The 112,620-nt window shown below is 66.8% G+C and carries 103 protein-coding genes and 2 tRNA genes (1 of these 105 only partly in view); 53 read left to right on the plus strand and 52 right to left on the minus strand.

Annotation, left to right across the window (positions count from 1 at the left end; translation table 11 throughout):
• Window positions 1-695 precede the first annotated feature (695 nt).
• From AB839_RS01045 to lpdA, 5 genes are all read left to right on the plus strand, one after another.
• Window positions 696-2,111 carry a cupin domain-containing protein gene (locus tag AB839_RS01045; RefSeq protein ID WP_061477973.1) on the plus strand — a complete coding sequence of 472 codons (1,416 nt, stop codon included), beginning with the start codon at window positions 696-698 and terminating at the stop codon, window positions 2,109-2,111.
• A 9-nt stretch (window positions 2,112-2,120) separates the two neighbouring features.
• On the plus strand, window positions 2,121-3,017 hold the full coding sequence (locus AB839_RS01050) for a GNAT family N-acetyltransferase (RefSeq protein ID WP_061477974.1): 897 nt from the start codon (window positions 2,121-2,123) through the stop codon (window positions 3,015-3,017).
• Between the two features lie 186 nt (window positions 3,018-3,203).
• Complete coding sequence (locus tag AB839_RS01055; RefSeq protein WP_061477975.1) at window positions 3,204-6,035, plus strand: 2-oxoglutarate dehydrogenase E1 component; 2,832 nt, start codon at window positions 3,204-3,206, stop codon at window positions 6,033-6,035.
• A gap of 40 nt (window positions 6,036-6,075) precedes the next feature.
• Window positions 6,076-7,275 carry a dihydrolipoyllysine-residue succinyltransferase gene (sucB, locus tag AB839_RS01060; protein WP_053499860.1) on the plus strand — a complete coding sequence of 400 codons (1,200 nt, stop codon included), beginning with the start codon at window positions 6,076-6,078 and terminating at the stop codon, window positions 7,273-7,275.
• A 63-nt stretch (window positions 7,276-7,338) separates the two neighbouring features.
• Window positions 7,339-8,775, plus strand: coding sequence for a dihydrolipoyl dehydrogenase (gene lpdA / locus AB839_RS01065; protein WP_061477976.1), 1,437 nt, complete (start codon window positions 7,339-7,341; stop codon window positions 8,773-8,775).
• A 161-nt stretch (window positions 8,776-8,936) separates the two neighbouring features.
• Here lpdA and AB839_RS01070 read toward each other — a convergent pair whose 3' ends face one another.
• The 9 genes from AB839_RS01070 to AB839_RS01110 all read right to left on the minus strand — a co-directional run bounded on the left by AB839_RS01070 (window position 8,937) and on the right by AB839_RS01110 (window position 18,571).
• A complete protein-coding gene (locus tag AB839_RS01070; protein ID WP_061477977.1) occupies window positions 8,937-9,194 on the minus strand; it encodes a hypothetical protein in 258 nt (85 codons plus the stop codon).
• The gene (locus AB839_RS01075; RefSeq protein WP_061477978.1) at window positions 9,191-9,403 is read right to left on the minus strand and encodes a hypothetical protein; all 213 of its coding nucleotides are present in this window, start codon (window positions 9,401-9,403) and stop codon (window positions 9,191-9,193) included. Before AB839_RS01075 ends, AB839_RS01070 begins: the two co-directional genes overlap by 4 nt.
• Window positions 9,404-9,649: 246 nt before the next feature.
• The gene (locus tag AB839_RS01080; protein ID WP_005417526.1) at window positions 9,650-11,080 is read right to left on the minus strand and encodes a replicative DNA helicase; all 1,431 of its coding nucleotides are present in this window, start codon (window positions 11,078-11,080) and stop codon (window positions 9,650-9,652) included.
• Between the two features lie 246 nt (window positions 11,081-11,326).
• Window positions 11,327-11,887, minus strand: a complete 561-nt coding sequence (locus AB839_RS01085) for an NAD(P)H-dependent oxidoreductase (protein ID WP_061477979.1) — start codon at window positions 11,885-11,887, stop codon at window positions 11,327-11,329.
• A gap of 66 nt (window positions 11,888-11,953) precedes the next feature.
• Entirely contained in the window at window positions 11,954-13,897 is a 1,944-nt protein-coding gene (gene asnB, locus AB839_RS01090; protein ID WP_061477980.1) for an asparagine synthase (glutamine-hydrolyzing), read from the minus strand.
• Between the two features lie 3 nt (window positions 13,898-13,900).
• The gene (locus tag AB839_RS01095; protein ID WP_061477981.1) at window positions 13,901-16,180 is read right to left on the minus strand and encodes a transketolase C-terminal domain-containing protein; all 2,280 of its coding nucleotides are present in this window, start codon (window positions 16,178-16,180) and stop codon (window positions 13,901-13,903) included.
• A gap of 61 nt (window positions 16,181-16,241) precedes the next feature.
• Complete coding sequence (locus AB839_RS01100; protein WP_061477982.1) at window positions 16,242-16,898, minus strand: glutathione S-transferase family protein; 657 nt, start codon at window positions 16,896-16,898, stop codon at window positions 16,242-16,244.
• Between the two features lie 155 nt (window positions 16,899-17,053).
• Window positions 17,054-17,602 carry a GNAT family N-acetyltransferase gene (locus AB839_RS01105; RefSeq protein ID WP_061477983.1) on the minus strand — a complete coding sequence of 183 codons (549 nt, stop codon included), beginning with the start codon at window positions 17,600-17,602 and terminating at the stop codon, window positions 17,054-17,056.
• Between the two features lie 126 nt (window positions 17,603-17,728).
• Window positions 17,729-18,571 carry a glycine zipper 2TM domain-containing protein gene (locus AB839_RS01110; protein WP_061478099.1) on the minus strand — a complete coding sequence of 281 codons (843 nt, stop codon included), beginning with the start codon at window positions 18,569-18,571 and terminating at the stop codon, window positions 17,729-17,731.
• A 163-nt stretch (window positions 18,572-18,734) separates the two neighbouring features.
• On the opposite strand from AB839_RS01110, the gene AB839_RS01115 reads away from it, so the two are divergent.
• Both AB839_RS01115 and AB839_RS01120 read left to right on the plus strand, forming a co-directional pair.
• Window positions 18,735-18,950, plus strand: a complete 216-nt coding sequence (locus AB839_RS01115; RefSeq protein ID WP_005417541.1) for a DUF6116 family protein — start codon at window positions 18,735-18,737, stop codon at window positions 18,948-18,950.
• Entirely contained in the window at window positions 18,947-19,720 is a 774-nt protein-coding gene (locus AB839_RS01120) for a TatD family hydrolase (protein WP_061477984.1), read from the plus strand. The genes AB839_RS01115 and AB839_RS01120 overlap by 4 nt, the downstream gene beginning before the upstream one ends.
• Before the next feature lie 76 nt (window positions 19,721-19,796).
• Here the strand turns inward: AB839_RS01120 and AB839_RS01125 are convergent, their stop codons facing one another.
• Window positions 19,797-20,624 carry a tRNA threonylcarbamoyladenosine dehydratase gene (locus AB839_RS01125; protein WP_005417543.1) on the minus strand — a complete coding sequence of 276 codons (828 nt, stop codon included), beginning with the start codon at window positions 20,622-20,624 and terminating at the stop codon, window positions 19,797-19,799.
• A gap of 79 nt (window positions 20,625-20,703) precedes the next feature.
• Here AB839_RS01125 and AB839_RS01130 point away from each other — a divergent pair, with 79 nt between their 5' ends.
• On the plus strand, window positions 20,704-21,138 hold the full coding sequence (locus tag AB839_RS01130) for a cytochrome c (RefSeq protein ID WP_061477985.1): 435 nt from the start codon (window positions 20,704-20,706) through the stop codon (window positions 21,136-21,138).
• A 136-nt stretch (window positions 21,139-21,274) separates the two neighbouring features.
• Complete coding sequence (locus tag AB839_RS01135; protein ID WP_005417545.1) at window positions 21,275-21,769, plus strand: glycine zipper 2TM domain-containing protein; 495 nt, start codon at window positions 21,275-21,277, stop codon at window positions 21,767-21,769.
• Window positions 21,770-21,841: 72 nt separating this feature from the next.
• Here AB839_RS01135 and AB839_RS01140 read toward each other — a convergent pair whose 3' ends face one another.
• Entirely contained in the window at window positions 21,842-22,051 is a 210-nt protein-coding gene (locus AB839_RS01140) for a cold-shock protein (protein ID WP_005417546.1), read from the minus strand.
• A 235-nt stretch (window positions 22,052-22,286) separates the two neighbouring features.
• Between AB839_RS01140 and AB839_RS01145 the strand changes: the two genes are divergently transcribed.
• From AB839_RS01145 to arsC, 3 genes are all read left to right on the plus strand, one after another.
• A complete protein-coding gene (locus tag AB839_RS01145) occupies window positions 22,287-22,772 on the plus strand; it encodes a DUF456 domain-containing protein (protein ID WP_061477986.1) in 486 nt (161 codons plus the stop codon).
• A 118-nt stretch (window positions 22,773-22,890) separates the two neighbouring features.
• Entirely contained in the window at window positions 22,891-24,045 is a 1,155-nt protein-coding gene (locus tag AB839_RS01150) for a phospholipase A (RefSeq protein ID WP_061477987.1), read from the plus strand.
• Window positions 24,045-24,386 (plus strand): arsenate reductase (glutaredoxin), encoded by a 342-nt coding sequence (gene arsC, locus AB839_RS01155; RefSeq protein WP_061477988.1) that lies wholly within the window; start codon window positions 24,045-24,047, stop codon window positions 24,384-24,386. Before AB839_RS01150 ends, arsC begins: the two co-directional genes overlap by 1 nt.
• 73 nt (window positions 24,387-24,459) lie before the next feature.
• Here arsC and AB839_RS01160 read toward each other — a convergent pair whose 3' ends face one another.
• The 3 genes from AB839_RS01160 to AB839_RS01170 all read right to left on the minus strand — a co-directional run bounded on the left by AB839_RS01160 (window position 24,460) and on the right by AB839_RS01170 (window position 27,132).
• Window positions 24,460-25,095 (minus strand): glutathione S-transferase family protein, encoded by a 636-nt coding sequence (locus tag AB839_RS01160; protein WP_061477989.1) that lies wholly within the window; start codon window positions 25,093-25,095, stop codon window positions 24,460-24,462.
• Between the two features lie 58 nt (window positions 25,096-25,153).
• Window positions 25,154-25,492 (minus strand): hypothetical protein, encoded by a 339-nt coding sequence (locus AB839_RS01165; RefSeq protein WP_061477990.1) that lies wholly within the window; start codon window positions 25,490-25,492, stop codon window positions 25,154-25,156.
• Between the two features lie 122 nt (window positions 25,493-25,614).
• A complete protein-coding gene (locus tag AB839_RS01170; protein WP_005417564.1) occupies window positions 25,615-27,132 on the minus strand; it encodes a fumarate hydratase in 1,518 nt (505 codons plus the stop codon).
• Between the two features lie 146 nt (window positions 27,133-27,278).
• Between AB839_RS01170 and AB839_RS01175 the strand changes: the two genes are divergently transcribed.
• From AB839_RS01175 to AB839_RS01190, 4 genes are all read left to right on the plus strand, one after another.
• The gene (locus AB839_RS01175) at window positions 27,279-28,175 is read left to right on the plus strand and encodes an RNA polymerase sigma-70 factor (RefSeq protein ID WP_061477991.1); all 897 of its coding nucleotides are present in this window, start codon (window positions 27,279-27,281) and stop codon (window positions 28,173-28,175) included.
• 35 nt (window positions 28,176-28,210) lie between these two features.
• On the plus strand, window positions 28,211-28,660 hold the full coding sequence (locus tag AB839_RS01180; RefSeq protein ID WP_061478100.1) for a carboxymuconolactone decarboxylase family protein: 450 nt from the start codon (window positions 28,211-28,213) through the stop codon (window positions 28,658-28,660).
• A gap of 369 nt (window positions 28,661-29,029) precedes the next feature.
• A complete protein-coding gene (locus tag AB839_RS01185; RefSeq protein WP_061477992.1) occupies window positions 29,030-30,901 on the plus strand; it encodes an ABC transporter ATP-binding protein in 1,872 nt (623 codons plus the stop codon).
• Window positions 30,902-30,981: 80 nt separating this feature from the next.
• Window positions 30,982-31,761 (plus strand): ferredoxin--NADP reductase, encoded by a 780-nt coding sequence (locus AB839_RS01190; RefSeq protein ID WP_049439380.1) that lies wholly within the window; start codon window positions 30,982-30,984, stop codon window positions 31,759-31,761.
• A gap of 94 nt (window positions 31,762-31,855) precedes the next feature.
• Here AB839_RS01190 and AB839_RS01195 read toward each other — a convergent pair whose 3' ends face one another.
• Window positions 31,856-32,335, minus strand: coding sequence for a glutathione peroxidase (locus AB839_RS01195; protein WP_061477993.1), 480 nt, complete (start codon window positions 32,333-32,335; stop codon window positions 31,856-31,858).
• Window positions 32,336-32,465: 130 nt separating this feature from the next.
• On the opposite strand from AB839_RS01195, the gene AB839_RS01200 reads away from it, so the two are divergent.
• Window positions 32,466-34,634: a M3 family metallopeptidase gene (locus AB839_RS01200; RefSeq protein WP_061477994.1), complete on the plus strand. Its 2,169-nt coding sequence runs from the start codon at window positions 32,466-32,468 to the stop codon at window positions 34,632-34,634.
• Between the two features lie 125 nt (window positions 34,635-34,759).
• Here the strand turns inward: AB839_RS01200 and AB839_RS01205 are convergent, their stop codons facing one another.
• The 4 genes from AB839_RS01205 to AB839_RS01220 form a co-directional block, all read right to left on the minus strand.
• The gene (locus tag AB839_RS01205; RefSeq protein WP_061477995.1) at window positions 34,760-35,500 is read right to left on the minus strand and encodes a hypothetical protein; all 741 of its coding nucleotides are present in this window, start codon (window positions 35,498-35,500) and stop codon (window positions 34,760-34,762) included.
• 144 nt (window positions 35,501-35,644) lie between these two features.
• Window positions 35,645-36,760 carry a cyclopropane fatty acyl phospholipid synthase gene (gene cfa / locus AB839_RS01210; protein ID WP_061477996.1) on the minus strand — a complete coding sequence of 372 codons (1,116 nt, stop codon included), beginning with the start codon at window positions 36,758-36,760 and terminating at the stop codon, window positions 35,645-35,647.
• 19 nt (window positions 36,761-36,779) lie between these two features.
• A complete protein-coding gene (locus AB839_RS01215) occupies window positions 36,780-37,661 on the minus strand; it encodes a DUF3298 and DUF4163 domain-containing protein (protein WP_061477997.1) in 882 nt (293 codons plus the stop codon).
• A 37-nt stretch (window positions 37,662-37,698) separates the two neighbouring features.
• On the minus strand, window positions 37,699-38,001 hold the full coding sequence (locus tag AB839_RS01220; RefSeq protein WP_005417588.1) for a GNAT family N-acetyltransferase: 303 nt from the start codon (window positions 37,999-38,001) through the stop codon (window positions 37,699-37,701).
• 208 nt (window positions 38,002-38,209) lie between these two features.
• On the opposite strand from AB839_RS01220, the gene AB839_RS21640 reads away from it, so the two are divergent.
• On the plus strand, window positions 38,210-38,371 hold the full coding sequence (locus AB839_RS21640) for a hypothetical protein (protein ID WP_162911592.1): 162 nt from the start codon (window positions 38,210-38,212) through the stop codon (window positions 38,369-38,371).
• A 48-nt stretch (window positions 38,372-38,419) separates the two neighbouring features.
• Here the strand turns inward: AB839_RS21640 and AB839_RS01225 are convergent, their stop codons facing one another.
• Together AB839_RS01225 and AB839_RS01230 are read right to left on the minus strand one after the other, a co-directional pair.
• Complete coding sequence (locus AB839_RS01225; protein ID WP_005417591.1) at window positions 38,420-39,043, minus strand: rhomboid family intramembrane serine protease; 624 nt, start codon at window positions 39,041-39,043, stop codon at window positions 38,420-38,422.
• Between the two features lie 7 nt (window positions 39,044-39,050).
• Entirely contained in the window at window positions 39,051-40,616 is a 1,566-nt protein-coding gene (locus AB839_RS01230) for an oligopeptide:H+ symporter (RefSeq protein WP_061477998.1), read from the minus strand.
• Window positions 40,617-40,778: 162 nt separating this feature from the next.
• Between AB839_RS01230 and AB839_RS01235 the strand changes: the two genes are divergently transcribed.
• On the plus strand, window positions 40,779-41,627 hold the full coding sequence (locus AB839_RS01235) for an endonuclease/exonuclease/phosphatase family protein (protein WP_061477999.1): 849 nt from the start codon (window positions 40,779-40,781) through the stop codon (window positions 41,625-41,627).
• Between the two features lie 71 nt (window positions 41,628-41,698).
• Here the strand turns inward: AB839_RS01235 and AB839_RS01240 are convergent, their stop codons facing one another.
• On the minus strand, window positions 41,699-42,310 hold the full coding sequence (locus AB839_RS01240) for a superoxide dismutase (RefSeq protein ID WP_005410310.1): 612 nt from the start codon (window positions 42,308-42,310) through the stop codon (window positions 41,699-41,701).
• Between the two features lie 219 nt (window positions 42,311-42,529).
• On the opposite strand from AB839_RS01240, the gene AB839_RS01245 reads away from it, so the two are divergent.
• Window positions 42,530-42,982 (plus strand): ribonuclease domain-containing protein, encoded by a 453-nt coding sequence (locus AB839_RS01245; protein ID WP_061478000.1) that lies wholly within the window; start codon window positions 42,530-42,532, stop codon window positions 42,980-42,982.
• Window positions 42,982-43,395, plus strand: a complete 414-nt coding sequence (locus AB839_RS01250) for a barstar family protein (protein WP_061478001.1) — start codon at window positions 42,982-42,984, stop codon at window positions 43,393-43,395. Before AB839_RS01245 ends, AB839_RS01250 begins: the two co-directional genes overlap by 1 nt.
• A gap of 132 nt (window positions 43,396-43,527) precedes the next feature.
• On the opposite strand, the gene AB839_RS01255 is transcribed toward AB839_RS01250, so the two are convergent.
• A complete protein-coding gene (locus AB839_RS01255) occupies window positions 43,528-45,288 on the minus strand; it encodes a hypothetical protein (protein ID WP_061478002.1) in 1,761 nt (586 codons plus the stop codon).
• Between the two features lie 10 nt (window positions 45,289-45,298).
• Window positions 45,299-45,898 (minus strand): NfuA family Fe-S biogenesis protein, encoded by a 600-nt coding sequence (locus AB839_RS01260; protein WP_061478003.1) that lies wholly within the window; start codon window positions 45,896-45,898, stop codon window positions 45,299-45,301.
• A gap of 90 nt (window positions 45,899-45,988) precedes the next feature.
• Here AB839_RS01260 and AB839_RS01265 point away from each other — a divergent pair, with 90 nt between their 5' ends.
• The 3 genes from AB839_RS01265 (at window position 45,989) to zupT (ending at window position 47,659) form a co-directional block, all read left to right on the plus strand.
• Window positions 45,989-46,339: a 4a-hydroxytetrahydrobiopterin dehydratase gene (locus tag AB839_RS01265; RefSeq protein ID WP_021203009.1), complete on the plus strand. Its 351-nt coding sequence runs from the start codon at window positions 45,989-45,991 to the stop codon at window positions 46,337-46,339.
• Window positions 46,336-46,752 carry an energy transducer TonB gene (locus AB839_RS01270; protein WP_005417613.1) on the plus strand — a complete coding sequence of 139 codons (417 nt, stop codon included), beginning with the start codon at window positions 46,336-46,338 and terminating at the stop codon, window positions 46,750-46,752. Before AB839_RS01265 ends, AB839_RS01270 begins: the two co-directional genes overlap by 4 nt.
• Window positions 46,753-46,849: 97 nt before the next feature.
• Entirely contained in the window at window positions 46,850-47,659 is an 810-nt protein-coding gene (gene zupT, locus AB839_RS01275; protein ID WP_061478004.1) for a zinc transporter ZupT, read from the plus strand.
• Between the two features lie 347 nt (window positions 47,660-48,006).
• Here zupT and AB839_RS01280 read toward each other — a convergent pair whose 3' ends face one another.
• Window positions 48,007-48,981: an RluA family pseudouridine synthase gene (locus AB839_RS01280; protein ID WP_061478005.1), complete on the minus strand. Its 975-nt coding sequence runs from the start codon at window positions 48,979-48,981 to the stop codon at window positions 48,007-48,009.
• 407 nt (window positions 48,982-49,388) lie between these two features.
• Between AB839_RS01280 and AB839_RS01285 the strand changes: the two genes are divergently transcribed.
• Entirely contained in the window at window positions 49,389-52,631 is a 3,243-nt protein-coding gene (locus AB839_RS01285) for an Rne/Rng family ribonuclease (protein ID WP_061478006.1), read from the plus strand.
• 167 nt (window positions 52,632-52,798) lie between these two features.
• Here the strand turns inward: AB839_RS01285 and AB839_RS01290 are convergent, their stop codons facing one another.
• From AB839_RS01290 to AB839_RS01335, 10 genes are all read right to left on the minus strand, one after another.
• A complete protein-coding gene (locus AB839_RS01290; RefSeq protein WP_061478007.1) occupies window positions 52,799-53,683 on the minus strand; it encodes an endonuclease/exonuclease/phosphatase family protein in 885 nt (294 codons plus the stop codon).
• 2 nt (window positions 53,684-53,685) lie between these two features.
• On the minus strand, window positions 53,686-56,853 hold the full coding sequence (locus AB839_RS01295; protein WP_061478008.1) for a discoidin domain-containing protein: 3,168 nt from the start codon (window positions 56,851-56,853) through the stop codon (window positions 53,686-53,688).
• On the minus strand, window positions 56,850-57,686 hold the full coding sequence (locus AB839_RS01300) for a carbohydrate ABC transporter permease (protein ID WP_005417620.1): 837 nt from the start codon (window positions 57,684-57,686) through the stop codon (window positions 56,850-56,852). Before AB839_RS01300 ends, AB839_RS01295 begins: the two co-directional genes overlap by 4 nt.
• Window positions 57,683-58,564, minus strand: a complete 882-nt coding sequence (locus tag AB839_RS01305; RefSeq protein WP_005410323.1) for a sugar ABC transporter permease — start codon at window positions 58,562-58,564, stop codon at window positions 57,683-57,685. The genes AB839_RS01300 and AB839_RS01305 overlap by 4 nt, the downstream gene beginning before the upstream one ends.
• Window positions 58,561-59,901: a sugar ABC transporter substrate-binding protein gene (locus AB839_RS01310; RefSeq protein ID WP_061478009.1), complete on the minus strand. Its 1,341-nt coding sequence runs from the start codon at window positions 59,899-59,901 to the stop codon at window positions 58,561-58,563. The genes AB839_RS01305 and AB839_RS01310 overlap by 4 nt, the downstream gene beginning before the upstream one ends.
• 4 nt (window positions 59,902-59,905) lie before the next feature.
• Complete coding sequence (locus tag AB839_RS01315) at window positions 59,906-61,510, minus strand: glucoamylase family protein (RefSeq protein WP_061478010.1); 1,605 nt, start codon at window positions 61,508-61,510, stop codon at window positions 59,906-59,908.
• Window positions 61,511-61,761: 251 nt separating this feature from the next.
• A complete protein-coding gene (locus AB839_RS01320) occupies window positions 61,762-64,818 on the minus strand; it encodes a TonB-dependent receptor (protein ID WP_061478011.1) in 3,057 nt (1,018 codons plus the stop codon).
• Between the two features lie 78 nt (window positions 64,819-64,896).
• Window positions 64,897-65,934, minus strand: a complete 1,038-nt coding sequence (locus tag AB839_RS01325) for a LacI family DNA-binding transcriptional regulator (protein ID WP_005417630.1) — start codon at window positions 65,932-65,934, stop codon at window positions 64,897-64,899.
• 148 nt (window positions 65,935-66,082) lie between these two features.
• Window positions 66,083-66,358, minus strand: coding sequence for a BolA family protein (locus AB839_RS01330; RefSeq protein ID WP_005417632.1), 276 nt, complete (start codon window positions 66,356-66,358; stop codon window positions 66,083-66,085).
• Window positions 66,355-66,654 carry a YciI family protein gene (locus AB839_RS01335; protein WP_005417634.1) on the minus strand — a complete coding sequence of 100 codons (300 nt, stop codon included), beginning with the start codon at window positions 66,652-66,654 and terminating at the stop codon, window positions 66,355-66,357. The genes AB839_RS01330 and AB839_RS01335 overlap by 4 nt, the downstream gene beginning before the upstream one ends.
• 374 nt (window positions 66,655-67,028) lie before the next feature.
• Here AB839_RS01335 and AB839_RS01340 point away from each other — a divergent pair, with 374 nt between their 5' ends.
• The 4 genes from AB839_RS01340 to AB839_RS21825 all read left to right on the plus strand — a co-directional run bounded on the left by AB839_RS01340 (window position 67,029) and on the right by AB839_RS21825 (window position 70,887).
• Complete coding sequence (locus tag AB839_RS01340; RefSeq protein ID WP_005417635.1) at window positions 67,029-67,934, plus strand: ScpA family protein; 906 nt, start codon at window positions 67,029-67,031, stop codon at window positions 67,932-67,934.
• 13 nt (window positions 67,935-67,947) lie between these two features.
• The gene (scpB, locus tag AB839_RS01345) at window positions 67,948-68,823 is read left to right on the plus strand and encodes an SMC-Scp complex subunit ScpB (protein ID WP_061478012.1); all 876 of its coding nucleotides are present in this window, start codon (window positions 67,948-67,950) and stop codon (window positions 68,821-68,823) included.
• On the plus strand, window positions 68,816-70,435 hold the full coding sequence (locus AB839_RS01350; protein WP_061478013.1) for a pseudouridine synthase: 1,620 nt from the start codon (window positions 68,816-68,818) through the stop codon (window positions 70,433-70,435). Before scpB ends, AB839_RS01350 begins: the two co-directional genes overlap by 8 nt.
• Window positions 70,436-70,644: 209 nt before the next feature.
• Window positions 70,645-70,887, plus strand: a complete 243-nt coding sequence (locus AB839_RS21825) for a hypothetical protein (RefSeq protein WP_005417638.1) — start codon at window positions 70,645-70,647, stop codon at window positions 70,885-70,887.
• Window positions 70,888-70,973: 86 nt separating this feature from the next.
• On the opposite strand, the gene AB839_RS01360 is transcribed toward AB839_RS21825, so the two are convergent.
• From AB839_RS01360 to AB839_RS01370, 3 genes are all read right to left on the minus strand, one after another.
• Window positions 70,974-71,408, minus strand: coding sequence for a hypothetical protein (locus AB839_RS01360; RefSeq protein WP_061478014.1), 435 nt, complete (start codon window positions 71,406-71,408; stop codon window positions 70,974-70,976).
• A gap of 103 nt (window positions 71,409-71,511) precedes the next feature.
• Window positions 71,512-72,318, minus strand: coding sequence for an amidohydrolase (locus tag AB839_RS01365; protein ID WP_061478015.1), 807 nt, complete (start codon window positions 72,316-72,318; stop codon window positions 71,512-71,514).
• Between the two features lie 14 nt (window positions 72,319-72,332).
• Window positions 72,333-73,481, minus strand: coding sequence for a pyridoxal phosphate-dependent aminotransferase (locus tag AB839_RS01370; protein ID WP_061478016.1), 1,149 nt, complete (start codon window positions 73,479-73,481; stop codon window positions 72,333-72,335).
• A 195-nt stretch (window positions 73,482-73,676) separates the two neighbouring features.
• Between AB839_RS01370 and ccmA the strand changes: the two genes are divergently transcribed.
• From ccmA to AB839_RS01425, 11 genes are all read left to right on the plus strand, one after another.
• A complete protein-coding gene (gene ccmA, locus AB839_RS01375) occupies window positions 73,677-74,306 on the plus strand; it encodes a heme ABC exporter ATP-binding protein CcmA (protein WP_014037834.1) in 630 nt (209 codons plus the stop codon).
• Window positions 74,303-74,998, plus strand: a complete 696-nt coding sequence (gene ccmB / locus AB839_RS01380) for a heme exporter protein CcmB (protein WP_006456616.1) — start codon at window positions 74,303-74,305, stop codon at window positions 74,996-74,998. Before ccmA ends, ccmB begins: the two co-directional genes overlap by 4 nt.
• 43 nt (window positions 74,999-75,041) lie before the next feature.
• A complete protein-coding gene (ccmC, locus tag AB839_RS01385; protein WP_061478017.1) occupies window positions 75,042-75,812 on the plus strand; it encodes a heme ABC transporter permease CcmC in 771 nt (256 codons plus the stop codon).
• Window positions 75,809-75,997 carry a heme exporter protein CcmD gene (locus AB839_RS01390; protein WP_061478018.1) on the plus strand — a complete coding sequence of 63 codons (189 nt, stop codon included), beginning with the start codon at window positions 75,809-75,811 and terminating at the stop codon, window positions 75,995-75,997. Before ccmC ends, AB839_RS01390 begins: the two co-directional genes overlap by 4 nt.
• Window positions 75,994-76,455, plus strand: a complete 462-nt coding sequence (ccmE, locus tag AB839_RS01395; protein ID WP_061478019.1) for a cytochrome c maturation protein CcmE — start codon at window positions 75,994-75,996, stop codon at window positions 76,453-76,455. The genes AB839_RS01390 and ccmE overlap by 4 nt, the downstream gene beginning before the upstream one ends.
• A complete protein-coding gene (locus AB839_RS01400; protein ID WP_061478020.1) occupies window positions 76,456-78,375 on the plus strand; it encodes a heme lyase CcmF/NrfE family subunit in 1,920 nt (639 codons plus the stop codon).
• 8 nt (window positions 78,376-78,383) lie between these two features.
• Window positions 78,384-79,001 carry a DsbE family thiol:disulfide interchange protein gene (locus tag AB839_RS01405; RefSeq protein ID WP_061478021.1) on the plus strand — a complete coding sequence of 206 codons (618 nt, stop codon included), beginning with the start codon at window positions 78,384-78,386 and terminating at the stop codon, window positions 78,999-79,001.
• 4 nt (window positions 79,002-79,005) lie between these two features.
• Window positions 79,006-79,461, plus strand: a complete 456-nt coding sequence (locus AB839_RS01410) for a cytochrome c-type biogenesis protein (protein ID WP_061478022.1) — start codon at window positions 79,006-79,008, stop codon at window positions 79,459-79,461.
• Window positions 79,455-80,444 (plus strand): cytochrome C biogenesis protein, encoded by a 990-nt coding sequence (locus tag AB839_RS01415; protein WP_061478023.1) that lies wholly within the window; start codon window positions 79,455-79,457, stop codon window positions 80,442-80,444. The genes AB839_RS01410 and AB839_RS01415 overlap by 7 nt, the downstream gene beginning before the upstream one ends.
• 180 nt (window positions 80,445-80,624) lie before the next feature.
• On the plus strand, window positions 80,625-81,737 hold the full coding sequence (locus tag AB839_RS01420) for a homoserine O-acetyltransferase (RefSeq protein WP_061478024.1): 1,113 nt from the start codon (window positions 80,625-80,627) through the stop codon (window positions 81,735-81,737).
• Window positions 81,738-82,082: a DUF1294 domain-containing protein gene (locus tag AB839_RS01425; protein ID WP_061478025.1), complete on the plus strand. Its 345-nt coding sequence runs from the start codon at window positions 81,738-81,740 to the stop codon at window positions 82,080-82,082.
• A gap of 77 nt (window positions 82,083-82,159) precedes the next feature.
• On the opposite strand, the gene cydC is transcribed toward AB839_RS01425, so the two are convergent.
• Together cydC and cydD are read right to left on the minus strand one after the other, a co-directional pair.
• Entirely contained in the window at window positions 82,160-83,833 is a 1,674-nt protein-coding gene (gene cydC / locus AB839_RS01430) for a thiol reductant ABC exporter subunit CydC (protein ID WP_061478026.1), read from the minus strand.
• A complete protein-coding gene (gene cydD / locus AB839_RS01435) occupies window positions 83,830-85,575 on the minus strand; it encodes a thiol reductant ABC exporter subunit CydD (RefSeq protein WP_061478027.1) in 1,746 nt (581 codons plus the stop codon). Before cydD ends, cydC begins: the two co-directional genes overlap by 4 nt.
• 228 nt (window positions 85,576-85,803) lie before the next feature.
• On the opposite strand from cydD, the gene AB839_RS01440 reads away from it, so the two are divergent.
• The 10 genes from AB839_RS01440 (at window position 85,804) to pgaD (ending at window position 96,490) form a co-directional block, all read left to right on the plus strand.
• Window positions 85,804-87,393, plus strand: coding sequence for a cytochrome ubiquinol oxidase subunit I (locus AB839_RS01440; RefSeq protein ID WP_061478028.1), 1,590 nt, complete (start codon window positions 85,804-85,806; stop codon window positions 87,391-87,393).
• 15 nt (window positions 87,394-87,408) lie between these two features.
• Complete coding sequence (gene cydB, locus AB839_RS01445) at window positions 87,409-88,560, plus strand: cytochrome d ubiquinol oxidase subunit II (RefSeq protein ID WP_053501030.1); 1,152 nt, start codon at window positions 87,409-87,411, stop codon at window positions 88,558-88,560.
• Window positions 88,561-88,613: 53 nt separating this feature from the next.
• Complete coding sequence (gene cydX, locus AB839_RS01450) at window positions 88,614-88,730, plus strand: cytochrome bd-I oxidase subunit CydX (protein ID WP_021204639.1); 117 nt, start codon at window positions 88,614-88,616, stop codon at window positions 88,728-88,730.
• Window positions 88,731-88,785: 55 nt separating this feature from the next.
• Window positions 88,786-88,862, plus strand: a tRNA-Pro gene (locus tag AB839_RS01455).
• A 140-nt stretch (window positions 88,863-89,002) separates the two neighbouring features.
• Window positions 89,003-89,079 (plus strand) — tRNA-Pro (locus tag AB839_RS01460).
• A 222-nt stretch (window positions 89,080-89,301) separates the two neighbouring features.
• Window positions 89,302-90,507 carry an MFS transporter gene (locus AB839_RS01465; RefSeq protein WP_061478029.1) on the plus strand — a complete coding sequence of 402 codons (1,206 nt, stop codon included), beginning with the start codon at window positions 89,302-89,304 and terminating at the stop codon, window positions 90,505-90,507.
• A gap of 342 nt (window positions 90,508-90,849) precedes the next feature.
• Entirely contained in the window at window positions 90,850-92,877 is a 2,028-nt protein-coding gene (gene pgaA / locus AB839_RS01470) for a poly-beta-1,6 N-acetyl-D-glucosamine export porin PgaA (protein ID WP_061478030.1), read from the plus strand.
• Window position 92,878: 1 nt separating this feature from the next.
• On the plus strand, window positions 92,879-94,765 hold the full coding sequence (gene pgaB / locus AB839_RS01475) for a poly-beta-1,6-N-acetyl-D-glucosamine N-deacetylase PgaB (RefSeq protein WP_061478031.1): 1,887 nt from the start codon (window positions 92,879-92,881) through the stop codon (window positions 94,763-94,765).
• A 1-nt stretch (window position 94,766) separates the two neighbouring features.
• On the plus strand, window positions 94,767-96,023 hold the full coding sequence (gene pgaC / locus AB839_RS01480; protein ID WP_061478032.1) for a poly-beta-1,6-N-acetyl-D-glucosamine synthase: 1,257 nt from the start codon (window positions 94,767-94,769) through the stop codon (window positions 96,021-96,023).
• Entirely contained in the window at window positions 96,020-96,490 is a 471-nt protein-coding gene (pgaD, locus tag AB839_RS01485; RefSeq protein ID WP_005417686.1) for a poly-beta-1,6-N-acetyl-D-glucosamine biosynthesis protein PgaD, read from the plus strand. Before pgaC ends, pgaD begins: the two co-directional genes overlap by 4 nt.
• 79 nt (window positions 96,491-96,569) lie before the next feature.
• On the opposite strand, the gene AB839_RS01490 is transcribed toward pgaD, so the two are convergent.
• The 11 genes from AB839_RS01490 to AB839_RS01540 all read right to left on the minus strand — a co-directional run bounded on the left by AB839_RS01490 (window position 96,570) and on the right by AB839_RS01540 (window position 107,932).
• Window positions 96,570-97,841, minus strand: coding sequence for a glutamate-5-semialdehyde dehydrogenase (locus AB839_RS01490; protein ID WP_061478033.1), 1,272 nt, complete (start codon window positions 97,839-97,841; stop codon window positions 96,570-96,572).
• Window positions 97,838-98,995, minus strand: coding sequence for a glutamate 5-kinase (gene proB / locus AB839_RS01495; protein WP_061478034.1), 1,158 nt, complete (start codon window positions 98,993-98,995; stop codon window positions 97,838-97,840). The genes AB839_RS01490 and proB overlap by 4 nt, the downstream gene beginning before the upstream one ends.
• An 11-nt stretch (window positions 98,996-99,006) precedes the next feature.
• On the minus strand, window positions 99,007-99,270 hold the full coding sequence (locus tag AB839_RS01500; protein WP_061478035.1) for a YciI family protein: 264 nt from the start codon (window positions 99,268-99,270) through the stop codon (window positions 99,007-99,009).
• Complete coding sequence (argH, locus tag AB839_RS01505; RefSeq protein ID WP_061478036.1) at window positions 99,270-100,565, minus strand: argininosuccinate lyase; 1,296 nt, start codon at window positions 100,563-100,565, stop codon at window positions 99,270-99,272. The genes AB839_RS01500 and argH overlap by 1 nt, the downstream gene beginning before the upstream one ends.
• 20 nt (window positions 100,566-100,585) lie before the next feature.
• Window positions 100,586-101,539 carry an N-acetyl-gamma-glutamyl-phosphate reductase gene (gene argC, locus AB839_RS01510; RefSeq protein WP_061478037.1) on the minus strand — a complete coding sequence of 318 codons (954 nt, stop codon included), beginning with the start codon at window positions 101,537-101,539 and terminating at the stop codon, window positions 100,586-100,588.
• Window positions 101,536-102,138: a GNAT family protein gene (locus tag AB839_RS01515; RefSeq protein ID WP_061478038.1), complete on the minus strand. Its 603-nt coding sequence runs from the start codon at window positions 102,136-102,138 to the stop codon at window positions 101,536-101,538. Before AB839_RS01515 ends, argC begins: the two co-directional genes overlap by 4 nt.
• Before the next feature lie 3 nt (window positions 102,139-102,141).
• On the minus strand, window positions 102,142-103,470 hold the full coding sequence (locus AB839_RS01520) for an acetylglutamate kinase (protein ID WP_061478039.1): 1,329 nt from the start codon (window positions 103,468-103,470) through the stop codon (window positions 102,142-102,144).
• Between the two features lie 76 nt (window positions 103,471-103,546).
• Entirely contained in the window at window positions 103,547-104,635 is a 1,089-nt protein-coding gene (locus tag AB839_RS01525) for an acetylornithine deacetylase (RefSeq protein ID WP_061478040.1), read from the minus strand.
• A gap of 148 nt (window positions 104,636-104,783) precedes the next feature.
• Complete coding sequence (locus tag AB839_RS01530; RefSeq protein ID WP_061478041.1) at window positions 104,784-105,977, minus strand: argininosuccinate synthase; 1,194 nt, start codon at window positions 105,975-105,977, stop codon at window positions 104,784-104,786.
• A gap of 62 nt (window positions 105,978-106,039) precedes the next feature.
• Window positions 106,040-107,050, minus strand: coding sequence for an N-acetylornithine carbamoyltransferase (locus AB839_RS01535; RefSeq protein WP_061478042.1), 1,011 nt, complete (start codon window positions 107,048-107,050; stop codon window positions 106,040-106,042).
• Between the two features lie 318 nt (window positions 107,051-107,368).
• Window positions 107,369-107,932 carry a hypothetical protein gene (locus tag AB839_RS01540; protein ID WP_061478043.1) on the minus strand — a complete coding sequence of 188 codons (564 nt, stop codon included), beginning with the start codon at window positions 107,930-107,932 and terminating at the stop codon, window positions 107,369-107,371.
• A 188-nt stretch (window positions 107,933-108,120) separates the two neighbouring features.
• On the opposite strand from AB839_RS01540, the gene cysS reads away from it, so the two are divergent.
• From cysS to AB839_RS01555, 3 genes are read left to right on the plus strand one after another with little or no spacing between them, the layout of a single operon-like run.
• Window positions 108,121-109,497 (plus strand): cysteine--tRNA ligase, encoded by a 1,377-nt coding sequence (cysS, locus tag AB839_RS01545; RefSeq protein ID WP_061478044.1) that lies wholly within the window; start codon window positions 108,121-108,123, stop codon window positions 109,495-109,497.
• A 53-nt stretch (window positions 109,498-109,550) separates the two neighbouring features.
• Entirely contained in the window at window positions 109,551-110,003 is a 453-nt protein-coding gene (locus AB839_RS01550) for a SufE family protein (protein ID WP_061478045.1), read from the plus strand.
• Entirely contained in the window at window positions 110,000-111,247 is a 1,248-nt protein-coding gene (locus tag AB839_RS01555; RefSeq protein ID WP_061478046.1) for an MFS transporter, read from the plus strand. The genes AB839_RS01550 and AB839_RS01555 overlap by 4 nt, the downstream gene beginning before the upstream one ends.
• 591 nt (window positions 111,248-111,838) lie before the next feature.
• Here AB839_RS01555 and dksA read toward each other — a convergent pair.
• On the minus strand, window positions 111,839-112,620 hold the 3' portion of the coding sequence (dksA, locus tag AB839_RS01560) for an RNA polymerase-binding protein DksA (protein ID WP_061478047.1). 445 nt of this gene lie beyond the right edge of the window; 782 of the gene's 1,227 nt are visible here — the last part of the coding sequence; its start codon lies off the right edge, out of view; it ends in the stop codon at window positions 111,839-111,841.

Here is a 112,620-nt window from a genome sequence, read left to right on the forward strand (position 1 = left end):
TTCTACAATCCAGCCCGGCTACACTCGGCGCTGGGCTACCACTCGCCTAACAACTACGCCCGGCAGCTCCGGGCTGCCGCCTGAAACGGCTTCATGGCGTCCGTTTTCAGGGGGCCAGATCAGACACCCCCGCGAACCCAACCCGCCCCACCTCTGACAGATTCCCGGTGACGGATCGAAGAGCATTGGGTTGTCGGGACGGAATTTGAAAGAGGGACGCGGCTTCGCCGCGTCCCTCTTTGTTTGAGGGTCTTTTGTAGAGCCGAGCCCGTGCTCGGCTGCTTTGGGACGTGGGCAACGGCAAGCCGAGCGCGGGCTCGGCTCTACACGAGCAAGCGCAGCGCGCGATCCGCTTTTGCCTTGCTTTTCTTCTTCCATTCCGTGGCGGGCCGCGCAGGAAATTGTCAGGGGCCGGGCGGGTGGGCTGTGCGGGGGCGTGAGCCGCATGGATGCGGCGATCGAGCTTACATGGACGTACTTGCAGCGTCCCCCGCGCAGCCCACCCGCCCGGCCAAGCCCATGAAGCCGGTCGACTAACAGTCGACCCTACCAAGATGTCGCCACAAGGGGCTCCGCCGTTGGCCGGAACCCCGCGACAAACCACCGCACGTGCGCAATCCCCACGAACGGCGGACAATGGACTCCTTGGCGGCCCGCCGCGCCGCCCCTCCCGCTTTCCGCTGCAAGGATTCCCCATGGCCGCCCGCAAGTCCTCCGCCCCCCTCATCGAAGTCACCGCCCGCCCCGGCCAGCCGCTGGGCATGGCGCCGGCCACCTTCCTGCGCGACTTCTGGCAGAAACGCCCGCTGCTGATCCGCAACGCCTTCCCCAACTTCCAGACCCCGGTGCAGCCGGAAGACCTGGCCGGGCTGGCCTGCGAGGAAGGCGTGCTGGCGCGCCTGATCGAGCACGACAAGACCCGGGACGGCTGGCGCGTGCGCACCGGCCCGTTCCAGGAAGACGTGTTCCCCGCCCTGCCCGACCACGACTGGACCCTGCTGGTGCAGGACGTGGACAAGTGGGATCCGGACGTGCGCGCCCTGATCGAGCACTTCAGCTTCCTGCCGCGTTGGCGCATGGATGACGTGATGATCAGCTTCGCCGCCACCGGCGGCTCGGTCGGCGCCCATGTCGACCAGTACGACGTGTTCCTGCTGCAGGCCCACGGCCACCGCCGCTGGCAGATCGACGCCAGCGAATCGATCAAGGGCAGGCAGCCACCGCTGGGCTTCCGCCCGGACGTGGAACTGAAGCTGCTGAAGGTGTTCAAGCCGACCCACGACTGGGTGCTGGCGCCGGGCGACATGCTGTACCTGCCGCCGAACGTGCCGCACCACGGCGTCGCCGAGGATCCCTGCCTGACGTTCTCCTTCGGCATGCGCGCGCCGTCCTCGGCCGAACTGATCAGCGACTACCTGGACACCCTGATCGCCGATGCCGACGAGAACATCCGTTACCAGGATGCCGACCTCAAGGTGCCGGCCGACCCGAACGAAATCGACACGGTGGCGATGGCGCGGGTGATCACCGCGCTCAACGCCATCCGCATGAACGATCCGGACAAGCTGGGTGACTGGTTCGGTCGCTTCATCACCACCTACCGCGCCGCCGGCGAGGTGATGGCCCACCAGGCTGCACCGGCACCGGAGGAAGTGGTCCAGGCGCTGGCCTCCGGCCTGCTGCTGCAGCGCCACCCCTGGGCACGCCTGGCCTGGCGCCGGGCCAAACGCGGTGCCAGCCTGTACGTCAGCGGTCAGGACTTCGCGCTGCCGGTGAAGGACGCCCAGCGCCTGGCCGATGCCGAGCAGCTCGACGCCGCCGCCTATCGCGGCCTGTCCGACAAGGGCCGTGCTGTGCTCCAGCAACTGCTGGTCAGTGGCGTGTTCCAGTTGATCGATCCGAACGAGGTGTATGACGCTGAAGACGAGGACGACGGCGAAGACGCCGTGGTGCTCGGCGAAGTGGTCGAAGGCCGTGACCGCGTCGACGCGATCGACGCCGATGCGGTGTCCGACGATGTCCACTCCGTGACCGTGCACGACGATGGCATCGAGGTCATCGTCAACTTCGAGGACGACGAGGAAGACGACAGCGACGCCGGCCGCGTCTGAGCCGCCGCCATGATCCGGGTCCAGCAGGTCAGCCACGCCGACGCCCACGTTGCCATCCACGACGTGCGCCAACGCGTGTTCGTGCAGGAACAGGGCATCGCCGCGGAACTGGAACGCGATGCGCTGGACCCGGTCAGCGTCCATGTGTTGGCACTGGACAGTGACAACCAGCCGGTCGGCACCGGTCGGCTGGCCCCGGACGGCCGCATCGGCCGCATGGCCGTGCTGGCCAGCCATCGCAGCCACGGGGTCGGTGAGGCCCTGCTGGAGGCACTGGTCGAGGCCGGGCGCAGGCTCGGCCTGGCCGAGCTGCACCTGCACGCCCAGCTGCCCGCCCGCGAATTCTATGCCCGCCAGGGCTTCCTGCCTGAAGGCGAGGTGTTCGAGGAGGCCGGCATCGGCCACCAGCAGATGCGCCGCCGGCTGGGCGCGGCCAGCGCGATCGACCGCCGCGCCGAGGCGGTGGCCATCACCACAGCCATCATCCACCGCGCCCGTCGCCAGCTGTGGCTGCACAGCCGCCAGCTGGACCCGGGGCTGCTCGACGCGCCCCCGGTACAGGCCGCCCTGCGCCGCTTCGTCACCGCCCGCCATGACAAGCAGCTGCGGGTGATCGTGCACGATGCCGCTGCGATCGCCTCTGCCGGGGCACCGCTGCTGGCGCTGGCCCAGCGCCTGCCAAGCGTGATCCAGTTCCGCAAGGTCAGCGATCCGGTCGACCGCGCGCTGGCCTCGGCCTGCCTGCTCAACGATGCGGGCGACTTCTACTTTCGTCTGATCGGCCATCGCCTCGACGGCGAGGCCGGCATCGCGCTGCCGGCACGTTCGCAGCCGTTCGAGCAGCAATTGCAGCGCGTCTGGGACCGTTCGCGCGATTGCAGCGAACTGCGCGCGCTCGGCATCTGAGCCGGCACCGCTGACCCAACCTGTCTGGAACCGGCACCAGCGGACGCGGGATACCTGTGGTGGTGCCCCTTCGTGTCCGGTTGGGGGTACAATTTGGCTGTTTGAACGCGCCCGCGCAGGGCTATTCATCTTCCTGCCGGGTCCTTCTGAAGCCATACCCCACAAAGCGAATCAACACCCTCCATCGTGGACAATCAACTGAAGCAGTTTGCGCAATCTTCGCAACTCGCCGGCGGCAACGCCTCCTATGTCGAGGACCTGTACGAGCAGTACCTGGTCTCCCCGGATAGTGTCGATCCCAAATGGAAAACCTACTTCGACGGTTTCAAGGGCCGCGAAGCAGGTGACATTCCGCACTCGGCCGTCATCTCCCACATCGCGGACGCGGCCAAGGATGCGCTGAAAGCTGGCACCGGCACCGGTGCGGGCGACGAGCGCGAGCGCAATGTCGGTCGTCTGATCACCGCCTACCGCTCGCGCGGCCACCTGGACGCCCGCCTCGATCCGCTGGGCCTGGCCGCGCCGGTCAACACCCCGGACCTGGGCCTGCCGTTCCACAGCCTGTCCGATGCCGATCTCAACAGCGAGTTCAGCACCGGCGGCGTCGGCGGCCAGCCGCGCATGAAGCTGCGCGACCTGCTCGCACGCCTGAAGGCGACCTACACCGGCTCGATCGGCGCGGAGTTCATGCACATCTCCGAGGTCGAGCAGCGCCAGTGGATCTACAAGAAGCTGGAAGCGGCCGGTGGCAACTACCAGCTGGACGCTGACACCCAGCGCCGCACCCTGGAGCGCCTGACTGCGGCCGAAGGCCTGGAGCGCTACCTGCACACCAAGTACGTCGGCCAGAAGCGCTTCTCGCTGGAAGGCGGCGACTCGCTGATCCCGATGATGGACACCATCATCCGCAGCGCCGGCAAGGATGGCGTCAAGGACGTGGTGATCGGCATGGCCCACCGCGGCCGCCTGAACGTGCTGGTCAACACCCTGGGCAAGAACCCCCGCAAGCTGTTCGACGAATTCGAAGGCAAGTTCGAACACGACGAGCACGCTTCGGCCGGCGACGTGAAGTACCACATGGGCTTCTCCGCCGACGTGGCCACCGACGGTGGCCCGGTGCACCTGGCACTGGCGTTCAACCCGTCGCACCTGGAAATCGCCGACCCGGTCGTGGCCGGTTCCGTGCGTTCGCGCCAGGAGCGCCGCAAGGACACCGCACGCAAGCAGGTCATGCCGATCCTGATCCACGGCGACGCGGCCTTCTCCGGCCAGGGCGTGGTCATGGAGCTGTTCCAGATGTCGCAGGCCCGCGGCTTCGCCGTCGGCGGCACCGTGCACATCGTGGTCAACAACCAGGTCGGCTTCACCACTTCCAACCCGCTGGATACGCGCTCCACGCGCTATGCCACCGACGTGGCGAAGATGATCGCCGCCCCGGTGCTGCACGTGAACGGCGATGATCCGGAAGCCGTCGTGTTCGCCGCGCAGCTGGCCTTCGAGTTCCGCCAGAAGTTCGCCAAGGACGTGGTCATCGACCTGATGTGCTACCGCCGTTGGGGCCACAACGAGGCCGACGAGCCGGCGATCACCCAGCCGCTGATGTACCAGGTGATCCGCAAGCACCCGACCACCCGCGAGATGTATGCCGAGCAGCTGGAAAAGGCGGGCGTGATCGCCGCCGGTGCCGGCAAGGCCATGGTCGATGCCTACCGTGAGAAGCTGGACGCGGGTGAAGTGACCACCGAGCTGGCCAAGGTCGAGAAGACCCCGCCGAGCAGCCCGCTGTTCGTCGATTGGCCGAAGCTGCTGGAAGGCAAGCTGTCCGATCCGGTCTCGACCAAGGTCGAGAAGAACAAGCTGGTCGAGCTGGCCAAGCTGATCAACACCATCCCGGACGAAGTGCAGCTGCACTCGCGCGTGGCCAAGGTCTACGACGACCGCCGCAAGATGGCCGCCGGCGAGATTCCGGGCGACTGGGGCTTTGCCGAGAACCTGGCCTACGCCACCCTGCTCGACGAAGGCCATGCGCTGCGCCTGGTCGGCCAGGACGTCGGCCGCGGTACGTTCACGCACCGCCACGCGATCCTGCACGACCAGAAGACCGACAACTACTACATGCCGCTGCGGCAGCTGGTGGATTCGCCGGAGAAGGCCACCGTCATCGACTCGCTGCTGAGCGAAGAAGCGGTGATGGCCTACGAGTACGGTTTCTCCACCACCGATCCGAACACGCTGTGCATCTGGGAAGGCCAGTTCGGCGACTTCGCCAACGGTGCCCAGGTGGTGATCGACCAGTTCATCGCCGCCGGTGAAGCCAAGTGGGGCCGCATTTCCGGCCTGACCCTGCTGCTGCCGCATGGCTATGAAGGACAAGGCCCGGAACACAGCTCGGCGCGCCTGGAGCGCTTCCTGCAGCTGTGCGCCCTGGAGAACATGCTGGTTGTCGTGCCGTCGACCCCGGCGCAGGCCTTCCACATGCTGCGTCGCCAGCTGCACATGACCACCCGCAAGCCGCTGGTGGTGATGTCGCCGAAGTCGCTGCTGCGCCACAAGCTGGCCGTGTCGACCCTGGACGAACTGGCCAATGGCGAGTTCCAGCACCTGATCGGCGACGCCAATGCCGATGCCAGGAAGGTCAAGCGCGTGGTGCTGTGCTCGGGCAAGGTCTACTACGACCTGCTGGAAGACCAGACCAAGCGTGGCCAGGACGACGTGGCGATCATCCGCGTGGAGCAGCTGTATCCGTTCCCGCGTGCGCTGCTGGCTGCCGAGCTGAAGAAGTACGGCAAGGCCACCGACGTGGTGTGGACGCAGGAAGAACCGCAGAACCAGGGCGCGTGGTACCAGATCCGCCACCACCTGCAGTTCTGCCTGGCCGATGGCCAGAACCTGCACTACGCCGGTCGCGCACGTTCGGCGTCGCCGGCTGCCGGTCACATGGCTGACCACGTCCGCGAGCAGCAGCAGCTGATTGCCGACGCACTGGTCAACCCGTTCAACGACACGTTCGCTGAATAATCCTCCCCCTATTTAGAAGACAAACCAGGAAGCTCCCGCAATGGCCACCGAAGTCAAAGCCCCGGTACTGCCCGAATCCGTCGCCGACGGCACCATCGCCACCTGGCACAAGAAGGTGGGCGACGCCGTCAAGCGCGACGAAAACCTGCTTGACCTGGAAACCGACAAGGTCGTGCTGGAAGTGCCGTCGCCGGTTGACGGCGTGCTGAAGGAAATCAAGTTCAAGGAAGGCGATACCGTGACCTCCAGCCAGGTCGTGGCGATCATCGAAGAAGGCGCCGTGGCTGCGGCTCCGGCTCCGGCCGCTGAAGAGAAGAAGGCTGAAGCCGCACCGGCCGCCGCTGCTCCGGCCGCGGCCGCCGCTCCGGCTCCGGCTGCCAAGTCGGCCGCCGACACCCTGCCGCCGGGCGCCCGCTTCACCGCCATCACCGAAGGCGTGAACCCGGCCGACGTCGACGGCACCGGCCGTCGTGGTGCAGTGACCAAGGAAGACATCGTCAACTTCGCCCGCAACGGCGGCGCCGGCAAGGCCGGTGGCGCACGTCCGGAAGAACGCGTGCCGATGACCCGCATCCGCAAGCGCATCGCCGAGCGCCTGATGGAGTCGAAGAACTCCACCGCCATGCTGACCACCTTCAACGAAGTCGACCTGTCCAAGGTGTCGGCGGCGCGCAAGGAGCTGCAGGACGAGTTCGTCAAGGCCCACGGCATCAAGCTGGGCTTCATGAGCTTCTTCGTGAAGGCCGCTGCCAACGCGCTGCAGCGCTTCCCGCTGGTCAACGCCTCGATCGACGGCGACGACATCATCTACCACGGCTACTCGGACATCTCGATCGCCGTGTCGACCGAGAAGGGCCTGGTCACGCCGGTCCTGCGCAACGTCGAGCGCATGTCGTTCGCCGACATCGAGAAGACCATCGCCGACTACGCCAAGAAGGCACGTGACGGCAAGCTGGGCCTGGAAGAACTGCAGGGCGGCACCTTCACCGTGACCAACGGCGGCACCTTCGGCTCGCTGCTGTCGACCCCGATCATCAACCCGCCGCAGAGCGCCATCCTGGGCATGCACGCCATCAAGGAGCGTCCGATCGCCCAGAACGGCCAGGTCGTGATCGCGCCGATGATGTACCTGGCGCTGTCCTACGACCACCGCATCATCGACGGCAAGGACTCGGTGCAGTTCCTGGTGGACATCAAGAACCAGCTGGAAAACCCGGGCCGCATGCTGTTCGGCCTGTAAGAAACCTCCCGCCCCTCCGCGCCTGCGCGGAGGGGTTCTGGTAATGCATCAAGGAATAATTCAATGGCTGAACAATTCGACGTCGTCGTCATCGGTGCCGGCCCGGCCGGTTACCACGCTGCCATCCGCGCGGCCCAGCTGGGCCTGAAGACCGCCTGCATCGACGCAGCGCTGGGCAAGGACGGCAAGCCGGCCCTCGGCGGCACCTGCCTGCGCGTGGGCTGCATCCCGTCCAAGGCGCTGCTGGATTCCTCGCGCCAGTTCTGGAACATGGGCCACATCTTTGGCGACCACGGCATCAGCTTCAAGGATGCCAAGATCGACGTCGAGGCGATGATTGGCCGCAAGGACAAGATCGTCAAGCAGTTCACCGGCGGCATCGGCATGCTGTTCAAGGCCAACAAGGTCGCCGCCTACTACGGCTTCGGCCAGCTGCAGCCGGGCAACGTGGTCAAGGTGAAGCAGCACGACGGTTCGGAAGTCGAGCTGAAGGGCACCAACGTCATCATCGCGGCCGGTTCGGATTCGATCGAACTGCCGTTCGCCAAGTTCGACGGCGAGACCATCGTCGACAACGTCGGCGGCCTGGACTTCACCGAAGTGCCGAACCGCCTGGCGGTGATCGGTGCCGGCGTGATCGGCCTGGAACTGGGCAGCGTGTGGAAGCGCCTGGGCGCTGAAGTGACCATCCTGGAAGCCATGCCGGAGTTCCTGGCGGCTGCCGACGCCGAGGTGGCCAAGGCCGCTGCCAAGGAATTCAAGAAGCAGGGCCTGGACATCAAGCTCAATGCCAAGGTCTCCAAGACCGAGATCACCGGCAAGGGCAAGAAGAAGGAAGTCATCGTCACCTACACCGACGCGGAAGGCGAAAAGACCCTGACCGTGGACAAGCTGCTGGTGGCCGTCGGCCGTCGCGCCGCCACCAAGGGCCTGCTGGCCGAAGGCACCGGCGTGAAGATCAACGAGCGTGGTCAGATCGAAGTCGATGCGCACTGCCACACCGGCGTCAACGGCGTGTGGGCGGTCGGCGACTGCGTGCGCGGCCCGATGCTGGCGCACAAGGGCTTCGAGGAAGGCATCGCGGTGGCTGAGCTGATCGCCGGCCTGCCGGGCCACGTCAACTTCGACACCATCCCGTGGGTCATCTACACCGAGCCGGAACTGGCCTGGGTCGGCAAGACCGAAGCCCAGCTGAAGGCCGAAGGCATTCCGTACAAGGCCGGCAGCTTCCCGTTCGCCGCCAACGGCCGTGCAGTGGCGATGATCGAGCCGGCCGGCTTCGTGAAGATCCTGGCCCATGCCGAAACCGATCGCATCCTCGGCATGCACCTGGTTGGCGCCAACGTCTCCGAACTGGTGCACGAAGGCGTGCTGACCATGGAGTTCAGCGGCTCAGCCGATGACCTGGCCCGCATCTGCCACGCCCACCCGTCGCTGTCGGAAGTGATCCACGACGCCGCGATGGCGGTCAGCAAGCGCGCCATCCACAAAGCGAACTGATCTGCATCATGGTAGGTGCCGACCGTTGGTCGGCACTCACCTGCAGAAGAAAAACCCCGCCTCGGCGGGGTTTTTTGTTGGCTGCCCTGGTGTAGAGCCGAGCCCACGCTCGGCTGCGCATTTGGTGGTCCGTGATGGCCTAGCCGAGCATGGGCTCGGCGCTACGCCTTTCCAGCCGGCTTCTTCGGTGGATCCTCACAGACCCGATGCTGCACCACCGTCTCGCCGACCTTCCATTCCTTGGTGACCCGGCAGCGCTCCCTGGCCTCGGGTACCGCCAGAGGCTTCGCCCCCGCAGCATTCGCTTCGTCGGCACCGGCTGCCTGCTGGCGCTCCAGCCACACCGAAGGCAGTGCTGGAGGTGCGGCCAGTACCGGGCCGGCCAACAGGGCCAGACCGACCAGCACCACCGCCCTCATGCGGGCACCGCCCGGCCACCAAGCAGGCACGCGGGCAGCATGAACAGCGCGCGCAGGAACGCGAACAGCGCCGAGAAGGTGATGCCGACCAGTCGGAACGGCAGGCTCAGCAGCCACACGAACGGCCAGGCGATCAGGGCGAGGATCGCCAGCGGCCAGCACAGTACGAACAGCAGGCACCACACGCCGAGCGCGAACAGGGTCTTCATCACGGTCTCCTTGGGGCGGCACCCTGCCGCCTGCGAACACCTTGGCGCCCTGCCCTGGCGCCGGCAAACGGTTTGCGACGAAACCGGGCTGGGGGCGATGAAACCGATCCAGCGCAGTGCAACGCCACGCCCACGCCCGGCTGCGCTTCGTGGCGACCGCATGGAACCCGCGCTGACAGTGGCTCCTGCCGGTGCCTTGGCTCTCAGCGCCCGGTGGCGGTTGCCGGCCAGCGGCCGGCGTGACCGTTATTCGAACGAACCGACCGAATCGTGGGCCAGGTTGTCGAAGCGGGTGTACTCACCGAAGAACTTCAGCTTGCACGAGCCAGTCGGGCCACCACGGTGCTTGCCGATGATGATTTCGGCCAGGCCCTTGTCCGGCGAGTTTTCCTTGTTGTAGTAGTCGTCGCGGTAGATGAACACGATCATGTCCGCGTCCTGCTCGATTGCGCCCGATTCGCGAAGGTCGGCCATCACCGGGCGCTTGTCGGTACGCGTTTCCAGCGAGCGGTTGAGCTGGGAAAGCGCGATCACCGGCACGTTCAGTTCCTTGGCCAGTCCCTTCAGCGAACGCGAGATTTCCGAGATTTCGGTCGCGCGGTTCTCGCTGTTGCCCGGCACGCTCATCAGCTGCAGGTAGTCGATCACCACCAGGCCCAGGTCATGCTCGCGCTTGAGGCGGCGGCACTTGGAACGCAGCACTTCAGGCGACACGCCCGGCGTGTCGTCGATGAAGATCTTGGTCTCCTTCAGCATCTTGATCGCGCTGGTGACGCGGCTCCAGTCCTCATCTTCCAGCTGGCCGGTACGCAGGCGCTGCGCGTTGATGCGGCCGTTGGAGGAAATCAGGCGCATCGCCAGCTGCGATGCCGACATTTCCATCGAGAACACCGCCACGCCCTTCTTCGACTTGATGGCCGCGTACTCGGCGATGTTCAGCGCGAAGGTGGTCTTGCCCATTGCCGGGCGCGCCGCGAGGATGATCAGGTCGGTCGGCTGCAGGCCAGCGGTCATCGCATCGAAATCGTTGTAACCGGTCGGCAGGCCGGTGATGTTGCCGCCGTTCTCGAAGCGGTTGCGCAGCTCCTCGAAGGCATCCTTCAGTGCACCGGGCATGGCCACGAAATCGGTACGGCCACGCGCACCCTGTTCGGCGATTGCAAACACGCTCTTTTCCGCCGAGGCCAGCAGCTCGCTGCTGTCACGCCCCTCCGGCTGGAAACCGTCGTTGACGATGTCGGTGCCGACCTGGATCAGCTGCCGCAGCACCGCCTTGTCGCGCACGATCTCGGCGTAGGCCACGATGTTGGCAGCTGACGGCGTGGTACTGGCCAGTTCGATCAGGTAGGCGCCGTCCCCCACCAGTTCCATCTTGCCCTGCGATTCAAACCACTCGCCCAGCGTTACCGCATCGAACGGCCGTTCGCGCTCGGACAGCTCGCGGATCGCACGATAGATCATCTGGTGATCGCGACGATAGAAGTCGCTTTCGGTCAGCTGGTCGTTGACACGGTCATACGCCTCGGGCGCCAGCATCAGGCCACCCAGCACCGCCTGCTCGGCTTCCACCGAATGGGGCGGTACCCGCAACTGGTCGATGCGCGACTCGTCGCGATCGCGATCGAAGCCATCACCGCGCTCTCTGCGGTTGGAACGGAAGCCGGGACGAGCGGACATGCTGCGGTGTTTCCTGCAAAAGTGGACCAGATGAGTGTAGGCATGTGCCGACCCCGGCAGCCATGGACAAACCTGTGGATAAGCCGTGGGAAAACGGGGGATATCCGCCGGTACCTGGCCAGACTGGCGTGAGAGCGTCGCACTGCCTGCGACGGACGCCGTTGCGGCGCCCGAGCGGGACATTATCGCAGATCAACGCTCGGGGTCGGATCCCCTTCGACGCAGGGGACTCTGACCCCGCAGGCGTCAATCGCCCTTGACGTGCACTGCGATCAACGCCAGGAACCGGTCCACGTAACCCTGCAGGAACTTCTGTGTGCCTTCGTTGTGGATCGTGCCGTCGGCATCGATCAGGCCGTCCTTGAAGTGGATGAATGCCTCGGGCTGGCCCAGCACATGCATGTCCAGGAAGGCCAGGCAGTTGCGCAGGTGCTGCTGGGCCACGGCGGTACCGATCTGGCCGATGGAGGCGCCGATCACCGCCGCCGGCTTGCCGGCAAACGCACTGTCACCGTACGGGCGCGATCCGATATCGATGGCGTTCTTGAGCACGCCAGGCACCGACCGGTTGTACTCGGGTGTCACGAACAGCACCGCGTCGGCGGCGCGCACCTGGCCCTTCAGCCGGGTGCCCTGCGGCGGATAATCGGCGTCGAAATCCTGGTCGTACAACGGCAGATCGCCGATCTGCACGTACTGGAAGCGCGCGCGATCACCGGCGAGCTTCTCCAGCGCATGGGCCAGCTTGCGGTTGCAGGAATCCCTGCGCAGGCTGCCAACGAACACGGCGATGGTGGGGACGGACATCGGGACATACTCCTCACGGTGCGGGAGGCCCAGCCTAGTCGCCGGGCCCGTGCCATCCGGTGAAGATCAGCCGCCGGTCACGCCGGTCCGCGCCTGCCGCCAATGCGCCTGCCAGGCCTGGAACATCAGCACGTTCCACAGGTGGGTATGCCACTTGCGCTGCCCCCCCAGGAACTGCTGCCACAGCGGCTGCACCGCCGCCGCCGACAGCACGCCCTCACGCTCCAGCCGCGCCGGCTGCAGCAGGTCCTCGGCCCAGGGCCGCAGGTCGCCCTTCAACCAGTCACTGACCGGTGCGCCGAAGCCGCGCTTGGGACGGTGCACCATTGAATGCGGCACGTAACGGCCCAGCACGCGCTTGAGCAGCACCTTGCTGGTCGTCTCACTGCGCTTGAAGCCCAGCGGCAGCGACCAGGCGAACTCGGCCACGCGCCAGTCCAGCAATGGCGCGCGCGCCTCCAGGCTGACCGCCATCGAGGTCCGGTCGACCTTGCACAACAGGTCATCGGGCAGGTAGGTCACGAAATCGGCCAGCATCATCGCGTCGGCCGGTGTCCCCGCGCCGTGCAGCGGATCGGCCAGGTCGTAGAAGCTGCCGGCGGCCTGCGCGCCGGGCACCGCCGCGGCCGGGTCGCGCCAGCGCGAGATGCGGTTGCGGTAGACGTCGCCGATGCCACGTGCGCCGGTCTCGGCCAGCAGCGCCGCCAGGCCACCGGTCCGCGAGGCCTCGCCCTGCTGCTGCGAGCGTGCGCCCATCCAGCGCCGCAGCGGCCCCGGCACGCGTCCGAGCATCTGCCAGTTGCGCAGCGCGCGTACATACCGGGTGTAGCCGAAGAACAGCTCGTCGCCACCGTCGCCGGACAGCGCGACGGTCACGCCCTGCCGCGCCAGCCGTGCGACCAGCGCGGTCGGCACCTGCGACGCATCGGCAAAAGGCTCATCGAACATCGCCGGCAACTGCGGCACCACGGCCAGCGCGTCGGCGCCACTGACGTACAACTCGGTGTGATCACAGCCGAGGTGAGCCGCCAGCTCCCTGGCCAGCGGTGCTTCGTCATGTCCCGAGTCGGTGAAGCCGATACTGAAACTATGCACCGGCTGTCCGCTCTGCGCCTGCATCAGCGCCGCCACCAGCGATGAGTCCGTGCCGCCGGACAGGAACACGCCGACCGGCACGTCGGCCACCATGCGCAGCGCCACCGCATCACGCAGCAGCGTGTCCAGCTGTTCCTCGGCCTCTTCGATGCGGCCCTGGAACGGGGCGGCCAACGCCGCCTGCATGCGTGCGCGCGCATCCCAGTACGGGCGCTGTGCCTGCTCCGGGCGGTGTGCCGCGGCGCCTGCGGCCACAGCCGCTGCATCCAGCCGCAGCACCCGGCCCGGCATCAGCTTGTAGCAGCGCTGGTGGATGCTGTGCGGCGCCGGGATGTAATCCAGCCGCAGCAGCAAGGTGAGCGCATCGCGGTCGATGTCGTTGTCGAACGCCGGGTGTTGCCAGAGCGCCTTCAGTTCCGAACCGAACACCAGCGTGTCGCCGGCCCAGCCGTAGTACAGCGGCTTCTTGCCGACGCGGTCGCGGGCCAGCCACAGGCAACGATCCTGGCGGTCCCACAGCGCGATGGCGAACATGCCGTTGCAGCGCTGCAGGGTATCTTCCACGCCCCACTGCAGGATCGCCGCCAGCAGTACTTCGGTGTCGGAATGGCCGCGGAAGGTGTGCCCCAGCGGCTCCAGCTGTTCACGCAGAGCCGCGAAATTGTAGACCTCGCCGTTGTAGGCCATCACGTAGCGGCCGTCCGCCGAGGCCATCGGCTGGTGGCCCAGCGGGGACAGATCAAGGATGCTCAGGCGCCGATGCGCCAGCGCGATGCCCGCCTCGGCATCGACCCAGCTGCCGCCATCATCCGGCCCGCGATGGTGCAGCGCCTGGCCCATGGCCAGCGCCTGCGCCTGCAGCGCCTCGGCCGACGCCAGCGGCGCCGGCAACAACATTCCCGCCAATCCACACATGCATCAGGGTTCCTGCGCCAGGTCGAGGGCGGCGCCAATCACCGCATTGTCGCTTGGAAGCCCGAACATTGCTGCCCCTGCCAGTGGCGTGTAGGTGTCGGCGCCACAGACGCGGCGCAGCGGCAGGTGACCAAAGCCGGCCTCGACCAGCGCCGTGACCACGCCCTCACCCACTCCGCCGCTGTGGCGGCCTTCGTCCAGCACCAGCACCCGCCGCGCGCTCGCGGCCTGGGCCGCGATGAAGCCGGCATCCAACGGTACCAGCCAGCGCAGGTCGACCACCCGCACCTGCCAGCCCAGCTGCTGCTCGATCGCCCGCGCCGCGCGCAACGCCATCGGCACGCCATTGCCATAGGTGTAGATCACCAGGTCTCCGGCCTCCGGTGCATAGACCCGGCCCTCGCCCAGCACCAGCGCCCGGCCCTGTGCCGGGTAGTCGAACAGCCACTGGCCATCCCCCGCTTCGTGCAGGTCCTTGCTCATGTACAGCGCGATCGGCTCCAGGAACACCGCCACGCGCCCATCCACCCGCGCCAGTGCAGCCAGCGTGCGCAGCATCATCACCGCATCGTCGCCGCGCGAGGGGCAGCCGACCACCAGCCCGGGGATGTCGCGCAACGCGGTGATCGAGTTGTCGTTGTGGAAGTGCCCGCCGAAACCCTTCTGGTAGCCCAGCCCGGCCACCCGCACCAGCATCGGGTTGCGGTACTGGTCGTTGGAGAAGAACTGCAGCGAACAGGCTTCACCACGCAGCTGGTCGATGGCGTTGTGCAGGTAGGCCAGGTACTGGATCTCCGGAACCGGCAGCATGCCCAGGTTGGCCAGGCCCTGCGCCATGCCCAGGATCATGGTTTCATCCAGCAGCGTGTTGAACACCCGGCGTGGGCCGAAGCGGCGCAGCAGATCCTTGGTGACGGTGTACACACCGCCCTTCTGAGCCACGTCCTCGCCGAACAGCAGGCTCTGCGGATACTTCGCAAGCAGTTCCTGCAGGCCGTGGTTGATCTGGATCGCGAGATGCCGTGGCGCCTGTCGTTCCGGCAAGGCCTCGGCACCGCCATAGAGTGCCTCGCGCGCTTCGTCGGCGACCTCGCGCCGGGCTTCGGCCTGCACCGCCGCGGGCGTATAGGGTGCCAATGGCGCCATGACCTCCTGCAGCGACTGCAGCTTCGCACTGCCTTCGGCATCGGCAGCGGCGGCCATGCAGCGCGCGCGCATCGTCTCGTAGGCCACTTCGATGGCGGCTGCATCCATCCAGCCCGATTCCAGCGCGATCTGCGCCGAGCGCAACAGCGGATCCTGCGCCTCGGCCGCGCACAATTCCGGCAATGCACGCCATTCCACCTCGAAGTCGGTGCCGGCGTGGCCCATCAGGCGCGTGGTGCGCAGATGCAGGAAGGTCGGTCGCCGCGTCCGCCGGCAGTGGTCCACTGCGGCCTGCACCTGGGCGTGCCCGGTGGCCAGGTCGAGGCCATCGGCAAGGAAATAGTCCAGCCCCGGCTGGTGGCTGAAACGCTCGGCAATCCAGCCGTCCGGCGTCTTCACCGAGATGCCCAGCCCGTTGTCCTCGCAGACGAACAGGATTGGCGCCGGCAGTTTCTGGTAGGCCGCCCACATCGCGGTGTTGAATGCGGTCTGCGCAGTGGCATGGTTGGCCGAGGCGTCGCCGAACGAGCACAGCACGATGCTGTCGGCCGGAATGGGAAGCGCATGGCCCAGCCGCTTGCCGCTCTCGATGGCCAGCGCGGTGCCCAGCGCTTTCGGCAGGTGCGAGGCGATGGTCGAGGTCTGCGGCAATACCCACAATGGCTTGCTGCCCCACACCTTGTGCCGGCCGCCACTGGCCGGATCATCGGCGCTGGCCGCGAATGAAAGCGCCGCATCGCGCAACGGGTCGATGCCCGGCACCTGGCGCGAGCGCTCGAGCATGAAGGCGCCGGAGCGATAGTGCAGGAATGCGGGGTCGGTATGCCGGCAGGCCCGCGCCAGCAGCGCGTTGCCTTCATGGCCGGACGACCCGATGGTATAGAAGACCTTGTTCTGCACGCGCAATACGCGCGCCATCAGGTCCAGCTGGCGGCTGGCCAGCTGCGAATCGAACAGCTCACCGAAGGCCGCAGCGCTGAGCGTGCTGCCCGGCAGGATCGGCGCGTCCGGCGCAGGACGTGCGCGCGGTGTGCCTCGCCAGCCACGCACCGCGTCGAGGAAATTGGCGTCGCACACTTCGGCGCGGTTGAGCACGCGCATGCGCGCAGGAATCGGATCTGGAACCACAGCAAACATCGAACACCCTCCGTGTCGTTGTTGCGTTCCACCCGGCAGCGCCGGGCGCTATCCTGTGGGATCAGGCGGCCTCGAAGCGCGCGCGCACCTCGGCGGTCACCGCTGGCATCGCCACGAAGCGCGGCTGCGCACGCACGCGCTGCAGCCAGGCGCGCACTTCCGGGAAGGGCGCCAGGCTGATGCCGCCCTCGCCTGCCACGTCGGTATAGGCGAACAGCGCAATGTCGGCGATGCCGTATGCGCTGCCGGTGAACCACTGCGCTTCGCGCAGGTGCTGCTCCATCACGGCCAGCGCGGTGGCGGCACGCTCGTGCAGGCGTGGCAGTTCAGAACGGCGCGGTGAATCGGGCGGTGTCCAGCCGCGGATGAAGCGCGCTACCGCCACGCATGGCTCGTGCGTGTACTGCTCGAAGAACATCCAGCTCAATGCCTGCGCGCGTTCCCAACCGTCGGTAGGCAGGTAGGGCGTCCCTTCGGCCAACCAGAACATGATCGCATTGGATTCAGTCAACACGCGGCCATCGTCGCGGACGATCAACGGCACCTTGGCGTTGGGATTGAGCGCAAGGAACTCGGCGGTGTGGGTCTGGCCATGGGCACTGTCCACTTCCACCCAGCGGTAGCGGCTGCCGAGCTGCTCCAGCAGCAGGCGGACCTTGTGGCAATTGCCGGACACCGACATGCCATGCACCGTCAACGGGACGCGCTCTTCCACCATTGCCTGATTCCTCGGATCCGGCCGGCGGCCAGCTGCACGCAGTCTGGCAAGCCCGCCGGTGAATGCCAAGCGCGGATGCAGCATGCGGACAATCTGTAGAGCCGAGCCCATGCTCGGCTGCTGTGCGCCAGATGCAGCCGAGCATGGGCTCGGCTCTACAACGGCGAACGGCGCTGGCGCCACTGTTCGCGCGACTGGCCCCAGATCTGCATCGGCTTGTCGTTGTACGGCGGTGGCAATTCACCCATGCGCAGCAGCGTGCTGCCGAGCTTGCGCGCGACCGCCCTCGAGTTGTCGTTGTTCTCGGCGATGGTGTGGATCACCTCGTCCCAGCCCAGCGTGTCGAACGCCCAGTCGATGGCGGCAACCGCCGCTTCCGGTGCATAGCCCCGGCCCCAGCTGGCATGCCGAATACCCCAACCGACCTCGGTTCCAGGCCAGTCCTGCGGCTGCCACGGTCCCATCCGGCCGATCCAGTCACCGCTGGATTTCTCGATCACGCTGAACATCGAGAAGCCGAACAGCTGCCAGGCGCCGGCCAGGCTGCAGAAGCCGCGCCATGCCACCGAGGGCGGTTGAACACCCCCCAGGGTGCGCATCGTTTCCTCGTCGGCACAGAATGCCAGGTACGGTTCGTAGTCCTCGCGCAGCAGCGGGCGCAGGATCAGCCGCTCGGTTTCCAGGCGCAGGTCGAAGATGCTCATGCCGACTCCTTGTCGAAGGGGGGCATCCATCATGGTCGATTCCCTTTCCCCACGGATGAATGCCCGTGCGCACAACGAAACGGGCCGGCATGAGCCGGCCCGTCGGGTGCAGCAGGGTGTTCTGGATTACTGGCGCGTGGCCGCAGTGGCGCCGGCAGCAGCGGTCTGCGTGACCAGCTGGCCATCGACCACCGGCAGGCGATCGCTGGCCGGCTTGTTGTCCATGCGCACGGTCTTCTCGGCGCCATCATAGCGATAGGTCACGTTGTAGCCCTTCACCACATCATTGGTACCCATGGCGATGCGGCTGCCCGGCTTGCTGGCCATGCGCATGGTGCCGGTGGTGCCGTCTTCGTTGCGATAGGTCACGTTGTAACCGGTGACGCGGCTCGACTCGGACGTTGCGGTTTCGGTGTGGCACTGGCGCTCGGTACGATTGACCACGCGACCACCCACATGGCGCTTGTCGATCTGGTTGCCGATGAAGCCACCGGCCACCGCACCGGCTGCGGTCGCGGCCTTCTTGCCGTTGCCGCCACCGACCTGGTTGCCGAGCAGGCCACCCACCACCGCGCCGACCACGGTACCGCCGACGTTGCCATCACGCTCCGGCAGGCGCTCCTGCACCGTCACGTCCTGGCAGACCTCGTGCGGGGTCTGGGTCGTGGAGGTCTCGCGCACCGGATCGGTGCCGATCACGGTGGCATAGGCCTTCTGCTTCTCGGTGATCGGGTCGACCTTCAGCACATCGGCATATTCCAGCCCGCGCGGCGCCGACGGGTCGAGCTTGTCACCACGTACGCCATCGTCGGTGGCGTTGCCATCAACCAGGCGCGACTCGCCATTGGGGGTTGCGGCGCTGATGGAGTCGGGCGATTTGTCGCCACTCTTCATGAAGGCGGCGGTGGCGATGCCACCCACCAGCAGCGCGCCCGCTGCGACCAGGACAGTTGTAGTTGTGCTTTTCATGACCTGCTCCTTGCGGACCATCCGCAACGTTCTCGGGACAGATTGCAGCATGCGCTGCCTGAACGGAATCTCCACATTTCCTGCTCATTCCTGTAACCCATTCAGCATCGGGAAATGCAGGGCCCGTGGTAGCGTTTGCATATTCCCCACGAGGATCCCCGCCATGGCCAACCCGATGCTGCTGCCAGTACTGCAGTGGGCGCGCCGGCTGCGCTACCCCACCCTGTTCAAGCTCACCGCCGGCCTGTTCGTGCTGACGCTGTTCATCCCGGACCCGATCCCGTTCATCGATGAGCTGGTGCTGGGCTTCGGCACGCTGCTGCTGGCCAACTGGAAGAGCCGCAACGCCACCACGCCACCGCCGCTGGAACAGCGTTGAGCGTGCTGGTCGACAGCCACTGTCATCTCGACGCGAGCGCGTTCGACCCTGACCGTGCCGCGGTGATCGAGCGGGCGCAGGCCGTGGGTGTGCGCCAACAGGTGGTGCCAGCGGTCACCGCTGCCAGCTGGCCGAAACTGCGCGAGGTCTGCCAGCAGGCGCCCGGGCTGTACCCGGCCTTCGGCCTGCACCCGATGTTCCTGGCCGATCACCAGCCTGGGCACCTGCCACTGCTGCGCCAGTGGATCGAGCGCGAACGCCCCTGCGCGATCGGCGAATGCGGCCTCGACTTCTTCGTCGAAGGACTGGATGCCGAGGCTCAACAGGCGTATTTCATCGGCCAGCTGGAACTGGCCCGAGAATTCGATCTGCCGGTGATCGTGCACGCGCGACGCGCGGTGGATGCGGTGATCGCCGCGATCCGTCGCGTCGGCGGCCTGCGCGGCGTGGTGCACAGTTTTTCCGGCAGCCCCGAACAGGCCGCGCAACTGCACAGGCACGGCTTCCTGCTGGGTCTTGGTGGTCCGCTGACCTACGAGCGGGCGCAGCGCCTGCAACGGCTGGTACGCGGGATGCCGCTGGAGCAGCTGCTGCTGGAAACCGACGCGCCCGACCAGCCCGACGCAGGGGTCCGCGGCCAGCGCAACGAACCGGCACGGTTGGCAACCATTGCCCGGCACGTGGCCGCGCTGCGCGGAATGGAGCTGGAGGCCCTGGCACAGGCCACGACAGAGAATGCACGGCGGCTGTTCGCGCTGCCGGCAACGTAAAGGCGGGGGCCAACCTTGGCCGGCACGCTGTAACGACCGCGACGAACCCGATGCCGGCCAGCGGCCGACACTACCGTCACGCGTCGGCGTAGGCCTCGGTCACCTCGGTTTTCGCCTTCTTCGGCTCCAGCAGCATCTCCAGCGCCTTGCCCACCGCCGCAAAGGCGAACGCGCCGGTGATGTGGGTCGCCGCGCCCAGACCGGCGCCGCAGTCCAGCTTCAACGCCGCATCGGCACCCAGGTTCGGACGAATGCCGCAGACGCTGCCATCGGCCTGCGGGTACTTCACATTCTCCAGCGAATACACCGCCGGCACGCCGAAATAGCGCTTGGCGTTCTTCGGGAAGTTGAACTCGCTGCGCAGCTTCTTGCGGATCAGCGCCAGCATGGCGTCGTGCTCGGTGCGCGAGACATCGCGGATACGTACCAGGGTCGGGTCGGTGCGGCCACCGGCAGCGCCGACGGTCAGCAGCGGCAGCTTGCGGCGACGGCACCAGGCGATCGTCTCGACCTTGACCCGGAAGCTGTCGCAGGCGTCGATCACCAGATCGAACCCGCGGTCCAGCAGCTCAGCCATGTTGGACATCGTCAGGAATGCCTGCACGGCGTCGACGTCGATCCCCGGGTTGATCGCACGGCAGCGCTCGGCCATCGCCTCGGCCTTGTTGCGCCCGTAATTGCCTTCCATCGCCGGCAGCTGCCGGTTGGTGTTGGACACGCAGATGTCGTCGGCATCGATCAGGGTCAGATGACCGACCGCCGAACGGGCCAGCGCCTCCACCACCCACGAGCCGACGCCGCCCATGCCGACCACCGCCACGCGACTGCCCTGCAGGCGCTCGAGCGCACCCACGCCATACAGCCGTTCGATGCCGGCGAAGCGTTGTTTGACCTGTTCGTTCATCGGGCTATTTTAACGTGCAGGTGCCAGCGCCCAAAGCACGTCGGCGTCGAACCCACCGTTGCACGCCTGGAGAGCCCGCATGAACGCCAGCCCGCCCCGCCGCCTGTCCCCTGCCCATCGCTACCTGTTCGTACTGTGCCTGGGCCTGCTGATCGGCTTGGTCGCCACGGTAATGGTGGGCCGCGCCCTGCAGGCGCGTCGCGACCCGTTCCCGGACAGCCTGATGCAGGTGATGCAGCGGCAGTCGCAGCTGCTGCAGCAGGCTCAGCAGCAGAACCGCTGCAGCCTGGCCGACAGCGTGCCGCGGCTGCAGGCACTACGCCTGTTGTCCAATGACCTGGACCTGGCGTTCCCCGGGCTGAAGGACAGCACGCAGTTCCAGCAGCACGCCAGCCGACTTCGCGGCAACCTCAACACGGCGCTGGCCGCACCGCCAGGCGACTGCAGGGCCTTGGCCCAGCTCGTGGAAACGCTGCAGGCCGATTGCCGGGCCTGCCACCAGGATTTCCGCTGAGGCGCGTTCATCCTGCAGCCGGGCATCAGGTGCGTGGTTGGCGCGTTGTTCACGTTCGAAGGGAGAGGATTCGTCCACCCTGCTGCATGACGCAGTACCACCCAACATACCCGCCTTCACGGCCAGGAGACGCCCCATGAAGATCCAGCTCATCGCCGCCAGCGCCATCGCTACCCTCGCGCTGGCCGGTTGTGCCACCTCGCCCGGTTACAGTGGCGGTGGTTACAACAACGGCTATAACAACGGCGGCTACGGCAACAACGGCGGCTACAACCAGGGCCGCTGCGCCGACTGTGGCATCGTCACCCGCATCAACACCGTGCCCTCGGGCCGCACCGCGCCCAGTGCGACCGGCGCGATCCTCGGCGGCATCGTCGGCGCCGTGGCCGGCCATGAAATCTCCGACCACACCGGTGGCAGCCGTGGCAACAAGAACATTGCCGCCGCTGCAGGCGCGGTCGGTGGCGCCCTGGCCGGCAATCAGATCCAGAAGAATGTGACCAGCGATACCTACGACATCAGCGTGCGCATGGATGATGGCCGCACCATCGTGGTCAACCAGCGCGACCTGGGTGGCATCCGTGAGAACACCTATGTGCGCGTGGTCAACGGCAAGGTCATCCTGCGCTGACCTGCAGCGGGCCAAAGGCCAAGAAAAAGGCCCGCTTGCGCGGGCCTTTTTCGTGCCGGAGGACGGCAGGTGTTACATCGGCTGGACCTTGTCAGCCTGCAGGCCCTTCTGGCCCTGCACGACTTCAAAGCTCACACTCTGGCCTTCCTTGAGGCTCTTGAAGCCCTGGGTCTCGATGGCGCGGAAGTGCACGAACACGTCCTCGCCATTCTGGCGGCTGATGAAGCCGAAGCCCTTCGCATCATTGAACCACTTTACGGTACCGGTCTCGCGATCAGCCATCTCACTAACTCCCTTTGACTCTCTCTTGTTGTTGGAAACGCCTGGTGGGCGGCTGACAAGCAAGGGGGAAGCGAGGTGCATCGATGCAGCGGATCGGGAAGATCTTGCTTCATCAGGCCACGATCCACGGTGACCTTGCCAAGCTCAGCGACTGCAACTTAACCCGGCCAAAACGAAAAAGCAACTGGCAAAATCTTTCACTGTCAACCCCAAAACGGACTCCATACGGGACAGCATGGGACTCTCATTCATCTTGTATCTGCTAGCGGTCATTTTTGTCCTGATAGGCATCGCCGGCATCATCCTGCCGGCCCTCCCGGGCATCCCGCTGGTGTTCATCGGACTGCTGCTGGCCGCCTGGGCCGACGGCTTCGCCCACGTCGGCTGGCCCACCCTGGTCGCGCTCGGGGTACTGACCCTGCTTTCGCTGCTGCTGGACGTGCTGGCCACGGTTGTCGGCGCGCAGCGTGTCGGCGCCAGCCGCAAGGCGCTGTGGGGAACCTTCGTCGGCAGCATCGTCGGCCTGTTCTTCATGCCCATCGGCCTGTTCGCGGGACCGCTGGTCGGTGCCCTGCTCGGCGAGTACTGGCACACCCGTGAACTCGGCCGCTCAACCAAGGTCGGCCTGGCCACCTGGCTCGGCATCCTGCTTGGCCTGGCACTGAAACTGGCGGTTGTGATCGCGATGCTGGGCCTGTTCGCGTTCGCCTGGTTCTTCTGAGCCACCTGGCCTTCACGCCACGCGCACGCTGTGACCGTGCATAAACCGTGGGGCTGGCCGCGATCCGGCACAGCCGCCACACTGTGTGATTCCCGAATTCATCGAAGGGCCTGCTGCAATGACCCTCCCCACGCTGTTTCCCCGTCTGGCGCCGCTGGCGCTTGCCCTGGCCAGTGCACCGCTGGCTGCGCAGGAGTTCGCGCCTACCGCCGATGCCTCACCGGCCGCCTGCGCGGCAATTACCACCGACGCGGCCCGGCTGGCCTGCTATGACCGCCTGTTCGGGCATACCCCGGAGGCTACCGCCGCCGCTGATGCTGCCGCCGAAGCGGCTGCGCAGGCCCGCCGCGAAGAACGGCAGACCGCGCGCGTGAGCCAGGGCGAGGAAAAGCTGCGCGAGCGGGTGAGCGACCTGTTCCGCCCGGCAACGCCGGACAGCGCGCTGGCCAACGCCGGCCGCGGTTCGCTGCTGGACAGCCGCTGGGAACTGGCCGAGGACTCCAAGCTGGGGCCGTTCCAACTGCGCGCCTACAAGCCGGTGTACCTGCTGCCCGCCTTCTGGACCAGCGATCGCAACACCATGCCGCACTCGCCGAACCCGGCCAACAGCGTGACCACCCCGCAGGTACTCGACAGTGCCGAGCTGAAGTTCCAGATCAGCTTCAAGACCAAGATCGTCGAGAACCTGTTCGGCGACAACGGCGACATCTGGGCCGGCTACACCCAGAGTTCGCGCTGGCAGGCCTACAACAGCGAGGATTCGCGCCCGTTCCGCGAAACCAATTATGAGCCGGAAGTGATGATGGTGTTCCGCAACGGCTACTCGATCGGTGGCTGGCGCGGGCGCATGACCGGTATCGCGCTGAACCACCAGTCCAATGGCCGCGCCGACCCGCTGTCACGCAGCTGGAACCGGGTCATGCTCAACATCGGCCTGGACCGCGAGAACTGGGCGCTGGTGCTGCGTCCCTGGTACCGCATTCCCGAAAGCCGCAGCGAAGACAACAATCCGGACATCGAGGATTACATGGGTCGCGGCGACGCCACCCTGACCTGGAACCGCAATGGGCATGAGGTCTCGCTGATGGCGCGCCATTCACTGCGCACCGGAAGCCGTTCGCACGGTGCGCTGCAGCTGGACTACGGCTTCCCCATCAGCAACCTGCTGCGTGGCCATGTGCAGGTCTTCGACGGCTACGGCGAAAGCCTGATCGACTACAACCACAAGGCCACCTATGTGGGTGTGGGCGTGTCTCTGCTGGAGTGGTTCTGATGGACGTGACGATCTGGCACAACCCGGCCTGCAGCAACTCGCGCGGCGCACTGAAGCTGATCCGCGATGCGGGCTTCGAGCCGGTGGTGATCGACTACCTGGGCAACCCGCCGGACGCAGCCACGCTGCGCCAGGTACTGGCCGAATCCCGGCTGCACGCACAGGAACTGGTACGCAGCAAGGAGGCGCTGTTCGCCGAACTGGGCCTGGACGGCGCCGACGACGCCACGCTGCTGGCGGCGATGAGCGAACACCCCCGTTTGATCAATCGCCCCGTGGTGCGCACGGCCAAGGGCACGCGGCTGTGCCGCCCACCGGAAACAGTGCTGGAGATCCTGTAACCCGAAAAAGGGGACGGAGGGAATTAAGTCGTATGTGCACAAACGACTTAATTCCCTCCGTCCCCTTTTTTGGTTACCGCCAGTCGGTGATGCCTTCGCGGCGGTAGACCTCGGCGAACGCCGGGCGCGCCTTCATCGAGGTGGCATGCGCCTTCAGCACTGGCCAGGTGTCGCTGGGCCTGGGCATGTTGCGCGACCAGCGCATCAGCATCACCAGCATGTAGTCGACCACGCAGGGCGTGGCGCCCAGCAGGTACGGGCCGTGCGCCTGCAGGTGAGCGGCAACGTGCTGCCAGGCCGCTTCGAGCCGCTGACGCGCCCTCTCGCGGCTGGCCTCGACGTTCGCCTCGCCGGCCATTTCATGCGGATAGAACCAGGCCCGATAGGCCGGCTGCAGCGTATTGGCACACCAGAACATCCAGCGGTAGGCATCGCCACGCTGCGGCGTGCCCGGCACCGGGAGCAGGCCAGCCTCCGGGTGGCGATCGGCCAGGTACAGGGCGATGGCCGCCGCTTCGGTCAGTACCAGGCCATCGATCAACAGTGTCGGCACCACACCGGCCGGATTGAGCGCCAGGTACTGCGCCGACTTGTGCTCGCGCGCGTCGAAATCCAGCAGCACCAGTTCATGCTCGATGCCGAGCTCGATCAGCAGCCAGTGCACGACCAGCGCGGCGGTACTGGTCGAACCATACAGCGTGGTGCTCATGCGGAAGATCCTGTGCGGGTGGATCAGCCGATTATGCGCCCACGCGCGCGATCATTGCTCAGCCGCAGCTGCTCATGCAGGAATCCCGGCGCTCGCCACAGGACATCATCGGCGCGCGCATCGCGCAGTCGTGCGTCTTCAGTTCGCAGGCACGGCGCAGGTCCGGATTGTCCACGTCCTTGCAGCGCTTGTCCGGCGCCGGCACCACCTGCTGCTCGCAATTGCTCTGGCGGCTGCCGAGAGAGTCATTCTGCGCCATGCAGCTGCGATAGCCGGCCTGGCACTGCACGCGGCATTGCGCCGATGCGGGGAAATCCGCGCCTTCGTACGACGCCGGGGTGCTGCAGCCGGCCAGGGCCAGCAGCGTGCCTACCACGATGAATCGATGCAGGGCCATGGACACGTCCTGTGCGAGGGTGTTCCGACCGTAGCAGAACAACCGCTACCGGAACATCAATATTTTTGCCCACACAACAACGGCGCCACAGGGGCGCCGTTGTCTGGTCCGGGATGGAGGGCTTACTCCACAACCACCGGAATCTTGCCGATGCGGGCCTGCCATTCGCGCGGGCCGGTCTTGTGCACCGATTCGCCGGTGGAATCCACCGCCACGGTCACGGGCATGTCCTGCACGGTGAACTCGTAGATCGCCTCCATGCCCAGGTCGGCGAAACCAACCACCTTGGCGGCCTTGATGGCCTTCGACACGAGGTAGGCCGAACCACCAACGGCCATCAGGTAGGCCGACTTGTGCTTCCTGATCGCCTCGATGGCGGCCGGGCCGCGCTCAGCCTTGCCGACCATGCCCAGCAGGCCGGTCTGTGCCAGTACCTGCTCGGTGAACTTGTCCATGCGGGTCGCCGTGGTCGGGCCGGCCGGGCCCACCACTTCGTCGCGCACCGGATCGACCGGGCCGACGTAATAGATGAAGCGGCCCTTCAGGTCGACCGGCAGTTCCTCGCCCTTGTTGAGCATGTCGACCATGCGCTTGTGCGCGGCATCGCGGCCGGTCAGCAGCTTGCCGTTGAGCAGCAGGGTCTGGCCCGGCTTCCAGCTGGCCACGTCCTCCGGGGTGATCGTGTCCAGGTCCACCCGGGTGCCCTTGGACGCGTCATAGGTCAGCTTCGGCCAGTCTTCCAGCGACGGCGGGTCCAGCATTACCGGGCCACTACCATCCAGGGTGAAGTGCGCATGGCGGGTGGCGGCGCAGTTCGGGATCATCGCCACCGGCAGGTTGGCCGCATGGGTCGGATAGTCGTTGATCTTGATGTCCAGCACAGTGGTCAGGCCGCCCAGGCCCTGCGCGCCGATGCCCAGCGCATTGACCTTCTCATACAGCTCCAGGCGCAGCTCCTCGATGCGGTTGGAGGCACCACGGGCCTGCAGCTCGGTGATGTCGATCGGTTCCATCAGCGCCTCCTTGGCCAGCAGCATCGCCTTCTCGGCGGTGCCACCGATGCCGATGCCGAGCATGCCCGGCGGGCACCAGCCGGCGCCCATGGTCGGCACGGTCTTCAGCACCCAGTCGACGATGGAGTCGGACGGGTTGAGCATGGCGAACTTGGTCTTCGCTTCCGAACCACCGCCCTTGGCGGCAACGATGACGTCGACCTTGTTGCCCGGCACCACCTTGACGTTGACCACGCCCGGGGTGTTGTCCTTGGTATTGATCCGCTTGCCGGCCGGATCAGCCAGCACCGAGGCGCGCAGCTTGTTGTCCGGATGCATGTAGGCGCGGCGAACGCCCTCATTGGCCATGTCTTCCACGCCCATGGTGGCGTCATCCCAACGCACGTCCATGCCGATTTCCAGGAACACGGTGACGATGCCGGTGTCCTGGCAGATCGGGCGGTGGCCTTCGGCGCACATCCGCGAATTGATCAGGATCTGGGCCATCGCTTCCTTCGCGGCCGGCGACTCCTCGCGCTCGTACGCGGCGGCGAGGTTCTTGATGTAGTCGACCGGGTGGTAGTACGAGATGTACTGCAGCGCGTCGGCGATGGACTGGATGAGGTCTTCCTGCTTGATCGATGTCACGGCTTGCTCGCTTGCTCGAGGCTGGCGGGGGTAATCCGCCCATTTTACCCCCTCCCCCGGCCCCGGGGTGGTCGTGCTGGCCGCTGGCCGGCAAGATTCCCCCGACGCTCTGTCACGCCACGCGCCACTGCGGCGTCCTTGCCCACATGAACGCCGAAACCGTTTTCCAGACCCACCGCCCGCGCCTGATGGCGCTGGCCTATCGCCTGCTCGGCAGCCGCGCCGACGCCGAAGACGTGGTCCAGGACGCCTGGCTGCGCTGGTCCGGCGCCGATCCTGCCAGCGTCCGCGATGCAGAGGCCTGGCTGGTCACCACCACCACCCGGCTCGGCCTGGACCGCCTGCGAGCGGCCAAGCGCGAGCGCGCGCACTACGTCGGCCCATGGCTGGCCGAACCGCTGGCGGTCACCCTGGAGCCGGACCCGGCGCCCGGTCCGGCCCAGCTGCACGCGCTGGCCGACGAGGTCTCGGTCGCCTTCCTGACCCTGCTCGAACAGCTCGGCCCCGAAGAACGCGCTGCCTTCCTGCTGAAGGAGGCCTTCGACCACGACTACCGTGAGATCGCCGACCTGATCGGCCACAGCGAAGCCAACTGCCGGCAGCTGGTGCACCGTGCCCGGCAGCGCCTGCAGGCCGGACGGCCGCGCTTCAACGCCGATGCCATCCAGCACCGGCAGTTGCTGACGCGCTTCATGGATGCCTCGCAGCGCGGCGACAGCGAGGCGATCCAGGCCCTGCTGCACGCCAACGCGCAACTGGTCTCCGACGGTGGCGGCGTGGTTACCGCCGCGATCCGCCCGCTGCTGGGCGCCGAGCGCATCGGCCGCCTGTTCTGGGCCATCGCCCGCCGCGGCGCGGTGCATCCGGCGCAGCTGGGCTACGTCAACGGCGAGCCTGCGATCCTGCGCTTCCAGGGCGATCGCCTGCACTCGATCACCACCATCGAAGTGGTCGATGGCCGCATCGCCAACGTGTACAGCGTGCTGAATCCAGAAAAATTGCCGAAGGTTGTCACGCACCGCAACGCTGCGGCGTCCTTGTGATGAAGGCGGCCATCGTGGCCGCTGTGGAGCCCACGATGTCCGATCACACCTCCCCCCGCGTCCCCTACACCCGTCTGGCCGCCGAGGCCTTCAAGGGCCTGCTGGCCACCAGCCAGGCGGTGCATGACAGCTCGATCGATCCGACCCTGATGGAACTGGTGTTCCTGCGCGTGTCGCAGCTCAACGGCTGCGGCTACTGCATGGACATGCACGGCACGGCGCTGCGTAAGGGCGGCATCGAGCCGCGCAAGCTGGACACCCTGCCCGCCTGGCACGAAAGCCGCTTCTTCGATGCCCGCGAACGTGCGGCACTGGGCTGGGCCGAGGCGCTGACCCGGCTGACCGAGGGTGCGCCGTCGCAGGCGGCGTTCGATGCATTGGCGCCGCACTTCGATGCGAAGGGCATCAGTGACCTGAGCATGGGCATCGCGGTGATCAACGCCTGGAACCGGCTGGGTGCGGGCCTGCTGCCGCCGCTGCCGTAAAAGGGTCCTGTTGGCCGGGCTGCCGCCCGGCACCCGCAGAGGCCAGAGCAACAGCTGGAGCAACGGCAAAAGCTGGCTCTTCTGCGGGTTGGCAGGGTGGGTCAGGTCACAGGGGACGCTGCAAGTACGTCCATGTAAGCTCGGTCGCCGCATCCATGCGGCTCACGCCCCTGCGACCTGACCCACCCCGCCTTCGATAGTTCACTGGAGCTGCTGGTAGGTGTCGACCTCGGTCGACACGGTAGATCCACGCCATGCGTGGATGCGGGAGGGTCAGATCCCTTTGTGTGGCAAAGGGATCTGACCCCGGTGCCGGCCACACGGCTGCACTGACCCCCTCTGCACGTAGCAGGCGCGCACAATACGCGCATGCCTGCTTCCGCCACCGCTGGCGCTGCCGCCGCGAAGAAACCCAGCCTGCGCCAGCGCTTCAGGGCGATGCGCAATCTGCCCCCTTTCCTGCGCATGGTCTGGAAGACCAGTCCGGCGCTCACCCTGGCCAGCCTGGGGCTGCGCCTGATCCGTGCCCTGCTGCCGGTGGCGATGCTGTACGTCGGCAAGCTGATCATCGACAGCGCCCTGCACCTGAGCCAGCACGATGCCGGCTTCCCGCCGCTGGGCGAGGCGCTGTCCAGCGGCCTGCTCAATCCACTGCTGGGCCTGCTGGCACTGGAATTCGGCCTGGCCATCGCCTCGGACCTGCTCGGCCGGCTGGTCAGCTACGCCGACGCTCTGCTTTCCGAACTGTTCGCCAACGCCACCAGCATCCGCCTGATGGAACACGCCGCGACGCTGGACCTGGAGGATTTCGAAGACCCGGACCTGCAGGACAAGCTGGACCGTGCGCGGCGCCAGACCATGGGCCGGATGAACCTGATGAGCCAGCTGTTCGGCCAGGTGCAGGACGCGATCACCGTGGCCAGCCTCGCCGTCGGCCTGCTGGTCTACGCGCCGTGGCTGATCCTGCTGCTGGCGCTGGCACTGGTGCCGGCCTTCATCGGCGAATCGCACTTCAACGCGGCCGGCTACAGCCTCAACTTCCAGTGGACGCCCGAGCGCCGCCAGCTCGACTACCTGCGCCAGCTGGGCGCCAGCGTGGAAACGGCCAAGGAAGTGAAGATCTACAACCTGCACCGCTTCCTGGTGGAGCGCTACCGGCGCCTGTCGGTGGCATTGTTCCAGGCCAACCGCGCCCTGGCACGGCGCCGCGCGTTCTGGGGCACGCTGCTGGCTGCGCTGGGCACGCTGGGGTATTACACCGCCTACGCCTACATCGCATGGCGCACGGTGCGCGGGGACTTCTCGATCGGCGACCTGACCTTCCTCGCCGGCAGCTTCCTGCGCCTGCGCCAGCTGCTGGAAGGCCTGCTGATCGGCTTCTCGCAGGTGGCCAGCCAGGCGCTGTACCTGGATGACCTGTTCTCGTTCTTCCAGATCCAGCCGGAAATCCACTCGCGCGATGGGGCCGTGCGCGTGCCGCAACCGATCCGCCAGGGCTTCGTATTCGAGAACGTCGGCTTCCGCTACCCCGATGCCGAACAGTGGGCGGTGCGCCATCTGGATTTCCAGCTGCACGCCGGCGAAGTGCTGGCCCTGGTCGGCGAGAACGGCGCCGGCAAGACCACCCTGGTAAAACTGCTGGCACGGCTGTACGAGCCGGACGAAGGCCGCATCCTGCTCGACGGCCGCGACCTGCGCGATTACGACCTGGATGACCTGCGCGCCAACCTCGGGGTGATCTTCCAGGACTTCGTGCGCTACAACCTCAGCGCCGGCGAGAACATCGGCGTCGGCCAGGTCGAGGCGATGGACGACCAGGCACGCATCGCTGACGCGGCGCGACGCGGCATGGCCGAGGAAGTCATCGACGACCTGCCCGGCGGCTACGACCAGCAGATCGGCCGCCGCTTCAAGCAGGGCGTGGACCTGTCCGGTGGCCAATGGCAGAAGATCGCCATCGCCCGCGCATGGATGCGCAATGCGCAGGTGATGATCCTGGATGAGCCAACGGCAGCGCTGGATGCCCGCAGTGAGTTCGAGGTGTTCCAGCGGTTCAGGGAACTGGCGGATAATCGCACCGCAGTACTGATTTCCCACCGCTTTTCCTCGGTACGCATGGCCGATCGCATCCTGGTGCTGGCCGATGGCCGGATCGAGGCCAGCGGCACCCATGCGCAGCTGATGGCGCAGGGCGGCCGCTATGCCGAGCTGTTCGAGCTGCAGGCGGCGGGTTACCGCTGAGAACGCCTCTCGTTCCGCCCAATGAGAACTTGTCTCATTTGAGATAGAATCACCCCCGACGACTTTCGATAGATACGCCCATGTCCTCCGCTTTCGGCGCCGAAACGGTGCTTGAGGTCCGTCACTGGACCGATGCCTACTTCAGCTTCACCACCACCCGCGACAGCGGTTTCCGCTTCGAGAACGGCCAGTTCGTGATGATCGGCCTGGAAACCGAGGCGCGACCGCTGCTGCGCGCCTATTCCATTGCCAGTGCCAACTGGGAAGAACAGCTGGAGTTCTTCAGCATCAAGGTGCAGGACGGCCCGCTGACCTCGCGCCTGCAGCACATCAAGCCGGGCGACAAGGTACTGGTCGGCAAGAAGCCCACCGGCACCCTGCTGATCAGCGACCTGCATCCCGGCAGGAACCTGTACCTGCTGGGCACCGGCACCGGCCTGGCGCCGTGGCTGTCGGTCATCAAGGACCCGGAAACCTACGAGCGCTTCGAGAAGGTGATCCTCTGCCACGGCGTGCGCTACGAGAAGGACCTGGCCTATCGCGATTACTTCGAGAAGGAACTGCGTGAGCACGAGTTCCTCGGCGAAATGATCGGCGACAAGCTGCTGTACTACCCGGCCGTCACCCGCGAGCCGTTCGCCAACCAGGGCCGCCTGACCCAGCTGATGGAGAGCGGCGAGATGCAGCGCACCCTCGGCCTGCCGGAACTGAGCCCGGAAAACGACCGCGCGATGATCTGCGGCAGCCCGCAGATGCTGGCCGACCTTCGCACCGTGCTCGATGCCCGGGGTTTCCAGGTTTCGCCGCGCATCGGCCAACCGGGCCACTACGTGTTCGAACGCGCGTTCGTCGAGAAATAACCCATCGCATCTGTAGAGCCGAGCCCGCGCTCGGCTTGCGCGCGGCGCGCGCTCTCGGAGTCAGCCGGAAAAGCAGCCGAGCGTGGGCTCGGCTCTACAGCAGCGCTTCGATCGCGCTGCGCAACTGCTCCGGCCGGGTGGTGGGCGCATGCCGCGACACCACCTGCCCCTGGCGATCGACCAGGAACTTGCTGAAATTCCACTTGATGCGGGCACTGCCGAGCAGGCCACGCTTTTCGTGCGTCATCCAGGCCCACAACGGATCAGCGCCCTCGCCGTTGACCTCGATCTTCTCCGACAGCGGAAAGCTGACCGGATAATCCAGCGAACAGAAGTGGCGGATCTGCGCCGCGTCCCCCGGCTCCTGCGCGCCGAACTGGTTGCACGGGAAGCCGATCACCACCAGGCCGCGTTCGCGGTAGTCCTGCCACAGCTGTTCCAGCCCGGTGTACTGCGGGGTGAACCCACAGCGGCTGGCGACGTTCACCAGCAGCAACGGGTGGCCCTGATAACGGGCCAGCGCCTGTGGATGGCCGTCGAGGTCACGGAAGCTGAAATCGTAGGCGGTGGTCATGGTGGCGGGCCGTGGGCGGTAAATGCATGGTACCCGCGCCCGGACCCGGCAACATGCCTTTTGACACAAGTGCGGGCGCCGCCGGCCGGGTTACCCTCGGGCCCTTGTTTGCCTTACCGGAGTTCCTGCCTTGACCACCCGCCTTGCCCTTGCCGTGGCCATGTCCCTCGGCCTTGCCCTGCCCGCCTTCTCGGCCGGCGCCGCCACCCCGGCTGCCAGCACCCATGCCCAGCAGGCCAATCCGTTCTTCGCCGAAAGCCCGCTGCCCCTGCATTATCCGCAGTTCGACAGGATCAAGGACAGCGACTTCGCCCCGGCCTTCGACGCCGGCATGGCGCAGCAGCTGAAGGAAGTGGAGGCGATCGCCAACAACAAGGCCAAGCCGACCTTCGACAACACCATCATCGCCCTGGAAAAGAGCGGTGACATCCTCGACCGTGCGACCACCGTGTTCTTCAGCCTGGTCGGTGCCGATACCAATGACACCCGCAAGAAGCTGCAGGCCGACTACTCGGCGAAGTTCGCCGCGCACAGCGATGCGATCGCGCTGAACGGCAAGCTGTTCGCCCGCATCCAGGCGCTGTACGACACCCGCGGCCAGCTGGGCCTGGACGCCGAAGGCGTACGCCTGGTCGAGAAGTACTACGACAACTACGTGCGCGCCGGTGCCAAGCTGTCCGAGGCCGACAAGGCCAAGCTGAAGGCGATGAACGCCGAGCTGGCCAACCTGGGTACCAAGTTCAGCCAGAACGTGCAGTCGGAAGTGAACGCTTCGGCGATCACCGTCGACGACGTCAAGGAGCTGGACGGCCTGTCCAAGGAGCAGATCGCCGCCGCCGCCGAAGCTGCCAAGGCCCGCGGCCAGGACGGCAAGTACGTGATCACCCTGCTCAACACCACCGGCCAGCCGCCGCTGACCAACCTGGCCAACCGCGCCCTGCGCCAGAAGATCTACGAAGCGTCGGTCAGCCGCGGCAGCCGCGGCGGTGAGTTCGACAACACCGCGCTGGTTTCGCGCATCATGCAGCTGCGTGCCGACAAGGCCAAGCTGATGGGCTTCCCGAACTTCGCCGCCTACAACCTGACCAACCAGACCGCCAAGACGCCGGAAGCGGTCAACGCGATGCTGGGCAAGCTGGCTCCGGCCGCCGTGGCCAACGCCAAGCGCGAAGCTGCCGACCTGCAGGCGATGATCGACCAGGAACAGAAGGCGGCCGGCAAGCCGACGTTCAAGCTGGAACCGTGGGACTGGGCCTTCTACAGCGAGAAGGTGCGCCAGGCCAAGTACAACTTCGACGAGTCGCAGCTGAAGCCGTACTTCGAAATGAAGAACGTGCTGGAGAACGGCGTGTTCCATGCCGCCAACCTGGAATTCGGCCTGACCTTCAAGCAGCGCACCGACCTGCCGGTCTATCACGATGACGTCACCGTCTACGACGTGTTCGATGCCGACGGCAGCCAGCTGGCGATCTTCATCTTCGACCCGTATGCACGCGCCTCCAAGCGCGGTGGCGCATGGATGAACTCCTACGTCTCGCAGTCCAAGCTGACCGGCTTCAAGCCGGTGGTCGCCAACCACCTGAACATCCCGAAGCCGCCGGCCGGCCAGCCGACCCTGCTGACCTGGGATGAGGTGAACACCACCTTCCACGAGTTCGGCCACGCCCTGCACGGCATGTTCTCCAACGTGAAGTACCCGTACTTCTCGGGTACCTCGGTGCCGCGTGACTTCGTCGAGTTCCCCTCGCAGGTCAACGAGATGTGGGCTGACAACCCGGTCATCCTGAAGAACTACGCCAAGCACTACCAGAACGGTTCGGCGATGCCGCAGGCGCTGCTGGACAAGGTGCTGGCGGCGGCCAAGTTCAATCAGGGCTTCGCCACCACCGAGTACCTGGGTGCGGCCATGCTGGATCAGCGCTGGCACCAGATCGGCGCCGACCAGGTGCCGGCGGCCAAGGACGTGATGGCCTTCGAGCGCGCCGCGCTGGAGAAGGACGGCATCTACTACGCGCCGGTTCCGCCGCGTTACAAGACCCCGTACTTCAGCCACATCATGGGCGGCTATTCGGCCGGCTACTACGCCTACATCTGGTCGGAAGTGCTCGACGCCAACACCCAGAAGTGGTTCAAGGACAATGGCGGCCTGAGCCGCAAGAACGGCGACCACTTCCGCGCCACCCTGCTGTCCAAGGGCGGCAGCGTCGACGCGATGCAGCTGTTCCGCGATTTCGCCGGCCACGAGCCGCAGATCGAACCGCTGCTGGAAAAGCGTGGCCTGACCGGCGCCGGCAACTGATCGCCTGCGCGCTAGCGTGAAACGAAAGCCGCCCGGGAGACCGGGCGGTTTTTTTGTGGCATCCACCCATGGCGTGGATCTACTGCAGTCCCGGTAGATCCCATCCATCCGTGGATGATCTCCGGTCACCGCCGGAACAGCCGCTCCCACCATCGGCTTTTTGGAGCAGCTGCAGGAGAGGTATGGGCGCCCAGGAACTCCTGCAGTTGGGCCGCGGCGGCCTCCGCGTACAGCAACGCGCCATCGGGGGCGCAGTTGAGTAGATTGCTCATGCTGGTCGATGCATTGAGGTCCATCGGGTTCGGCTCGACCACCTCGCTTGCTTCCAGCAATCCGCATTCCTTGCCGATGGCATCATCGACAACGCTCCAGAACACGGCCAGTCGACCATCGGAAAACAGCTCGTCCAGACGCGCACGCAGTTCATTGTCCCCGCCGTAGTCCGCGCGCATCTGCTTCAGCCGGTCATGCGTGATGAACACACCACCACCGTAGTTCTCGCGCAGGTGGTTTCCGGCAGCGGCGTCCGCCCACTGCGGCGGCACCAGTTGCCGCCAGTCGGCGAAATAACGGGCAATCACTGGGTCGTCGATGAAGAACGAAAGGGCGCTCCCGCGAAGGTAATGATACCGGCGCAGGTGACCGGCCACGATCGCCAGGTACAACGCGTGCCCCTTCTCGAAAGGCACTTCGGCGCTGATCGCGCGAGCCTCGTCGATGCGTTCCTGCAACTGCTCCATGTAGAACGGCTCGATCCGGAACCGCTGTTGCAGCGCCTCGACCAGCGTCACGTCCTCCAGCGCACGGAAATAGATGTCACGGATCCCCGAATCCGCGACTGGATGGTAGGTGATGTCCCAACCCATGCTGCAACGCCTTCAGGAATGCGGTAATCCCGCCGACCCAACAGCTTAGCGTCGACGACGCCCACGCGCGGAGCAGACCGTGCAACACACGGATTTGGCGTCAGTGAGTGTCGCCTCCGGCCCGCCCTCCCCCCCGCGCACCCTTTAGCGTGGCGCCACGTATCCGCCCGGCACGCCTTCCGGCGATAGCACCAGCTGCCACAGCTGCGCGTGCCGGCAGCGGAAGGTGGCCATCGACCCGGCCAGGTAGAAGCGCCACATGCGGCGGAAGTGCTCGTCATAGCGCGCATCCAGCCGTGGCCACGCTGCTTCCACGTTGCGCCGCCATGCCTGCAGGGTCAGGTCGTAGTCGGTGCCGAAGTTGTGCCAGTCTTCCAGCACGAAACGGCCTTCGAACGCCCGGGTGATCTGCGCCGCCGACGGCAGCATCGAGTTGGGAAAGATGTAGCGCGCGATCCACGGATCGGTGCGATGCCGGGAGATGTTGGTGCCGATGGTGTGCAACAGCAGCAGGCCGCGCGGCGACAGGCAACGCTTGGCCACCTCGAAGAAGCCCGCGTAGTTCTTGTCACCGACGTGCTCGAACATGCCGATCGAGAAAATCGCATCGAACGGTTCGTCCAGCTCGCGGTAGTCCTGCAATCGGATCTCGATCGGCAGGCCCGCGCACAGGTTCCGCGCGAACTCGGCCTGCTCCTGCGAAATCGTCACGCCGACGCCACTCACACCGTAGCGCTCAGCGGCGAACTTCAGCGCTTCGCCCCAACCGCAGCCAATGTCCAGCACGCGCTGGCCCGGGCGCAGGCCCAGCTTTCGGCAGACCAGGTCGAGCTTGGCTTCCTGTGCGGCGTCGAGATCATCGGCGTTGCGCCAATAGCCGCAGCTGTAGACCAGGCGCTGGCCCAGCATGGCCTGGTAGAGATCGTTGCCCAGGTCGTAATGACGGCGCCCGACCTCGTAGCTGCCCTGCCCCGCCTGCAGGTTGAACAGGCGCGCCTTCAGCGCATCGGCCACTTCGCGCCAGCCGTGCACCCGTTCATCCAGGTGCGCCTGCATCAGGTGGGCGAGGAATTCATCCAGAACGTTCGCATCCCACCACCCTTCCATGTAGCTCTCGCCCAGGCCGAGCGAGCCTTGGCCCATGACCCGCGCGAAGAAGCGCGGGTCATGCACCTGGATGTCCTGTGGCTGGGTACCGCCGATGCGGACCCCGGCTTCGTGGAGCAGGCCGGCGACCCGCTCCTGCAACCCTGTATCCACGTCACCTCCTCGACTGCGGTCAACCGCGTGCGAACAGCTCCACGTAGTCCTTGGCCACGTGCGGCAACAGCACCGCCGCCGGTACATCGGCGGTCTGGGTGCCGTCCGAGTATGGACCCACCTGGTACGGAGGGAAAACAAAGCGCAGCGCGGTGATCTGCCCCTTGTCGTCGGTCAGTGGCTGGAACTGGCTGAAATTGTCGGCCTGCGGGCCAGTACCGTCGGCGATCATGCGCGATGCGTTGCGCAGCGCTTCCTGCAGCTGGGCCGGGTCCATGTCCTCGCCGCTGAGGCGGGTGGCCACGCGTTCGCGCAGCTGGTCGGCGACGAACTCACTGATCACCTTCCAGCCCTTGGCATCGGCCACCAGCTTGTCGGCGCTGAGCATCTGCTGCTGCTGCGGCAGCCACACGAAGCGCGCCACCAGCGGTTCGCCATGGGCGCCGCCGGTATAGCGGCTGCCATCAGCACTGACCACCACCAGCTGCGGCGTTTCCAGCAGCTTCTCGAAGCTCAACGACAGCTCGTAGGGCATGGTCGGCTTGTCGTTGCCCAGCCCGTCCAGCGCCTGCTGCAGGTCGCTGCGTGCGCTGGTGGCATAGTCCTGCAGCGCGCGCGCCAGGCCGGGGTAGCGGTCGATACCCGCCGGGTAGCTGATGCCCACCACCTCACGCTCGTTGTTTTCGATCACGTCGCGCAGGTCCAGCGGCGCTTCCGTGGCCGGCGTCTCGCCGGCGGCGGTGGCTTCGGCGGCGGGCGCCGCGTCGGTCGCCGGTGCCGGCTCGCTTTCACGCTGGCAACCGGCCAGCAACAGCACGCCCACCACGCCGGCCAGCACGCTGCCGTGCAATGGCCGGTTGTTTCCAATCTTCATCGGGATCCCCTGTTCATGTTTGTACATCATCGCCTGCCATGGCTGAAGCGTGGCCCGCTGGCACTCAGCCAACGAGCAGGTCGTGGTACTCCTCGTGCCGCTGCAGGAAAGCCTCGGCGTAGGAACATGCCGGCACCACCTTGTACTTCTGCTCGCGGGCGAAACGCAGTGCCACGCGGGTCAGCTCACCGGCGATGCCACGGCCGGCGATCGGCTCGGGCACCTCGGTGTGGGTGATCACCATGCGCTTGCGCTTGATCTGGTAGTCCAGCACCGCCAGCTGTCCTCGCACACGGGCGGTGAAGCGGTGGTTGGCCAGGTCGTGTTCGACCTCGTAGGCCAGACCGGGGGGCGTGACCGAAGCCATGGAACTGTCTCCTGCGGCGACTGCGTGGATGGTGCGCAGCCGGGCGCCATGATCGCGTGAAGCCTGAACAGGGGCAAGTCCAGTCCATTCACGTCAGTTTTCGCCCTCAAGCTGGAGGCGGGCCGGCCGCTATCGCCTATGGAGGGGTACGGCCAGGCTGGCACGACCCTTGCGACCGTTGACCATGTGCACCACCGTGGAGGCTCCCATGCACGCCAGCGATTCCCATTCCGATACCGACCGCGCCCTGCTGGAGGGCCTGCTGCAACTGGCGGTGGAAGGGCAGACCGAGGATCAGGATTTCCAGCGCATCGGCGAGGAAGTGTTCGCCCGCCTGCTGGATACCTACGGCCACACGACCCAGGCCTGAAACCGGATACGCCGGGGCCGGATCCACAGGATCCGACCCCGGCACGCTTCAGCCGCCCAGGCGGAAGGTCGGGTTGGAGAGTTCGCGCAGGAAGTGGTTGAAGATGCTCGGCTGCATGGCCAGCATGAAGATCACGCCGAACGCCGCACCTGCCAGGTGCGCGCTGTGGTTGATGCGGTCGCCGCCGCGCTTGTCCATCCAGATGCTGTAGCCGACGTAGAACGCGGCATAGATGATCGCCGGTGCCGGGATGAAGAACACCAGGATGATCGACCACGGCTTGATCAGGATGAAGGCGAACAGCACCGCCGACACCGCACCGGATGCCCCGAGGCTGAGGTAGTTCGGATTCTTCTGGTTCTTCAGGTAGCTGGGCAGGATCGAGACCAGCAGCGCGCCAATGTAGAACGCCGGGTAGGTCAGGTAGCTGCCGGTCAGCTGCACCATCACACTCTCGATGAATCCCCCGAAGAAGAACAGGGTGATCATGTTGAAGATCAGGTGCGACCAGTCGGCGTGGATGAAGCCATAGGTCACCAGCCGGTCGTACTGGCGATGGCGGTCGACGGCCGGCGGCCACAGGATCAGGCGATCGGCCAGCTTGCGGTTGTTGAACGCCATCCACGACAGGATGGCGGTGATGGCGATCAACAGCAGATTGACAGGGGTCATGTCAGGCTCAGGCGCTACGGTAGTTATCGACCATACGATAGCGTTTCGCGTACCAACCGAAGGCCAACGCCGCGACGAAGGCGAAACCGGCGAAGAAGAACATCAGGAACGCCGCTTCGCTCAGGCCCGTACTGGCAATCCTGTGGGTCACGGCATCGTTGCGCACGGCAGCGTTCGACAGCAGCACCCACAGGTTGCCGATGGTGGTGGTCAGGTTCCAGAAGCTCATCACCACGCCCTTCATCGCCTGCGGCGCCTGGCTGTAGGCGAACTCCAGGCCGGTGGCCGAGACCAGCACCTCACCGAAGGTCAGCAGCGCATACGGCAGCATCTGCCAGAAGATCGACATGGCGTTGCCGCCGTCCATCACCACCTGGATGCCGCCGACCACGATCCAGGCCAGGCCGCTGAAGGCGATGCCGGCGGTCATGCGGCGCAGCGCGGTCGGCTCAAAGCCGAAGCGGCGCAGGGCCGGGTACAGCACCAGGTTGTTGAACGGAATCAGGATCATCACCAGCAGCGGGTTCAGCGCCTGCATCTGCGAGGCGGTGAACCAGCTCGGCATCTGCATCTGCTGGCCCTGCAGGACCCAGGTCGAGGCCTTCTGGTCGAACAGCGAGAAGAACGGCGTGGTCAGCGCGAAGATCACCAGCACGCGCAGCACCGAGCGCACGCCTTCCACGGCTTCGGCCGGATGCTGGCCACGGGCGCGGTCCAGCTGCAACCAGGTACCGCCACCGATGCCGGCGAGGATGGCCACCAGCGCCAGGCACAGGCAGATCACGATGCCCAGCGAGCCGACCAGGCCGAACGAGGCCGCCGCCAGCGCCAGGCCGAGCACGGCGATCACCAGGCCCGGACGGCCCTGGCCGGCCACGCGCGTGGTCAGCGCGGTACGCACCACGTTGGCGAATGAATGCGGATCCTTCGGCGGCAGCGGCACCAGCACGTAGCGCTTGCGGCCCAGCCAGAACACGAAGGTAGCAATGAACATCAGGATGCCCGGGATACCGAACGCCCACTGCGGACCCCAGTTCTTCAGTGCCAGCGGGATCAGCAGCGAGGCGAACAGCGAGCCGAAGTTGATGATCCAGTAGAAGGCGTCGAAGACGATCTTGGCCAGGTGCTTGTTGCTCTGGTCGAACTGGTCGCCCATGAACGAGGCCACCAGCGGCTTGATGCCACCGGCACCCAGCGCGATCAGGCCCAGGCCGAGGAAGAAGCCCTCGCGGCTGTTCTCGAACAGCGCCAGGCACAGGTGGCCGGCGCAGTAGACCAGGCTGAACCAGAGGATGGTGTGGTATTTGCCGAAGAACCTGTCGGCCAGCCAGCCACCGAGCAGCGGGAAGAAATACACGCCGATCATGAAGCTGTGCATGATGTCCTTGGCTTCACCGGCACGGCCTTCCGCAGTGATTTCCTGCAGCAGCAGCGAGGTGATCAGGAACTGCACCAGGATGTTGCGCATCCCGTAGAAACTGAACCGTTCGCAGGCCTCATTGCCGATGATGTACGGAATCTGGCGCGGCATCTTTCCTTGGCCGGCGATGGGGGCGACTGCGTCGTGGCTCATCCTGTAAGGCATTCCTGCAAAGCGAAAGGCGCAAGGTTACCGGAACCAGGACCTGCGAAGCACGCTGCAGGGCTGCATGACAACGGTGCCAATCCATGGCAGGCAGTGCAGGCCCTGCCGGAAGTCACGGCACCTCCACGACAAAAGCGTAAACTTATCGTTATGTGCCCCCTCGCCCCCGCCCGCCTCCTGCTCAGCTGCCTTGCGCTGTTGCTGGCATTGCAGGCGCAGGCACGGCCACAGGCGCCGGCCGCCGTTGCCAGTGAGAGCGAACCTCGGCAGCTGACGGTCGCCGCGCTGGAGCTGCCCAGCCGCGATGACGCGCAATGGAAGCAGCGCCGCGAGCAGGTCGCACAACTGCTGACTGACCTGCAGCCGGACGTGATCTCGGTGCAGCAGGTGCTGCAGCAGCAAGGCCGCAACCCGGCCTGCTGGCTGGCCAGCCGGCTGCGCTACAGCTGCGACTTCGTCACCGCCGACCCACCCAGCCAGCCACTGCGCCATGGCAATGCCATGCTTACCCGGCTGCCGGTGAGCGAGGACGGCGTGACCCTGCTGCATCCTCCCGGCACCTTCAGTGCGGCCGGCATGATGCGGCTGAAGCTGGGCGAGGCGCTGGTCAACATCTATGTGGCGCGGCTGCGCCCGGACCCGGACGAGGCCACTGCCCGCCAACACCAGACCAGCGACCTGATGACCTGGATCGGCGCCACCGCCGAAGGCATGCCCAGCCTGATCGCGGGCGACTTTTCGGCCAGCACGGTGGAGCTGGTGCGGAGCACGCCCGGCTTCCAGCCGGCACGGCGCAATCCCGGCGGCCGCCCCGAGCCGCCTGCGGCCAGTGGCGGCGGCGCCAGTGGCCACGGCTTGGACGTGCTGTTCCAGGTCAAGCACTTCGGCGGCATCCGCCAGCAGCCGATCCTGCTGCCCGCCGACGGCGACCTGCCCGGACTGCGCCTGGGCGTGTTGGCAACCCTGCGCCTGCAGGACGCTACGGCCACGGCGGAATAGGTCGTGCCGGGATCCTGCAACAGAAAAGGCCGGGGTCTCCCCCGGCCTTTCCACTCATCCCGTCACCGCGATCAGGCGATCGCTTCCTGGTAACGGCGCTCGACTTCATTCCAGTCGATGACGTTGAAGAACGCGCCGATGTATTCCGGGCGGCGGTTCTGGTACTTCAGGTAGTACGCGTGTTCCCACACGTCCAGGCCGAGGATGGGGGTGTTGCCTTCCATCAGCGGGCTGTCCTGGTTGCCGGTGCTCTCGACCACCACCTTCTTGTCCGGGGTCACGCTCAGCCACGCCCAGCCGCTGCCGAAACGGGTCAGCGCCGCCTTGGTGAAGGCATCCTTGAACTTGTCGAAACCGCCCAGGTCCTTGTCGATGGCCTTGGCCACGTCACCCACCGGGTTGCCACCTGCGTTCGGGGCCATCACGGTCCAGAACAGCGAGTGGTTGGCATGGCCACCACCGTTGTTGCGCACCGGACCCTGCAGGTTCTCCGGCAACGACTTGAGCTTCTTCACCAGCTCTTCGACCGGCAGGTCAGCGTATTCGGTGCCTTCCAGCGCCGCGTTGACGTTGTTGATGTAGGTCTGGTGATGCTTGGTGTGATGGATTTCCATCGTCGCCGCATCGATATGCGGCTCCAGCGCGTCGTAGGCGTAGGACAGCTTGGGCAGGGTGTAGGCCATGATGCATCTCCTGATTGCGAGGGCACCCGACGATGTCGGGCGGTGCGCCGTGAATGATGGGGACAGACCCGCAGATTACCAAGGGGGATGTAAAGGAAATTGCGTCCTGCCAGTGAGCACGACGGCAATTGTTACGCAGCAGTGACGCGGCGCCCTCCTCATGCGCCATGCAGCGCGCAGGCGCTACAGTGCGTGTACCACCCTCGCCCGCCCCTGCCCATGCGCAACCCCCGGCTGCTGATCACCGCCATCGCCCTGCTGCTGCTCGGCCTGGTCGCCAACCATTTCCTGCAGCGGCCGCCGGCGCCACAGTTCGCACCGGACCTGCAGGGAACACCGACCGCACGGGCCCCTGCCACGGCCACGCCCGGACGGGACAACGGCCTGCCCGCGTTCCTGCCCACCGAAGCACGCCAGACCATTGCCCTGATCCAGCGAGGCGGTCCATTCCCGCACCGCCAGGACGGCACCACCTTCGGCAACCGCGAGCAGCAGCTGCCGCAACGTCCGCGTGGCTACTACCGCGAGTACACCGTCGACACCCCCGGTGCACGCACGCGTGGCACGCGCCGCATCGTCACCGGCGGCGATCCGCCGGAGGCTTGGTACTACACCGACGACCACTACGAATCGTTCCGCAGCTTCACCGTACCGGCCCAGGGAGCGCAGTGATGAGCCACGATGATTTCGGCCTCGGCCTGCATGACATCAACAATGCCGGCGTCTATGCCATCGACAGCGATGACATCGGCGCACTGGCCGCAGCGATGCGCGATGCCAGCCTCAAGGTGATCCGCATCGATCTGGAGGGCGTGACGGACAAGCGCACCCTCCTCGCCCGGCTCGCCGCGCAACTGGATTTCCCGGCCGGTTTCGGCGGCAACTGGGATGCACTGTCGGACAACCTGCGTGATCTGCAATGGCTGCCGGCCAACGGCTACGCGCTGTTCCTGTGCGATGTGGACGCGCTGCGCGCCGCCGCACAGAGGGACTTCGACACCCTGCTGGACGTGATGGATGAAGCCAGCCGCGATTGGGTCGGCCGCGACGTCCCGTTCTGGGTGTTCCTGTCGCAGAGCGCGTAAGGGCAACGCCCTGATAGAGGCTGACCTTGGTCGGCATGGGCGTGCCCCCCCATGGATCATCCACGCATGGCGTGGATCTACCCGGCGCAGCTGGATGCACAGTAGATCCACGCCATGCGTGGATGCGCCGTCCTAGCGGCTCCCGTTGTCTTCCTGCAGTTCCTTCTTGAACGGGATGTCCGGCGGTGGTCGTGCCACGGCCGGCTGGTCCTGCATGTTGGGGTTGGTCAGGCCGCAGCCGCCACCGGCCTGCAGGATCGAAATGACGCAGGAGATCTTCGAGTTGGTGCCCGGCAACGGAATCTCCATCGCCTTGACGCCCTTGCGCACCCATTCGGCCAGCAGCGATTCCTGTGGCACCCAGTACTTGTCGAACGACGTCGGCGTGTAGTCGTACGGCGGACGTTTCAGCCATGTGCCCGATTGCGCGATGCGCTCCTTGCTCCAGCCGTCGTTGGCGCCACCGGGCGCACCGCGCTCGGCATGGCCATCGCCGTCCTGGCCTGGCACGCGCACGCTGCCATCGGCATTGAACAGGCCATTGCCCTTGCCGGCACTGCTGGCCTGGCGGGCGCCACTGCTGGCACCGTCACGGTTACGGCTGGAGGAACCCCAGTCGTCGCCCTTGGCAGGCGTGGCCCAGTTGCCTGGATTGGGCGCCGGGCGCGCTCCGGCGTTTGCCGGTGTGCTGCCGGAGGCCGACGGACGCGTGCTGCTGCTCGTCTGCGCCGCGCTGCCTTGCGCCGCAGCCGCAGGCGTCACGGAGGCACTGCCACTGGAGGATGCCGGTGCCGCCGCCGGTGCCGGGGCCACTTCACGCTCCCGCACCTGTACATCACGACCGGTGGGCGCGCGTACGGCGGGCTCACGCCCGGCCACCGCCGCCATCCGCACCTGCGGATCGGCCACGGCCTGCACTTCACGTTCACGCACCTGCACGTCCTGCTGTGGCACGCGCACCTGCATTTCAGGGCTGCGCAGCGGTTTGGGCGCGACGGGCGCTTCGACGATGCTGACTTCGCGTTCGCGCACCTGGATGTCACGCACCTGCGGCGTGCGCACGGCCAGTTCCGGGCTGCGCATCTGGCTTGGCGTCGGCGGCGCCTGCACCGGCTGCACGCTGCGCTCGCGCACAGCGGGCGTGCTGTCACGTGGTACGACGCTGACTTCGGTTCGCGGCACGCTGACCGGCGGCACCACGAAATCCGTGCTGGCCTGCGCCACCTCGGTGGCCTGGACCGGTGAAGGCGGCGGCGCGGCAACCGGCGCCGGCTCGGCTTCGGCTGGCGGAGGAGGAACACTGGCGGTCGGCGCGGATGCAGGGGAAGATGCGGCGGCTTCGGCAGCCGCCGGACGCGGGGCAGGAGCTGTGGCGGCGTCCGCCTGCTGCCCCGTCGCAACCCGACCTGCCGCAGCGGCCGCAGCGACTTCGGCGCCGGGCTGATCACCCCCGCCTTCCTGGGTCGCGCGGCCGACGAACTCCACCTGCACGCGCTCGCCCTCGGCGCCCTCTTCGTCTGGCGCAGTGGTGCGGATCACCGCCACCCACAGCAGGAGCATGAAGAACAGCAGGTGCAGCAGTGCGCTGATCAGCGCCGAGGTCCAGCGCATCCAGCGCTGGTCGCGCGGCGCAGCGTCCCAGTCCTGCCAGAACAGACGGCGCAACGCCTGCCACGGTGACAACTGCGGCGATTGGCCTGGCCGGCCGGGCAGCGGACGCGGCAGCAATACCGCAATCACTTCGCTGGCATGCAACGGCCGCGGCAGCGGCCCCAGCGAGCGCAGCCACAACGCCCAGCCATAAGGCAGGCGCGTGGTCTTCTCAAGGACGGCGCGGGGCTGCTGGCGCGCCAGCAGCAGATCGATGAGTTGCTCGGCCCGGGTCAGAGGCACGCGTCAGCGATCAGGCGACGTTGTCGCGCGGGATGTACGGCGCGTGGCCGCTGTCGTGGTCGGTCGCGTCGCGCACGGCGGTCACGCCCGGCACGCGGCCCATCAGGGTCTTTTCGATGCCCTGCTTGAGCGTCACGTCGGCCATGCCGCAGCCCTGGCAGCCACCACCGAAGCGCAGCAGCACCACGCCGTCGGCCGAGACTTCCTGCACGGCCACCTTGCCGCCATGCGAGGCCAGCTGCGGATTGACTTCGTTCTCCACCACCCAGTGCACGCGCTCGACCAGCGAGGCCGCATCACCGGGCGCTTCACCCTTGATGCGCGGCGCCTTGATGGTCAGCTGCTGGGCACCGGCGGTGCCGGCGACGATGTCGATCTCGGCACCGTCGAGCCAGCCAACGCTGCCGGCATCGACATAGAGGGTGAAGCCATCGCAGTCCACCGCCCACTCGTCGCCCAGCAGGTCGGCGGGTTCGGCGAATTCCAGCCGGGCGTCGGCGCGCGGGGTACCGGGGTCGACCGCGCTCAGGCGCACGCCCATGCCAGGCACGCCCTCGCGTTCGATCAGCTTGCGGAAATGGGTCTGGGCAGTGTCGGAGATCTGGATCATCAGGCTATTCTAGCCAAGTAAGCGTCAGCCGCTCATTCGGTTTATACACCGTCCGGCGCATTGTTCAGTCAACACGAGGTGGAGATTCCCATGGCCGACCTGATTCCACTGGCCCAGGCCCGTTGCGTGCCACGCAAAGGCAGCGACCACAAGCTCGGCGAAGCCCGCCTGGCCGAACTGCTGCCGCAGGTTCCCGGCTGGGAACTGAGCGAGGGCGGGCAGGCCCTGACGCGCACCTTCCGCTTCAAGGATTACTACGCCACCATGGCCTTCGTGAACGCGCTGGCCTGGATTGCCCATCGCGAGGACCACCATCCGGACCTGGGCGTGCACTACGACCGCGCGGTCGTGCGCTTTTCTACCCACGACGTGGGCGGTCTGAGCGAGAACGACTTCATCTGCGCGGCAAAGACTTCGGCCCTGACGGAGCAACTGCCATGAACGTACGCTTGCTGAGCCTGTCCCTGATCGCTGCGACCGGCCTGGCCGGCTGCGGCTCGTCCGAACCGCCGGCACCACCGCCGCCACCGCCGACCGAAGTCGCAGCGGTGAAGACGCCGCCGCCGCAGTACCCGCTTGAACTGGCCTGCATGGGCGTGGGCGGCACCAGTACGTTCAAGGTGACCATCGGCACCGACGGCAAGCCGAGCGAGGTCGCCCTGCTGACTGGCGCGGGCAACCCGCAGCTGGACGAACTGGCCAAAACCGCCGTGCAGGGCTGGCAGTTCAAGGCCGCGACACGCAATGGCCAGCCGGTGCCGGCCACCATCCAGGTGCCGGTCAGCTTCAACCCGCCGCAGCCGAAGCCGGACCAATGCTTCGCCATTGAAGAGCGCCTGCGTCGCGGCGGCTGATCGCACGCACCCGACGAGGCCAGCCGGCGCCCGCCTCGCCCTCGCCGCCCCGGCCCTGTCCGGGGCGGTTGTCTGTTGACCAGGACTGCGTCGGTAGATGCTGCAGATTCTCCCCGAAAACATCTGGATTGCGCTGGCGGTCACCCTCGCGGCCGGCCTCGCCACTGCGATCGGCAGCCTGCTGGTGCTGTTCTCGCGCCGCCCCAGCCCGCGCCTGCTGGCGTTCGGCCTGGCCTTCGCCGGCGGCGCGATGGTCTATGTGTCGCTGTCGGAAATCCTCAACAAGTCCATTGCTTCGTTCGCACTGGCCCATGGCGAGCGCACCGGCTTCACCTACGGCACCCTGGCGTTCCTGCTGGGCGTGATCGTGATCGTGCTGATCGACCACTTCATTCCCAACCCGCATGACAGCCTGGACAAGCAGGATCCCGCGTTCCGCGAAAACAGCCGCGAGTACCTGAAGCGGGTCGCGCTGCTGACCTCGGTCGCGATCACCGCGCACAATTTCCCGGAAGGGCTGGCGACCTTCTTCGCCACGCTGGAAAGCCCGTCGGTGGGCATGCCACTGGCCTTTGCGATTGCCATCCACAACATCCCCGAGGGCATCGCGATCGCGGTGCCGGTGTACTTCGCCACCCAGAACAAGGCCTATGCGTTCAGCGCCAGCCTGCTGTCGGGCCTGGCCGAGCCGGTGGGCGCCGCGCTCGGCTACTGGTTGCTGTCCGGGTCGCTGTCGCACGCCACCTTCGGCTGGGTGTTCGGGCTGATTGCCGGCGTGATGGTGTTCCTGGCGCTGGATGAGCTGCTGCCGGCCGCCAAGCGCTATGCCAAGGGTCACGAGACCGTTTATGGGCTGGTGGCGGGCATGGGCACGCTGGCGATCAGCCTGGTGCTGTTCAAATGGTGAGGGGTTTGCGGCCGACGGGCTGAGCCCCCTCGCGGCTGGTACGTCCCACAGTATCGAGAGGTCACGGGCGGGTATGGGCCTACGCTGCGGATGTCCGGGTCCGCCTTGTAGCGAGCCGAGCACCGCAGGTCCGGCGAGGGCGAAGAGGCGCGGGTGTCTGAGCGCAGCGCGTTCCGCGCCGTCCCTCGGCGGACCGAGGAGCGCAGGGCACCGGCGCGCGGCGCCGGCTCGCGGATGGCGGCGTGTTTCTTTGGTTACTTTCTTTGCACGAGCAAAGAAAGTGACAAGCCCACTCTCCGTAGGGAAGCGACGGCGCCGACCGAGCACCCGGCGGCGCCGAACCGCCGTCAGCGCAGGCGGTCCAGCGCCTCGACCAGCTCATCCGCCAGCGGCGCGTTCAGCACATACGGGCTCTTGCCGTCGTCCAGTGCAAACTCCAGCGAGGCCGCGTGCAGGAACAGGCGCTTCAGCCCGATCTGCTCACGAAGCCGCTTGTTGACCGCAGGATCGCCGTATTTGTCGTCACCGGCCACCGGATGGCCCAGATGCTGGGCATGCACGCGGATCTGATGGGTGCGGCCGGTTTCGATGCGCACCTCGCAGTACGACTGGCCGCCGCGGCGCTCCAGCACCCGGAAGTGACTGATCGATTCCTTGCCGATGGCATTGACCTGTACATGGCGCTCGCCGCCCTGGCGCAGGCCCACGTGCAGCGGCGCGTCGACGGTCATCACGCCGTCCGGCATGCGGCCGGCCAGCAGGGTCAGGTAGCGCTTGCGGATGCCGGCGCCGTGGTCTTCACGCAACAGCGCCTGCAGTTCGCTCAGCGCCGAACGCTTCTTGGCCACGATCAGCAGGCCCGAGGTGTCGCGATCCAGCCGATGGACCAACTCCAGTGTCTGTCCCGGGCGCAACGCGCGCAGGGTCTCGATGGCACCGAAGCTGATGCCGCTGCCGCCATGGCTGGCCACGCCGGAGGGCTTGTTCAGGGCCAGCAGCCGGGCGTCCTCGAAGACGATGGCCTGCTCCAGGCGCCGCATGAACGCCTCTGGCGGGGCGGCCTTGTCTCCTTCCTCACTGAGACGGACCGGCGGCACGCGCACCTCATCGCCCGCCTCCAGCTTGCGCTCGGCCTTGGCGCGGCCGCCGTTCACCCGAACCTGCCCGCTGCGCACCAGCTTGTACACCAGGCTGCGCGGGGCTCCCTTCAGCTGGCCGAGCAGGAAGTTGTCCAGGCGCTGGCCGGCGCGGTCGGCGGGAACGGTGATCATGCGCACGGAAGGCTTGTCGCCAGCGGGTTTGGTCGGGTCTTGGGCGGTCATCAGGCTGTTTATTCTGTTACACTCGGGGGGCGAGATAAGGGATTGATTTCGTTGGAAGTTACTCAGGGCCAGAAGCCCAGCTTCCGACGAATCCGGCACAGTGCGCGACCACCGCCCGCGGGGCGGCCATGTTAGCGGCTCACCGGCCTTCCCGGCCATCGCCGGATGCCTGACACGCAACCGTGCTGAACATGTCCCGCGTGGCGCTCCAGCCTGGCTGACAGCTGCCTGCGGCCCTGCAACACCCAAAACCCATAAGAGTGAAGCGCTCCCGCGGCCTGCCGTGGTGTCGTAGCGCTGGAAACCCAAGCCGCCCTCCCCGCGCTTGCGCGAATGGGCGGCGAGCCGTGTCCAGAGGCGAAACCCCATGGCGTTCCGCGCGGTAGCCGCTTGCGAGGAACGCAACAATGAAGCGAATGCTGATCAACGCCACGCAGGCTGAAGAGCTGCGTGTTGCCATCGTGGATGGCCAGTCGTTGTATGACATCGACATCGAACAGCCGTCGAAGGAACAGAAGAAGTCCAACATCTACAAGGGCCGGATCTTCCGCATCGAGCCCTCGCTGGAAGCCGCCTTCGTCGAGTACGGCGGTGGCCGCCATGGCTTCCTGCCGCTGAAGGAAATCTCCCGCGACTACTTCCAGGCCGGTGTCGACCACAACAAGGCCGGCATCCGCGAGCTGCTGAAGGAAGGCCAGGAGATCGTTGTCCAGGTCGACAAGGAAGAGCGTGGCAACAAGGGCGCCGCCCTGACCACGTTCATCTCGCTGGCCGGCCGCTACATGGTGCTGATGCCGAACTCGCCCAGCGCCGGCGGCGTGTCCCGCCGCATCGAGGGCGAAGACCGTGCCGCGCTGAAGGAGGCCCTGGACAAGCTGAACATTCCCGACGACATGGGAGTGATCATCCGCACCGCCGGCGTCGGTCGCGATGCGGAAGAGCTGCAGTGGGACCTGGACTACCTGCTCAACGTCTGGCGCGCCATCGCCGAAGCCGCACTGAGCAAGCCGGCCCCGTTCCTGATCTACCAGGAATCGCGCCTGATCGTGCGCGCCCTGCGTGACTACCTGCGCGCCGACATCGGCGAGATCCTGGTGGACACCGAGGAGATGTACGAGCACGCCCGCGAGTTCATGCAGCAGGTGATGCCGCAGACCCTGCGCAAGCTCAAGCACTACAAGGACGACATCCCGCTGTTCAACCGCTTCCAGATCGAGTCGCAGATCGAAGGTGCCTACGAGCGCAACGTGCGCCTGCCGTCGGGTGGCTCGATCGTGGTCGACCAGACCGAAGCACTGACCGCAGTCGACGTGAACTCCTCGCGCGCCACCAAGGGCAGCGACATCGAGGACACCGCGTTCCAGACCAACCTGGAAGCGGCCGAGGAAGTGGCCCGCCAGCTGCGCCTGCGCGACCTGGGCGGCCTGGTGGTGATCGACTTCATCGACATGGCCTCCAACAAGCACCAGCGCGAGGTCGAGAATCGCCTGGCCAACGCGCTGAAGTACGACCGTGCCCGCGTGCAGGTCGGCCGCATCTCGCGCTTCGGCCTGCTGGAAATGAGCCGCCAGCGCCTGCGCCCGAGCCTGGGCGAATCCAGCCAGATCGTCTGCCCGCGTTGCGACGGCCACGGCCGCATGCGCAGCGTCGAGTCGCTGTCGCTGTCGATCATCCGCGTCGCCGAAGAGCACGCGATGAAGGAGAACACCGGGCAGGTGCTGGTCCAGGCGCCGGTGGAGATCGCCAACTACCTGTTGAACGAGAAGCGCAGCGCCCTGCGCGAGATCGAGCAGCGCCACGAAGCGCCGATCGTGATCGTCGCCGACGAGCAGCTGCACACCCCGCACTATGCGGTCACCCGCCTGCGTGAGAACGAGCTCGGTGAAGAGAGCAGCAAGCCCAGCTACCAGCGCGGCACCCCGCGCAAGCTGCCGGTGCACGCCCTGACCAAGGGCCAGCTGAACATCCCGCCGCCGGCAGTGACCCAGGTCAAGCACACCTCTCCCGCCCCGGTGCGCGAGGAAGCGGCTCCGGCTGCAGCCGCTCCGGCTCCGGTCGTGGCAGCGCCCGTGGCGCCGGCTTCGAGCGGCGGCGTGATCGGTTGGCTCAAGCGCGTGTTCGGTGGCGAGCCGGCGCCGGCCCCGGCTCCGGCCGCCCCGGCTCCGCGCCAGCAGCAGGACGGTGGTCGCAAGGACCGCAACAAGGATCGCAACAAGGATCGCAAGGACCGTCGCGACGAAAACCGTGGCAACGGTGGCAACGGCAACGCGCAGCAGCAGAAGGATGGCGGCAACCGCAAGGACCGTTCTGAGCAGCGCAACAAGGACGGCCGCAACGGCAACAACGGCAATGCCCAGCAGCAGCCGCAGCAGGGCAGGCAGAAAGAGCCGCAGCAGAAGGATGGCCAGCAGCAGCCGCAGCAGCAGAACAAGCCGCGCAACGAGCAGCAGGGCCAGGGCCAGAACCAGCCGAAGCTGAAGCAGCCCAAGCAGCCGCGCCAGCAGCAGGACGGTGACAAGTCGGCCGAGAAGCCGCAGCGCAACGTCGCCGAAGCCCCGGTTGAAGGTGTGACCGCGGCAGCAGCTGTGGCCGCCAACGCCGTCGCCGCCAACGTGGTGACCGCGCAGGAAGCCACTGCACCGGTCGCCCCGGTTGCCCCGGTGGCCGCCGCTCCGGTGGACGCAGTACCGGTCGAGACCGCTGCCGGCGAGGCCGAGGTGGTTGCGGTTGCCGGTGAAGAGACTGCAGCCGACGCCCATGGCGAGCAGGCTGGCGAAGGTGCAACCCGCCGCCGTCGCGGCCGTCGTGGCGGCCGTCGTCGTCGTCGCGGTGGCGCCGAGAACGCTGCCGGTGGTGACGGCCTGGGCGATGACCAGGACGAGGGTGACGAGGGTGATGACGCCGAGGGCGTCGAGCCGAACGTCGACAGTGCCGCCCCGGCCACTCCGGTCGCCGCCGCACAGCCGACCCGTGCGCAGCCGGAATTCGATTTCGATGACGAAGCCGAACCGGTTGCTGTCGAAGCCGAGAAGCCGGTCCGTACTGCCGCCGCTGCTGTCGCCGCACCGGTGGCGGTGGTGAGCAGCGCCGTGGTCGAGACTGCCGCACCGATCACCGCCGAAGTGCCGGCGGCGGTTGAAGCCGCAGCCAAGGCAGAGCCGGTGTCCTCGCCGGTGCAGACCAGCATGCTCGATGCCATCGACGCAGCAACCCCGGCGCAACCGGTGGCTGTTGCCGCACCGGCGGTCGAAGCAAAGCCGGTCGCGGTGGAAGCAGCCCCGGTGGCTGAAGTCGCTCAGGGGATCGAAGCGAAGCCGGCGGCGGTCGAGGCTGCACCGGTGGCTGAAGCCAAGCCGGCCGCTACCGAAACCGCTCCGGTGGTAGAAGCCAAGCCGGAGATCGTTGACGCTGCTCCGGTGGTTGAAGCCAAGCCGGTCGTCGAGACCGCGCCGGTGGCCGAACAGCCGGTCGCTCCGGTGGCAGTTGAAGCTGCACCGGTGGAAGCTGCGGCCCCGGTCGCCGATGCAGTGGTGACACCGTCGATCGATCCGGTCGCCGATGGCCACGCCGATGCGGCAGCCCAGGCGGCCGAAGCCAAGGCCGACGAAGAAGACGAAGAAGGCGCCAAGCGCACGCCGCCGGCGAACTGATCGCGCTTTGATCGCGTGAAAAAACGGCGGGGATCGATGATCCCCGCCGTTTCTGTTTTTGCGCCGGGCGCGTGCAGCGCTCTGGTAGAGGCCAACCCTGGTCGGCGCCGTTGTTGGAGCGAACGCGGACACGTCCGTGCCAACCAAGGGTGGCACCTACCAGGACATCAGTGCGCCGGAGCGAATTGCAGGCGGGTCCACACGCCATAATGGTCCGAGGCCCAGCGACCGCTGTCATCGGGCTGGTCGAACAGGAGCTTGGCCTCACGTGCGACCATCGCGTCCTGCTGGAAGAAGATGTGGTCGATCCGCGAGGCCACCGGGTAGTAGTGCCTGTTCAGCGTACTGGCCCTGGCCAGGTCGGTGTTGACGTGCACGCTGCCGTAGCTGTCACCGTAATGGCTGCGCAGCTCGCTCAGGTCACTGGCATCGACCAGCGCGTTGAAGTCGCCCGCGATCACCACCGGTGCGCCGGCCGAGGTGCTGGCGATGAAGCGCTGCAGGTCCTCGACCTGGGTGCGACGGATGCGCTGGCCATTTTCGTCGCTGCGCTCGTTGAAGTGGGTGGCATAGACGTTGACCGCCTTGCCGTCCACATCGATGCGCAGATGGGCGACCGTCCGGTAGTCGTCCAGCGGCTGTAGCAGGTGCTCCCCCTGGGCGAGGATCGGCCGCCGGGTCAGCAGCGCATTGCCGTAACGTTTCGGCGCACCCACCGGATCGGTGGACACGAATACGTACTTGTAGCCGAGTTGGCTGGCCAGCCACTGCGCCTGGTTGCGCACGTTGCGGCGCTGGATCACCTCCTGCAGGGCAACCGCATCCGGCTGCAGGCGCTTGAGCTCGGCCAGGATGGTGCGGCGGCGGCTCGGCCAGTCCTCGCGGTCGTGATGCAGGTTGAAGGTCACCATGCTCATGCCTGGTGCGCTGGCGATGTCAGCCGCTGTCGCGGCGGTTGGCACGGCTGCCATCACGGCACCCGGCAATGCCAATGCAATGGCCAGTCCCAAGGCACGCACGGCCGTGCGCACCCTTCCCCCCTGCTGCTTCATCGTTACTGCCCCTTGCGTTCGGCGCGGCGCACCGCGCCCGGTACATCGATCTCGACCCGCGCCGGCAGCTGGTGCACGTGCAGTTCCCTGTCGGTCCATTCGGCCGCTTCGCCGTTGATGGTCGCCTCGCCCGGATCACCGGCGTACGGCCACGGCAAGACTACGCCACCGACCGGTGGCACCAGGCCCGGCTGCACCTCCAGCACCAGCTGCTTGTCGCTGCGCTGCAGGCGGTAGTTGAGCTGGCCCTGCGGCGTGCGCAGGCCCTGCACAGCGATGCCCTCGCCCTGCAGCCAGGCGGTCGGAATGCCGGCGGCCAACACCAGCGCATCGTCCATGTCACGGCTGTAGGCGAACATGTCCAGGGCCGAGCGCACGAAGTCCGAGGCGACCCAGGCATGCGGCAGGTCACCGACGAAGAACGGCTTGCGCGGCGTGCGCGAGACCACTTCGGCCCACTGGTTCCAGGCCTGCGGCGCACGGTCCTTGAAGAAGAACTCAGTCGCCTGCCAGGCGCGATCGCGCCAGCCAAGGCGGACGAAGGCGGCCACGTTGCGCCACTCGTAGGGCGTGTAGTCCTTCCACTCGCGCTTGCCGTCCCGACGGGCCACGAATTCCTTCCAGTAGCGCTCGAAAGTGGCATCGAGCGCCTGCTGCGGAAGGCGCCCCTGTTCACCGCCCGGAGCCAGCGCAATGGTTGTCGAGGTCGCATCGAAATCGCCCAGCTCGGCCGAGCCCGGCAGGTAATCGATGTTGTGCTGCTGCATCGCCGACAGCAGCGAGGCCTGCAGGTCATCACGGAACTGGTCACGCGATTCGGCAATCTGCATGGCTTCGACCTTGCCCAGCTGGGCCGCCAGCGATGCCGCATCCTTGTAGCCGCGCAACGCCCAGAAATTGTCCCAATACGAATGCATCGGCTTGGCCGAATAGCCTTCGTGGCTGATCGAGGCCGGCATCATCCCGTAGAAGGCCGGGTTGCGCGCACGGTTCTCTTCGGTACGCTCGCTGGCACGCAGCTGCTCCATGTAGCTGTAAGCGCCCTGCACGTGCGGCCACATCAGCTCGGCAAAGGTGCTGTCGCGGGTGTAACGCCCGTACTCGGCGATGCTGTAGATCAGTTCGCCGTGGCTGTCATTCTCCGGCACCGGGTCGCTGCCGCGCGCATCGACACAGCACGGCACCTTGCCGTTCTCGAACTGGAACGGCGCATACCAGTTGATGTAGTCACGTACCGCGTCGCTGCGCCCCATGCGCAGAAGGCCTTCGGAAATCATCGCGCCATCGCGGATCCAGCTGCGTGCGTACGAGCGCGTGCCCGGCTGCAGGCGCGGGCCGACCCGCGAGATCAGCATGTGCGCCACGGCGGTGCGCAGGGTATCGACCAGTGCCTGGCCCGCAGCCGGTACCTGCAACGAGACCACCCCCAGCTTCTGCCGCCACTGCTCTGCGACCTGTGCCTGCGCCTTGGCCACATCCAGCGCCTGCGGCGCCCAGCCTCCGGTCTGTGGCAACACCACCGCCACTTCTCGGCTCTGGCCAGGCTCCAGCTTGATCGTATACAGCAGCGCACCGGACGCCATGCCGGTGCTGTCCTTCACCGCCGTGCTGGCCGGGTATTTCCCGGAGGCCAGATGCATCGCGTCGAGCTTGCCATCGAACGTGCTGGCAAAGCGCGCATCCGGCACCTGCAACGGATAGATGCGCGGCTCACCGTTGATGCGCACCAGCTGTTCGCCCACATCCAGCGCATCGATGCGACTGAAGCCGCCGACGGTATTGAGGAACTGGGTCGGCGGGTTCACCTGCCACGGCCGGATCGCCAGCGCCAGGGTGTACTCGTGCGCCACCTTGTCCGGATTGCTCAACCGGTAGCGGCCGATCAGCTGCGCGCGCTCCGGCGTGCCCTGCACGAAGCTGGTTACCGCCAGGCCGGCCTTCTCATGCACCCAGTCGACATTGGCGATGGGCAGGTAGCGATCCTGCAGCGACTGGGTGATGGCCACCGTCGACCAGTCCAGCAACTTGCCGTCCACGCGGATGAACGGCTCGATGCTGAAACTGCCCTTGGCCGGTTCCAGCGCACCGTCCTCGCTGATCAGTGCCTGCTCCTGGCCGCCATCGAGGCCGAGCAGGGTCCAGTACGGCTGTTCGCCCACATATGCACGCGGCAGCAAGCCGCGCGGCAGGTCGGCCGCCACCGAGGACAGGAATGCGTTCGGCGTGGCCGCGAACGCCAGCGGCTTGAGCGTGATGTCACGGATGCCATAGCGCCAGTTCGGGCCATCGTGCAGATCGAAGCGCACGTAGCGCGCGTCGGTATCCGGCAGCGCCAGCCAGTCGCGGCCGCCCGCACCGCCGATCACCTCGCGCACGGTGCGCCAGTCCCGGCCATCCTCGGACGTCCGCACGGTGTAGCGATTGGCTTCCAGGTTCGGCAGCCAGTCAATCACCGCACCGCCGATCTCGCGGCTCTTGTGCAGGTCCAGGCTGATGGTCTGCTGCTTGACCCCGCCACTGATCCAGAACGTATCGCTCTTTCCGTCAATCATCCGGTCCTGCAGCGCGGTGGCGGTGTCGGCGATCACCGATGGCACCAGCGCCGAATCATCCTGCGGCGGCAGGCCCTGCAGGGTCAGCTTGTCGAAGCACACCGTGCCGCGGCCGCCGACCTTGCTGTAGATCGTGAACTCGACCGCAGCGCTGCGCGCCATCTCCTTCTCCGGCGATGGCCCCCATGCCTTGTCGATCTGGCGACGGCGGTATTCGACCGGCGTCCACGCCTTGGGGAAGCTGTAGCCCGGACGGTTGACCCACCAGACATTATCGCCGCTGGCATCGATCAGCTTGAACTGCAGGTCGTTGCCCGGCGAATCTCCCCGCAGCTGGAAGCCGAAGCGGTAGTTGGCCGGGTACTCGATACCCAGCGCGCGGCGGATGCCGACGTAGCCCGACACCTTGTGGAAATCGTAGTCCAGGCACAGCGCGCGGCCGCCACCGGCACCGCTCACCGGCCGCAGCGAACCGCTGACCTGGTCGGACAGCACCAGATTCCAGGCGCCGATGTCGTCGAAATCGTCCAGTACCTTCGGCGCCGGCAGTGCCGGTGGTGCGGCGATCGCCAGGGAAGTCCACAACAGGCCCAGTCCAACGGCGATCGCTCGCTTCATCCCTTGACGCTCCCCAGCAACAGACCTTGGATGTAGTACCGCTGCAGCACCAGGAACAGTGCCAGCACCGGAACCACGGTGACCACCGCGCCAGCCATCATCATTTCCACGTCCATGATGTGCTCGCGCGAGAGGGTGGCCAGCGCCACTGGCAAAGTGTAGTGCTCCTGGTCGGTCAACACGATCAGCGGCCACATGAAATCGTTCCATGCCCCCATGAAGGTGAAGATCGCCAGGGTCACCAGTACCGGCTTGAGCATCGGCAGCACGATCTGGAAGAAGATGCGCAGCTCCCCCGCGCCGTCGATGCGCGCCGCTTCAAGCAGCTCGTCCGGGATCGAACGCGCGTACTGGCGCACCAGGAAGATGCCGAACACGCTGGCCAGCGCTGGCACGATCACGCCGCCAAAGCTGTTGACCAGGCCCAGCTGCTTCATCAGCAGGAACAGCGGCAGCATCGCCACCTGCGCCGGAATCACCAGCGCGGCCATCAGCACCTGGAACAGGCGTTCGCGGCCAACGAAGTTGAGCTTGGCGAAGGCGTAGCCGGCCATGGTGTTGAGCAGCAGCGAACCCAGCGTGATAGCCAGCGACACCAGCAGGCTGTTGGCGAAGTTGCCGCCCATGCCAGTGCGCGCGAACAGCTCGTGGTAGTTGTGCGTGGTGATGCTCGAAGGCAGCAGTGGCGGCGGGAAATGACTGGCCTCGCCCTGCGGCATGAACGAGACCGAGAGCATCCACAGCAGCGGTGCAAGGCTGACCAGGGCCAGCACCAGCAACGCACCATTGATCATCCACGGATACCAGCGCGACTGGCCGATTTCACGACTCATACCAACTGCCTCTTGCGGCCGAAACGCAGCATCACGGTGGTCACCGCCAGGATGATCAGGAACAGCAGGAACGCCACCGCGGAGGCGCGCCCCAGGTTCCACCACTTGAAGCCTTCCTCGAACATGAAATACAGCACGCTGACGGTGCTCTGCAGCGGATCGCCGCGGGTCATGACATACGGCTCGGCGAACAGCTGGAAATAGCCGGACACGGTGATCACGCCGACCACCAGCAGTACCGGGCCGAGCATCGGCAGGGTGATGTGCAGGAACTGCTTCCAGCGCGAAGCGCCGTCGATGCGCGCGGCTTCGTACAGGTCATGCGGGATCGCCTGCAGGCCGGCGAGGAAGATCACCATGTTGTAGCCGAAGTTCTTCCACACCGCGAACAGCATGATGGTCGGCATCGCCCAGTTGGGATCACCCAGCCAGTCGATCGGACTGATGCCCAGATGACCCAGCCCGTAGTTCACCAGTCCATAGCTGGTATGGAACAGGTAGCGCCAGATCACCGCCACCGCCACCAGCGTGGTCACCACCGGCGCGAACAGTGCCGTACGGAACAGGGCCTTGAAGCGTGCGGCCGGTGCGTTGAGCAGCATGGCCGCGCCCAGCGACACACCGATCGACAACGGTACGCCGATCAGCACGAAGTAGGTGGTATTCCACAGCGACTTCCAGAACATCGGCGTCTGCAGCAGGTCGATGTAGTTGCCCAGGCCGACGAAGCGCAGGTTGCTGCTGTCGGCCAGTGCATAGAGGTCGAAGTCGGTCACGCTCAGCGCCAGCGCCGAGGCGACCGGCAGGCCGAAGAACACGCCCAGCACGATCAGCGAGGGGCCGGCGAAGATCCAGCCGGCCAGCGAAGTACGTTTCATTGCGCGCTCCCGGCGGCCACTGCGCTGCTCGATTGCGGCGACGGCGCGCGCTCCTGCAGGCGTTGTTGTTCATGCATCCAGCGGCGCTTGGCCAGCACCTTGTCCACGCGCTGGTCCAGTTCGGCCACGGCCTTGTCCTGCGGCAGGCCACCGCGCACCACCTTCTCGGTGACAATGCGCATTTCCTGCACGATGCGCTCCCATTCGAGCACCTTCGGCGTCGGCTTGACCCGCTCCAGCTGATCGCGGAACGCGGCGGCCAGCGGGTCGTTGGCCAGCGACGGCGCGTTCCAGGCGCTGCGGCGTGGCGGCAGGTCGCCGATGATCGAATGGAAGCGTGCCTGGATCTGCGGGCGCGACAGGAATTCGATCAGCTTCCAGGACGCCTCCTTCTGCTGCGACTTGCGGAAGATCACCAGGCTGGTGCCACCGGCGATGCCCGCGCCCGGACCGTCGGGCCCCGGCAGCGCAGCGGTGCCCCACTGTCCTTCCAGTTCCTTCGGCTGCAGTTTCTTGAACTCGCGGATGTTCCAGGGGCCGGAGATGTAGAACACGTTGAAGCCGCGGAAGAATTCATCCCAGACGTTGGAGATCTGCGTCTCGGACATCTTCGGCGCCCAGCCCTGCTCGAACATGTTGGCGTAGAAGGACAGCGTGCGGCGGAATCCCGGGCTGGCGAAATTGCCACGGGTATCGTCGTCGCGCAGCAGCGGGTCGGGCTGCTGCAGGGCCAGCGACAGCTGCTGCTCGAACTCGTTGATCGGCATCAGCACCGCGTAGCGGTTCGGACCCTGCATGCGCTTGATCGCCGCCATCTGCTCGTCCCACTCGGCCCAGGTACGCGGCGGGTGGTCGTAGCCGGCCTTGGCCAGCAGGTCCTTGCGGTAGTAGATCAGGCGCGTATCGACGTACCACGGCACGCCGACCAGCTCGCCGTGGATCACGTTGGTATCCCAGATGCCCTGGAAGTAATCTTTCGGATCGACCACAGTGGAGCGCTGCACGAACGGCTGCAGCGGGGTCAATGCATCGAGTTCGGCGAACTCCGGCACCCAGGTGTTGCCGAGCTGGCACACGTCCGGCAGGCCATCGGCGGCGAACGCGGTCAGCAGCTTTTCGTGCGCGGCGGTCCACGGGATGTTCTGCACATCCACCTTGATGCCGGGATTCTCGGCCTCGAACTCGTGGATCAGCTCGCTGACCACCTCGGCTTCGCGGCCCATCGCCCAGAAGCGCACGGTGGTGGTGCCCGGTTCGGTGCGGGCGCAGCCGGCCACGGCCAGGGCGGCCAGGGCAGGCAGCGCCCAGCGGCGCAGGCGGTCGATCCAGTTCGGCATCGGGTTACTTGCCCTGGCCTGTGGTGCGGTTGGCATTGTTCTTCTGTTCCTGCGCGGCAGCCGCGCGTGATTCGGCGATACCCACCGCGCGTGCTGCCGCGGCCTTTTCGTCCTTCTGCAGTTCCAGCGGCTGGAACGACCCTTCCGGCGCCAGCCAGCCACCGCTGAATCCGGCCCGCTCCAGGCCCTTGCGGATGTACGGATTCTTCTTCATCACTTCCCAGACGAAGTCGTTGCGGTAGTTGGCGATCATGGTCAGGATCGGCCCCTGGTCGATGGCGATGTAGTCGCTGGCGACCCAGCCGCGATCCGGCACCAGGCGACCGGTCTTGATCGGGATGTCGTAGTTGAAGCTGGGATTGAACGAATCCAGGAAGCCGTAGCTGGAATAGATGTAGTCGCCGTAGCGTTTGTGCATTTCCAGCGTCGCCGGGATCACCTGCTCGGGCGCGAACACCACCGAGGCGATTGCCGCAGTCGGGGCAATGGTGCCGTCATCGAAGTTCTCGCGCAGGCCGGCGCCGCGCGAGGAGTAGTGGCGGAACTGGCGCTGTTCGCCGCGGTACTCCTGCGTGGTGTTCTGCGGGCCATCGCTGGCGGTCAGGCCCCACACGTTCTCGCCATAGTCCTTCCACTGCATCGGGTTGGCGATGGCGTACTCGCGCTGGGCCAGCGCGGCCGAGCGGCTGTTGAGGAAATAGGTGCTGCCGCGCTCGCGCATGTACGCGTCCTGGATATCGCGGAAATCGATCCAGACGTGGCTGTACTGGTGGCCGAACAGCGGGCCGAAGGACAGGTATTCCTGGCCCTGGTAGACACCCCAGTCGTTGTCATAGGTGCGCGTCCACACCGTCCACGCGTCCGGGCTGACCGGGTGCGTGGGCGAGCCCAGGGCGAGGATGTAGACCATCATCGCCTCGTTGTAGCCCATCCAGTCGTGGTCGATGAAGCCGCTCTCCGGGAACCAGCCCATCGAGATCAGCGGTGCACGCTGCTGCAACCACGGCCAGTCGACCTTCTTGTACAAGGTATCGGCGATCTGGCGGATTTCCTTTTCGCGCGGATCGTCACCGTCGTAGTACGACTGCGCGAACAGCACGCCCATCATCAGCAGTGCGGTATCCACCGAGGACAGTTCGACCCAGCTGTCGTAGCGACGGCCTTCCTGCATGTCCAGGAAGTGATAGTAGAAACCCTTGTAGCCCGCCTTGCCGGTGCGCTGCGGGCCCATCGGCACGTCGCGGAAGAACTTCAGCGTGGTCAGGGTCCGGTCGATCGCCTGGTTGCGGCTGACCCAACCGTTCTCGATGCCGATCGGATACGCGGTCAGCGCGAAACCCACCGACGCGATGCTGGCGAATGGCCGCGACGGATAGCGATCCGGGGTCAGACCATTGATCTCGTTGGTGGTGTCCCAGAAGAACTGGAAGGTGCGGCGCTCGATGTCATCGAACAGCGGCGGCAACTCCGGCTTCATCGGCCGCGGCGGTGCATCGGCCTCGATCAGGATCACCGGCGGGCGCGGCTTGGCAGGTTCCTGCTGGGCCGGCTGGCAGGCGGCCACCGCCAAGCACAGCATTGCGGCGGACAACAGATGGCGTGCCTGCATGGCGCGGTTCCTCCGGTGGTCTGATCGATGGGAAAGCATACCGTCCAATGATCTGAAATCGTTTACAAGATGCGCTCTTAAAAAACCACGAAAAACGTGGTTTGACACCGCGATCATTGCCCACGCCGCTGCCCCCCCTGCCCGGCAGCGGCGTGGGCAATGGACCGGCACGGGGGCGGCCATTGCCGTTCTCACACAATCGATGCCGCCGGCGGACCGGCGGCATCGGATACAGCAGCAGGCGGCGCCGCTTAGAAGCGGAAGCCCACCTCGGCCTTCACCTGGCGCGGAGTGCCGATGATGTCGCCGGTCTCGTTGTAGCTGGCCTGCAGCTTGCCGTTGGTCTTGACGTAGTTGTAGGTGGAGAAGTTGTCGAAGTTGAACACGTTGATGATGTCCAGACGGGCGTACAGCTCGGTGTTGCCCGCCAGCTTGAACGTCTTCGTCGCCTGCAGGTCGACCGAACGGTAGCCGAAGATCTTGCCACCCACCAGGAACTTGCCGGTTGCGTTGGGCACGGCCGCCTGCGGGGTCGGCAGGGTGTAGCCGCTGGCCTGCATCACCGGGTACCAGTCGTTGACGGCGGTCGGGGTGGCCAGGGTGATCTTGCCGCCGAAGGTGATGCCCCAGAAGCCCGCGTACGAACCGGTCACCACCAGGCGGTGGCGCGGTGCGCCGTTGGAGCGGATGGTCGGGTAGTCACCGATCAGGCCGCGATCGAACGCATACTTCTCGTTGATGTCGCGGTTATGGCGCGCGGTGGTCCAGGTGTAGGCGATCGAGGTGCCCCAGCCGCTTTCCTTGGTGAACGGCTTCTGTGCCGACAACAGGACCTGGGTGGCACGGGTCTTGATGCCCTGCTGGCCGATGATCAGGCTGCCGAAGCCCGGCACGTTGCAGCTCCAGGCCTGGCTCAGGCCCGGGGAGGTGCCACCACACAGGCGCGGATCATCGAAGAACTGGCCGGTCGGGTAGCGGTTGCCCAGGGTGAAGGCGAAGCCGTCGTAGCTCAGGGTGCGAGCAATGGTGGCGTCGGTCAGCCAGTCGCCGATCTGGTTGCTCATGCCCAGGCTGAACTGATCCGAGTACGGCGCCTTCAGCTTGTTGTTCAGCAGGTCCACTTCCAGGCCGGCATTGCTGGTCGCGCCGACCAGGGCCTGCAGGTTGCCGATCCCGTTGAGCAGGTTCGGGTTCCAGTCATAGCAGGCGGCCTGGCCGTTGATGCAGGCGCCGGTGGCCGGATTGCGGAAGTAGATGGTCGGCTGCGGCAGGGCCAGCTTGGTGGTTTCCAGCTGCAGGTTGTCGAACAGGTCACGGTCGTAGGAACGGCCGGCACCACCGTGGATCACGTGCTGCTCGTCGGCGTTGATGTCATACGAGAAGCCCAGGCGCGGCTGCCAGGCGTCCTTGAACGCCTTGCGGTTGTGGCCGTTGCTGATGTAGTCGCTGATGTCCAGGCCACCCAGTGCCAGCGAATCGGCATAGGTCTGGCCAGCGGGGGCGCGCGGATCCTGCGAATAGATGGCGTCGACCACCTGCTGCGGGGTCACGAAGTCCAGGTAGGACGGGGTCTTTTCGTAGTCCCAGCGCAGGCCGATGTTCAGCTGCAGGTGGTCATTGACCTGCCAGTCGTCCTGGATGAACACGCCGTACTGCTTGGACTTCGAACGCACTTCACCGGACACGCCGGTCACGCCGGTCACCGGCTTGACGAACTGCGCCTTGTACGGAATGGAATCGGGGAAGTCCGGATCGCCCAGCGAGTAGGTGAAGGTCGGATTGATCTGCGCCGCATCGGATGCGTACAGATCGATCGCCTTGTACTTCACGCCCATCTTGATGGTGTGGTCACCGGCCCACTGGATGCCATCCAGGGTCAGGTTGTCTTCGATCGACCAGCCCTTCTGGCCCTTCACCTGCGAATCCAGTGCCGAGGCGCCACCGATCTTCACGATGGTGCGGTCTTCGGGGCCGTCCGGTGCGGTGTAGGTGATGCCGTTGGCCAGCGTCAGCGGGGTCGGGTTGTTGAACGAGTCTTCGTGGGTGACCATCAACTCGTTGTAGTAGCGCTCACCACTGTGGTTCCAGCGCAGGGCATAACGACGGTCGGTGTTGACCACTTCACGGCCGGCTTCCGGCGAGGTCTGGCCACTGAACTGCGACTGGGTTTCGTCGCGGTCCTGGAAGGTCAGCTCGATGCGGTCGTTGTCGGTCGGCTCGAAGTCGATCTTGCCGAAGATCAGATCCTGCTGGAACGGCTGGCTGGCCGGGCCGAGGCCGGCGGCACCGGCCGGCGGCAGCAGGCCGGCAGCGCCGGTGACCGCGCCATCCGGCGCGATGGTGACCGGCAGGTCGAAGCGCTTGGCTTCGTAGGTCACGAAGAAGTGCGCCTTGTCCTGGATGATCGGGCCGCCCAGGGCGAAGCCGTATTCCTTCTCGGCCGAGACCATCTTCTCCTTGCCGCCCTGGCGCTCGGCCGGGGTCTTGGCACGCATGTCTTCATCGGTGTAGCGGTAGAACGCCTCACCCTTGAACTCATTGGTACCGGACTTGGTCGCAGCCGTCACTGCGGCGCTCGACACCTGGCCATACTCGGCCTTGTAGTTGCCGCTGATGACCTTGTATTCGCCGATGGCCAGCTGCGGGAACGGGTTACCGGCGCTGCCGGACTGGCCGGCCACGCCGCCACCCTTGACGTAGCTCTTCTGGCCCACGCCGTCGATGTAGACGTTGGTGCCATCTGCATTGGTGGCGCCGCCGCGCAGCGAGGTGTTGCCCTTGGCATCGCGGGTGAAGATCAGGCCCGGCACCGCGTCGGCGAACTCCAGGAAGTTGCGCGACACCTGCGGGGTGGTCTGGATCTGCTGCAGGCTGACGGTCTTGCCGACTTCGGAGGTACGCACTTCCTGCAGCAGGGTCGGCGCGACAACGTTGACGGTGTCCAGATTGGTGGCCGCGGTCGAACCCGGGGTGCTGCTGGCGGCACCGGCGAAGTTCAGCGTCGCGGTCGACGCCACGGTGACGGTGACCTTCTGGGTCTGGCCGTTGGCGACCACGTTGTACGTGCCCGGATCCAGGCCCATCAGCGAGTAACTGCCGTCGGCGCGGATGGTGCCACGGCGGACGGTACCGGTGGCCACGTTGGTGGCGGTCACTTCGGTGCCGGCCTGGGCACCGGCAACCTGGCCGCGCAGGCTGGCGTTGGCCGACTGCGCCATGACGTTCGGGGCGGCAGCCAGCATCAGGCAGCTGACCAGAGCGGTGCTCAGCAGCCGGCGCGCCGGCATGCGGAAGGTGGTATGCATCATCAACTCAATCTCCGGGTGGCGGTAACCGCTTGCGCGGTCCCTGCGATCAGTCAAAAAAAAGAAGAAACGCCTCTGGCTTCAACGGCCGGATGGCGGAGTGGTGGAATCGCGAACAATCAAGCGGGGAACCAGGGTCTGCTTGTCCCCTGCCCCATCCGTGGAGGTGCCGTCCATCAACTGCATCAGACGCGTCATGGCCCGGTCGCCGAGCTCGGCGATGCTGACCTGCATGGTGGTCAGCGACGGGTGGACGAAACGCGCCAGTGGAATGTCATCGAAACCCGCCAGGGCCACATCGGCCGGCACACGGACCCCTGCCTGCGTGAACGCATACAGGCAGCCCAGGGCCATCATGTCGTTGGCGGCGAATACGGCATCGGGCAGCGCTCCGGCTGCCAGCAACTCCTGACCGGCACGATGGCCGGAAGCTTCGTCGAAATCACCGGGCAACTCGATGCCTTCGGCGCCACCGCCAGAAGCCGCCAGCGCGTCACGGAAGCCGCGCAGGCGCTCGCGCGCGTCGAAGTTGAGGTCCGGACCAGAAATGAAGGCAATGCGGCGGTGGCCGGCATCCAGCAGGTGGCGGGTCATCGCCATCGCGCCGGCGTGGTCGTCGATGCTCAGCACCGGGTGGTCCTGCCCGGGCAGATAGGTGTTGATCAACACCGTCGGCAACGACTGCGGCAGGTTGTCGGTCAGGAAGCCCGGACTCTCGGCATAGGGCGAAAGCACCAGCAGGCCGTCGACGCGGCCGCGCATGGCACGCAGGGCGGCGCCCTGCTGTTCCTGGTCACCGTGGTAGCTGGACACCAGCAGGTGCTGGCGGCGGTTGCGGGCCACCCCGTCAATGCCGCGCATCAGCTCGGAAAAGAATTCGCCGTACAGGTCAGGCAGCACCACGCCCACCGTATTGGTGCGGCGGCTGCTCAGGCTGCGGGCGGCGGCGTGCGGGGTGTAACGCAGCCGTGCGGCCACCTCCAGCACAAGCTGGCGGACCGGTTCGGCGACATTTTCATGCCCGTTGAGCGCGCGGGAAACCGTGGCCACGGAGACCCGGGCTTCGCGTGCGACGTCTTTGATTGTGATAGCTGCCTTGTTCACGAAGCCGCCCTCCACGGCTTGGACCTACCAGCATTGGCGCGGAATGTAAGCGTTTCCATCCAGGCTTGTAAACAGTCCGTTAGGCGAATGTCCCGAAATGGACATGAAAATCTGTCCGTGGCCAGGCCCGCAGGGACCGGCCAGGACAGTGCGGGACAAGGACTCAGCCCTGTTCTGACGGGGTCTGTGCGCGGATGGACAGCGCGTGGATATCGGTCTCCATCATCGACCCCAGCGCGGCATAGACCGCGCGGTGCCGGGCAAGCGGCCCCAGCCCGGCGAAGCGCTCACTGACCACATGCACGTTGAAATGGCCGCGCCCGTCGCGCGCACCGGCATGGCCGGCGTGACGATGGCTGTCGTCCTCGATCTCCAGCACGCTCGGTGCCAGCGCCTGCTGCAGCGCATCACGGATCCGCTCGATCCGCTCCGCGTTCACGGCAGCACCTTGCGGAACGGCCGGACCTGCACGCGGGTGTAGACGCCTGCAGCCACGTACGGGTCGGCATCGGCCCAGGCCTGGGCCTGCGGCAGCGACTCGAACTGCGCGATCACCACCGAACCGCTGAAACCGGCCGGGCCCGGGTCTTCACTGTCCACCGCCGGGCACGGCCCGGCCAGCAGCAGGCGTCCCGCGTCGCGCAGCGCATGCAGCCGCGCCAGATGCTCCGGCCGCGCCTGCAGCCGCTGCGCCAGCACATCCTGGCCGTCATACCCTTCGATCACATACCACACCGGCATTTCCTCGCTTGCGTTGTCGGGTCCGCCGATTCTAGCCAATGCAGCCCCTGCCCCGGTCCGGCTGGACACTGGCGCAGCAAAGGCTTACCCTAGGCTCCATTGCACGTGGCTGGATGCAGCAGCCCGTCGGTTTCTGCGGCCACGCAGCCCCCGGCGACAGATCCGCTGCTTCAAACCGGACCACCTGGCCGGGCCACGTAGACGACCTCCCCGTAGTTCTGTCGCTGCCGTTTACTGCGGCGCGTCCTGCTGTTTGATATGTGTGGAATCGCGCCGATCCCGGCGTGTCTGGTGCCCTGGGGCTCCGTGGCGTTGGCCCGGCGAACCCGGTGCCGCGACTGGTCCGTTGCAATCCTGATGTCCATTAGATGACTTCCGAACTCGCGCTCGACGCGAACCCGCCAACCCGGCCGCCAGCCCCCCAGCAGCAGGAAATGCCGCTGGCCGTGGTGCATGGGCAACCGGTCCTGCAGATCCCGCAGGACCTGTACATCCCGCCGGACGCGCTGGAAGTCATCCTGGACGCCTTCGAAGGCCCGCTGGACCTGCTGCTGTACCTGATCCGCCGCCAGAACCTGGATGTGCTGGACATTCCCGTGGCCGAAATCACCCGGCAGTACGTGGAATACATCACCGTGATGCGCGAGCTGCGCTTCGAGCTGGCGGCCGAGTACCTGGTGATGGCCGCGATCCTGGCCGAGGTGAAGTCGCGGATGCTGCTGCCGCGCCCGGTCAGCGAGGAAGGCGATGAGGCCGACCCGCGCGCCGAGCTGGTGCGCCGGCTGCAGGAGTACGAACGTTTCAAGCAGGCCGCCGAGGACATCGACGCCCTGCCCCGCCAGGACCGCGACACCACGGTGGCGCATGCCTTCATGCCCGAGCGCGCCACGGTGAAGCTGCCGCCGCCGGTGGACCTGAAGGAAATGCTGCTGGCCCTGCACGACGTACTCAAGCGCGCCGAGCTGTTCAGCGGCCACGCCATCAAGCGCGAAGCACTGAGCGTGCGGCAACGCATGGGCGAAGTACTGGGACGCCTTGAAGACGGCAAGTTCTATCGTTTTGAAGGGCTGTTCACCGCCGAAGAAGGCAAGCTGGGCGTGCTGGTCACGTTCCTGGCGGTGCTGGAACTGGCCAAGGAACAGTTGCTGGACATCGTCCAGGAAGAACCGCTGGCGCCGATCTACGTGAAGTCGCTGGCCGCTGGAAACACCAACGCGCCGCTGCAGTTCAGCAGCGAGTTCGACGACAACGACGCCGCCAATGCCAACGAGTGAGCGCTGACTGCCGATGGATCAATCGCTGATCGACCGCATTGTCGAGGGTGCCCTGCTGGCCTCCAGCCAGCCACTCACCCTGGCCCAGCTGAAGGACCTGTTCCCGGAAGAGGAACCGGCACCGCCGGGCAGCATCGAACGTGCGCTGGAGCGCCTGCGCGAGGCCTGCGAAGGTCGTGGCGTGGAACTGGTCGAGGTCGCCTCCGGCTTCCGCTACCAGGTCACCAGCGAAGTACATGGCTGGATCAGCCGACTGTGGACCGAACGCAAGACCCGCTACACCCGTGCCACCCTGGAAACCCTGGCGCTGATCGCCTACCGGCAGCCGATCACCCGCGGCGAGATCGAGCAGGTGCGCGGCGTGGCGGTCAGCAGCAATATCATCCAGGCGCTGGAAGAACGCGAATGGATCCGCGTGGTCGGCCACCGCGACGTGCCCGGCAAGCCGGCGCTGTTCGGCACCACCAAGGGCTTCCTGGACTACTTCGGGCTGAAGCGGCTGGACGAACTGCCGCCGCTGTCGGAACTGAAGGACCTGGGTGAGCTGGAACCGCAGCTGGCCCTGGACCGTGATGCACCGGCCGTGGCCGGTGCCGAGGGTCCGGACATCTCGGTCGGCGCCGATGGCGTTGCCGCGAACGATGACGCCGGCCTGGCCGGCAGTGACACCCCCGATTCCGCCAATGCAGCCCCTGCATCGGCCTCCGATGAGCAAGCACCTTCGCCCCTCGATGATGGGCACCCCGATTCCGCGCCGGGCGAGCGCGCGGTGCCAGTGAACGAACGCGAAGACAACGCCGTCGCGATGACGACCGTGGCTGTTGACCAAGCCGATTCCGAACCAGAGGCCGACCTCGAAACCGTCGGCCGGAGCAAAACTGATGAGTGACACCCCCCGTAACAAGCTCTCGCTGAAGCGCGAAGCCACCTCCGAACAGTTCAAGCTGGAAGAGCGCCTGCACAAGGTGCTGGCCCAGGCCGGCCTCGGCTCGCGCCGCGCGCTGGAACAGCGCATCGCCGAAGGCCTGGTCAAGGTCAACGGTGAAGTCGCGCAGACCGGCATGTCGGTCAAGAGCGGCGACAGGATCGAACTGGATGGCCGTGGCTTCGTCGCCACTGCCCTGGCCGAGCCGTCGCGCGTGCTGGTCTACAACAAGCCGGAAGGCCAGGTGACCACCCGCGAAGATCCCGAAGGCCGCCCGACCGTGTTCGAGTCGCTGCCGCCGCTGAAGGGCGCGCGCTGGATCGCCATCGGCCGCCTGGACATCAACACCACCGGCCTGCTGCTGGCCACCACCGACGGTGAGCTGGCCAACGCCATGATGCACCCGTCGTTCGAGGTCGAGCGCGAGTACGTGGTGCGCGTGCGTGCACCGGAAGGCGAGGAAAAGGTCTCCGACGCCATCGTCGACCGCCTCAGCCGTGGCGTCGCACTGGAAGACGGTCCGGCCAAGTTTGATGAGATCGAACGCATCGGCGGCACCGATTCCCACGACTGGTTCCGCGTCGTGGTGAAGGAAGGCCGCAACCGCGAAGTGCGCCGCCTGTGGGAATCGCAGGGCTGCCAGGTCAGCCGCCTGAAGCGCACCCGCTATGGCAAGGTGAGCCTGCCGCGCGAACTGGCCCGTGGCCATTCGGTGGAACTGGGCACCGCTCAGGTGGAAGCGCTGCGCGCCCAGCTGAAGCTGGAAGAAGGCGCACCGTCGGCACTGACGCTGCAGCCGGTGATCGGCCAGCGCCGCGCCGCCAAGACCACCGTGCGCGTGCGCGAAGGTGGCCGTGGCAATGCCTATGTCAATGGCCACAACACCGCTGACGAAGGTCGCGAGCTGCGCCGTTTCGACAACGTCCGCGAAGACCGCGGCCGTGGTCGCGGCGGCAAGGGTGGCGGCTTCAAGGGCGGCCTGACGGTCAGCGGTGAAGCAGCGGCCAAGCAGTCGCAGAAGCCGTTCAAGCAGCGCGCGCCGAAGAATGACCGTTCGCTGCCGGAAGGCAACCCGGCCGCGTTCCGTACCTGGTACGTGCCGGACGGCGTGAGCACTGGTCCGAGCGGGCACCGCAATGCCGGCCCGGGCGCACGTGGCCCGGGTGCCCGTGGACCGGGCGCGGGCGGCCAGGGCCGTCCGTACGGCAAGCCGAAGGGCCCGGGCGCCGCCGGCGGCCAGGGCCGTGGCGGTTTCGGTGGTGAAGGCCGTGGCGGCGCAGGCGGCCAGGGTCGTCCGGCCGGTGCCGGCAACCGCTCGCAGGGCCAGGGCAACAAGCACCCGTACGGTCATCCGGGCAACGCCCCGAGCTTCCCGTCCGACCATGCAACCCCGGGTTTCAACCCGTATGGCAGCCCGAAGCCGGCACAGGGCGCCCGTCCGGGCGGTCGCGGCCCGGGCGGTGGCAACCGTGGCCCCGGAGGTAACCGCGGCCCCGGCGGTCCGGGTGGCAACCGTGGTCCCGGCGGCAACCGCGGCCCGGGCGGCCCGCGCCGTAGCGGCCCACGCGGCGGCTGATCACAGGCCACGCTGAAATGAGAAACCCCGGCCCAGGCCGGGGTTTTTCTTTGTCTGGTGGGTCGATCCGTTGGCAGATCCACGCCATGCGCGGATGAAAAGCGTGAGCTAGGAATTCTTTGAAAACGTGCAATTAGTGCCATAGGTCGACGCGAGCAACGCGATGAACGCCTATCGTGAACCCTCATCCGCAACATGAGGCATTGACGATGGCGTGGTACACCGAAGCAGCGCACCTGCAGGCAGAGAAGGTCACACAGGTATGGACTGACACGCATGGCCCGGCCGAGAAGGTCCAGGCGTCAGGCATCTATCGGTGCAAGGGCTGCAAGCGTGAAGTGACGTGCAACAAGAACGATCCATTCCCGCCCCAATCCCATCACCAGCACGCGCCCCACGAGGGCGACATCCGCTGGAAGCTGATCGTGCGCACCAACACCGACGGCATCTGATACAAAAAGGGGACGGAGGGGATTAAGTCGCTTTTGCCTCAAAGGGGCGAAAGCGACTTAATCCCCTCCGTCCCCTTTTTTTGGGATCAGCGGCGGCTGATGGTGAAGGCGGCGCCGTCCACGCCCAGGTCCCAGCCCTTGCCGGTACCGGACAGGGCCAGCGAGATGTCACCCTTGGTCATCACCTGCGCGTTGCTGGACTTCACGGCACCCGCATGCGCGCCAACCGAGGCGTAGGTGCCCAGTAGTTCGTTGACGCTGACGGCGCCAGTGAAGCTGCCACGACCATTGGTGATCTTCGACTTGCCCACGGTCAGGCCGCCGCCCTTCACTTCGATACGTACCGGCATGCTGGCGCCATTGCTGCAGGTGACGGTGCCGTTGCCGGAGGCGGTCTTGTAGATCAGCGACCAGCCGGACAGGTTGTAGCGCAGCTGGCAATCGAGATTGCCGGCAGCGTGCGCAGCCGGGGCCAGCGTTGCAGCAGACAGGGCCAGCAGCACGGCGAAAGGCTTGTTCATGGCAGGACTTCCAGTTCGGTCGGACTGACGGCGAATCTAGCAGCGCGCGCGTGCACGTTGGATGCAGGCGCGCGCGCTGGTGCGGCGTTGTTCAGGCCGTGGCTCAGGCCTGTTCGTCCAGGTGGAAGGCATCGGCATCGAGCATCGCCGGGAAGCGCGCGCGATGTGCGGCCAGGGCATCGGCCGAGATGGTGGTGGTCACCACCTGTTCGCGTTCGCGGATCTCCACCTGCGGCTGGCCGAGGAAGTCGATCACCGCGCTGTCGCCGGCGTAGTGCAGCTGGTTGCCGTCCACGCCGACGCGGTTTACCGCCGCCACGAAACACAGGTTCTCGATCGCGCGCGCGCGCAGCAGGGTCTTCCACGCATAGGCGCGCGCCGACGGCCAGTTGGCCACGAAGATCTGCAGATCGAAGTCCAGCTGCTGCGGACGCTCGACGTTGTAGCGGTTGCGGCAGAACACCGGGAAGCGCAGGTCGTAGCAGACCTGCGGATTGATCCGCCAGCCCTTCCATTCCACGCTCAGGCGCTCACGGCCGGCGGCATAACGCTCGTGCTCGCCGCCGTAACGGAACAGGTGGCGCTTGTCGTAGTACTCCAGCGTGCCATCGGGCGTGGCGAACAGCAGGCGGTTGTAGACGCCTTCGCCATCACGCAGCTGCACGCTGCCGATCACCGCCGCGTTCAAGGCCCTGGCCTGCTCGCGTACCCAGGCCACGGTCGGGCCGTCCATGCCTTCGGCCTGGGCAATGGCCTCGTTGGAGAAACCACTGGTGAAGGTCTCCGGCAGGATCACCAGGTCGGTGGTGCCGGCCAGCGGTGCCAGCAGCGCGCCGTAGTAGGCGCGGTTGCCGGCCGGGTCGTGCCAGCGGGTGTCACCCTGGACGAGGGAAATGCGCAGGTCCTGCATGTCCACGCCTCCGCTCACAGCAGGCGCAGGCGTTCGATCGCCGCGTCCATGGTCGCTTCGTTCTTGGCGAAGCACAGGCGCACCAGGCGCTGGCCGGCCGGCGGAGTCTCATAGAACGGCGACAGCGGGATGGCGGTCACGCCCTTCTCAATGGTCAGCCACTTCACGAACTCATGGTCCGGCAGGTCACTGATGGCCGAGTAGTCGACCAGCTGGAAGTAGCCGCCCGGTACCGGCAGCGCCTTCAGGCGGGTGCTGGCCAGCTGCTCGCGGAAGCGGTCGCGCTTGGCCTGGTAGAACGCGCCCAGTTCCAGGTGGTGTTCCGGCTCATCGCGGATCATCGCGGCGAAACCGTACTGCGCCGGGCCGAAGCTGGTGAAGGTGTTGTACTGGTGCACCTTGCGGAACTCGGCGGTCAGCGCCGGCGGGGCGATCGCATAGCCGATCTTCCAGCCGGTGCAGTGGTAGGTCTTGCCGAAGCTGGAGATCACGAACGCGCGCTCGCGCAGTTCCGGGTAGCGCAGCGCTGACTCATGGCGACGGCCGTCGTAGATGATGTGCTCATACACTTCATCGGAAATCAGGTAGATCTGCGTGCCGCGCAGCAGTTCGGCCAGCGCCTGCATGTCCTGCGCCGACAGCATCGCGCCGGACGGATTGTGCGGGGTGTTGACGATCAACATGCGGGTGCGCGGGGAGATCGCTGCACGCACGCGATCCCAATCGACGGCGAAAGTCTGCGGATCGAGCGACACATGCACCGCCTTGGCGCCGGCCAGGTCGATCGCCGGCTCGTAGCAGTCGTAGGCCGGGTCGAGCACGATCACTTCCTCGCCCGCACGCACCACGGCGTGGATGGCGTTGAAGATGGCCTCGGTGCCGCCGCTGGTGACGGTGATCTCGCTGTCCGCATCCACCTGCGCGCCGTAGCAGTCCAGCGCCTTCTGGGCGATGGCCTGGCGCAGCGGGGCTACGCCGGTCATCGGCGGGTACTGGTTCAGCCCGGCGGCCATCGCCCTGGCCGTCTCATCGATCAGGCGCTGCGGCGCGGAAAAGTCCGGGAAACCCTGGCCCAGGTTGACCGCGCCGTGTTCGGCGGCGAGCTGGGACATCACGGTGAAGATCGTGGTACCGACCTTGGGCAGCTTGGTGGTGGGTTGCATCGGCCTGGACTGTGGGGAACAAGGCCCAGAAGTGTACGAAATCCGCGCTGCGACTGTGGGTTCAGCCGGTAGCGCCGGGCCATGCCCGGCGGCTCTTTGCATATGCCTTGCGGCCGCCGGGCATGGCCCGGCGCTACCGGGACAGCATTCACCGCTACAATTGCGACCGCACTCCGGCATGAAGACCCCTGCCCCTTGAACACCCCTGCATTGCTGGCCGCCAGCGGCCTGAGCTTCTCCCGCAATGACGAGCCGGTGTTCGGCCCGCTGGACTTCCATGTGGACGCCGGCGAAGCCCTGCTGGTGCAGGGTGGCAACGGCGCCGGCAAGACCACCCTGCTGCGCGTTCTGGCCGGCCTGGCCCGGCCCGGCGCCGGCCAGGTGCGGATCGATGGCAAGCCCGCCAGCAACGCCGAGCGTGCGCGCTATGTCGCTTATCTCAGCCACCTGCCGGCGCTGAAGCCGGACCTCGGCACGCTGGAGAACCTGCACTTCCTGTGCGGCCTGCACGGCCGTCGTGCGCGGCAGATGCCCGGCAACGCGCTGGCCATCGTCGGCCTGGCCGGTTACGAGGACACTCTGGTACGCCACCTGTCGGCCGGGCAGAAGCGGCGGCTGGCACTGGCGCGCATCTGGCTGTCGCCGGCGCCACTGTGGCTGCTCGACGAACCCTACGCCAACCTCGACCTGGAGGGAATCACCCTGGTCAACCGGATGATTTCGGCGCACCTGCGCGCCGGCGGCGCTGCGCTGGTCACCACCCATGGCGCCTATGCCGCACCGCCGGTGCGCACCCGCCAGCTTGACCTCGGCGGTGCCGCATGATCGCGCCGGGTACCGAACCAGGCCTGTGGCAGACCGCAGGCGCCCTGCTCAAGCGCGACCTGCGCCTGCTCTGGCGCCGACGCGGCGACGCGCTGCAACCGCTGCTGTTCGCGGTGCTGGTGGTGGTGCTGTTCGCGCTGGCCCAGGGTCGTGAGCCACAACTGCTGGCCGCTACCGCCGGCGCGGTGCTGTGGCTGGCCGTGCTGCTGGCGGGACAGCTGTCGCTGGATTCGCTGTTCCGTTCCGACGCCGAAGATGGCTCGCTGGAACAGTGGCTGCTGGCGCCGGTGCCGCTGGCCTGGCTGGTACTGGTGCGCGTACTGCTGCACTGGGCCACCACGGCACTGCCGTTGATCGTGGTCAGCCCGCTGCTGGCCGAAATGCTGCATCTGCCGCATGACCAGCTGCCGATGTTGCTGGCATCGTTGCTGCTGGGAACGCCGTTGCTGAGCCTGATCGGTGGCGTGGTCGCTGCACTGACCGTCGGCATCCGGCGCTCTGGTATTCTCGTGGCGTTGCTGTCGTTGCCGCTGTACGTGCCGGTGCTGGTGTTCGGTGCAGGCAGCCTGGCGGCAGCCGGACGCGGGCAGGATCCGGTCGGTGCGCTGCTGATGCTGGGCGCCGGCCTGCTGGTCGCGCTGGTGCTGGCGCCGCTGGCCACCGCCGCTGCAATACGTATTTCTCTGAGTTGACCGAGCTGAGAGCCAATCCACCCCTGCTGGATAGCCGCCACGCATGAATCCGATTGTCCGCTGGTTCCACCAACTCGGTTCGCCTCCCACGTTCGACCGTTTCGCTGCCCGCTGGTCGCGGGTGTTCTACCTTGCAGCAGTGCCGGTGCTGCTGGTCGGCATGTGGCAGGCGCTGCTGGTGGTGCCGCCGGAAGCCAAGCAGCTGGACAGCTTCCGCATCCTCTACATCCACGTGCCCAGTGCCTGGATGAGCCTGTTCGTGTTCGCGCTGATGGCGCTGTATGCCGCGATCGCGCTGATCTGGCGGATCAAGGTCTGCGAGATCCTGGCCATGGCCTGCGCGCCGATGGGCGCCGGCTTCACCCTCATCACCCTGCTGACCGGCAGCATCTGGGGCAAGGGCACCTGGGGCACCTGGTGGGACTGGGACCCGCGCATGACCAGCGAACTGGTACTGCTGTTCCTGTACCTGGGCGTGATCGGCCTGTACCACGCCATCGAGGACCGCCGCAGCGCCGCGCGCGCCGCTGGCCTGCTGGCCATTGTAGGTGTCAGCCTGCTGCCGGTGATCCGCTATTCGGTGGACTGGTGGGGCGGCCTGCACCAGCGCCAGTCGATCAACGTGTTCGGTGAATCGGCGATCAGCAGCGCGATGATCGCGCCGCTGTGGTGGATGGTGATCGGCACCAAGTTCTGGTTCGCCGGTTCGGTGCTGGCCAAGGCCCGCGCCGACAATCTCGACCGCGAGGCCGGCAAGGCCTGGGTCGGCGGCCGTGTCGATGCCGCGCGCGCCACCCGGGAGGCCCAGCCATGACCCACCTGCCCTACGTGATCGGCGCCTACGCCGTATTCGTGCTGGTACTCAGCGCCGATGCCCTCGGTTCGTGGCTGCGCCTGCGCGTGGCACGCCGGCTGGCACTGGCCCGCCAGCAGCGGCAGCAGACCCGCGCTGGCAGGCAGGACGCGGCGACGCCGCTGTCGACGGAGCTGGAACGATGACCCCGGTGCAGCGTCGCCGCCTGGTGTGGGTGCTGCTGGCCCTGCTCGCCTCCGGCCTGGCCACCGCGCTGGTGGCGATGGCGCTGGAGCGCAACATCGCCTACCTGTACACCCCTTCGGAAGTGCTGCGCGGCGATGTCGATGCACAGTCGCGTTTCCGCTTGGGCGGCATGGTGGTGAAGGGCTCCTTCAACCGCCCGGTCGGCTCGCTGGAGGCGCGCTTCGACGTGACCGACGGCGACGCACAGCTGGCGGTGACCACCTCGCGGATCCTGCCGGACATGTTCGCCGAAGGCACCGCGGTGGTCGCCAGTGGCCGCCTGCAGGACGGTGTCTTCGTCGCCGACGAAGTGCTGGCCAAGCACGATGAGAAGTACGTGCCGAAGGAAGTGGCCGACAAGATGGGCGATGCCCATCGCAAGCACGACGTGCCGGTGACAGCCCCCGAGGTGCGCTGAGTGCTGCCCGAACTGGGTCAGATCCTGCTGTTGTGTGCGTTGCTGGCCTCGCTGCTGCAGGCCGGCCTGCCGCTGGCCGGTGCGCATCGCAACAACGCGGCATGGATGGCGGTGGCGCGGCCTGCCGCCTTCGCGCAGCTGCTGCTGTTGGCCGGCGCCTTCGCGGTGCTGACCGCCGCGTTCGTGCAGCAGGATTTCTCGGTGCGCTACGTGGCCGAGAACTCCAATTCGCTGCTGCCGCTGATCTACCGCTATTCGGCGGTGTGGGGCGCGCATGAGGGCTCGCTTCTGATGTGGGCGCTGGTGCTGGCATTGTGGACCGGCGCGGTGGCGCTGTTCTCGCGGCACCTGCCGGCACCGGTGCAGGCCCGCGTGCTGGCAGTGATGGGCGTGGTCAGCGTCGGCTTTCTCGCCTTCCTGATCTTCACCTCCAATCCGTTCCTGCGCCTGAACCCGGCGCCGCTGGAAGGCCGCGACCTCAACCCGCTGCTGCAGGACCCGGGGCTGATCATCCACCCGCCGATGCTGTACATCGGTTACGTGGGCTTTGCGGTGCCGTTTGCGTTCGCGGTGGCGGCATTGCTGGAAGGTCGCCTGGATGCACGCTGGCTGCGCTGGACGCGGCCGTGGACCAACGTTGCCTGGGGCTTTTTGACCCTGGGCATCGCACTGGGCAGCTGGTGGGCCTACTACGAGCTGGGCTGGGGCGGCTGGTGGTTCTGGGACCCGGTGGAAAATGCCAGCTTCATGCCGTGGCTGGTCGGTGCGGCACTGATCCATTCACAGGCCGTCACCGAAAAGCGCGGCACCTTCGGCAGCTGGACCCTGCTGCTGGCGATCGCCGCCTTCGCGCTGTCGCTGCTGGGCACCTTCCTGGTGCGCTCGGGCGTGCTGACCAGCGTGCATTCATTCGCCGCCGATCCTTCGCGCGGCCTGTTCATCCTGGTGTTCCTGTCAGTGCTGGTCGGTGGCAGCCTGCTGCTGTACGCGCTGCGCGCCAGCCAGCTGAGCGTGGATGCCGATGATCCGCGCCGTGGCTTCACCGCCACCTCGCGCGAGACCCTGCTGCTGGCCAACAACCTGCTGCTGGCCACCGCCTGCGCGATGGTGCTGCTCGGCACGCTGTACCCGCTGCTGGCCGATGCGCTGTCGCTGGGCAAGATCTCGGTCGGTCCGCCCTACTTCGGCAGCCTGTTCCTGCTGCTGATGGCACCGATGATCCTGTTGCTGCCGTTCGGCCCACTGGTGAAATGGCAGCGTGACCAGCCCTCGCGCGCCTTCGCGCTGCTGGCACCCTGGCTGGGCCTGGCAGTATTGCTGGGCGCGCTGGCCTGGTGGCAGGCACCGCAGAATGGCTGGAAGGCCGGTATCGGCGTCGCCGCTGCGGCCTGGGTCGCACTCGGCACCGCACGCTTCGTCTGGCAGCGCCTGCGCGGCAATGGCCGCTTCACCGCCGAGATGCTCGGCATGATCGTCGCCCACGCCGGCATCGCCGTGTTCCTGGCCGGCGCGCTGCTGGTGGAGGCGCTGAACGTGCAGCGCGAAGTGGCGCTGGCGCCGGGCCAGCAGCTGGTGGTCGGTCGCTACGAAGTCCGCTTCGAAGGCGTGGACCATCGCGAAGGGCCGAATTTCATCGCTGATCGAGGCCACCTGCGGGTGTTCCGCAACGGCCGCGAGCAGGCCCTGCTGCATCCCGAGAAGCGCCAGTACGCCAGTGGCGGCCAGGTGATGACCGAGGCCGGCATCGATGCACGCTTCGACGGTGATGTCTACGTGGCATTGGGCGAGCCGCTGGGCAACAATGCATGGGCGGTCCGGGTGCACATCAAGCCGTTCGTGCGCTGGATCTGGCTCGGCGCGCTGCTGATGGCCCTGGGCGGATTCATCACCGCCGCCGACCGCCGTTTCCGTCGTCCGTAGGAGTTCCCATGTCCGAGTCCCCCGCCCCGCGCCCCTCCCGCCCGCTGCCGCCGGTAGCCATCGTGATCGGCGTGCTGTTCTTCTTCGGCCTGCTCGGGCTGATGATCTATGGGGTGATGAAATCGGGCGACCCGCAGCGCGACGTACTGCCGTCGGCACTGATCGACAAGCCGGCGCCGGCGTTCGCGCTGCCAGTGCTGCATGACCCGGAAATGATCGTACACAGCGACGAGCTGCGCGGCGCGCCCTATCTGCTGAACGTCTGGGGCAGCTGGTGCGCGGCCTGCCGTGAGGAACACCCGGTGTTGACCCGCTTTGCCGAGAGCAAGCGCGTGCGCGTGATCGGCTACAACTGGAAGGATGATCCGACCGACGCGCTGCACTGGCTGGAACAGCTGGGCAACCCGTTCATGGTGGTGCTCAGTGACGTCGAGGGCCGCACCGCGATCGACTGGGGCGTGACCGCCGCACCGGAGACGTTCCTGGTCGATGGCAGTGGCATCGTGCGCTGGAAGTACAGTGGCGCGATGACCCAGCGCGTGGTCGACGAGAAGCTGATCCCGGCACTGGAGAAGATCGAGAAGGCCCAGGGCAGTGCCGGCAACACCCTGCAAACGGCGCCCTGAACCCATGCGCTGGCTGCTGGCGTTGCTGCTTCTGATTCTGATGCTGCCGCTGGCGGCGCTGGCCCAGCAGCCGCTGCACGATCCGCAGCCGCTGCAGTTCCGCGATGATGCCGAGGAACGCCGCTTCCATGACCTGGCCGCGCAGCTGCGCTGCGTGCAGTGCCAGAACCAGTCGCTGGCCGATTCGAACGCGCAGATCGCCCAGGACCTGCGCCGCGAGGTGCTGCAGCTGATGCAGCAGGGCCACGACGACGCGCAGATCAAGCAGTTCCTGGTCGCCCGCTACGGTGAGTTCGTGCTCTATCAACCACCGTTGCAGCCGGGTACCTGGCTGCTGTGGGGTGGCCCCCTGCTGGTGCTCGGCGCCGGTGCACTGGTGGTGCTGGGCATCGTCCGCCGGCGGGGACGCACCGTCGGCGCGGCGCCGGCCGGCAAGGCCGATGAAGGAGACGAATGGTGAACCATTGGCTGCCGGTGCTGGCCGGCCTGGTTGCTGCGCTGATGGCAGCGCTGGTGCTGTCGCCGTTGCGCCACCACGGTCGTCGCGGTTTCGTGGTCGGCGTGTTCGCACTGGGCGTGGCCGGTGCCTGCCTGTACCTGCTGGTCGGTGATCCGCGTGCAGCACAGGTACAGCCGACGCCGTCGGTAGCCACCCTGCGCGATGGCGTGCAGGCCCTGCAGGATGCACTGAAGCGCGACCCTCAGCGTGCCGATGGCTGGGCATTGCTCGGGCGTTCGCAGGCCGAACTGGGCAATGCCTCAGCTGCGGCAGACGCCTTCGCGAAGGCCGCCGAATTGGCACCGGATGATCCTGGCGTGCTGGTGGAAGCCGCGCAGGCGCGCGCGCAGGCTGATGCCGGCAAGCAGTTCGATGACACCGCGATGGCCTGGTTGCAGCAGGCACGTACACAGGCCCCTGACGCCGAGCGCGCCAGCTGGCTGCTGGGCATCGCCCTGCGCCAGCGCGGAAGGAATGCCGAGGCCGCGGATGTGTGGAGCGGCCTGCTGCCACGGCTTGAGCCCGGCGCCGCGCAGGCGCTGCAGGCGCAGATCGCCATTGCCCGCGAGGCCGCCGGCCAGGCGCCCGATGCTGGCGCCGCGGCGCCACCGGCGCAGCTGCAGGTGCGCGTGCAGCTGCCGGCACTGAACAACGCCGAGTGGCCCGCCAGCACCCAGGTGTTCGTGCTGGCCCGTGCCGTCGGTGGCCCGCCGATGCCGGTGGCCGCTCGCAAGCTGCCGCTGAGCGGATTCCCGGACACGGTCGGGCTGGGCGACGGTGACAGTCCGATGCCAACCGCACCGCTGTCGGCCCATCGCGAAGTGGAAGTGCTGGCACGCATCTCGCGCACCGGCAGTGCCAATCGCAGCGAGGACGACCTGCAGAGCGTTCCGGTGAAGGTAAGCCTGCCGCATGAAGGCGTGGTGGAACTGCGGTTTCCCTGACTTGTAGAGCCGAGCCCATGCTCGGCTGCGATTGGGTTGCCGGCGCCCGCCAGCCGAGCATCGGCTCGGCTCTACAGCAGATCCACGCCATGCGTGGATACGACGGTCCGGTCCGCATCCACCCGCTGCTGGAAACCAGCGTGTCGCCAGCTCCACATGCCGCCCCGCTAGAATGCGTGCATGACCGAATTCATCCCGCCCGGCACCCGCTTCCACGCCCTGCCTTCGCCGTTCCCGTTCAAGCGCGGTGGCGCCCTGCACGGCGCGCGCGTGGCCTACGAGACCTGGGGAACGCTGGCGGCCGATGCCAGCAATGCGATCCTGATCGTGACCGGCCTGTCCCCAGACGCGCATGCAGCGGCCAACGAGGCCAACCCGGCACCGGGCTGGTGGGAAGCGATGGTTGGCCCCGGCAAGCCCATCGATACCGACCGCTGGTTCGTGGTCTGCGTGAACTCGCTGGGCAGCTGCAAGGGCTCGACCGGCCCCGCTTCGCTCAACCCGGCCAACGGTCAGCCCTACCGCCTGGACTTCCCCGAGCTGTCGATCGAAGACGGTGCCCGCGCCGCCGTCGACGTCGTGCGTGCACTAGGTATCGAGCGGCTGGCCTGCGTGGTCGGCAATTCGATGGGCGGCATGACGGCCCTTGCCATCCTGATGCTGCATCCGGGCATCGCGCGCAGCCACGTCAACATTTCCGGCAGCGCGCAGGCGTTGCCGTTCTCGATCGCGATCCGCTCGCTGCAGCGCGAGGCGATCCGCCTTGACCCGCGCTGGAATGGCGGCCACTACGACGATGCCGAGTACCCCGAGTCCGGCATGCGCATGGCGCGCAAACTGGGCGTGATCACCTACCGCTCCGCGCTGGAGTGGGATGGCCGCTTCGGCCGCGTGCGGCTGGATTCGGACCAGACCGACGACGATCCGTTCGGCCTGGAATTCCAGGTGGAAAGCTATCTGGAAGGCCACGCACGGCGCTTCGTGCGTTTCTTCGATCCCAACTGCTACCTGTACCTGAGCCGCTCGATGGACTGGTTCGACCTGGCCGAGTATGCCGACGGCGACGTGCTGGCCGGGCTCGCGAAGATCCGCGTGGAGAAGGCGCTGGCGATCGGCGCCAACACCGATATCCTGTTCCCCGTGCAGCAGCAGCAACAGGTTGCCGATGGCCTGCGCGCCGGCGGTGCCGATGCGCACTTCATCGGCCTGGAATCGCCGCAGGGCCACGACGCCTTCCTCGTCGATTTCGAGCGTTTCGGCCCGGCCGTGCGCGGCTTCCTCGACGCGCTGTAAGTGGCGTGGCGGCGTAATCTCGCGCTGGCTGCCTTCGGCGCGTTGATCGCGCTGATGATCAGCGGCGTGCTGCCGCTGTGGCTGGGCGGCTGGTGCGTGCTGGCCAGCGCAGTGTCGTTCGGCCTCTATGGCCATGACAAGCGCGCGGCGCAGCGAAAGCAGTGGCGGATTCCCGAGCGCACCCTGCAGCTGCTGGCCTTTGCCGGTGGTTGGCCCGGCGCGCTGCTGGGCCAGGCGATGTTCCGCCACAAGCACCGCAAGGCCGCGTTCCAATGGGTGTTCTGGCTGTGCGTGCTGGCCAACGTGGCCTCGATCGCGGTACTGCTGCGCGAGTTCTCGCGATAGCCAACCTGTAGAGCCAAGCCCATGCTCGGCTGCCTCTGCTCTACAGTAGATCCACGCCACGCGTGGACATGCCTCGATCAGAGTTCGCGGATCAACACCCCATCACGCAACCGGTACTGCGCATCGACCACGCCTTCGGGCAGGTCGTCGTGGGTGATCATCAACAGGCTGCGCCCGTCCAGCAACCCGGAGAGATCGTGCAGCAGCGCACGTGCGGTATCCACGTCCAACCCTTCGGTTGGTTCGTCCAGCAGCAGGATCGGCGCGTTGCGCAGCAGCGCCCGCGCCAGCGCCAGCCGTCGCGCCTGGCCGGCCGACATCGTCGCGCCGTTCTCGCCCACCCAGGCCTGCAGGCCACCGTTGCGCTCGGCCCAGTCGCCCAGGCGCACGCGACGGAGGACCGCCCACAAGGCGGCGTCGCTGGCATCGGGATCGCCCAACCGCAGGTTTTCTGCCACGCTGCCGGCAAACACCGGTGCGTTCTGTGGCAGCCACGCCAGTTGCTGATGCCACTCAGCCTGGGCGACGTCGCGCAGATCGCGGCCACCATAGGTGATTCGCCCCTGCTGCGGATCCCACAGCCGCAGCAGCAGGCTGGACAGCGTGGTCTTGCCACTGCCGCTGTCGCCGCGGATGGCAATGCGTTCGCCTGGCGCCAGGGTCAGCTGGAGACCGGACAGCACCGGCCGCGCCGCGCCCGGCCACTGGAAATGCACATCGTCCCAATGCACGCGCGCGGCTTGCGGCACCGGCTGTGGCACTTGCGGATCGTCCACCGTCGGCGGTTGCTCGACGATCGCCTGCAGGCGATCTGCGGCAATGCGCCCGGACTGCAGCGACTGCCAGGCCAGGCCCATGCCGGCCCACAGTTCAATCAACGCCACGGTCAGGAACACGAGGCCTGCCGCCATCTCCGGCGCGATGCGCTGCCGTTCGGCGGCGTGCAGGGCCAACGCCAGCATCGCCACCAGGCCCAGCCCGGCCACCAGGCCGTGCAGGGTCGAGGCCGCGATCAGGCGCCAGCGACGGCGGCGGTCGCGCGAGACCAGCTGCTTGGCTGCCACGCGTACCTTCAGCTGCCACGCGGCATCGGCATGCAACGCGGCCAGATCTCCCGCCCCTTCCAACCCTTCAAAGGCCGCGGTGCGCAATGCGGCGCGATGCGCGGCGCGGTCGGCTTCTTCATCATCGTGGCCACGCACGCCCAGCCACGGCACACCGAAGGCGATCAGCAGCGCCAGCACCGCCAGCAGCACTGCCGCCGACGGCAGGATCAGCGCCGCCGATGCAACCGCCACCACCGACAGCGCACCCAGCGCCACCAGCGGCCCGATCGCCCGTACCAGCAGGCCATCCACTTCGCCGATGTCGCCCAGCAGTCGCGCCAGCAACTCGCCGGTACGCGTAGCCCCCAGCCGTGCCGGCGCCAGTGGCAGCGCGCGGCGGAAGAACCAGACGCGCAGATCGCGGGCGATGCGCAGGGTGGCATCGTGGCCCACCAGCTTTTCGAAGTAGCGCGACACGATGCGCGCCATGGTCAAGCCACGGATACCCGCAGACGGCGAGAAGAAATTGAATCCCTGCCCCAGGCCTGCGGCACCGGCCAGCGCGGCCGCAGTGAGGAAACCACCGGACAGGCCCAGCAATGCAGTGCCGGCCAGCATCGTGGTCCACAACAACAGGATCGTCAGCAACAGGCGTGGACGATGACGCAGGAACACCGCGCGCAGCGAATCAGGCGAACGGCTCATGCGCGCACCGCCTGTGCCGGTTCCACCAGGCGGCCTTCCGGCAACAGCAGGCAACGATCGGCCCAGGCGATCACCGCCGGGCTGTGGGTGGCGACCACCACGCTGCGGCCACGTGCATATGCGGCCAGGCTGCGCAGCAATGCCGCTTCGGTATCGGCATCCAGGAACGCGGTGGGTTCGTCCAGCAGCAGCACCTGCGGATCACGCAGCAGAAGGCGGGCCAGGCCGATGCGACGCGCCTCACCACCGGACAGGCCGAAGCCACGTTCGCCGATCACCGTATCCAGCCCCTGCGGCAGGCGCTGCGCAAACTGCAGTACCTGCGAAGCCTCGGCCACCGCGCGCAGGCGCGCATCGCTGGCGCCGGGATCGGCCAGGCGCAGGTTGTCGGCGATGCTGCCGTGGAACAGGTACGGACGCTGGCTGGCATAGGCTACCTGCACGCCGGGACGCACCTGCAGCTTGCCGGCCCGCGGCGGCAGCCAACCGGCCAGCGCCTCCAGCAACGTACTCTTGCCGGACCCGCTGGGACCGACCAGGGCCAGGCGCTGGCCCGGTTCCAGCAGCACGTCCAGATCCTGCAGCACATCGTGCGGCGCGCCCAGCGGACGCAGCACCAGACCCTGTGCCCGCAGCGGCGGCAGCGCGGCCTCGGCCGGCTCCACCGCCAGCGGCGCAGCTTCGTTCTCGATCAGGCCCTGCTCATCGGGCAGCGACTGCAGCAGGCGCTCCACCTCGGCAGCGGCAGCCAGCGCATTGGCACGGTCGTGGTAGTGGGCGGCCAGCCGTCGCAGCGGCGCATAGAATTCCGGCGCCAGCAGCAGGCAGAACAGGCCCGCCCCCAGCGTCGGTACCGTTGCATGCAACGACATCATGCCCAGATAGCTCAGCCCGAGGTACAGGGCGACCATCGCCACGCTGACCGAGGCGAAGAACTCCAGCACCGTGGACGAGAGGAAAGCGATGCGCAGAACCTTCAGGGTACGCACGCGCACGCCTTCGGCAGCCGCCTCGATCCCCTCCAGCTCAGCCTCGCCGCGGCCATACAGGCGCAGCAGGCCCAGGCCCTTGATGCGGTCGGCGAAATGGCCGCTCATCCGCGCCAGCTCACCCAGCTGCGCGCGGCCGGCCGCTTCGGCCCCCCAGCCCACCAGCATCATGAAGAACGGTACCAACGGTGCAGTGAACAGCAGGATCAGCGCCACCACCCAGTCGACCCAGGCTACGGCGGCCAGGATCAGCAGCGGCACCACCACCACTTCGGTGCGTACCGGCAGGAAACCGCTGTAATAGCTCTCTATCGCATCAGCGTGATGCAGCATCAGTTCGCCCAGTTCGCCGGTGCGGCGCTGGCGCAGCCACAGCGGCCCATGGCCAAGCAGGCGTCCGAACACGCGTTCACGCAGGGCCAACCGCGCGGCATCGGCCACATCACCGGCGGCGGCCTGGGTGGCGCTGCCCAGCAGCGTGCGCGCCACCAGGATCGCCGCCAGACCGCCCAGCACCGGCAACCCCGAGGCCAGCGGCGCGCGCTCCACCAGCACCTGCTGCACCAGCCAGGCGATGGCGGCCGCCTGGCCGATCAACAGGGCACCGGACAGGCTGATGCACAGTGCCGCCAGCTGCTGGCGGCCTCGGGCGGAATGGGCCAGATCGGCCAGCCACGCCGCGCGGACACGACGCTGGCGGGCAGTTTCGGCCTCCGGGGACAGGGCGTCGGGGGTGGTTTCGGCGGCGCTCAAGGGGTCTTCACGGGCAACGGGGGAGACACGGCATTGTAGGCGCAGGCAATGGCCGACCTCTGCGGCCAGCGGTCGCAGTCTTCATCAGGTTGGCATACGATCAACCGGGGCATCTGTTCATACATTGATCTGGATCAAGGCTGTTTGAAGTAGTCGGTCACATCATTCACGTCGTAGACCACCCTTCCCGCCACCTGCAACGGCACTATCCCACGAGGTAGCCAGGCCATGATTGATCAGACAGTCGTAGAACTGTCGCGGCTGCAATTCGCGCTGACCGCGATGTATCACTTCCTATTCGTACCGCTCACCCTCGGCCTGTCCTTCATGGTGGCCATCATGGAGAGCGTGTACGTGATGACCGGCAAGGAGTTCTGGCGCAGGATGACCCTGTTCTGGGGCGTTCTGTTCGGCATCAACTTCGCCATGGGCGTCGCCACTGGCATTGTCATGGAGTTCCAGTTCGGCATGAACTGGTCCTACTACAGCCACTACGTGGGTGACATCTTCGGTGCGCCGCTGGCGATCGAAGGCCTGATGGCCTTCTTCCTGGAAGCCACCTTCGTCGGCCTGTTCTTCTTCGGCTGGAATCGCCTGAGCAAGGTCAAGCACCTGATGGTGACCTGGCTGATGGCGTTGGGCACCAACCTGTCGGCGATCTGGATCCTGGTGGCCAATGGCTGGATGCAGAACCCGACCGGTGCGGTGTTCAACCCGGAAACCATGCGCATGGAAGTGGTCGACTTCATGGCGGTGGTGTTCAACCCGGTGGCGCAGGCCAAGTTCGTGCACACCGTCAGCGCCGGCTACGTGACCGGTGCGGTATTCGTGATGGCGATCAGTGCCCTGTTCCTGCTGCGCAACAAGCACAAGGACCTGGCCCGTCGTTCGTTCGCGGTGGCCGCAGCGTTCGGCCTGCTGTCATCGCTGTCGGTGGTGGTGCTGGGTGACGAGAGCGGTTACGCCGCCAGTGAACACCAGAAGATGAAGCTGGCCGCGATCGAAGCGATGTGGGAGACCGAGCGTGCGCCGGCCGACTTCACCGCCTTCGGCATCCCGAACCAGGACACCCACCAGAACGACTATGCGGTGAAGATCCCCTACCTGATGGGCCTGATCGCCACCCGCTCGTTGAACCAGCCGATTCCAGGCATCCTGGAACTGGTCGAGCGCGCCGAACACCGCGTGCGCGGCGGCCAGCTCGCCTACGGCGCGCTGGAACGCCTGCGTGCGAACAAGAACGACGTGGAAGCACGCGAGATGTTCGACCGCCACTGGCAGGACCTGGGCCACGGCCTGCTGCTCAAGCGCTATCGCGATGACATCCTCAACGCCACCCCGCAGGAAATCTCGCAGGCGGCGATGGACACGGTGCCGCGCGTGATGCCGCTGTTCTGGACCTTCCGCGTGATGGCCGGCCTGGGCTTCTACCTGATCGCCTTCTTCGCGCTGGCCTTCTACTACTCGTGCCGCAACAACTTCCAGGACAAGCGCTGGTTCCTCAAGCTGGCCCTGTGGACGCTGCCGGCACCGTGGATCGCGATCGAGTGCGGCTGGTTCGTGGCCGAGTATGGTCGCCAGCCGTGGGCGGTCGATGGCGTGCTGCCGACCTTCTATGCGGCATCGGGCCTGGCCCTGCATGAAATCGTGCTGACCCTGGCCGGCTTCACCGCGATCTACACCGCGCTGATCGTGGTCGAGATCAAGCTGATGCTCAAGGCGATCCGCAAGGGTCCGGACGAACTGCTGCCTTCGCTGCAGTCGCCCCAGCCGCATGCTTCCCACAATGCCTCGGCGCCGGTCGCCGGCCAGGCCTGAGGCAGGAGAACCAAGATGGACTTCATTCTTCTGGACTACACCACGCTGCGCGTGATCTGGTGGCTGCTGCTCGGCATCCTGCTGATCGGTTTCGCCGTGATGGATGGTTTCGACCTGGGCGTGGGCACCCTGCTGCCCTTCGTCGCCCGCACTGACGCCGAACGCCGCCGGGTGATCAACACCATCGGCCCGGTCTGGGAAGGCAACCAGGTGTGGCTGATCCTGGGTGGCGGCGCGATCTTCGCCGCCTGGCCGCCGCTGTACGCGGTCAGCTTCTCTGGCTTCTACCTGGCGATGTTCGTGATCCTGTTCGCCCTGATCCTGCGTCCGGTCGGCTTCAAGTTCCGCAGCAAGATGCCCAGCGAACGCTGGCGCAACACCTGGGACTGGGCGCTGTTCATCGGTGGCTTCATTCCCGCACTGATCATGGGCGTGGCCGTGGGCAACGTGCTGTTGGGCGTTCCGTTCCATTTCGATGACAGCATGCGCATCTTCTACACCGGCTCGTTCTTCGGCCTGCTGATGCCCTTCGCGCTGCTGGCCGGCCTGCTCAGCGTGTCGATGCTGGTCGCCCACGGTGCGGCCATGCTGGTGATCAAGACCGACGGCCCGGTGGCCGAACGTGCAGCCCGCTTCGGCAGCATCGCGGCAATCATCGCCTTCGTGCTGTTCGCAGTGGGTGGCGCCTGGGTGGCCTTCGGCCTGCCGGGTTACCAGATCACCTCGCAGGTGGTTACCGATGGCGCCACCAATCCGCTGCTGAAGACCGCCGAACTCGGCGCCGCCGGTGGCTGGATGCGCAACTACAGCGCGATGCCGGCCACGATCCTGGCCCCGCTGCTCGGCCTGGCGGGCCTGCTGGCCAGTGCGGTGCTGCTGCGTGCCCGTCGTGGTGGCTTGGCCTTCATCGCCTCCGGTGCGGCCATCGCCGGCATCATCCTGACCGTCGGCTTCGCCATCTTCCCGTTCCTGCTGCCGTCCTCGAGCCAGCCCACCTCCAGCCTGACCGTGTGGGATGCCTCGTCCAGCCACCTGACCCTGTGGATCATGCTGCTGGCCACGGCGGTGTTCCTGCCGATCATCCTCGCCTACACCACCTGGGTGTACCGCGTGCTGAAGGGCAAGACCACCACCGAAGAGATGGGCAACAACCCGAACGCCTACTGATTGCCGGTGTGCCGGCCGACGGTCGGCACACCCTTGAACAAAGGAGATTGACCATGTGGTACTTCGCCTGGATTCTCGGTGCCGGCCTCGCCTCGACGGTGGCCATCCTCAACGGCATGTGGTTCGAAGCCCGCGAGCAGAACCGCATCGAGAACGAAAATCGTCGCTGAGCTGTAAAAAAACCTTGCCGCCCTGGCCTTCACACGGTATCTTAGGCGGCTCCTTCGGGGTGTAGCTCAGTCTGGTAGAGCGCTACGTTCGGGACGTAGAGGTCGCAGGTTCGAATCCTGTCTCCCCGACCACTCACGTGGTCGCATTGAAGCCTGGTGAAGTCATCCAGGCTTTTTTGTTCCCTGAGGTGGCACTGCTTCGGCGGTGTGAAGAAAACAGCATTCACCCCTTGCCGCCATCGGGGTGAATCGCTAGAATAGGCGGCTCCCTTCGGGGTGTAGCTCAGTCTGGTAGAGCGCTACGTTCGGGACGTAGAGGTCGCAGGTTCGAATCCTGTCTCCCCGACCACTTCGGTGGTCACCAAGAAGCCTGGAAGACATCACTGTCCTCCGGGTTTTTTTGTACCCCGCGCCAGGCCGCCCGCATGACGGGACCTTGCCGGAGCGCACACGTACAATGGCCGCGCTGCCGGCCCACCTGCAGCCCCCACCCCCACCTGCCGCTTCGGCGTAGACCGATGCCGGCGCTGCATGCCATTGCCGCGGCGTGCGACACCTGCAAGGACCACCGATGAGTTCCTCCACTTCCGATTCGCCGTCGCTGCTGCACGGTCGCGTCCTCGCGTTTGCCGCGATCCTGCTGGCAGCAGTCAACCTGCGCACTGCGGTCACCTCGATCACCCCGCTGCTGGACGTGCTCGGCCAGCAGTTCGGCTTCGGTACCACCATGACCGGCGTGCTGGGCATGCTGCCGACCGCCTCGTTCGCGCTGTTCGGCGTGGCCACGCCGGCACTGGCGCGGCGCCTGGGCCTGGAACGCACCACACTGCTGGCGATGCTGATGGCGATGGCCGGCCTGCTGCTGCGCTCCAGCGCCGGCAACGTCGGCACGCTGCTGCTGGGCTCGGTAATCGCGCTGGCCGGCATGGGCATCGGCAACGTGGTGGTGCCGCCGCTGGTGAAGCGTTACTTCGCCAACAAGGTCGGCACCATGAGCACGCTCTACATCAGCGTGCTGCAGCTGGGCACGATGCTGCCGGCGCTACTGGCAGTACCGGTGGCCAACGCTGCAGGCTGGCGCGTGTCGCTGGGCATGTGGGCGCTGCTTGCACTGGCCGCCGCGCTGCCGTGGCTGCTGCTGGCCAGGCGCGCACCGAAGCCGCTGGCCGACGCCGCCGATCCCACCGCGCAGCCGCACGGCAAGGTCTGGCGTACGTCGCTGGGCTGGAGCATGACGCTGATGTTCGGCATGACCTCGCTGATGACCTATTCGATGTTCACCTGGCTGCCGCGCATCGTGGTCGAGGCCGGTGGCACGCCCGCGTTCGGCGGCGTGATGGTGGCCGTGTTCTCGGCACTGGGCCTGCTGCCGTCACTGGTCATTCCGTCGATGGCGGTACGCATGCAGAACCCGTTCCCGCTGGTGCTGATCGGCTTCTTCTCGTTCGTGATCGCCTTCACCGGGCTGCTGCTGGCGCCGATGAAGGCGCCCCTGCTGTGGGCCTGCCTGCTCGGCGTCGGCCCGTCCACCTTCCCGCTGGCGCTGACCCTGATCAACCTGCGCACCCGCACCCCGGCCGGCTCGGCCGCGCTGTCGGGCTTCATGCAGGGCGTGGGCTACAGCTTCAGCTGCCTGGGCCCGTTCCTGGTCGGCTGGCTGCATACCGTCAGCAATGGCTGGACGCTCCCGTTCAGCTTCCTGTTCGGCTGCGCCACCTTGATGCTGTGCGCCTCGTGGGTCGCCTGCAAGCCCCGCAAGCTGGAAGATCTCTGGTAGCCCGGCCGGGGCCGCCAGACGGCCCCGCCTACCGCTCGTCAGACACCGGGCAATCTTGACGCCGAACTGACAATTCCGGGCGGATAGTGCCCATGAATGCCCTTCCTTGCCGCGTGCCGGCATCGGGCATGGGGGCGGCAGCGCCGCCCAGGCCACCACTCGGTGTGCGGGGGACTCTCGTTTCAGACAAGACATTGCAGGTCGCTGTCCGGGTTGTATCCGTCTTCAATGGGCGGGAACGCACGAAGGGAGTGACGCGGGCCACGGCCACGCCAAATACTGGCATGTGATTTGCGTCACATTTTCACAGGTTGTCTGGTTCGGAAGCCAAGGGGGTCCCCAATGGTCGTCCACCGCCGGCTGGCGCTCTGCGTCGGCCTCGCATGCACCGCTCTGGCCTGGGCCAGCGGCGCGGCTCCGACCGACCGCGACGCGGCCCTGGCCGAGATCGGCCGCTACCGCGACCAGGCCCGCTGGCTGGATGCGCTCGGCGCAATCGAGCGCGCCAGCCAGCAGCAGCCCAACGACGATCTGCTGTTCAAGCTGCGCGTGCTGACCCTGGGCGACATCGGCAATGCCTGGCGCGCCTGGGAGCTGTACCAGCAGCGGCCGCAGCTGTTCGACGACGCCCAGAAGCAGCGCATGGAAGGCGACTACCTGGCCAAACTCGTGGTCTGGAGCCTGGCCTACAGCAGCAGCGAGGACAGCCGCCTGGAAGAAGCCGAGTCGACCCTGGCGCGCATGCAGCGCTACGTCGGCGGCGAAGGCACCCCACCCTCGCAGGCCCCACTGCGCATCCGCATGGACCGGCTGATCCTGCTCAACCGGCTGGGCCGCCATGTACAGGTGCGTGAGGAGGCACGAGCCCTGCAGGCCGAAGGCCACACCCTGCCCGACTACGTGCTGCCTGCCGTGGGCGATTCGTTGATGGGCACCCTGCACCCGGAAGAAGCCATTCCGGTACTGCAGGCGGCCGTCGCTGGCGATCCGGCGCGCGACGCCTCGCATTCGGAACTGGCCTACGCCTACCTGGAAAGCGAGCAGCAGGAAAAGGCGATCGACCTGCTGCAGGCATGGCGCGACAAGGAGCCGGCGTGGCGCTGGAGCAATGGCAAATCACCGTACGCGAACTGGTCACGCTACGAGGCCGATCTCAACCTGGCAATGGTGCGCGCTTACAGCGGCGACCTGGTCACTGCGCAGCACGATCTGGAGTCGATGGTGGACATCGCACCCGGCAACGGAGGCCTGCAGAGTGCGCTGGGCAGCGTCTACATGATGCGCGGCTGGCCACGCAGGGCACTGCAGCGACAGCAGATGGCACACGCGCTGGACCCGCGTGACATCGAACCGCGGCTGGGCATGGAAGAGGCCTACGTCGCCCTGCAGCGCGACGACCTGGCGCGGCCGCTGCACGATGACCTGGTCGCACGCTATCCCACCCAACCGGCTGTCGAACGCATGGACCAGGCCTGGCGTGCGCATCGCGGCTGGCAGCTGAAGGCATGGACCGACATCGGCCGCAGCTCCGGTGGCGGTGGCACCTCGCCACTGGGCAACAACGATCGCCACTACGGTGTGGAAGTGGAGACACCGATCCTTGATGACCGCTGGCGGTTGTTCGCCCTGGCCGACCGGCGCTCGACCGATTTCCAGGACCAGCGCATCGATCCCCTGTGGCTGGGTGCGGGCGTGCGCTACCGCTTCGGGCAGCTGGATGCGGAAGCGGCCGTCCTGCGCGCCAACGACCACATCGGCGATACCGGCCTGCGGGCCGCCGTCGGCTGGCAGTTCAACGATTACTGGCACGCCGGCCTGGTGGCCGCGCGCAATGATCCAGAAGCCTCGATGCAGGCGCGCGCGGCCGGCATCACCGCCGACAGCGTGAGCGCACAGGTGGACTACCGGCGCAGCGAGCTCACCCACTGGACGTTCGGCGCCAGCCGCTTCCGCTATGACGATGGCAACCACCGCGAACTGTTCAGCACCCGCCTTGAACAGCGCCTGCTGACCCGCCCGCGCTGGCTGATCGATGGCCTCGCCAGTGCCTACACCAGTCGTGGCAGCCGCGACGATGCGCCCTACTTCAACCCGAAGCGCGACCGCATGGTCGAGATCGGGCTGCGCATCGACCAGCAGCTGTGGCGGCACTACGAACGCCACTTCCGCCACCGGCTGACGGTCTCGCTGGGCGACTACTGGCAGGACGGCTTCGGCAGTGCGCTGGTGCCGTCGGTGTCGTACATGCACGAATGGCAGCTGGGCCCGGGCCGCGTGTTCGAGTACGGCGTGCGCTGGTCGCGGCCGGTCTACGACGGCCACCGCGAGCGTCATATCGGCTTCGAAGCCGCACTGCGCTGGGGAGACTGACATGGCCTGCTTCCTGCGACTGATCGTGCTCCTGCTGCTGGCCATCACGCCACCGGCCTTGGCGCAGCAGGCCGCGCATCTCGATGCGATCGACAATGGCCTGCTGATCCTCAGCTACCACGACATCCGCGACCAGGTCGCGGCCAAGGGCGATGCCGATACCTATGCGGTGAGCACGCAGAACTTTGCCGCACACCTGGACTGGCTGGGCGCGCATGGCTATCACCCGGTCTCGCTGTCGCAGGTGATCGATGCCTCGCAGGGCCGGGCCACGCTGCCGCCCAAGCCTGTGCTGCTGACCTTCGATGACGGCCTGCGCAGCGTCTACGACAAGGCCTTCCCATTGCTGCAGGCCTACCGCTACCCGGCGCTGGTGGCGGTGATCACCGACTACGTGGACATGGCTCCGGGCCGCACCATCGACTACGGCTACCGTCCGTTCGGCCGCGATGACTTCGTCACCTGGGCGCAGCTGAAGCAGATGCACGACAGCGGCCTGATCGAGGTGGCCAGCCACACCGACGACCTGCACCACGGCGTGCTCGCCAATCCACAGGGCAATTCAACGCCCGCCGTGGTCACCCGCATCTACAGCCCGGCCACGCACAGGTACGAGACTGAAACGCAGTATGAGCAGCGCCTGCGCGCCGATCTCTCGCGCAGCGTGCAGCGCATCGAGCAGCACCTGGGCGTGCGCCCGCGCGCCATCGTCTGGCCATACGCCGCCTACAACCAGTTGAGCAACGACATCGCCGAACAGCTGGGCATGCCGGTGTCCTTCGATCTGGAGGGCCGCAGCACGCGGGTGGCCAGCGACCTGCATGGCCTGGCGCGCTTCCTGGTCAGCGACAATCCGACCGTGGAAGGGCTGGCCTACGAGCTGCGCCGCGATGTCGCGCTCGATGGCATCCGTGCCCTGCAGATCGACCTGGATGATGTCTACGACGCTGACCCGACGCAGCAGGCACGCAACCTCGATGCGCTGGTCGAACGGATCAAGCGCATCGCGCCGACGCACGTCTACCTGCAGGCGTTCGCCGATCCGGACGGCAACAACACTGCCGATGCGCTGTACTTCCCCAACCGGCACATGCCGATGCGTGCGGACCTGTTCAGCCGCGTTGCCTGGCAGCTGAAATCCCGCGCCGGCGTGAAGGTCTACGCATGGCTGCCGGTGCTTGGCTTTGAGCTGCCCGACCCGGTGCAGCGCAAGGCGCTGGCGATCCGCAACGGCGATCCCGATGGCATGTACCGGTTGGACTTCACCAACCCGAAGGCCCGCCAGATCATGCTCGACATCTACGAGGACCTGGCGGTCAATTCCTACTTTGAAGGCCTGCTGTTCCATGACGACGGCTACCTTCGCGACACCGAGCTGCCGGCACTGGCAGCCGGCGGCGATGGCAGCGCGCGCACGCAGGCGCTGATCAGCTTCACCCTGGCGCTGCGCGACAGCGCGCAACGCTGGCGCCCGAAACTGGCCACCGTGCGCAACCTGTACGCTGAGCCGGTGCTCCGCCCGCAGAGCGAGGCCTGGTTCGCGCAGCGCCTGGACCTGTTCAACAAGGCCTATGACCAGACCGCGCTGATGGCGATGCCGTGGATGGAAGGCAGCCAGCACCCCGAGCGCTGGCTGGACCAGCTGCTGGCCGCAGTACGCGCACACGACCCGCAGCTGCAGCACACCCTGTTCGAGCTGCAGACCGCCGATTGGCGCAACGGGCAACCGATTCCCGCCGAGCGCCTGCGCGCACAGATCCGCCAGTTGCAGGCACAGGGCGCGCACCACTTCGCCTGGTACCCGGACGATTTCATCGCCGACCAGCCCTCCACCCGCGATGCCCGCGCGGCGATGTCCGCCGGCACCTTCCCGTACCCGGAGAAGTGACATGGACATGCATCCGCTGCTGCAGGTCCTGTTCCAGTTCGCCTTCTACTACCCGATGGTGATGGCGTTCTTCTGGATGTCCGGCGGCCTCTACTACTACTACCGGCGCGAACGCCACTCGCGGCCACGCAACGATCCTCCATTGATGGTCGATCCCCCCTTCGCGAGCCTGCTGGTGCCTTGCCACAACGAGGCAGAGAACCTGGATGACACGCTCACTGCGGCGCTGGCCCAGCGTTACCCCGCCGACTACGAAGTGATCGCCATCGATGATGGCAGCAGCGATGACACCGGCGCGCGGCTGGATGTGCTGGCGGCAAGGCACCCGCGGCTGCGCGTATTGCACCTGGACCGTAACCTGGGCAAGGCCAATGCGCTGCGCATGGGTGCACTGGCCGCTCGCTCGGAGTACCTGGTGTGCATCGACGGCGATGCAATGCTGGAGGAACATGCGCTGCACTGGATGGTCTGGCACCTGGTCAGCGGCAACCGGGTCGGTGCGGTCACCGGCAACCCGCGCATCCGCAACCGCTCCACCCTGCTCGGACGCCTGCAGGTGGCCGAGTTTTCCTCGATCATCGGCATGATCAAGCGCGCGCAGCGCGTATACGGGCGCATCTTCACCATCTCCGGGGTGATCGCCGGCTTCCGCCGTACCGCCCTGCACCAGGTGGGCTGGTGGTCGGATGACATGGTGACCGAGGACATCGACATCAGCTGGCGCCTGCAGCGCGCGCACTGGGACATCCGCTACGAACCCAATGCGCTGTGCTTCATCCTGATGCCGGAGACCCTCAAGGGCCTGTGGCGGCAGCGCCTGCGCTGGGCCCAGGGGGGCGTGGAGGTGATGCTGCGTCACGCGCGCTCGCTGCTGCACTGGAAAGAGCGGCGCATGTGGGGCGTGCTGCTGGAGTACGTGCTGAGCGTGATCTGGGCCTACACCATGTTGTTCATCGTGCTGCTGTGGGCACTGGGCAAGTTCATCGAGCTGCCGCCGCAGCTGCATATCGCCAGCCTGCTGCCGCAGTGGCATGGCGTGATCCTGGCGCTGGTCTGCCTGCTGCAGTTCGCCAGCAGCCTGATCATCGACCGGCGTTACGAAACACAGATTGGACGCAACTATTTCTGGGTCATCTGGTACCCGATGGCGTACTGGCTGATCAGCCTTTCCACCACCCTGGTGGCGCTGCCGAAGACACTGCTGCGCCGTCGCAGCAAGCGCGCCACCTGGACCAGCCCTGACCGGGGGATCCGATGAACGCGCAACGCCCGTCCAACCGCTTCGACTCACGGATGATCCGCAAGCCACACCGCCAGCCGCGCTTCCAGCGCACCGCCTGGGGCTTCGTCACCCTGGCGTTCTGGGGCTTCTACTTCTACCTGTGGGCGCCCCTGGTGACCCTGTTCTCGTGGTTGGTTGGCGGCCAGCTGGCCTGGCAGCAGCTGTACGAACGGCAAAGCCAGTTCGATCCCTACGTGCTGGTGGCATTGCCGCTGATGCTGTTGTGCGCCAGCGTGCTGCTGATCGGTTGGGCCGAGTACAACCGTGCCCGCTTCCGTGGCCGCGAGCGTCGCTTGCCGCGGCCACTGGCCAGCCTCAACGAAGTGGCCGCCGATCTGGGTGCCAGCACCGGCCTGGCCGAACGCCTGATGGGCTGCAAGGCCGCCACGCTGCATATGGATGATCACGCACGCCCGGTCGGCATCCGCCGCGAGGTGGTGTAGCCCGACAGCCCGGTGGGTGCCGGCCTTGGTCGGCACCGGGGTCTGCCGCGAAGAACATCCACGCATGGCGTGGTTCCACTTATGTGCGCGTCTGCCCTTCGCCACGCACCACGAAGCGTTCGACGGTGAGCGCTTCCAGACCCATCGGGCCATAGGCATGCAGGCGCGTGGTGGAAATGCCGATTTCGCTGCCCAGGCCCAGCTGGCCACCATCGGAGAAGCGCGATGAGGCATTGACCATCACCACCGCCGAGCGCAGCGCAGTAACGAAACGCTCGGCATGGCCGGCGTCTGCGGTCGCGATCACTTCGGTGTGATCTGAGGTATAGCGGCGGATGTGCGCGATGGCCGCATCGAGGTCGTCCACCACGCGCACGGCCAGCACCAGGTCGAGGAACTCGGCAGCGTAGTCCTCCTCGGTCGCCGCCGTGCTGCCCGGCAGCAGCGGCTGCGCCTGCGCATCGGCGCGCAGCTGCACGCCGCGCTCGCCGAGCGCCTGCGCCACGCGCGGCAGGAACGAATCGGCTACGTCACGGTGTACCAGCAGTGTCTCCAGCGAATTGCAGGCGGCTGGCCGGCTGCACTTGCCATCCACCAGCAGGTCGATGGCCTTGCCCAGGTCGGCGCTGGCATCCACGAACAGATGACAGACGCCCTTGTAGTGCTTGATCACCGGTACCCGCGCATGCTCGGCAACGAAACGGATCAGGCCTTCGCCACCGCGCGGAATCGCCAGGTCGATCAGCTCATGCAGCTGCAGCAGTTCCAGCATCGCCTCGCGGCGCAGGTCGGTCAGCACGGTCACGGCGGCCGGCGGTACGCCGTTGGCCTTCAACGCACCGGCGAGTGCCTGCGCGATCGCGGTGTTGGAGTGAATTGCCTCGGAACCACCACGCAGGATCACGCCGTTCCCCGCCTTCAGGCACAGCGCCGCGGCTTCGGCGGTCACGTTCGGGCGCGCCTCGTAGATCATCGCGATCACGCCCAGCGGCACGCGCACCTTCTGCACGCGGATGCCGTTCGGGCGCACGTCATCGCGGGTGACCTCGCCGACAGGATCTGGCAATCCGGCCACTTCGCGCACGGCTTCGGCCATCGCGAACAGGCGCGGCGGGTCCAGTGCCAGACGATCGAGCATGGCGCTGCCCACGCCCTTCCCGCGCGCGGCGGCGAGGTCACGTGCATTGCCGGCCAGGATCAGTCCGGCATTCACCTCCAGTGCCTGCGCCATCGCCAGCAGCAGCGTGCGTCGTGCCGCACTGTCCAGGCCGGCAACGATCTGCGCCGCATCACGGCAGGCACGCGCCTGCGCTTCGATCTCGCTCATCGGTGTGTCCTTCAATCCGGTCATGGCAGCACCAGGTCGTCGCGATGGACGACGCTGCCGCCGTAGTTGTAGCCGAGCACGGCCTGGATGTCGCGCGAATGGTGGCCGGCAATCCGGCGTACGTCGTCGGCAGCATACTGGCTGACGCCACGGGCCACGCAGACACGGCCCTGCGGCGCGTTCCAGCACACCTGTACCATATCGCCGCGGCGGAACACGCCCTCTGCACCGGTAATGCCACCGGGCAGCAGCGAGGCGCCCTTCTCGCGCATCGCCTGTGCCGCACCGGCATCGATGACGATCACGCCCTCGGCCAGCGGTGCATGCCGCAGCCAGTGCTTGCGGGCGGCCTCGCGGCTGCGTGCGGCATGGATGCGGGTGCCGAACAGGCGATCCTGCGCCAGCGCGCGCACCACGTCACCGCTGCGGCCATTGAACAGATAGGTTTCGATGCCCAGGCGCCCGGCCTTCGCCGCCGCCTCCAGCTTGGTGCGCATGCCGCCGGTACCGGCGCGCGAGCCGGCGCCGCCCGCCATCGCCAGCACCTCATCACCCAGCTCCGGCACGTCGTGCAACGGCCGCGCATCGGCCACGGTGCGCGGGTCGGCGCTGTAGAGGCCATCGATATCGGTAGCGATGAACAGCGCATCGGCGTCGACCAGCGCCGCCACGGTGGCAGCCAGGTTGTCGTTGTCGCCGAGCTTGAGCTCATCCACCGACACGGTGTCGTTCTCGTTGACCACCGGCAATGCGCCCAGGCGCAACAGTTCACTCAACGTGGCGCGTGCATTGAGGTAGCGGCGGCGGTTGCGCAGGTCGTCGTGGGTCAGCAGCACCTGCGCCACCGGGCGCTCGAAGAAGCGCTGCCAGAGCCCGATCAGCTGTGCCTGGCCGAGCGCGGCCAGGGCCTGCCTCGCCGCCATCGCCGCGCCAGGCTCATCGGCCCGAGGCAGGATTGCGCGCCCGGCAGCGACCGCGCCGGAAGACACGATCACCACCTCGCGCCCGGCCAGGAGATTGGCCGAGACGAACTGCGCCAGGCCCAGCGCGTGGCGTGGCGACAGGCCGCCGCCGTCGGCTGCCAGCAGGCTGCTGCCAACCTTGAGCACCGCACGCCGCCACGGCGGCAGCGCTTGTTCGGGGAACGGCGAGGCGACATGGTCAGCGTGCTGGATCATCGGTCAGGCTCTCAGCGGGTGTTCCATTCGTGCACGGTCAGGTCGGAGGCCTGCATCGTCACCAGCGGATCGGTGGCGACGATGGCCTGCGCCTGCGCCAGGCTGTCCACGTTGCACAGCACGTAGGCGCCACCGCTGCCATCGGCGAAGCCACCGGTCAGCTGCAGCTTGCCCTGCGCCTGCAACGCATCGAGGAAATCGCGATGCGGCTGCACCGCTGCATCGTTGAAGTCCGGCCGGCGCATCGCCAGAACCAGGTAGACAGTGCCCGCCATCAGGACAGCGCCTGCCAGCGCGCGCGCAGTTCGTCCAGGCGCAGGTCGGCGGCCGAGCCCGGCGATACACGCGCAGCCAGGCTGCCTTCCGGCGTGCGTCCCTGCCCTGCGCTGTCGGCACCGGCCGCAGCCGCCTTGTAGGCCTCGCGGAACGGTACGCCAGCCACGGCCGCCTCCACGGCGACGTCGGTGGCATACATGCCCGAGTCGATCGCTGCGCGCAGCCTGTCGTCGCGCCATTCCAGGTTGGCCAGCAATGCCGGCAGCAGCTCCAGCGCGGCCAGGCCGCGGCCGAAGCCATGGAAGATGGCGCCCTTGGACGATTGCAGGTCGCGGTGATAACCCGAAGGCAGCGACAGCAGCTGCTCGATCTCGGTGCGCGCAGCGGCGACGCTGGCGTGGGTGGCGCGCATCAGCTCGATCACATCCGGATTGCGCTTGTTGGGCATGATCGAACTGCCGGTGGTGTACTGCGCCGGCAGCGCGACGAAGCCGAACTCGGCGCTGGTGAACAGCGACAGGTCCCACGCAATGCGGCGCAGGTCCAGCGTGGCGCCACCGAGCGCTTCCAGTGCAGCCAGCTCGAACTTGCCACGCGACAGCTGCGCGTAGATCGGCGAGACCTGCATGCGCGCGAAACCGAGCGCGGCGGTGGTGTGCTCGCGGTCCAGCGGCAGGTTCACGCCGTAGCCGGCGGCGGTGCCGAGCGGATTGGCATCAACCAGCGCATGGGTGTCACGGGCGCGGATGGCGTTGTCGATGAAGGCCTCGGCCCAGCCCGCCCACCACATTCCGGCCGAGGACACCACGGCACGCTGGATGTGGGTGTAGCCGGGAATCGGCAGATCCTTCTCGGCCTGCGCGCGGTCCAGCGCGACCTTTGCCACTTCGGCGCTGAGCTGCGTCACGCGCTGCAGCTTCTCCTTCAGCCACAGGCGGGTGGCGACCAGGATCTGGTCGTTGCGGCTGCGGCCGGTGTGGATCTTGCGACCCGCATCACCAAGGCGTTCGGTCAGGCGCGCCTCGATCGCCGAGTGGCCATCCTCGTACTGCGTATCCAGCACGAAGCGGCCTTCGCGGAAGTCCTGCGCCAGGATCTCCAGTTCGCGCAGCAGGCCGGCAAGCTCATCGGCACTGAGGATGCCGATGTGCTGCAGGCCCTGCGCATGCGCGGCGCTGGCAGCGATGTCATGCAGGAAGAACTCGCGGTCGAGGATCACGTCGTCGCCGGCGAGGAAGGACTGGATCTGGGCGTCGACAGCGACGCCGGGCTTCTGCCAAAGAAGGTCTGCCATGGGGGCTCCGGAAGGCGTGTTCAGTGCGGGATCGACGTCAGTTCGTCGATGCCCAGCGCGAGGTTGAGGTTCTGCATGGCCTGGGTGGCCGCGCCCTTCAGCAGGTTGTCCAGCGTCGCCACCACCACCACCCGCTTGCCGCCCGGCGCGAGCGTGAAGCCACCGACCTGGGCACCGTGGCGGCCGGCGATGCGGCTGACCCACGGCGCTTCGTCCACCACCTCGATCAGCGGTTCGCCCGCATAGGCCTGCTGGAAGCGCTCGACGATCTGCTCACGGGTCTGCACGCGGTTCAGCCACAGGTTGGCGGTCAGCGTGATGCCCCGGAAGTGTGGCGCGACGTGCGGCATGAATTCCACGGCCACGCCCAGCTGCACCGACACCTCGCGCTCGTGCACGTGGTTGGTCAGCGCGTACGGCATCAGGTTGTCGGCCAGCAGTTCGACGTTGTTCTTGTCCGACGGCGTGGTACCGGCACCGGAGTAGCCGGAGACACCGAAGCACTGCGGCGGACCGGCCAGCAGGTCCAACAGCGGATGCACCGCCAGCTGCATCGCGGTGGCATAGCAGCCCGGGTTGCTGATGTGCTTCTGGCCGTTGTAGCGGCCGCGGGTCAGCTCCGGCAGGCCGTAGTACCAGCTGTTGTCGAAACGGTAGTCGGCCGAGAGATCGACGATGACGGTGTCAGCCTTCGCCGCTTCCAATGCGGCCACGAACGGCGCGGCCAGGCCGTTGGGCAGGGCCAGGATCACCGCGTCCACGCCCTTGGCCGCCACCGCATCGGCGTCCAGGTTTTCGTACTGCAGCTCGCCCTGGAATTCCGGGTGGTGGTCGGACAGGCGCTGCCCGGCGCGCTCGCGCGAAGAGACGAAAGCCAGCTTCAGCCGCGGGTGGGTGGCCACCAGCTTGATCAGCTCGGCGCCGGTATGGCCGCGGGCACCGACGATGCCCAGGGTAAAAGTCGAATCGTTCATGCGTGACTGTCCAGGCGGTACTGCAGGTGGCGCTTCACGCCCTGCCATTCCGCATCGATGATGGAGAAGATGACGGTGTCGCGCGGCGTGCCGTCGGCGTGCCGCTTGTGGTTGCGCAGCACGCCATCCTGCTTGGCGCCGAGGCGGGCGATGGCGGTGCGCGAGGTGACGTTGAACCAGCTGGTTTCCAGCACCACGCTGATGCAGCCCATGGACTCGAAGGCGTGCTGCAGCAGCAACAGCTTGGCCTCGGTGTTGGCGCCGGTGCGCTGCACGCGCGGCGTGTACCAGGTGTAGCCGAGGCTGAGCCTGGGCACGCTGGCATCCATGTCGTAGAAGCGCGTGCTGCCGATGATGTCACCGGCGGCGTCGCGGATCACGAACGGCAGCACCTTGCGTTCGGCATGCGCCTGCAGCGCGGCCTGCACATAGTGCTCGACCTGCTGCGGTGACGGCACCTGGGTGTACCAGAGCTGGTCCAGGCCGCTGCCTTCGAGGGCAGCGCGCAGGCCGGGGACATGCCCAAGCTGCAGCGGCTGCAGCGCCACGTGCTGGCCGCGCAGGGTAGGCACCGTGTTCCACACGTCAGGAGGACTCATCGCTCACCCCAGCAGGCTCGGCGCGCGCTGGGCGCAGTGGTCGACGTAGGTCTTGATCCGGTCGATGCCATCGGCGCCGAACCAGAACACTTTCCAATGGTCCTGCTTGTAGCAGCCATCGGACTCGGCGTAGTAGAAGTGGTTGATCGGGTTGCCGTGGCGCGAGCGCCAGAACAGCTGCGGGGTCTCCTCCAGCATCACGTTCCAGACCGCACGCCCCAGGCCTTCACCCTGCGCGTCGTCGAGCACAGCGAACTTGTCCAGGTACACGCCTTCGGCCTCGTCGGTGAGGATCACCGCAGTGCGGTAGTTCTCGCTGACATAGGCGCGCAGCAGCCTGGTCTTTTCGAAGTAGTCCGGCACCAGGGTGCGGCCGAAGCTGGATTCGATCAGGCCCTTCAGCCGCGGCAGGTCGAGCTCGCTCCAGGCGGTGGCGCGCAGCACTTTCTCACCCTTGCGCACCAGCGTGCCCGAGCCCTTGTGGGTGAACAGTTCCTTGGCCAGGTCGGCCGGACGCGTGATCGACACCGACGACTCCAGCGGCAGGCGGTCGAGCAGGTCCTTGATCTGTTCGATCTTCACCTTCATGCCGCCGTGGATCCACGGCTGCGCGATCAGGTGATCGTATTCGGTGGACAGGTTGATCGAATCGATCACGTTGCCCGCCTCGTCCAGCAGGCCACCGGTGCCGGTCAGGAAGATGATCTTGTACGGCTGCAGCTCCTGCACCAGCTCGTTGGCGGCGAAGTCGGCGTTGACGTTGAGGATCTGGCCACCGGCAGTTTCACCCAGGCTGGTGATGACCGGGATCGAGCCGGCACGCAGGCTGGCCTCGATCGGTGCCAGGTTGACCTTCTTCACCTCGCCGACGAGGCCGTAGGTGTCCACGTCCAGGTACTCGGCCTCGAACACGCCACCGGTAATCGAGGTGGCACGTGCGCCGTTCTGCTGCAGCGCCTCGACCAGGCGCAGGTTGGACTGCTGGAACACCCGGCGCACGATCGCCAGTGCTTCCGGCGAAGTCACGCGCAGGCCGTTCACGGTCTGCTTCTCGATGCCGGCCGCCGACAGCTCGGCATCCAGCTGCGGGCCGGCGCCGTGCAGCACGATCGGGGTCAGCCCGACTTCCTGCAGGAACGACAGCGAAGAGGTCAGCGCGTCGAGATCGTCGCGCAGCACCGCGCCGCCGACCTTGACCACGGCGAAGCGCTTGGCGTCCAGCTGCGAGAAACGCTTGAGGTACTGGCTGATCTCCTTCGCGCTGGCCATGCTGGAAAGCAGGCGCACGATGGTCTGGCGGGTCTGGCGGTGGGGCTGGAGGGCAGGAGACATTTCGGTTTCGTCACAGGCGGCGGTCGCCGCGTTGCAGTCCCGCCATGCCCGGGGCATGGCGGCGTTGTAGGGTCGATCAGGCGCCGGCGGCGATGATCCGGTGCACGGCGTGGGTATAGCGCTGCAATTGGTCCAGCGTCACGAACTCATCGGCGGTGTGGGCCTGGGCGATGTCACCCGGGCCGAATACCAGTGTGGTATAGCCAGCGGCCGAGAACAGCGACGCCTCGGTCCAGAAATCCACGGCATTGCCGATCGGCAGCTCCAGCGCATCGGCCACGTCGCGCGCCAGCAGGCGGCGGTTCTCGGCCTCGGCGATGTCACCGGCGGGCAGGCTGGGACCACGGAACGTCTCGGTGAACACGGCGGCTTCCGGCTCGGCGAAACCGGCGAAGGTCGCCAGCAGGCCATCGATGTCCATCGACGGTAGCGGGCGGAACCCGAAGCGCACCTCGGCAGCCGGTGCGATCATGTTGGCCTTGATACCGCCTTCGACGCGACCGATGTTGAAGCGCAGACCGGTCAGTCCACCGAAGCGCGCCGAGGCCAGCGATTCCACATGATCCAGCGCGCGATTGCCCCAGCGCATGGCCTGGTGCAATGCGCTGGCAGCCGCATCCTGCTTGCCCGACGCATGGCCGGCACGGCCGGCGAACTGCATCAGCACCGAGCTGATGCCACGATGCGCCAGCACCGCTTCGCTCATGGTCGGTTCGGCCACGAGTACGGCTTCATACGGCAGGCCACGGGCCAGGAACGCGGCGATGCAGCGCGGGTCGTTGGCTTCTTCGTCGCTGGAGAACAGGAAGGCGGCATCGCCATCGCTGGCGTTGGCCGCCGCCACCAGCGCAGCGGCGGCGCCCTTGATGTCACACACGCCCAGGCCGACCACGCGGTCGTCCAGGCGGCGCATCACATGCGGATCGGCACTCCAGTGCGGCGAGTCCGGTACGGTATCCAGGTGCACGTTGAACAGGAACTTCGGCGTCCCACGCACGGCGTACAGGCTGACCGCACCGGCGCCATGGTCGATCACCTCGACGTTGAAGCCGGGCAGGTTCGCGCGCAGGTAATCGAAGATGCCACCGGTGGTGATCGCACGCGGCGGGTTGCGGGTGTCGAAGGACACCAGGGCCTGCAGGTGATCGAGCGTCTGTTCAAGCATGAAACAAAGATCCTGTGGAATTCCGCCGGGCATGGCCCGGCGCTACCGTGATGCGTCTGGTGGAGAGCCCCCTTCTTGTTGAAGGGGGCGCGCCAACGGCGCAGGGTTAAGGTGGAATGCGCGGGAGACGCGCGCGCAATTCAATCGCTCAGCGATTGACTTGCGCGTAAAGCGTCGAACTCATGCCGAACAGCTTGATGAAGCCTTCAGCCTCTTCCACGCCCCAGTCGGCCGACTGTGCGTAGGTGGCGCCCTTGGTGTTGAGCAGGTGCGGCGACTTCACCGCCACCGCGTCGACGCGGCCACCGCGGGTTTCCAGCACCACTTCGCCGTTGACCTTGGCCTGCGAGGACTTCAGGAACGCTTCGATGTCGGTCTTCAGCGGGTCGTGGTAGAAGCCTTCGTACACCAGCTCCACCCACTTGCGTGCCACGTCCGGCTTGAAGCGGTTCTGCTGCTTGGTCAGCACGGCATCTTCCAGCGCGCGGTGCGCGGCCAGCAGCGAAACCAGGCCCGGGGCCTCGAACACGATGCGGCCCTTCAGGCCGATCACGGTGTCGCCGGTGTAGACGCCGCGGCCAACGCCGTACGGGGCAAACAGCTTGTTGAGCTGGGCCAGGATCTGGTCGCCCGGCAGCGCCTTGCCGTTCAGTTCGACGGCTTCGCCTTCAACGAACTTCAGGGTCACGGTCAGCGCCTGTTCCGGCCACTCGCTGCGCGGCGAGCACCAGCCACGCGCACCGTCGCCCGGGGCTTCCCAACGGTCGATCTCGCCGCCGGACATGGTCACGCCCAGCAGGTTCTCGTTGATGGTGTAGGCCTGCTGCTTGGCGCGCACGCCGAAGCCGCGCTCTTCCAGGTACTTCTGCTCGTAGGCGCGGGTCTGGGTGTGTTCCTTCTGGATCTCGCGGATCGGCGCGATGATCTGGTAGTCGCCCAGTGCCTTCACGGCCAGGTCGAAGCGGACCTGGTCGTTGCCCATGCCGGTGCAGCCGTGGGCGATGATGTTGGTACCCAGCTCGGCAGCACGCTTCAGCGCGGCATCAACGATCAGGTAGCGGTCCGAGACCAGCAGCGGGTACTGGCCCTGGTAGCCTTCGCCGGCCCACACGAACGGCTTGACGAAGCCTTCCCAGATGGCCGGGCCACCATTGACGGTGACATGGCTGGTCACGCCCAGCTCGGCGGCACGCTTCTCGATGAAATCGCGCTCTTCATCATCCACGCCGCCGGTGTCGGCGAACACGGTGTGCACGTTGTAGCCACGCTCCTGCAGGTAGGGCACGCAGAAGCTGGTATCCAGGCCGCCGGAGAAGGCGAGAACGACGTCTTTGTTGCTCATGGGGAGGGTATGTCCTGGTAGCGCCGGGCCGTGCCCGGCAGAAATGATTGAATCGGAAAAAATCAGCGCCCGGCAACGGCGGCCATGATCGCCTTCTGCACGTGCAGGCGGTTCTCGGCTTCGTTGATGGCGATGCACTGCGGCGAATCCATCACCGCATCGGTGGCTTTCACGTTGCGGCGCAGCGGCAGGCAGTGGCTGAACACCCCGTTATTGGTCAGCGCCATCTTCCGCTCGTCCACGATGAAGTGCTTGAACTGGTCGCGGATCGGCTTTTCCGGTTCCCAGTTGCCGAAGAACGGCAGCGCACCCCAGCTCTTGGCGTAGACCACGTCGGCGCCGGCGTAGGCGCTGTCGATGTCATGGCTGATCTTCAGCGAACCACCGCTCTCGGCCACGTTCTGCTCGGCCCAGCCCATGTAGCGCTCGTCGAGGATGTAGTCGGCGGTCGGGCACAGCAGGGTCACGTCCATGCCCATGCGGGTGGCGATGGTCAGCGCCGAGTTGGCCACGGCGGTGTTCAGCGGCCTGGGGTGGTAGGTCCAGGTCAGCACGTACTTCTTGCCGCGCAGGTCCTGGGTGCCGAAGTGCTCCTGCAGCGCCATGATGTGGGCCAGCTCCTGGCACGGATGGGTGATGGTCTCCATGTTGATGACCGGCACCGGCGAGTACTTGGCGAAGCTGTTGAGGACGATGTCCTGGCGGTCGTAGGCCCAGTCGATGAACTTGGGGAACGCGCGCACGGCGATGATGTCGCAGTAACGGCCCAGCACCTTGGCCACCTCAGCGATGTGCTCTTCGGTATCGCCGTCCATCACCGTGCCGAGGTTGAACTCGATCGGCCACGCATCCTTGCCCGGCTGCAGCACCACCGCGTGGGCACCGAGCTGGAATGCGCCCAGTTCGAAGCTGGTGCGGGTACGCATGGACGGGTTGAAGAACACCAGCGCGATCGACTTGCCCTTGAGCTGGTCGCCGAGCTTGTTGCGCTTGAACAGCGCGGCCTGGGTCAGCAGCGCGTCGAGATCGCTGCGGCTCCAGTCCTGGGTGTTCAGGAAGTGCTTGGGGGACATCATCTTTCCTTGCGTGGCGGCGCCGGGTTCGACGCGGTGGAAGGGAAAACAGGAAGCAAAGGTGAAACGAAAAGGTTGCAGTTGCAGCTTTCAGAACGCGGAAACGAAAAAACCCAGCCGGCGGGCTGGGTTTTTTTCGGACGAACAGCAAAAAGCTCCGGTTACCCAGCGAGAATGTGGGGTTCCGGTCGACGCGCACGCGAGGTCATGCCCGACGCCTGTCGGGCTGCGCTGCTGTCGTGCTGGAAGTCGGTGAGCTTCATGGCCGAATATCTTTGCATGCGGCCGTGACCGGCGCAAGGGGCCGGGGTCGCAGAATCAGGGATTGCCGGCGGCGCCCTGCTCCGGACCCACCCAGGGGGTGATCGACACCCGGATCTTGAGCCGGTTGCCCGGGTCTTCCGGCAGCCGCGACCGATACTTGGTGCCCTTGTAGACGTAATCCACGTCGTAGGCGATGGGCCGGCGGAATTCACGCCCCACCGGCACGATGCGGCAGTCGCGGGTCAGCATCGGACCGGTGTTGGCCGGCGCCGGGGCCGGCGACTCGGTTCCGACCTCCTCAACAACCTCCTCATCGCTGCGCTTGAACATCGAGCGCACCGAATCCCAGAAGCGGCTGATCCGGCCCTTGTCCTCAACCGGCTCCTCGCCGGTCACGTTCACCGGGGCCAGGGTCCGGGTCGACACCGGCTCGCAGTGCTCCTCGGTACGGGTCGCGCGCAGGGTCTGGAACACCGGCTCGACGTTCAGCACCTGGGCGTAGTCGAACTTCACGTTCTCCACGATCACCACCCGGTTGCGGGGCTCGGCCTCCTGGGCCAGCACCACGGCGGGCAGCGCCGACAGGCAGGCCAGGGTCAGCAACGCGGTGGATTTCATTGGCGACGGGAGCAAGGACACGGCAATAGTGTAGGCAGTGGCGAGCGCAAGGGGCTGAACATTACCCGTCCACGCCGCTCCTGCCCACCCCACCCTGGACGGACCCGGCGTCCACCGGTGGCAGCCAGTGCCCCCAAAGGGGGCCGACACGTTCTAAAATCACAGGCTTGTCCCCCAGCCACAGCCCCATGACCCTGCGCCTGCACAACAACCTGACTCGCCAGCTCGAACCGTTCACTCCGCTCGACCCGGCCTGTCCGACCCTGTATGTGTGCGGCCCCACGGTCTACAACTACGTGCACATCGGCAACGCCCGTGGCCCGGTGGTGTTCGGGGTGCTGGCCGACCTGCTGCGGCGCCGTTTCGGCGCGCTGCGCTACGCCCGCAACATCACCGACGTGGACGACAAGATCAACACCGCCGCGCGCGAGCAGGGCGTGCCGATCAGCACCATCACCGGCAAGTTCGCCGCCGCCTACCGTGAAGACATGGCCGCGCTGGGCGTGGTGCCGCCGGACATCGAGCCGGAGGTGACCGCGCACATGCCGCAGATCATCACCATGATCGAGCAGCTGATCGCCAATGGTCATGCCTACGCCGCCGAGGGTCACGTACTGTTCGCGGTGGCCAGCTTCGACGGCTACGGCAAGCTCTCGCGCCGTGACCCGGAAGAAATGCTGGCCGGTGCCCGTGTCGACGTGGCCCCGTACAAGCGCGACCCGGGTGATTTCGTGCTGTGGAAGCCGTCCAGCGACGACCTGCCCGGCTGGGAATCGCCGTGGGGCCGGGGTCGTCCGGGCTGGCATATCGAATGCTCGGCGATGGCCGCAGCCCACCTGGGCGAGACCATCGACATCCACGCCGGCGGCGTCGACCTGCAGTTCCCGCACCACGAGAACGAGATCGCGCAAAGCGAATGCGCCCACGGCGGCAAGATCTTCGCCCGCTTCTGGCTGCACAACGGCATGCTCAACTTCGGCGGCGCCAAGATGAGCAAGTCGCTGGGCAACATCGAGCGCGTACACGACCTGGTCCGCCAGCATCCGCCGGAGGCGCTGCGCCTGGCCCTGCTGTCGGCCCACTACCGGCAGCCGCTGGACTGGTCTGATGCGCTGATCGAACAATCGGTGCGCACCCTGGACCGCCTGTACGGCACGCTGCGCGAACTGGCGTCGATCGAGGCCACGGCAGTGATCCCCGCCAGCGTCGAAGCGACCCTGGACGACGATCTCAACACACCCCAGGCGCTGGCCGAAGTGGCCCGCATCGCCGCCGACGCGCGTCGTGCCACCGACCCGGCCGAACAGGCGCGCCTGAAGGGCGAACTGCTCGGTGCGGGCCTGGTGCTGGGCCTGCTGCAGGCCGACCCGGCGCAGTGGTTCGGCACCGCAGCGGGCGACGAGGACGACGATGCCCGCGTCCAGGGCCTGATCGACGAGCGCGCCGCGGCCAAGAAGGCACGCGACTTCGCCCGTGCCGACGCCATCCGCGACCAGCTGGCCGCCGAAGGCATCGTGCTGGATGACACCCCGCAGGGCGTTCGCTGGTCGCGCAAGCGCAGCTGACCTGCCCTGCCCCGTGGCCGGTCCGCCGGCCACGCCCCACCGTAGAGACTGTTGTGACCGACTCCCCGTTCCCGCTTGAACCCACCGCCGCCGAGGCCCAGGCCGCCATCGCCGAGGAATTCGGCTTCTTCGGCGACTGGTCCGAGCGCTACCAGTACCTGATCGACCTCGGCCGCAAGCTGCCGCCCTTTCCGGAAGAATGGAAGACCGAAGAGCATCGCCTGCTCGGCTGCCAGTCGATGGTCTGGATCGTGCCCGAGGGCAACGCGCAGTCGCTGCGCTTCCATGCCATCAGCGATTCGGCGATTGTCTCCGGCCTGATCTTCCTGGCGCTGCGCGTGTACTCCGGGCGCTCGGCGCAGGAGATCCTGGACACCGAGCCGAGCTACATCCAGGACATCGGCCTGGCCCGCCACCTCTCGCCCACCCGCAGCAATGGGGTGGCGGCGATGCTGGCGTTCATCCGTGAGACGGCGCAGGCGCAGCTGCAGCGCGACCCGTCGTGAGCGAACCCGCCACAGCCGAAGACAGTGCACTGGGCCTGCTGTCCCGCCCCGGTTTCGCCAGGCTGCTGGCCTACCGCATCTTCGCGATGCTGTCCTACCAGGTGGTCGCGGTCACTGTCGGCTGGCACATCTACGAAGTCACCCGCAATCCGTTCTCGCTGGGCCTGATCGGCCTGGCCGAGGTCGTGCCGTTCTTCTGCGTGGCTCCGTTCGCCGGTTACCTGGTGGATCACCTGCCTCGCCGTCGGCTGGGAATGGTCGCCTGTTGCGGGCTGATCGCCACTGCACTGGTGTTGACCAGCGTAGCCATGGGCTGGCTGCCGATTGACGGCGTGTGGCCGATCTATGCGGCCATCGCGCTGACCGGCATGGTCCGCGCCTTCCTGTCGCCGATCTACAACGCCTTGTTCGCCCGCGTGCTGGCCCGTGACCTGTTCGCCCGTGGCGCCGGCCTGGGCGCGGTGGTGTTCCAGGCCGGCATGATCGCCGGCCCGGCACTGGGTGGCGTGCTGGTCGGCTTCGGTGGCAAGGGTCTGTCCTACGCGGTGGCTACGGCCTTTGCGCTGGTGGCGATGGCCTGCCTGGCCACACTGAAGGTGGAAGAACCGGTGCATACCGGTCCGGCCGCACCGATCTTCAAGAGCATCGCCGAAGGCGCGCGCTTCGTGGTCGGCAACCGGATCATGGTCGGCGCGATGGCGCTGGACATGTTCTCGGTGCTGCTGGGCGGCGTGGTAGCGATGCTGCCGGCGTTCCTGCACGAGATCCTGCACCACGGCCCGGAAGGCCTGGGCATCCTGCGCGCGATGCCGGCGCTGGGCTCGGTGTGCGTGGGCCTGTGGCTGGCGCGCCACCCGCTGCAGCGCAATGCCGGCCGCGTCCTGCTGTTCGCGGTGGCCGGCTTCGGCCTGTGCGTGATCAGCTTCGGGTTGTCGCAGCATTTCTGGCTGTCGGCGCTGATCCTGCTGTTCTACGGCGCGTTCGATGGCGTCTCGGTGGTGATCCGCTCGACCATCCTGCAGTTGGCTACGCCGGAAGAAATGCGCGGTCGCGTATCGTCGATCAACGGCATCTTCATCAGTTCGTCCAACGAGCTGGGCGCGTTCTATGCCGGCACGATGGCGAAGCTGCTCGGCCTGGTGCCGGCGGTGGTGCTGGGCGGATTCGCGGTGCTGAGCGTGGCCGGGATCACCGCGTGGAAGAACCCGACATTGCGGAAATTGAATCTTCGCGACCTGCAGTGAACCTGTAGAGCCGAGCCCATGCTCGGCTGCGTATTTCCGTGCGCCCAAGCAGCGGTTGCGCCGGGCCGCGCCCGGCGGGCTTCTTCCGCGACCGCGGCGAGGTGTACCTTTCTTTGCTCGTGCAAAGAAAGTCACCAAAGAAACGCTCCGCCATCCGCGAGCCGGCGCTGCGCGCCGGTGCCCTGTGCTCCTCGGTGAATCAGGGGACGGCGCCGAACTCGCTGCGCTCAAACAGCGGCGCCACTTCGCCCCTGATTCCCCTGCGGTGCTCGGCCCGCTACAAGGCGGACCCAACAGCCGCGAGCGCACGCATGACCGCTCCTGTCGGCCTGAGCCGAGCGTGGGCTCGGCTCTACATCGGCCGCGCACGCAGGAAACCGTCGAGAGCCTGCGGGTGGGTCCGGGCAGGACCGTCCGCGGCATGGATGCCGCGGCCGAGCTTACAGGGATGTACTTGCAGCGTGTCCTGCCCGGACCCACCCGCAGGCTCACGCCGATACCCGCAAGGCGCCGCTCTACGCAACCAACACGAACCCAACAAAAAACCCGGCCGAAGCCGGGTTTTTCGCATGACCAGACAACGAACTGGAATCAGTCGCCCTGCTGCTTCTGCAGGTGCTCCCAACGCTCCTGGGCGTCGATGGTGCGCTCTGCGGTGAGGCGCGCTTCCAGGCGCTCCAGGCCGATTTCTTCGCCGGTGTCGACGCAGTAACCGTAGTCGCCAGCTTCCAGGCGCTTCAGGGTGCTGTCGATCTTGCCGATCAGCTTGCGGTAGCGGTCGCGGGTACGCAGTTCCAGCGAGTTCTCGGTCTCGCGGGTCGCACGCTCGGCTTCGTCGCCGATGTCACGCACTTCCTCGCGCAGGTTCTCGATGGTCTGCTTGGACTCTTCCACCAGGTCCGCGCGCCAGTTCTGCAGGCGCTGGCGGAAATACTCCTGCTGCAGCGGGCTCATGTATTCCTCTTCCGAGGACGGCTTGTAGCCAGCCGGCAGGATCGGGCGGCCAGTGGCCTCGTCGGTCTTGTACTCGACCACCTTGTACTTGCTGCGCGGGGCCGGTGCTGCCGAGCGGGCGGCGACGGCCACGGCAACCTTGCCGACAGGGCGCGACGCGGTCTTCGGGGCGGAATCGGATTTCACGGCGGTTTTGGCAGGCGATTTCGAAACGGGCACGGGATTCTTGGATTGCGGGGCCTTCGAAGCGACAGGAGCGGCGGCCGGGGCCGGCGTTGAGGCCGGTTGGGCTGCCGCCACTGCCACGGTCTTGGCCGGGACAGGCTTGGCCGGAGCCGGCTTGGCAGCAGGCTTCGGTGCGGACTTCACTACTCGGGCCGGGGTCGGCTTTACGGCCGGCGCGGCAACGTTCTTGGCAA

The sequence above is a fragment of the Stenotrophomonas sp. DDT-1 genome (assembly GCF_001580555.1).
Lineage (GTDB): Bacteria > Pseudomonadota > Gammaproteobacteria > Xanthomonadales > Xanthomonadaceae > Stenotrophomonas > Stenotrophomonas sepilia.

What these genes read in the sequence shown, in the direction of transcription:
- AB839_RS01045 (WP_061477973.1), top strand. Translation starts at nt 696, where the DNA reads ATGGCCGCCCGCAAGTCCTCCGCCCCCCTCATCGAAGTCACCGCCCGC.
- AB839_RS01050 (WP_061477974.1), top strand. Translation starts at nt 2,121, where the DNA reads ATGATCCGGGTCCAGCAGGTCAGCCACGCCGACGCCCACGTTGCCATC.
- sucB (WP_053499860.1), top strand. Translation starts at nt 6,076, where the DNA reads ATGGCCACCGAAGTCAAAGCCCCGGTACTGCCCGAATCCGTCGCCGAC.
- lpdA (WP_061477976.1), top strand. Translation starts at nt 7,339, where the DNA reads ATGGCTGAACAATTCGACGTCGTCGTCATCGGTGCCGGCCCGGCCGGT.
- AB839_RS01070 (WP_061477977.1), bottom strand. Translation starts at nt 9,194, where the DNA reads ATGAGGGCGGTGGTGCTGGTCGGTCTGGCCCTGTTGGCCGGCCCGGTA.
- AB839_RS01075 (WP_061477978.1), bottom strand. Translation starts at nt 9,403, where the DNA reads ATGAAGACCCTGTTCGCGCTCGGCGTGTGGTGCCTGCTGTTCGTACTG.
- AB839_RS01080 (WP_005417526.1), bottom strand. Translation starts at nt 11,080, where the DNA reads ATGTCCGCTCGTCCCGGCTTCCGTTCCAACCGCAGAGAGCGCGGTGAT.
- AB839_RS01085 (WP_061477979.1), bottom strand. Translation starts at nt 11,887, where the DNA reads ATGTCCGTCCCCACCATCGCCGTGTTCGTTGGCAGCCTGCGCAGGGAT.
- asnB (WP_061477980.1), bottom strand. Translation starts at nt 13,897, where the DNA reads ATGTGTGGATTGGCGGGAATGTTGTTGCCGGCGCCGCTGGCGTCGGCC.
- AB839_RS01095 (WP_061477981.1), bottom strand. Translation starts at nt 16,180, where the DNA reads ATGTTTGCTGTGGTTCCAGATCCGATTCCTGCGCGCATGCGCGTGCTC.
- AB839_RS01100 (WP_061477982.1), bottom strand. Translation starts at nt 16,898, where the DNA reads ATGGTGGAAGAGCGCGTCCCGTTGACGGTGCATGGCATGTCGGTGTCC.
- AB839_RS01105 (WP_061477983.1), bottom strand. Translation starts at nt 17,602, where the DNA reads ATGAGCATCTTCGACCTGCGCCTGGAAACCGAGCGGCTGATCCTGCGC.
- AB839_RS01110 (WP_061478099.1), bottom strand. Translation starts at nt 18,571, where the DNA reads ATGAAAAGCACAACTACAACTGTCCTGGTCGCAGCGGGCGCGCTGCTG.
- AB839_RS01115 (WP_005417541.1), top strand. Translation starts at nt 18,735, where the DNA reads ATGGCCAACCCGATGCTGCTGCCAGTACTGCAGTGGGCGCGCCGGCTG.
- AB839_RS01125 (WP_005417543.1), bottom strand. Translation starts at nt 20,624, where the DNA reads ATGAACGAACAGGTCAAACAACGCTTCGCCGGCATCGAACGGCTGTAT.
- AB839_RS01130 (WP_061477985.1), top strand. Translation starts at nt 20,704, where the DNA reads ATGAACGCCAGCCCGCCCCGCCGCCTGTCCCCTGCCCATCGCTACCTG.
- AB839_RS01135 (WP_005417545.1), top strand. Translation starts at nt 21,275, where the DNA reads ATGAAGATCCAGCTCATCGCCGCCAGCGCCATCGCTACCCTCGCGCTG.
- AB839_RS01140 (WP_005417546.1), bottom strand. Translation starts at nt 22,051, where the DNA reads ATGGCTGATCGCGAGACCGGTACCGTAAAGTGGTTCAATGATGCGAAG.
- AB839_RS01145 (WP_061477986.1), top strand. Translation starts at nt 22,287, where the DNA reads ATGGGACTCTCATTCATCTTGTATCTGCTAGCGGTCATTTTTGTCCTG.
- AB839_RS01150 (WP_061477987.1), top strand. Translation starts at nt 22,891, where the DNA reads ATGACCCTCCCCACGCTGTTTCCCCGTCTGGCGCCGCTGGCGCTTGCC.
- arsC (WP_061477988.1), top strand. Translation starts at nt 24,045, where the DNA reads ATGGACGTGACGATCTGGCACAACCCGGCCTGCAGCAACTCGCGCGGC.
- AB839_RS01160 (WP_061477989.1), bottom strand. Translation starts at nt 25,095, where the DNA reads ATGAGCACCACGCTGTATGGTTCGACCAGTACCGCCGCGCTGGTCGTG.
- AB839_RS01165 (WP_061477990.1), bottom strand. Translation starts at nt 25,492, where the DNA reads ATGGCCCTGCATCGATTCATCGTGGTAGGCACGCTGCTGGCCCTGGCC.
- AB839_RS01175 (WP_061477991.1), top strand. Translation starts at nt 27,279, where the DNA reads ATGAACGCCGAAACCGTTTTCCAGACCCACCGCCCGCGCCTGATGGCG.
- AB839_RS01180 (WP_061478100.1), top strand. Translation starts at nt 28,211, where the DNA reads ATGTCCGATCACACCTCCCCCCGCGTCCCCTACACCCGTCTGGCCGCC.
- AB839_RS01185 (WP_061477992.1), top strand. Translation starts at nt 29,030, where the DNA reads ATGCCTGCTTCCGCCACCGCTGGCGCTGCCGCCGCGAAGAAACCCAGC.
- AB839_RS01190 (WP_049439380.1), top strand. Translation starts at nt 30,982, where the DNA reads ATGTCCTCCGCTTTCGGCGCCGAAACGGTGCTTGAGGTCCGTCACTGG.
- AB839_RS01195 (WP_061477993.1), bottom strand. Translation starts at nt 32,335, where the DNA reads ATGACCACCGCCTACGATTTCAGCTTCCGTGACCTCGACGGCCATCCA.
- AB839_RS01205 (WP_061477995.1), bottom strand. Translation starts at nt 35,500, where the DNA reads ATGGGTTGGGACATCACCTACCATCCAGTCGCGGATTCGGGGATCCGT.
- AB839_RS01215 (WP_061477997.1), bottom strand. Translation starts at nt 37,661, where the DNA reads ATGTACAAACATGAACAGGGGATCCCGATGAAGATTGGAAACAACCGG.
- AB839_RS01220 (WP_005417588.1), bottom strand. Translation starts at nt 38,001, where the DNA reads ATGGCTTCGGTCACGCCCCCCGGTCTGGCCTACGAGGTCGAACACGAC.
- AB839_RS21640 (WP_162911592.1), top strand. Translation starts at nt 38,210, where the DNA reads ATGCACGCCAGCGATTCCCATTCCGATACCGACCGCGCCCTGCTGGAG.
- AB839_RS01225 (WP_005417591.1), bottom strand. Translation starts at nt 39,043, where the DNA reads ATGACCCCTGTCAATCTGCTGTTGATCGCCATCACCGCCATCCTGTCG.
- AB839_RS01230 (WP_061477998.1), bottom strand. Translation starts at nt 40,616, where the DNA reads ATGAGCCACGACGCAGTCGCCCCCATCGCCGGCCAAGGAAAGATGCCG.
- AB839_RS01235 (WP_061477999.1), top strand. Translation starts at nt 40,779, where the DNA reads ATGTGCCCCCTCGCCCCCGCCCGCCTCCTGCTCAGCTGCCTTGCGCTG.
- AB839_RS01240 (WP_005410310.1), bottom strand. Translation starts at nt 42,310, where the DNA reads ATGGCCTACACCCTGCCCAAGCTGTCCTACGCCTACGACGCGCTGGAG.
- AB839_RS01245 (WP_061478000.1), top strand. Translation starts at nt 42,530, where the DNA reads ATGCGCAACCCCCGGCTGCTGATCACCGCCATCGCCCTGCTGCTGCTC.
- AB839_RS01250 (WP_061478001.1), top strand. Translation starts at nt 42,982, where the DNA reads ATGAGCCACGATGATTTCGGCCTCGGCCTGCATGACATCAACAATGCC.
- AB839_RS01260 (WP_061478003.1), bottom strand. Translation starts at nt 45,898, where the DNA reads ATGATCCAGATCTCCGACACTGCCCAGACCCATTTCCGCAAGCTGATC.
- AB839_RS01265 (WP_021203009.1), top strand. Translation starts at nt 45,989, where the DNA reads ATGGCCGACCTGATTCCACTGGCCCAGGCCCGTTGCGTGCCACGCAAA.
- AB839_RS01270 (WP_005417613.1), top strand. Translation starts at nt 46,336, where the DNA reads ATGAACGTACGCTTGCTGAGCCTGTCCCTGATCGCTGCGACCGGCCTG.
- zupT (WP_061478004.1), top strand. Translation starts at nt 46,850, where the DNA reads ATGCTGCAGATTCTCCCCGAAAACATCTGGATTGCGCTGGCGGTCACC.
- AB839_RS01280 (WP_061478005.1), bottom strand. Translation starts at nt 48,981, where the DNA reads ATGACCGCCCAAGACCCGACCAAACCCGCTGGCGACAAGCCTTCCGTG.
- AB839_RS01285 (WP_061478006.1), top strand. Translation starts at nt 49,389, where the DNA reads ATGAAGCGAATGCTGATCAACGCCACGCAGGCTGAAGAGCTGCGTGTT.
- AB839_RS01290 (WP_061478007.1), bottom strand. Translation starts at nt 53,683, where the DNA reads ATGAAGCAGCAGGGGGGAAGGGTGCGCACGGCCGTGCGTGCCTTGGGA.
- AB839_RS01295 (WP_061478008.1), bottom strand. Translation starts at nt 56,853, where the DNA reads ATGAAGCGAGCGATCGCCGTTGGACTGGGCCTGTTGTGGACTTCCCTG.
- AB839_RS01300 (WP_005417620.1), bottom strand. Translation starts at nt 57,686, where the DNA reads ATGAGTCGTGAAATCGGCCAGTCGCGCTGGTATCCGTGGATGATCAAT.
- AB839_RS01305 (WP_005410323.1), bottom strand. Translation starts at nt 58,564, where the DNA reads ATGAAACGTACTTCGCTGGCCGGCTGGATCTTCGCCGGCCCCTCGCTG.
- AB839_RS01310 (WP_061478009.1), bottom strand. Translation starts at nt 59,901, where the DNA reads ATGCCGAACTGGATCGACCGCCTGCGCCGCTGGGCGCTGCCTGCCCTG.
- AB839_RS01315 (WP_061478010.1), bottom strand. Translation starts at nt 61,510, where the DNA reads ATGCAGGCACGCCATCTGTTGTCCGCCGCAATGCTGTGCTTGGCGGTG.
- AB839_RS01320 (WP_061478011.1), bottom strand. Translation starts at nt 64,818, where the DNA reads ATGATGCATACCACCTTCCGCATGCCGGCGCGCCGGCTGCTGAGCACC.
- AB839_RS01340 (WP_005417635.1), top strand. Translation starts at nt 67,029, where the DNA reads ATGACTTCCGAACTCGCGCTCGACGCGAACCCGCCAACCCGGCCGCCA.
- scpB (WP_061478012.1), top strand. Translation starts at nt 67,948, where the DNA reads ATGGATCAATCGCTGATCGACCGCATTGTCGAGGGTGCCCTGCTGGCC.
- AB839_RS01350 (WP_061478013.1), top strand. Translation starts at nt 68,816, where the DNA reads ATGAGTGACACCCCCCGTAACAAGCTCTCGCTGAAGCGCGAAGCCACC.
- AB839_RS21825 (WP_005417638.1), top strand. Translation starts at nt 70,645, where the DNA reads ATGGCGTGGTACACCGAAGCAGCGCACCTGCAGGCAGAGAAGGTCACA.
- AB839_RS01360 (WP_061478014.1), bottom strand. Translation starts at nt 71,408, where the DNA reads ATGAACAAGCCTTTCGCCGTGCTGCTGGCCCTGTCTGCTGCAACGCTG.
- AB839_RS01365 (WP_061478015.1), bottom strand. Translation starts at nt 72,318, where the DNA reads ATGCAGGACCTGCGCATTTCCCTCGTCCAGGGTGACACCCGCTGGCAC.
- AB839_RS01370 (WP_061478016.1), bottom strand. Translation starts at nt 73,481, where the DNA reads ATGCAACCCACCACCAAGCTGCCCAAGGTCGGTACCACGATCTTCACC.
- ccmB (WP_006456616.1), top strand. Translation starts at nt 74,303, where the DNA reads ATGATCGCGCCGGGTACCGAACCAGGCCTGTGGCAGACCGCAGGCGCC.
- ccmC (WP_061478017.1), top strand. Translation starts at nt 75,042, where the DNA reads ATGAATCCGATTGTCCGCTGGTTCCACCAACTCGGTTCGCCTCCCACG.
- AB839_RS01390 (WP_061478018.1), top strand. Translation starts at nt 75,809, where the DNA reads ATGACCCACCTGCCCTACGTGATCGGCGCCTACGCCGTATTCGTGCTG.
- ccmE (WP_061478019.1), top strand. Translation starts at nt 75,994, where the DNA reads ATGACCCCGGTGCAGCGTCGCCGCCTGGTGTGGGTGCTGCTGGCCCTG.
- AB839_RS01405 (WP_061478021.1), top strand. Translation starts at nt 78,384, where the DNA reads ATGTCCGAGTCCCCCGCCCCGCGCCCCTCCCGCCCGCTGCCGCCGGTA.
- AB839_RS01410 (WP_061478022.1), top strand. Translation starts at nt 79,006, where the DNA reads ATGCGCTGGCTGCTGGCGTTGCTGCTTCTGATTCTGATGCTGCCGCTG.
- AB839_RS01415 (WP_061478023.1), top strand. Translation starts at nt 79,455, where the DNA reads ATGGTGAACCATTGGCTGCCGGTGCTGGCCGGCCTGGTTGCTGCGCTG.
- AB839_RS01420 (WP_061478024.1), top strand. Translation starts at nt 80,625, where the DNA reads ATGACCGAATTCATCCCGCCCGGCACCCGCTTCCACGCCCTGCCTTCG.
- cydC (WP_061478026.1), bottom strand. Translation starts at nt 83,833, where the DNA reads ATGAGCCGTTCGCCTGATTCGCTGCGCGCGGTGTTCCTGCGTCATCGT.
- AB839_RS01440 (WP_061478028.1), top strand. Translation starts at nt 85,804, where the DNA reads ATGATTGATCAGACAGTCGTAGAACTGTCGCGGCTGCAATTCGCGCTG.
- cydB (WP_053501030.1), top strand. Translation starts at nt 87,409, where the DNA reads ATGGACTTCATTCTTCTGGACTACACCACGCTGCGCGTGATCTGGTGG.
- cydX (WP_021204639.1), top strand. Translation starts at nt 88,614, where the DNA reads ATGTGGTACTTCGCCTGGATTCTCGGTGCCGGCCTCGCCTCGACGGTG.
- AB839_RS01465 (WP_061478029.1), top strand. Translation starts at nt 89,302, where the DNA reads ATGAGTTCCTCCACTTCCGATTCGCCGTCGCTGCTGCACGGTCGCGTC.
- pgaA (WP_061478030.1), top strand. Translation starts at nt 90,850, where the DNA reads ATGGTCGTCCACCGCCGGCTGGCGCTCTGCGTCGGCCTCGCATGCACC.
- pgaB (WP_061478031.1), top strand. Translation starts at nt 92,879, where the DNA reads ATGGCCTGCTTCCTGCGACTGATCGTGCTCCTGCTGCTGGCCATCACG.
- pgaC (WP_061478032.1), top strand. Translation starts at nt 94,767, where the DNA reads ATGGACATGCATCCGCTGCTGCAGGTCCTGTTCCAGTTCGCCTTCTAC.
- pgaD (WP_005417686.1), top strand. Translation starts at nt 96,020, where the DNA reads ATGAACGCGCAACGCCCGTCCAACCGCTTCGACTCACGGATGATCCGC.
- AB839_RS01490 (WP_061478033.1), bottom strand. Translation starts at nt 97,841, where the DNA reads ATGACCGGATTGAAGGACACACCGATGAGCGAGATCGAAGCGCAGGCG.
- proB (WP_061478034.1), bottom strand. Translation starts at nt 98,995, where the DNA reads ATGATCCAGCACGCTGACCATGTCGCCTCGCCGTTCCCCGAACAAGCG.
- AB839_RS01500 (WP_061478035.1), bottom strand. Translation starts at nt 99,270, where the DNA reads ATGGCGGGCACTGTCTACCTGGTTCTGGCGATGCGCCGGCCGGACTTC.
- argH (WP_061478036.1), bottom strand. Translation starts at nt 100,565, where the DNA reads ATGGCAGACCTTCTTTGGCAGAAGCCCGGCGTCGCTGTCGACGCCCAG.
- argC (WP_061478037.1), bottom strand. Translation starts at nt 101,539, where the DNA reads ATGAACGATTCGACTTTTACCCTGGGCATCGTCGGTGCCCGCGGCCAT.
- AB839_RS01515 (WP_061478038.1), bottom strand. Translation starts at nt 102,138, where the DNA reads ATGAGTCCTCCTGACGTGTGGAACACGGTGCCTACCCTGCGCGGCCAG.
- AB839_RS01520 (WP_061478039.1), bottom strand. Translation starts at nt 103,470, where the DNA reads ATGTCTCCTGCCCTCCAGCCCCACCGCCAGACCCGCCAGACCATCGTG.
- AB839_RS01525 (WP_061478040.1), bottom strand. Translation starts at nt 104,635, where the DNA reads ATGCTTGAACAGACGCTCGATCACCTGCAGGCCCTGGTGTCCTTCGAC.
- AB839_RS01530 (WP_061478041.1), bottom strand. Translation starts at nt 105,977, where the DNA reads ATGAGCAACAAAGACGTCGTTCTCGCCTTCTCCGGCGGCCTGGATACC.
- AB839_RS01535 (WP_061478042.1), bottom strand. Translation starts at nt 107,050, where the DNA reads ATGTCCCCCAAGCACTTCCTGAACACCCAGGACTGGAGCCGCAGCGAT.
- AB839_RS01540 (WP_061478043.1), bottom strand. Translation starts at nt 107,932, where the DNA reads ATGAAATCCACCGCGTTGCTGACCCTGGCCTGCCTGTCGGCGCTGCCC.
- cysS (WP_061478044.1), top strand. Translation starts at nt 108,121, where the DNA reads ATGACCCTGCGCCTGCACAACAACCTGACTCGCCAGCTCGAACCGTTC.